The sequence below is a fragment of the Ruegeria sp. BHSC223 genome, assembly GCF_059613025.1.
Window position 1 is genome coordinate 113,248 of sequence record NZ_JBXWRR010000004.1, and the last position, 112,859, is coordinate 226,106.

The 112,859-nt window shown below is 62.3% G+C and carries 114 protein-coding genes and 1 riboswitch (2 of these 115 only partly in view); of the genes, 50 read left to right on the forward strand and 64 right to left on the reverse strand.

All coding sequences use genetic code 11. The features are described 5' to 3' along the window. From AC2FNY_RS09590 to AC2FNY_RS09605, 4 genes are all read right to left on the reverse strand, one after another. A protein-coding gene (locus AC2FNY_RS09590) for a di-heme oxidoreductase family protein (protein ID WP_496802307.1) crosses the window boundary here: on the reverse strand, positions 1-1,250 show its 5' portion. 163 nt of this gene lie to the left of the window's left edge; 1,250 of the gene's 1,413 nt are visible here — the first part of the coding sequence; the start codon lies at positions 1,248-1,250; its stop codon lies off the left edge, out of view. An 80-nt stretch (positions 1,251-1,330) separates the two neighbouring features. Beyond that, positions 1,331-2,350, reverse strand: a complete 1,020-nt coding sequence (locus tag AC2FNY_RS09595; RefSeq protein ID WP_496802308.1) for a hypothetical protein — start codon at positions 2,348-2,350, stop codon at positions 1,331-1,333. Between the two features lie 63 nt (positions 2,351-2,413). After that, complete coding sequence (locus AC2FNY_RS09600; RefSeq protein WP_496802309.1) at positions 2,414-3,676, reverse strand: imelysin family protein; 1,263 nt, start codon at positions 3,674-3,676, stop codon at positions 2,414-2,416. Between the two features lie 113 nt (positions 3,677-3,789). Further along, complete coding sequence (locus AC2FNY_RS09605) at positions 3,790-4,119, reverse strand: hypothetical protein (protein ID WP_496802310.1); 330 nt, start codon at positions 4,117-4,119, stop codon at positions 3,790-3,792. A gap of 183 nt (positions 4,120-4,302) precedes the next feature. Between AC2FNY_RS09605 and betB the strand changes: the two genes are divergently transcribed. The 8 genes from betB (at position 4,303) to AC2FNY_RS09645 (ending at position 10,806) form a co-directional block, all read left to right on the forward strand. Continuing rightward, positions 4,303-5,757 carry a betaine-aldehyde dehydrogenase gene (gene betB / locus AC2FNY_RS09610; RefSeq protein WP_234139232.1) on the forward strand — a complete coding sequence of 485 codons (1,455 nt, stop codon included), beginning with the start codon at positions 4,303-4,305 and terminating at the stop codon, positions 5,755-5,757. Positions 5,758-6,022: 265 nt separating this feature from the next. Beyond that, the gene (locus AC2FNY_RS09615; RefSeq protein ID WP_234165017.1) at positions 6,023-6,637 is read left to right on the forward strand and encodes a ribonuclease D; all 615 of its coding nucleotides are present in this window, start codon (positions 6,023-6,025) and stop codon (positions 6,635-6,637) included. Continuing rightward, the gene (locus AC2FNY_RS09620; RefSeq protein ID WP_496802311.1) at positions 6,634-7,602 is read left to right on the forward strand and encodes a KpsF/GutQ family sugar-phosphate isomerase; all 969 of its coding nucleotides are present in this window, start codon (positions 6,634-6,636) and stop codon (positions 7,600-7,602) included. The genes AC2FNY_RS09615 and AC2FNY_RS09620 overlap by 4 nt, the downstream gene beginning before the upstream one ends. A 3-nt stretch (positions 7,603-7,605) precedes the next feature. Then, a complete protein-coding gene (locus AC2FNY_RS09625; RefSeq protein ID WP_496802312.1) occupies positions 7,606-8,214 on the forward strand; it encodes a hypothetical protein in 609 nt (202 codons plus the stop codon). Positions 8,215-8,217: 3 nt separating this feature from the next. After that, entirely contained in the window at positions 8,218-8,709 is a 492-nt protein-coding gene (locus tag AC2FNY_RS09630; protein WP_496802313.1) for an LptA/OstA family protein, read from the forward strand. Next, the gene (gene lptB, locus AC2FNY_RS09635; protein ID WP_234216708.1) at positions 8,709-9,467 is read left to right on the forward strand and encodes an LPS export ABC transporter ATP-binding protein; all 759 of its coding nucleotides are present in this window, start codon (positions 8,709-8,711) and stop codon (positions 9,465-9,467) included. Before AC2FNY_RS09630 ends, lptB begins: the two co-directional genes overlap by 1 nt. 248 nt (positions 9,468-9,715) lie before the next feature. Further along, positions 9,716-10,279 carry a ribosome hibernation-promoting factor, HPF/YfiA family gene (gene hpf / locus AC2FNY_RS09640; protein ID WP_496802314.1) on the forward strand — a complete coding sequence of 188 codons (564 nt, stop codon included), beginning with the start codon at positions 9,716-9,718 and terminating at the stop codon, positions 10,277-10,279. A gap of 62 nt (positions 10,280-10,341) precedes the next feature. Next, positions 10,342-10,806 carry a PTS sugar transporter subunit IIA gene (locus AC2FNY_RS09645; RefSeq protein WP_011045850.1) on the forward strand — a complete coding sequence of 155 codons (465 nt, stop codon included), beginning with the start codon at positions 10,342-10,344 and terminating at the stop codon, positions 10,804-10,806. A 68-nt stretch (positions 10,807-10,874) separates the two neighbouring features. Here AC2FNY_RS09645 and dalA read toward each other — a convergent pair whose 3' ends face one another. Beyond that, positions 10,875-11,387 (reverse strand): divisome-associated lipoprotein DalA, encoded by a 513-nt coding sequence (gene dalA, locus AC2FNY_RS09650; protein WP_234139225.1) that lies wholly within the window; start codon positions 11,385-11,387, stop codon positions 10,875-10,877. A gap of 167 nt (positions 11,388-11,554) precedes the next feature. Between dalA and AC2FNY_RS09655 the strand changes: the two genes are divergently transcribed. Together AC2FNY_RS09655 and AC2FNY_RS09660 are read left to right on the forward strand one after the other, a co-directional pair. Continuing rightward, positions 11,555-12,154 (forward strand): L,D-transpeptidase, encoded by a 600-nt coding sequence (locus AC2FNY_RS09655; protein WP_496802315.1) that lies wholly within the window; start codon positions 11,555-11,557, stop codon positions 12,152-12,154. Between the two features lie 141 nt (positions 12,155-12,295). Continuing rightward, the gene (locus AC2FNY_RS09660) at positions 12,296-12,481 is read left to right on the forward strand and encodes a hypothetical protein (RefSeq protein ID WP_234139223.1); all 186 of its coding nucleotides are present in this window, start codon (positions 12,296-12,298) and stop codon (positions 12,479-12,481) included. Positions 12,482-12,578: 97 nt separating this feature from the next. Here AC2FNY_RS09660 and hemH read toward each other — a convergent pair whose 3' ends face one another. Together hemH and AC2FNY_RS09670 are read right to left on the reverse strand one after the other, a co-directional pair. Further along, the gene (gene hemH, locus AC2FNY_RS09665; protein ID WP_496802316.1) at positions 12,579-13,628 is read right to left on the reverse strand and encodes a ferrochelatase; all 1,050 of its coding nucleotides are present in this window, start codon (positions 13,626-13,628) and stop codon (positions 12,579-12,581) included. Between the two features lie 57 nt (positions 13,629-13,685). Further along, positions 13,686-14,519 (reverse strand): class I SAM-dependent methyltransferase, encoded by an 834-nt coding sequence (locus AC2FNY_RS09670; RefSeq protein WP_496802317.1) that lies wholly within the window; start codon positions 14,517-14,519, stop codon positions 13,686-13,688. Positions 14,520-14,535: 16 nt separating this feature from the next. Between AC2FNY_RS09670 and AC2FNY_RS09675 the strand changes: the two genes are divergently transcribed. The 4 genes from AC2FNY_RS09675 to AC2FNY_RS09690 all read left to right on the forward strand — a co-directional run bounded on the left by AC2FNY_RS09675 (position 14,536) and on the right by AC2FNY_RS09690 (position 16,895). Next, positions 14,536-15,264 (forward strand): ComF family protein, encoded by a 729-nt coding sequence (locus tag AC2FNY_RS09675; protein ID WP_234177599.1) that lies wholly within the window; start codon positions 14,536-14,538, stop codon positions 15,262-15,264. A 90-nt stretch (positions 15,265-15,354) separates the two neighbouring features. Then, entirely contained in the window at positions 15,355-15,615 is a 261-nt protein-coding gene (gene grxC, locus AC2FNY_RS09680; protein ID WP_234139219.1) for a glutaredoxin 3, read from the forward strand. Continuing rightward, the gene (locus AC2FNY_RS09685; RefSeq protein ID WP_234216702.1) at positions 15,612-16,442 is read left to right on the forward strand and encodes a carbon-nitrogen hydrolase family protein; all 831 of its coding nucleotides are present in this window, start codon (positions 15,612-15,614) and stop codon (positions 16,440-16,442) included. Before grxC ends, AC2FNY_RS09685 begins: the two co-directional genes overlap by 4 nt. 12 nt (positions 16,443-16,454) lie before the next feature. Beyond that, positions 16,455-16,895 carry a MarR family transcriptional regulator gene (locus tag AC2FNY_RS09690; protein ID WP_234139217.1) on the forward strand — a complete coding sequence of 147 codons (441 nt, stop codon included), beginning with the start codon at positions 16,455-16,457 and terminating at the stop codon, positions 16,893-16,895. 86 nt (positions 16,896-16,981) lie between these two features. Here the strand turns inward: AC2FNY_RS09690 and ubiG are convergent, their stop codons facing one another. Beyond that, positions 16,982-17,728, reverse strand: coding sequence for a bifunctional 2-polyprenyl-6-hydroxyphenol methylase/3-demethylubiquinol 3-O-methyltransferase UbiG (gene ubiG, locus AC2FNY_RS09695; protein WP_234139216.1), 747 nt, complete (start codon positions 17,726-17,728; stop codon positions 16,982-16,984). Between the two features lie 49 nt (positions 17,729-17,777). Here ubiG and pip point away from each other — a divergent pair, with 49 nt between their 5' ends. Continuing rightward, entirely contained in the window at positions 17,778-18,758 is a 981-nt protein-coding gene (gene pip, locus AC2FNY_RS09700; RefSeq protein WP_234216700.1) for a prolyl aminopeptidase, read from the forward strand. Further along, positions 18,755-19,576: an ABC transporter substrate-binding protein gene (locus AC2FNY_RS09705; RefSeq protein ID WP_496802318.1), complete on the forward strand. Its 822-nt coding sequence runs from the start codon at positions 18,755-18,757 to the stop codon at positions 19,574-19,576. The genes pip and AC2FNY_RS09705 overlap by 4 nt, the downstream gene beginning before the upstream one ends. A 9-nt stretch (positions 19,577-19,585) precedes the next feature. Here AC2FNY_RS09705 and AC2FNY_RS09710 read toward each other — a convergent pair whose 3' ends face one another. Beyond that, on the reverse strand, positions 19,586-20,362 hold the full coding sequence (locus AC2FNY_RS09710; RefSeq protein WP_496802319.1) for an SDH family Clp fold serine proteinase: 777 nt from the start codon (positions 20,360-20,362) through the stop codon (positions 19,586-19,588). A gap of 581 nt (positions 20,363-20,943) precedes the next feature. On the opposite strand from AC2FNY_RS09710, the gene rimP reads away from it, so the two are divergent. From rimP to infB, 4 genes are read left to right on the forward strand one after another with little or no spacing between them, the layout of a single operon-like run. Then, positions 20,944-21,570: a ribosome maturation factor RimP gene (gene rimP / locus AC2FNY_RS09715; RefSeq protein ID WP_234165033.1), complete on the forward strand. Its 627-nt coding sequence runs from the start codon at positions 20,944-20,946 to the stop codon at positions 21,568-21,570. Beyond that, positions 21,570-23,195 carry a transcription termination factor NusA gene (gene nusA / locus AC2FNY_RS09720; RefSeq protein WP_496802320.1) on the forward strand — a complete coding sequence of 542 codons (1,626 nt, stop codon included), beginning with the start codon at positions 21,570-21,572 and terminating at the stop codon, positions 23,193-23,195. Before rimP ends, nusA begins: the two co-directional genes overlap by 1 nt. A 23-nt stretch (positions 23,196-23,218) precedes the next feature. After that, a complete protein-coding gene (locus tag AC2FNY_RS09725) occupies positions 23,219-23,842 on the forward strand; it encodes an RNA-binding protein (RefSeq protein WP_234139211.1) in 624 nt (207 codons plus the stop codon). 8 nt (positions 23,843-23,850) lie between these two features. Beyond that, positions 23,851-26,355, forward strand: a complete 2,505-nt coding sequence (gene infB, locus AC2FNY_RS09730; protein ID WP_496802321.1) for a translation initiation factor IF-2 — start codon at positions 23,851-23,853, stop codon at positions 26,353-26,355. Positions 26,356-26,833: 478 nt separating this feature from the next. Here the strand turns inward: infB and AC2FNY_RS09735 are convergent, their stop codons facing one another. From AC2FNY_RS09735 to AC2FNY_RS09745, 3 genes are read right to left on the reverse strand one after another with little or no spacing between them, the layout of a single operon-like run. Beyond that, complete coding sequence (locus tag AC2FNY_RS09735) at positions 26,834-27,232, reverse strand: (deoxy)nucleoside triphosphate pyrophosphohydrolase (RefSeq protein WP_234139209.1); 399 nt, start codon at positions 27,230-27,232, stop codon at positions 26,834-26,836. Continuing rightward, positions 27,229-28,455, reverse strand: a complete 1,227-nt coding sequence (argJ, locus tag AC2FNY_RS09740; RefSeq protein WP_496802322.1) for a bifunctional glutamate N-acetyltransferase/amino-acid acetyltransferase ArgJ — start codon at positions 28,453-28,455, stop codon at positions 27,229-27,231. The genes AC2FNY_RS09735 and argJ overlap by 4 nt, the downstream gene beginning before the upstream one ends. 7 nt (positions 28,456-28,462) lie before the next feature. Further along, complete coding sequence (locus tag AC2FNY_RS09745) at positions 28,463-29,314, reverse strand: peptidylprolyl isomerase (RefSeq protein WP_234165036.1); 852 nt, start codon at positions 29,312-29,314, stop codon at positions 28,463-28,465. A gap of 173 nt (positions 29,315-29,487) precedes the next feature. On the opposite strand from AC2FNY_RS09745, the gene secA reads away from it, so the two are divergent. The 3 genes from secA (at position 29,488) to AC2FNY_RS09760 (ending at position 34,861) form a co-directional block, all read left to right on the forward strand. After that, complete coding sequence (secA, locus tag AC2FNY_RS09750) at positions 29,488-32,193, forward strand: preprotein translocase subunit SecA (RefSeq protein WP_496802323.1); 2,706 nt, start codon at positions 29,488-29,490, stop codon at positions 32,191-32,193. 93 nt (positions 32,194-32,286) lie between these two features. Beyond that, a complete protein-coding gene (locus AC2FNY_RS09755; protein WP_234165038.1) occupies positions 32,287-33,279 on the forward strand; it encodes a hypothetical protein in 993 nt (330 codons plus the stop codon). A gap of 25 nt (positions 33,280-33,304) precedes the next feature. Further along, positions 33,305-34,861, forward strand: coding sequence for a substrate-binding domain-containing protein (locus tag AC2FNY_RS09760; protein WP_496802324.1), 1,557 nt, complete (start codon positions 33,305-33,307; stop codon positions 34,859-34,861). 65 nt (positions 34,862-34,926) lie between these two features. Here the strand turns inward: AC2FNY_RS09760 and radC are convergent, their stop codons facing one another. The 13 genes from radC to dnaK form a co-directional block, all read right to left on the reverse strand. Next, entirely contained in the window at positions 34,927-35,682 is a 756-nt protein-coding gene (radC, locus tag AC2FNY_RS09765) for a RadC family protein (RefSeq protein ID WP_430538952.1), read from the reverse strand. Between the two features lie 36 nt (positions 35,683-35,718). Next, a complete protein-coding gene (locus tag AC2FNY_RS09770; RefSeq protein ID WP_496802325.1) occupies positions 35,719-36,453 on the reverse strand; it encodes an ABC transporter permease in 735 nt (244 codons plus the stop codon). Then, positions 36,450-37,178, reverse strand: a complete 729-nt coding sequence (locus AC2FNY_RS09775) for an ATP-binding cassette domain-containing protein (protein ID WP_234163328.1) — start codon at positions 37,176-37,178, stop codon at positions 36,450-36,452. Before AC2FNY_RS09775 ends, AC2FNY_RS09770 begins: the two co-directional genes overlap by 4 nt. Then, positions 37,175-37,855, reverse strand: a complete 681-nt coding sequence (gene tenA, locus AC2FNY_RS09780) for a thiaminase II (protein ID WP_234163329.1) — start codon at positions 37,853-37,855, stop codon at positions 37,175-37,177. Before tenA ends, AC2FNY_RS09775 begins: the two co-directional genes overlap by 4 nt. Next, positions 37,852-38,787, reverse strand: coding sequence for an ABC transporter substrate-binding protein (locus AC2FNY_RS09785; RefSeq protein ID WP_496802326.1), 936 nt, complete (start codon positions 38,785-38,787; stop codon positions 37,852-37,854). The genes tenA and AC2FNY_RS09785 overlap by 4 nt, the downstream gene beginning before the upstream one ends. Before the next feature lie 13 nt (positions 38,788-38,800). Continuing rightward, the gene (locus tag AC2FNY_RS09790; protein WP_496802327.1) at positions 38,801-39,766 is read right to left on the reverse strand and encodes a ThiF family adenylyltransferase; all 966 of its coding nucleotides are present in this window, start codon (positions 39,764-39,766) and stop codon (positions 38,801-38,803) included. After that, positions 39,763-40,359, reverse strand: a complete 597-nt coding sequence (locus tag AC2FNY_RS09795) for a thiamine phosphate synthase (protein ID WP_496802328.1) — start codon at positions 40,357-40,359, stop codon at positions 39,763-39,765. The genes AC2FNY_RS09790 and AC2FNY_RS09795 overlap by 4 nt, the downstream gene beginning before the upstream one ends. Then, entirely contained in the window at positions 40,356-41,120 is a 765-nt protein-coding gene (locus AC2FNY_RS09800) for a thiazole synthase (protein WP_496802329.1), read from the reverse strand. Before AC2FNY_RS09800 ends, AC2FNY_RS09795 begins: the two co-directional genes overlap by 4 nt. A gap of 3 nt (positions 41,121-41,123) precedes the next feature. Beyond that, on the reverse strand, positions 41,124-41,318 hold the full coding sequence (gene thiS / locus AC2FNY_RS09805; protein ID WP_496802330.1) for a sulfur carrier protein ThiS: 195 nt from the start codon (positions 41,316-41,318) through the stop codon (positions 41,124-41,126). Further along, positions 41,302-42,279: an FAD-dependent oxidoreductase gene (locus tag AC2FNY_RS09810; RefSeq protein WP_496802331.1), complete on the reverse strand. Its 978-nt coding sequence runs from the start codon at positions 42,277-42,279 to the stop codon at positions 41,302-41,304. The genes thiS and AC2FNY_RS09810 overlap by 17 nt, the downstream gene beginning before the upstream one ends. Next, positions 42,276-43,079: a bifunctional hydroxymethylpyrimidine kinase/phosphomethylpyrimidine kinase gene (thiD, locus tag AC2FNY_RS09815; protein ID WP_496802332.1), complete on the reverse strand. Its 804-nt coding sequence runs from the start codon at positions 43,077-43,079 to the stop codon at positions 42,276-42,278. Before thiD ends, AC2FNY_RS09810 begins: the two co-directional genes overlap by 4 nt. 44 nt (positions 43,080-43,123) lie before the next feature. Then, a riboswitch (TPP riboswitch) is annotated at positions 43,124-43,228 on the reverse strand. A gap of 142 nt (positions 43,229-43,370) precedes the next feature. After that, positions 43,371-44,516: a molecular chaperone DnaJ gene (gene dnaJ / locus AC2FNY_RS09820; RefSeq protein WP_234165063.1), complete on the reverse strand. Its 1,146-nt coding sequence runs from the start codon at positions 44,514-44,516 to the stop codon at positions 43,371-43,373. Positions 44,517-44,591: 75 nt separating this feature from the next. Next, positions 44,592-46,505: a molecular chaperone DnaK gene (gene dnaK, locus AC2FNY_RS09825; RefSeq protein WP_234139192.1), complete on the reverse strand. Its 1,914-nt coding sequence runs from the start codon at positions 46,503-46,505 to the stop codon at positions 44,592-44,594. Between the two features lie 213 nt (positions 46,506-46,718). Here dnaK and AC2FNY_RS09830 point away from each other — a divergent pair, with 213 nt between their 5' ends. Continuing rightward, complete coding sequence (locus AC2FNY_RS09830) at positions 46,719-47,321, forward strand: alpha-ketoglutarate-dependent dioxygenase AlkB (RefSeq protein WP_234165064.1); 603 nt, start codon at positions 46,719-46,721, stop codon at positions 47,319-47,321. On the opposite strand, the gene AC2FNY_RS09835 is transcribed toward AC2FNY_RS09830, so the two are convergent. Both AC2FNY_RS09835 and AC2FNY_RS09840 read right to left on the reverse strand, forming a co-directional pair. Beyond that, positions 47,318-47,902, reverse strand: a complete 585-nt coding sequence (locus tag AC2FNY_RS09835) for a COG3650 family protein (RefSeq protein WP_234165066.1) — start codon at positions 47,900-47,902, stop codon at positions 47,318-47,320. The genes AC2FNY_RS09830 and AC2FNY_RS09835 overlap by 4 nt on opposite strands. Beyond that, the gene (locus tag AC2FNY_RS09840) at positions 47,899-48,672 is read right to left on the reverse strand and encodes an ABC transporter permease (protein WP_235775994.1); all 774 of its coding nucleotides are present in this window, start codon (positions 48,670-48,672) and stop codon (positions 47,899-47,901) included. The genes AC2FNY_RS09835 and AC2FNY_RS09840 overlap by 4 nt, the downstream gene beginning before the upstream one ends. 166 nt (positions 48,673-48,838) lie before the next feature. On the opposite strand from AC2FNY_RS09840, the gene cysQ reads away from it, so the two are divergent. The 6 genes from cysQ to AC2FNY_RS09870 all read left to right on the forward strand — a co-directional run bounded on the left by cysQ (position 48,839) and on the right by AC2FNY_RS09870 (position 55,825). After that, on the forward strand, positions 48,839-49,636 hold the full coding sequence (gene cysQ, locus AC2FNY_RS09845; protein ID WP_496802333.1) for a 3'(2'),5'-bisphosphate nucleotidase CysQ: 798 nt from the start codon (positions 48,839-48,841) through the stop codon (positions 49,634-49,636). Continuing rightward, on the forward strand, positions 49,637-50,437 hold the full coding sequence (locus tag AC2FNY_RS09850) for a 3-deoxy-manno-octulosonate cytidylyltransferase family protein (RefSeq protein WP_496802334.1): 801 nt from the start codon (positions 49,637-49,639) through the stop codon (positions 50,435-50,437). It abuts the gene before it with no gap. Between the two features lie 13 nt (positions 50,438-50,450). Continuing rightward, entirely contained in the window at positions 50,451-51,494 is a 1,044-nt protein-coding gene (locus AC2FNY_RS09855; protein ID WP_234139186.1) for a glycosyltransferase family 2 protein, read from the forward strand. 201 nt (positions 51,495-51,695) lie between these two features. Beyond that, positions 51,696-52,682, forward strand: a complete 987-nt coding sequence (locus AC2FNY_RS09860; RefSeq protein ID WP_496802380.1) for a glycosyltransferase family 2 protein — start codon at positions 51,696-51,698, stop codon at positions 52,680-52,682. Further along, positions 52,679-54,379: a DUF5927 domain-containing protein gene (locus tag AC2FNY_RS09865; protein WP_234165073.1), complete on the forward strand. Its 1,701-nt coding sequence runs from the start codon at positions 52,679-52,681 to the stop codon at positions 54,377-54,379. Before AC2FNY_RS09860 ends, AC2FNY_RS09865 begins: the two co-directional genes overlap by 4 nt. Positions 54,380-54,385: 6 nt before the next feature. Beyond that, the gene (locus AC2FNY_RS09870) at positions 54,386-55,825 is read left to right on the forward strand and encodes a sulfotransferase family 2 domain-containing protein (protein ID WP_496802335.1); all 1,440 of its coding nucleotides are present in this window, start codon (positions 54,386-54,388) and stop codon (positions 55,823-55,825) included. Between the two features lie 10 nt (positions 55,826-55,835). Here the strand turns inward: AC2FNY_RS09870 and AC2FNY_RS09875 are convergent, their stop codons facing one another. After that, positions 55,836-56,744, reverse strand: coding sequence for a LysR substrate-binding domain-containing protein (locus tag AC2FNY_RS09875; RefSeq protein ID WP_234163334.1), 909 nt, complete (start codon positions 56,742-56,744; stop codon positions 55,836-55,838). Positions 56,745-56,888: 144 nt separating this feature from the next. Here AC2FNY_RS09875 and AC2FNY_RS09880 point away from each other — a divergent pair, with 144 nt between their 5' ends. Further along, a complete protein-coding gene (locus AC2FNY_RS09880) occupies positions 56,889-57,146 on the forward strand; it encodes a hypothetical protein (RefSeq protein WP_496802336.1) in 258 nt (85 codons plus the stop codon). Here the strand turns inward: AC2FNY_RS09880 and AC2FNY_RS09885 are convergent. The 8 genes from AC2FNY_RS09885 to hslO form a co-directional block, all read right to left on the reverse strand. Continuing rightward, positions 57,130-57,648, reverse strand: coding sequence for a L,D-transpeptidase family protein (locus AC2FNY_RS09885; RefSeq protein ID WP_234145323.1), 519 nt, complete (start codon positions 57,646-57,648; stop codon positions 57,130-57,132). The two genes, AC2FNY_RS09880 and AC2FNY_RS09885, sit on opposite strands and share 17 nt — an antisense overlap. Positions 57,649-57,712: 64 nt before the next feature. Continuing rightward, a complete protein-coding gene (locus AC2FNY_RS09890) occupies positions 57,713-58,489 on the reverse strand; it encodes an ion transporter (RefSeq protein WP_234139178.1) in 777 nt (258 codons plus the stop codon). A 17-nt stretch (positions 58,490-58,506) separates the two neighbouring features. Further along, entirely contained in the window at positions 58,507-59,739 is a 1,233-nt protein-coding gene (locus AC2FNY_RS09895; protein WP_496802337.1) for a class I SAM-dependent RNA methyltransferase, read from the reverse strand. Between the two features lie 39 nt (positions 59,740-59,778). Further along, complete coding sequence (locus tag AC2FNY_RS09900) at positions 59,779-61,611, reverse strand: ABC transporter ATP-binding protein (RefSeq protein ID WP_496802338.1); 1,833 nt, start codon at positions 61,609-61,611, stop codon at positions 59,779-59,781. Continuing rightward, positions 61,608-63,446, reverse strand: a complete 1,839-nt coding sequence (locus AC2FNY_RS09905; RefSeq protein ID WP_496802339.1) for an ABC transporter ATP-binding protein — start codon at positions 63,444-63,446, stop codon at positions 61,608-61,610. The genes AC2FNY_RS09900 and AC2FNY_RS09905 overlap by 4 nt, the downstream gene beginning before the upstream one ends. Before the next feature lie 191 nt (positions 63,447-63,637). Further along, on the reverse strand, positions 63,638-64,792 hold the full coding sequence (locus AC2FNY_RS09910) for a CCA tRNA nucleotidyltransferase (protein ID WP_496802340.1): 1,155 nt from the start codon (positions 64,790-64,792) through the stop codon (positions 63,638-63,640). Then, positions 64,789-65,385: a CoA pyrophosphatase gene (locus AC2FNY_RS09915; protein ID WP_496802341.1), complete on the reverse strand. Its 597-nt coding sequence runs from the start codon at positions 65,383-65,385 to the stop codon at positions 64,789-64,791. The genes AC2FNY_RS09910 and AC2FNY_RS09915 overlap by 4 nt, the downstream gene beginning before the upstream one ends. Further along, entirely contained in the window at positions 65,378-66,358 is a 981-nt protein-coding gene (gene hslO / locus AC2FNY_RS09920; RefSeq protein WP_234165090.1) for an Hsp33 family molecular chaperone HslO, read from the reverse strand. Before hslO ends, AC2FNY_RS09915 begins: the two co-directional genes overlap by 8 nt. A 76-nt stretch (positions 66,359-66,434) precedes the next feature. On the opposite strand from hslO, the gene AC2FNY_RS09925 reads away from it, so the two are divergent. Next, positions 66,435-66,887: an NUDIX hydrolase gene (locus AC2FNY_RS09925; protein WP_496802342.1), complete on the forward strand. Its 453-nt coding sequence runs from the start codon at positions 66,435-66,437 to the stop codon at positions 66,885-66,887. Here the strand turns inward: AC2FNY_RS09925 and AC2FNY_RS09930 are convergent. Continuing rightward, positions 66,874-68,127: a fused response regulator/phosphatase gene (locus AC2FNY_RS09930; protein ID WP_234165091.1), complete on the reverse strand. Its 1,254-nt coding sequence runs from the start codon at positions 68,125-68,127 to the stop codon at positions 66,874-66,876. The two genes, AC2FNY_RS09925 and AC2FNY_RS09930, sit on opposite strands and share 14 nt — an antisense overlap. A gap of 190 nt (positions 68,128-68,317) precedes the next feature. On the opposite strand from AC2FNY_RS09930, the gene AC2FNY_RS09935 reads away from it, so the two are divergent. Then, positions 68,318-68,644, forward strand: coding sequence for an Hpt domain-containing protein (locus AC2FNY_RS09935; protein ID WP_496802343.1), 327 nt, complete (start codon positions 68,318-68,320; stop codon positions 68,642-68,644). A 6-nt stretch (positions 68,645-68,650) separates the two neighbouring features. Here AC2FNY_RS09935 and ilvA read toward each other — a convergent pair whose 3' ends face one another. Both ilvA and AC2FNY_RS09945 read right to left on the reverse strand, forming a co-directional pair. Then, positions 68,651-69,877: a threonine ammonia-lyase IlvA gene (gene ilvA, locus AC2FNY_RS09940; RefSeq protein WP_496802344.1), complete on the reverse strand. Its 1,227-nt coding sequence runs from the start codon at positions 69,875-69,877 to the stop codon at positions 68,651-68,653. A gap of 57 nt (positions 69,878-69,934) precedes the next feature. Continuing rightward, a complete protein-coding gene (locus tag AC2FNY_RS09945) occupies positions 69,935-70,717 on the reverse strand; it encodes a hypothetical protein (RefSeq protein WP_496802345.1) in 783 nt (260 codons plus the stop codon). 138 nt (positions 70,718-70,855) lie between these two features. Between AC2FNY_RS09945 and AC2FNY_RS09950 the strand changes: the two genes are divergently transcribed. From AC2FNY_RS09950 to AC2FNY_RS09960, 3 genes are read left to right on the forward strand one after another with little or no spacing between them, the layout of a single operon-like run. Continuing rightward, the gene (locus AC2FNY_RS09950) at positions 70,856-72,085 is read left to right on the forward strand and encodes an argininosuccinate synthase (protein WP_234145334.1); all 1,230 of its coding nucleotides are present in this window, start codon (positions 70,856-70,858) and stop codon (positions 72,083-72,085) included. Then, complete coding sequence (locus AC2FNY_RS09955) at positions 72,082-72,525, forward strand: DUF1810 domain-containing protein (RefSeq protein WP_496802346.1); 444 nt, start codon at positions 72,082-72,084, stop codon at positions 72,523-72,525. Before AC2FNY_RS09950 ends, AC2FNY_RS09955 begins: the two co-directional genes overlap by 4 nt. A 2-nt stretch (positions 72,526-72,527) precedes the next feature. Continuing rightward, positions 72,528-72,881 carry an SCP2 sterol-binding domain-containing protein gene (locus AC2FNY_RS09960; RefSeq protein WP_496802381.1) on the forward strand — a complete coding sequence of 118 codons (354 nt, stop codon included), beginning with the start codon at positions 72,528-72,530 and terminating at the stop codon, positions 72,879-72,881. A 7-nt stretch (positions 72,882-72,888) separates the two neighbouring features. Here AC2FNY_RS09960 and AC2FNY_RS09965 read toward each other — a convergent pair whose 3' ends face one another. Beyond that, the gene (locus tag AC2FNY_RS09965) at positions 72,889-73,602 is read right to left on the reverse strand and encodes a sulfotransferase-like domain-containing protein (protein WP_496802347.1); all 714 of its coding nucleotides are present in this window, start codon (positions 73,600-73,602) and stop codon (positions 72,889-72,891) included. 162 nt (positions 73,603-73,764) lie between these two features. On the opposite strand from AC2FNY_RS09965, the gene msrA reads away from it, so the two are divergent. Continuing rightward, positions 73,765-74,427 (forward strand): peptide-methionine (S)-S-oxide reductase MsrA, encoded by a 663-nt coding sequence (msrA, locus tag AC2FNY_RS09970; protein WP_234177631.1) that lies wholly within the window; start codon positions 73,765-73,767, stop codon positions 74,425-74,427. Here the strand turns inward: msrA and AC2FNY_RS09975 are convergent. Further along, positions 74,424-75,296, reverse strand: a complete 873-nt coding sequence (locus AC2FNY_RS09975; protein ID WP_496802348.1) for a ribokinase — start codon at positions 75,294-75,296, stop codon at positions 74,424-74,426. The genes msrA and AC2FNY_RS09975 overlap by 4 nt on opposite strands. A 3-nt stretch (positions 75,297-75,299) precedes the next feature. Next, positions 75,300-77,555: an NADP-dependent malic enzyme gene (locus AC2FNY_RS09980; protein WP_496802349.1), complete on the reverse strand. Its 2,256-nt coding sequence runs from the start codon at positions 77,553-77,555 to the stop codon at positions 75,300-75,302. Positions 77,556-77,715: 160 nt separating this feature from the next. Between AC2FNY_RS09980 and mutS the strand changes: the two genes are divergently transcribed. After that, positions 77,716-80,334, forward strand: coding sequence for a DNA mismatch repair protein MutS (gene mutS, locus AC2FNY_RS09985; protein ID WP_496802382.1), 2,619 nt, complete (start codon positions 77,716-77,718; stop codon positions 80,332-80,334). Positions 80,335-80,397: 63 nt separating this feature from the next. On the opposite strand, the gene AC2FNY_RS09990 is transcribed toward mutS, so the two are convergent. Continuing rightward, entirely contained in the window at positions 80,398-80,961 is a 564-nt protein-coding gene (locus AC2FNY_RS09990) for a nucleotide exchange factor GrpE (protein ID WP_234139160.1), read from the reverse strand. A gap of 10 nt (positions 80,962-80,971) precedes the next feature. Then, entirely contained in the window at positions 80,972-82,036 is a 1,065-nt protein-coding gene (hrcA, locus tag AC2FNY_RS09995; RefSeq protein ID WP_234139159.1) for a heat-inducible transcriptional repressor HrcA, read from the reverse strand. 122 nt (positions 82,037-82,158) lie between these two features. Here hrcA and rph point away from each other — a divergent pair, with 122 nt between their 5' ends. Genes rph through AC2FNY_RS10015 form a run of 4 tightly spaced genes read left to right on the forward strand, consistent with a single transcriptional unit; the run spans position 82,159 to position 84,987 of the window. Beyond that, on the forward strand, positions 82,159-82,872 hold the full coding sequence (gene rph, locus AC2FNY_RS10000; protein ID WP_234139158.1) for a ribonuclease PH: 714 nt from the start codon (positions 82,159-82,161) through the stop codon (positions 82,870-82,872). Beyond that, positions 82,869-83,483, forward strand: coding sequence for an RdgB/HAM1 family non-canonical purine NTP pyrophosphatase (rdgB, locus tag AC2FNY_RS10005; protein WP_496802350.1), 615 nt, complete (start codon positions 82,869-82,871; stop codon positions 83,481-83,483). The genes rph and rdgB overlap by 4 nt, the downstream gene beginning before the upstream one ends. Further along, positions 83,473-84,630: a radical SAM family heme chaperone HemW gene (gene hemW, locus AC2FNY_RS10010; protein WP_496802351.1), complete on the forward strand. Its 1,158-nt coding sequence runs from the start codon at positions 83,473-83,475 to the stop codon at positions 84,628-84,630. Before rdgB ends, hemW begins: the two co-directional genes overlap by 11 nt. Positions 84,631-84,633: 3 nt before the next feature. After that, entirely contained in the window at positions 84,634-84,987 is a 354-nt protein-coding gene (locus tag AC2FNY_RS10015; RefSeq protein WP_496802352.1) for a YbaN family protein, read from the forward strand. Here the strand turns inward: AC2FNY_RS10015 and AC2FNY_RS10020 are convergent. The 7 genes from AC2FNY_RS10020 to AC2FNY_RS10050 all read right to left on the reverse strand — a co-directional run bounded on the left by AC2FNY_RS10020 (position 84,977) and on the right by AC2FNY_RS10050 (position 92,342). After that, entirely contained in the window at positions 84,977-85,867 is an 891-nt protein-coding gene (locus tag AC2FNY_RS10020) for a ParB/RepB/Spo0J family partition protein (protein WP_234177635.1), read from the reverse strand. The genes AC2FNY_RS10015 and AC2FNY_RS10020 overlap by 11 nt on opposite strands. 22 nt (positions 85,868-85,889) lie before the next feature. Next, positions 85,890-86,693 (reverse strand): AAA family ATPase, encoded by an 804-nt coding sequence (locus AC2FNY_RS10025; protein ID WP_234145348.1) that lies wholly within the window; start codon positions 86,691-86,693, stop codon positions 85,890-85,892. Then, positions 86,686-87,300, reverse strand: coding sequence for a 16S rRNA (guanine(527)-N(7))-methyltransferase RsmG (gene rsmG, locus AC2FNY_RS10030; protein WP_234163341.1), 615 nt, complete (start codon positions 87,298-87,300; stop codon positions 86,686-86,688). Before rsmG ends, AC2FNY_RS10025 begins: the two co-directional genes overlap by 8 nt. After that, a complete protein-coding gene (mnmG, locus tag AC2FNY_RS10035) occupies positions 87,297-89,165 on the reverse strand; it encodes a tRNA uridine-5-carboxymethylaminomethyl(34) synthesis enzyme MnmG (RefSeq protein WP_496802353.1) in 1,869 nt (622 codons plus the stop codon). The genes rsmG and mnmG overlap by 4 nt, the downstream gene beginning before the upstream one ends. Before the next feature lie 12 nt (positions 89,166-89,177). Continuing rightward, positions 89,178-90,464 (reverse strand): tRNA uridine-5-carboxymethylaminomethyl(34) synthesis GTPase MnmE, encoded by a 1,287-nt coding sequence (mnmE, locus tag AC2FNY_RS10040; protein ID WP_496802354.1) that lies wholly within the window; start codon positions 90,462-90,464, stop codon positions 89,178-89,180. 31 nt (positions 90,465-90,495) lie between these two features. After that, on the reverse strand, positions 90,496-91,767 hold the full coding sequence (gene rho, locus AC2FNY_RS10045; RefSeq protein WP_234165121.1) for a transcription termination factor Rho: 1,272 nt from the start codon (positions 91,765-91,767) through the stop codon (positions 90,496-90,498). A gap of 125 nt (positions 91,768-91,892) precedes the next feature. Further along, positions 91,893-92,342, reverse strand: a complete 450-nt coding sequence (locus AC2FNY_RS10050; RefSeq protein WP_234139148.1) for a CopD family protein — start codon at positions 92,340-92,342, stop codon at positions 91,893-91,895. A gap of 412 nt (positions 92,343-92,754) precedes the next feature. Here AC2FNY_RS10050 and AC2FNY_RS10055 point away from each other — a divergent pair, with 412 nt between their 5' ends. Genes AC2FNY_RS10055 through dnaQ form a run of 4 tightly spaced genes read left to right on the forward strand, consistent with a single transcriptional unit; the run spans position 92,755 to position 95,492 of the window. Next, entirely contained in the window at positions 92,755-93,354 is a 600-nt protein-coding gene (locus AC2FNY_RS10055) for a Maf family protein (RefSeq protein ID WP_234220893.1), read from the forward strand. Beyond that, positions 93,351-94,184: a shikimate dehydrogenase gene (locus AC2FNY_RS10060; protein WP_234139146.1), complete on the forward strand. Its 834-nt coding sequence runs from the start codon at positions 93,351-93,353 to the stop codon at positions 94,182-94,184. Before AC2FNY_RS10055 ends, AC2FNY_RS10060 begins: the two co-directional genes overlap by 4 nt. Next, entirely contained in the window at positions 94,181-94,774 is a 594-nt protein-coding gene (coaE, locus tag AC2FNY_RS10065) for a dephospho-CoA kinase (protein WP_496802355.1), read from the forward strand. Before AC2FNY_RS10060 ends, coaE begins: the two co-directional genes overlap by 4 nt. Next, the gene (dnaQ, locus tag AC2FNY_RS10070; protein ID WP_234145355.1) at positions 94,767-95,492 is read left to right on the forward strand and encodes a DNA polymerase III subunit epsilon; all 726 of its coding nucleotides are present in this window, start codon (positions 94,767-94,769) and stop codon (positions 95,490-95,492) included. Before coaE ends, dnaQ begins: the two co-directional genes overlap by 8 nt. A 24-nt stretch (positions 95,493-95,516) precedes the next feature. Here dnaQ and secB read toward each other — a convergent pair whose 3' ends face one another. Both secB and AC2FNY_RS10080 read right to left on the reverse strand, forming a co-directional pair. After that, the gene (gene secB / locus AC2FNY_RS10075) at positions 95,517-96,014 is read right to left on the reverse strand and encodes a protein-export chaperone SecB (protein WP_234139143.1); all 498 of its coding nucleotides are present in this window, start codon (positions 96,012-96,014) and stop codon (positions 95,517-95,519) included. Between the two features lie 54 nt (positions 96,015-96,068). Continuing rightward, positions 96,069-96,566: an FxsA family protein gene (locus AC2FNY_RS10080; protein ID WP_496802356.1), complete on the reverse strand. Its 498-nt coding sequence runs from the start codon at positions 96,564-96,566 to the stop codon at positions 96,069-96,071. A gap of 109 nt (positions 96,567-96,675) precedes the next feature. Between AC2FNY_RS10080 and AC2FNY_RS10085 the strand changes: the two genes are divergently transcribed. Genes AC2FNY_RS10085 through AC2FNY_RS10095 form a run of 3 tightly spaced genes read left to right on the forward strand, consistent with a single transcriptional unit; the run spans position 96,676 to position 98,959 of the window. Further along, positions 96,676-97,332 carry a Tim44/TimA family putative adaptor protein gene (locus AC2FNY_RS10085; protein WP_234139141.1) on the forward strand — a complete coding sequence of 219 codons (657 nt, stop codon included), beginning with the start codon at positions 96,676-96,678 and terminating at the stop codon, positions 97,330-97,332. After that, a complete protein-coding gene (gene mltA, locus AC2FNY_RS10090) occupies positions 97,329-98,369 on the forward strand; it encodes a murein transglycosylase A (RefSeq protein ID WP_234182143.1) in 1,041 nt (346 codons plus the stop codon). The genes AC2FNY_RS10085 and mltA overlap by 4 nt, the downstream gene beginning before the upstream one ends. Continuing rightward, positions 98,369-98,959 (forward strand): Smr/MutS family protein, encoded by a 591-nt coding sequence (locus AC2FNY_RS10095; protein ID WP_496802357.1) that lies wholly within the window; start codon positions 98,369-98,371, stop codon positions 98,957-98,959. The genes mltA and AC2FNY_RS10095 overlap by 1 nt, the downstream gene beginning before the upstream one ends. Here the strand turns inward: AC2FNY_RS10095 and AC2FNY_RS10100 are convergent. The 3 genes from AC2FNY_RS10100 to hslV all read right to left on the reverse strand — a co-directional run bounded on the left by AC2FNY_RS10100 (position 98,956) and on the right by hslV (position 102,180). Next, a complete protein-coding gene (locus tag AC2FNY_RS10100; protein ID WP_234139138.1) occupies positions 98,956-100,059 on the reverse strand; it encodes an alpha/beta hydrolase in 1,104 nt (367 codons plus the stop codon). The genes AC2FNY_RS10095 and AC2FNY_RS10100 overlap by 4 nt on opposite strands. Before the next feature lie 32 nt (positions 100,060-100,091). Continuing rightward, positions 100,092-101,399, reverse strand: a complete 1,308-nt coding sequence (hslU, locus tag AC2FNY_RS10105; RefSeq protein ID WP_496802358.1) for an ATP-dependent protease ATPase subunit HslU — start codon at positions 101,397-101,399, stop codon at positions 100,092-100,094. Between the two features lie 223 nt (positions 101,400-101,622). Continuing rightward, positions 101,623-102,180 carry an ATP-dependent protease subunit HslV gene (gene hslV / locus AC2FNY_RS10110; RefSeq protein WP_234163344.1) on the reverse strand — a complete coding sequence of 186 codons (558 nt, stop codon included), beginning with the start codon at positions 102,178-102,180 and terminating at the stop codon, positions 101,623-101,625. A 195-nt stretch (positions 102,181-102,375) separates the two neighbouring features. Between hslV and AC2FNY_RS10115 the strand changes: the two genes are divergently transcribed. Next, a complete protein-coding gene (locus AC2FNY_RS10115) occupies positions 102,376-102,570 on the forward strand; it encodes a DUF1127 domain-containing protein (protein WP_496802359.1) in 195 nt (64 codons plus the stop codon). A 60-nt stretch (positions 102,571-102,630) separates the two neighbouring features. On the opposite strand, the gene arsJ is transcribed toward AC2FNY_RS10115, so the two are convergent. The 8 genes from arsJ to addB all read right to left on the reverse strand — a co-directional run. Beyond that, complete coding sequence (gene arsJ, locus AC2FNY_RS10120; protein ID WP_496802360.1) at positions 102,631-103,908, reverse strand: organoarsenical effux MFS transporter ArsJ; 1,278 nt, start codon at positions 103,906-103,908, stop codon at positions 102,631-102,633. Continuing rightward, positions 103,905-104,903 (reverse strand): ArsJ-associated glyceraldehyde-3-phosphate dehydrogenase, encoded by a 999-nt coding sequence (locus tag AC2FNY_RS10125; protein ID WP_496802361.1) that lies wholly within the window; start codon positions 104,901-104,903, stop codon positions 103,905-103,907. Before AC2FNY_RS10125 ends, arsJ begins: the two co-directional genes overlap by 4 nt. A 32-nt stretch (positions 104,904-104,935) precedes the next feature. Further along, on the reverse strand, positions 104,936-105,766 hold the full coding sequence (locus tag AC2FNY_RS10130) for an arsenate reductase/protein-tyrosine-phosphatase family protein (RefSeq protein ID WP_234165150.1): 831 nt from the start codon (positions 105,764-105,766) through the stop codon (positions 104,936-104,938). Positions 105,767-105,845: 79 nt separating this feature from the next. Continuing rightward, a complete protein-coding gene (locus tag AC2FNY_RS10135) occupies positions 105,846-106,223 on the reverse strand; it encodes a Lin0512 family protein (RefSeq protein WP_496802362.1) in 378 nt (125 codons plus the stop codon). Next, positions 106,220-106,570, reverse strand: coding sequence for a Lin0512 family protein (locus tag AC2FNY_RS10140; RefSeq protein WP_496802363.1), 351 nt, complete (start codon positions 106,568-106,570; stop codon positions 106,220-106,222). The genes AC2FNY_RS10135 and AC2FNY_RS10140 overlap by 4 nt, the downstream gene beginning before the upstream one ends. Positions 106,571-106,657: 87 nt before the next feature. Further along, positions 106,658-106,978, reverse strand: a complete 321-nt coding sequence (gene trxA, locus AC2FNY_RS10145) for a thioredoxin (RefSeq protein ID WP_011049545.1) — start codon at positions 106,976-106,978, stop codon at positions 106,658-106,660. A gap of 60 nt (positions 106,979-107,038) precedes the next feature. Next, positions 107,039-110,395, reverse strand: a complete 3,357-nt coding sequence (gene addA, locus AC2FNY_RS10150; protein ID WP_496802364.1) for a double-strand break repair helicase AddA — start codon at positions 110,393-110,395, stop codon at positions 107,039-107,041. Continuing rightward, positions 110,392-112,859 carry the 3' portion of a double-strand break repair protein AddB gene (gene addB, locus AC2FNY_RS10155; protein ID WP_496802365.1) on the reverse strand. Its footprint extends 460 nt past the window's final position, so 2,468 of the gene's 2,928 nt are visible here — the last part of the coding sequence; the start codon falls outside the window, past its right edge — the gene reads right to left on this strand; the stop codon is at positions 110,392-110,394. The genes addA and addB overlap by 4 nt, the downstream gene beginning before the upstream one ends.

Below are 112,859 nucleotides of genomic sequence, written 5' to 3' on the forward strand. Positions count from 1 at the left end.
TCGGTCAGGCCGATCCCCCAGAGCGGTGCCGTGCGCCATTCGCGCCCGGTGGCCACCCCGTGCGGCAACCCGTCAGCCAGCCCGTCGCCCATGTCATGCAGCAACAGATCGGTATAGGGCCAGATCAGCTGAAAGCTTTGCTCGGGCCGATCGCTCAGCCGGGCAGTCACATGTTTGGGCACATGGCAGGCCGGGCAGCCGATGCTGTAGAACACCCGCTTGCCCCGCAACACGTCGGGGTCATCCACATCCCGCCGCGCCGGAACCGCAAGGTTGCGGCTGTAAAACGCGGTCAGCGCCAGCGCCGGGCCGTCGATCTCGGACCCGCGCGGATCGCCATTGCCATGAGGAGCATTCCGGCATTCCACCTGCAACGCGGTGCAGTCGCCCCACGGCGCGGGCAGCAGTGGCGAGGAGATGCCGATATCCGAGGCAAAAGCCGCTGCCGTCTGGTCAAGGACCGTGGCCGCGCCCGCCTTCCACCCGAACCGGCCCAGCGCCTCCTGCCCGGTCTCCAGATCAGCTACCCGGTTGGGTCGCCCCGATATACCGTCGCCATCCCGGTCGTCCGCATCGGCATATGCCAATATCTCCGCCTCGGGGATCGCCTCGAGCAGGCCCAGCCCGATCATCTGCGGCGCCAACCGGGGGCTGAGCGCGCTTTGGCTGTGCAGCTCGCCCTGCGCCGCGTCCAGCCGGTATCGGGGCTTGCGCAGAACCGCCACCTCACCCCCGATCAGAGCCACCTCTGTCTCGGTATATGTCATCCTGACGCTTGCCTCGGGCCGCAAGCCGGGAACGGCACTGTCCTGTATCTGAAGACCGAACAGCGGATCGGGCAACACCCCGTCGTCCCGGACCCTGCCCACCCGCAATACCAGCCCCGGTCCGCCCGAAACCTGACCGCGCCCGTCGCGGATATGGCAGGCCTGACAGCTGCGCGCGTTGTAAAGCGGCCCCAGCCCGTCGGACGCTTTGGTCGAGGCGGGAGAGGCCACCCAGAGCTTTTCGAACAGGGCCTGACCCAGGTGAAAATCAAGCTCTCGCTCGAAACTCATATTGGCCGAAGGGCGCGAGAACGCCTCGCGCCCGAGATCCCCAGAGACGGTAGCCGCCCCACCGGGCAACTGCTCGAATGCTTCCGCCGCTGTAAACCCGGTTGTCGGGGCGGTGACCGCCTCGATCCGCCTGCGTTCGGATTCTGAACGGGTCTGGCCCTCGGCCACCGGAGCGAGCAAGGCAAACGCCATCGTGAGCGGCAAGACAAGAGGACCCCGGCATCGGGAGGGGATCACCCGGCACATCTTGACGATATGAGGTCCTCTTCCGCTCATACACCCAACGCGATCTCGAAGTTCACACCAAAGACATGATCCACTGCTCCTGCCTCTTCGATCCGCGCCAATGCAGCACCGACAAGGTAGCGTTCACCAAACTCGTATTCGGCGCCGACCGAGAAAAGTTCGGTCAGGCCGGTGCTGTCGATATCACGCCGGGCATAGGTGCCCGACAGGGTGACGTCGCCCAGCGTATAGGCAGCGTTGAGCGTGGCATAGGTGGCATCGTCGGCGGTGCCGCCATAGCCGCTGAAACTGGCCACTTCGGCAAACAGGTCGAGCGGCATGTTATGAAACGAATGAAATACACTGGCCACCACGCCGTTTTCGGATTTCACGTCACCAGCGCCCCGGCTGAGATGGCGCACACCCAGTCGCAGCTCGGTCTCGCCAAAGGATTTGATCCAGGTGAGCGCACCGTTATCGAGCCGCCCGGTATTGCCCGCGCCACCCGCTGCACTGGTGTTGCGACCCCGGCGGAACCCGGCAGACCGGCTGAGCGCGGTGTCATCGGCATAGAACAGACCCGCATGCAGCATTCCCGCGGATCCAAGATCAACGGCGACCAGAGCACCCAGCTGCTCGGTCAACTCATAGTCCTCGGCCAGATCGGCGGCAAAGAACCCCGCCGTCTGATCCCAGCCGATGCCGAAAACAGGCGAGACCTTGCCCAGTTGGAAGCTGGCCGCGCCGGTGTCAAACTGCACGCCCAGTTCTTTGATATAGAGACCCCAGTCGGTGAAATACCGGTCACCCGGAACCGGGTCATTCACGCTCTCCCCCGTCAGCGCGGCAAAGACGCTGATGGTGTCGTTGAACCGATAGGCGCCCGACAGGTCAAGCGTGCCGGTGGCGGCACCGAATTCATTGCCCGGCGTGTCCGATTTGAAGGTGCGGGAGTATTCCAGTTCCAGTGAGCCTTCCCAGGTGAAGCCAGGCGCCTCTTGCGCCTGCGTTGCTCCCGCAAAAAGCACGGCGACGCCGATCAGCGCCGCAAGATGTTTGTAAGTCATGATGCTACTTTCTTGGATGAGCAGCTTGGCGGGCATGTGTCGCTTGCTGTGCTGAGGATGGGGTTAGTGAAACACAGCGCCGGGGTTGTCGAGTGACTCCGAGCCTTCGAAGGCGATATCGTCGAGGCCCAGCACCGGGAACAGGCGCTGGAACGAACGGGCCTGTTCGATCAGCCCGTCAACGCCCGCCATGATCAGCGCCTCGCCCTCGGCATTGCCGCGCGCCAGCATCTGGTCATAGGCGAACCCGCCCTCGGCGGCGTTGCGGATGGCGCCCAGCGCCTCCATCGTGATGTCGAGCCTGTCCTTGACCTCGGCATCCAGCGCCGGGTCGGCATCGGCAACCAGATCGGACAGCGAGGCGCCCGAGATCACCGTGCCGTCAACACGGGTATAGCTGCCGAGATAGACGTTCCGGATACCCAACCCATCGAAATAGTGGCTGTTATGCGTGTTGTCCGAGAAACAGTCATGCTCTTCTTCGGGATCGTTCAGCAACAGGCCCAGCCGCATGCGTTCACCCGCTTGCTCGCCATAGCTGAGACTGCCCATGCCGGTCAGCATTGCCACCAGCCCGGCGCTCTCGTCCGCCAGGACGGACGCACGTGCATCGCCGCCTTGGGCCCATTGCGCGGCCATCCATTCCAGATCCGAGACCAGCAGGTCGGTGGCCGCCTGCAAATAGGCGCCACGCCGCTCACAATTGCCACCGGTGCAATCGGTGCCGGCCGCGTAGTCTGTCCAGGGCCGGTTGCCCGCGCCCGGGCCGGTGCCATTCAGGTCCTGACCCCAGAGCAAAAACTCGATAGCGTGATAACCGGTGGCTACATTGGCCTCGACACCGTCCGCCTCGTGCAGGGTGCCCGAGAGAAGCTCGGGCGTGATCTGGTGGGCGTCGATGGGTGTGCCGGACAGATGGAACACGGGCGTAGCGATCACGTTCAGCGCAGCATAGCCGTTTTCATCGGTCGCGCCGGGGTAAGAGGCGTCGACATAGTCGATCAGACCCTCGTCCAGAGGCCAGGCATTCACCTTGCCCTCCCAATCGTCGACGATGGCATTTCCGAATCGATAGACCTCGGTCTGCTGATAGGGGTCGCGGGCAGCAAGCCAGGCCTGTTTGGCCGCCGCAAGAGTCCGGGCCGACGGATCGGCGATCAACGCATCGACAGCGGCCTGCAGCGCGCGGGCGGTGGTCAGGCTGTCTTGATACTTTGCCTCGGCGATATCGGCATAAGTGGTCAGAACGGCGGAGCGGTCGGCCGCCCAAACAGGCGCGGAACACGAGAGAGCCAGCGCCGTAGCGGCGAGCACGCGGGTTTTCATGGCGAATATCCTTGGGAAGTTGTCAGGCGCGGCTGGATCCGGCCATACGGCCAATCTGGCTTCGCTATTATCTGACTAAATCTGTCAGATAAGTCAACACCCCTGTCCGCCGGTCACTTGTTGCGGTCGATCCAGGCCGACATTGCCGCCTTGTCATGAAAGCATTCCGGCGGCACCGAACGGCGTTTGGCCCGCGCGATCCGCTCGGCATAGGCGACCTGCTTGCCCGACGGGTACCTGTCAAACCGAGAGGTCTCGGGCGCGCGATGGGCCGAGATCCAGGCCGACAACATGCGCCGGTCGCGCTGCGCCTCAACCGGGATGTCGAGCGAGGTGCGAGCAGCGATTGAGCGCGCAAAGCGCAACTGCTTCTCGGTCACCGGCAGCAGGTGATAATCGTTGCTGGGCCCCATCTGGGGCATGGCGTCGTAATGCTGAGTCATGGCATCCACCCTCCACGTTCCATGGAACCAATATAGAACATTTAGAGAACATTTTCAACTCTACCCATCTTTTTCACAGCTCCGTTCGTCTGAATCTTTTTTTATTGACTGGCCAATCAAACAACTCGTAGAAGATCCGCGACGACTCCCCAACATCTCCGGCACCGCATCAAAGGACGCATCATGAAGTTCCAGCCTCAAGCGAGCCATTTCATCAATGGCGCCTATGTCGAGGACACGGCGGGCGCCGTGATCGACGTGATCTATCCGGCCACCGGCGAAGTGATTGCCCGGCTGCATTCGGCCACGCCCGCGATCATCGATCAGGCGCTTGAGGCCGCGCGACAGGCGCAGGCGCAATGGGCTGCAATGACCGGAACCGAGCGTGGGCGCATCCTGCGCCGTGCCGCCGATATCATGCGGGACCGCAACCATGATCTGTCGGTAATCGAGACCCATGACACCGGCAAACCCATTCAGGAAACCACCGTGGCCGATGCCACCTCGGGCGCCGATGCACTGGAGTATTTCGGTGGGCTGGCCGGCTCGCTGACCGGCGAGCATATCCCGCTGGGTGGCGGTGATTTCGCCTATACCATCCGCGAGCCGCTGGGCGTCTGCGTCGGTATCGGAGCCTGGAACTATCCCACCCAGATCGCCTGCTGGAAGGGTGCGCCCGCGCTGGCCTGCGGCAATACGATGGTTTTCAAGCCATCGGAAACCACCCCTCTTTCTGCCCTGAAGGTCGCCGAAATCCTGGTCGAAGCCGGGGCCCCCAAGGGTATTTATAACGTCGTTCAGGGCTATGGTGATGTCGGCGCGTCCCTGGTCACCGATCCGCGCGTGGCCAAGGTGTCGCTGACCGGTTCGGTCCCGACCGGGCGCCGGGTCTATGCCGCCGCCGCCGAAAGCATCAAACACGTGACGATGGAGCTGGGCGGCAAGTCGCCGCTGGTCGTGTTCGATGACGCCGATCTTGAAAACGCGGTCTCGGGCGCGATTCTGGGCAACTTCTATTCCTCTGGCCAGGTCTGCTCGAACGGGACCCGCGTCTTTGTGCAGAAAGGCATCAAGGAGGCGTTCCTGTCCCGCCTGTCCGAGCGTCTGGCAACCGCGGTGATCGGCGACCCGATGGACCCGGCCACCAATTTCGGCCCCATGGTCAGCGAGGCCCAGATGAACATCGTCCTGGGATATGTCGAAAAGGGCAAAGCCGAGGGCGCGCGACTGGTTCATGGCGGCACCCGGCTGGCGCGCGATGGGTTCTACATTGAGCCTGCGGTGTTTGCGGATGTGACCGATGACATGACCATCGCCCGCGAAGAAATCTTTGGCCCGGTCATGTCGGTGCTCGACTTCGACACCGAAGAAGAGGTGCTGGCGCGCGCCAATGCGACCGAGTTTGGCCTCGCCGCCGGTGTCTTTACCCGTGACATCACCCGTGCGCACCGGATGGTGGCCGGGTTCGAGGCCGGCACCTGCTATATCAACACCTATAATCTGGCCCCGGTCGAGGCGCCCTTTGGCGGTTCGAAACAGTCGGGCGTGGGGCGCGAAAACTCGAAACTGGCGATCAACCACTTCTCGGAAATGAAGACGGTGTTTGTCTCGATGAACGATCTCCAGGCGCCATATTGAACGCGGCGAGCACACAAATCCCTCTTTGCCCCAGCGCCAACCGCAAGGGCAGGAGCCTCCGGCGGGAGTATTTTGAACCAGAAAGAAGCCCAAGCGCTGGTGCTTCTTTCTGGTCATAAATACTCATTCCCAACGCGCGGCATGTGGTCCGCCGCAAGAAATGTCCGACCAACAAGACCTTGGAAGCGACCTGACCCGCACCCACAGTTGAGTTCGGCGCCCAAAGCGCCTATTTCGGGGCCGGTACGGCGCAAAGGACTTTTCCGTGGTAAATCACCTCTACAAGAACGACCTGCCCGACGGGCTGGATCTGGGCCCCGTGGTGGCCATCGACTGCGAGACCATGGGGCTGAACCCCCATCGCGACCGTCTTTGTGTGATCCAGATGTCGGGCGGCGACGGAAATGCCCATATCGTACAGGTGGAAAAGGGCCAGACCGCCGCGCCCAACCTGTGCGCGATGCTGGAAAACCCCGATGTGCTGAAGCTCTTTCATTTCGGCCGTTTCGACATTGCCGCGCTCTATCACGCGTTTGGTGCCCTGACCGCGCCTGTCTATTGCACCAAGATCGCCAGCCGCCTGGTGCGTACCTATACCGACCGGCATGGCCTCAAGAACCTGTGCCAGGAACTGCTCGGGGTCGATATCTCGAAACAGCAGCAGATGAGCGACTGGGGCGCCGAGACGCTGACCGAGGCGCAGCTGGACTATGCCGCCTCCGATGTGCTCTATCTGCACCGCCTGCGCGAGGCGCTGGATGGTCGGCTGGCGCGCGAAGGCCGCGCCGATCTGGCACAATCCTGCTTCGATTTCCTGCCCACACGGGCCCGGCTCGACCTTGTGGGCTGGCCCGAAACCGATATCTTTGCCCACTCATGACCGATCGCAGTTCTTTCATCGATACCGCGCGCCAGGTCGTGCTGGACGAGGCCCGGGCGCTTGATGCGCTATCCGAGAGCCTGGGCGACGGTTTCGCCGAGGCGGTGGAGCTGATCCTGCGCACCAAGGGGCGCGTGATCGTTTCGGGCATCGGCAAATCGGGCCATATCGGCCACAAGATCGCCGCGACGTTGGCCAGCACCGGCACGCCCGCCTATTTCGTGCACCCGGCCGAGGCCAGCCATGGCGATCTGGGAATGCTCTCCGGGGATGACGTGGTGCTGGCCATCTCGAACTCGGGCGAAGCGCCTGAACTGGCCAATCTGCTGGCCTTTACCCGCCGCTTCGGCATCCCGCTGATCGGCTTGTCGAGCAAACCCGAGAGCTCGCTGATGCAGCAGGCGGATGTGCACCTGCTGATCCCGGCGCTGGGTGAGGCCTGCGGGTTCGGCATGGTGCCGTCGATCTCGACCACGTTGACGCTGGCGATGGGCGACGCGCTGGCCATCGCGCTGATGAAATATCGCGATTTCCGGCCCGAGAATTTCCGTGTTTTCCACCCCGGTGGCAAGCTGGGCGCGCGGTTGAGTCGGGTCTCGGACCTGATGCACGGCGGCGAGGCGGTGCCGCTGATCGCCGCTGACACCCCGATGAGCGAGGCGCTGCTGGAGATCAGCCGCAAGGGATTTGGCGTGGTCGGAGTCACCGATGATGCCGGTCATCTGACCGGTATCGTCACCGATGGCGACCTGCGCCGCCACATGTCCGGCCTGCTGGACAAGACCGCCGCCCAGGTGATGACCGCCAACCCGACCACGATTGCCCCCGACTCGCTGGCCGAGGAAGCGGTGGCCATCATGAACGCGCGCAAGATCACCTCGCTTTTCGTGGTCGACCCGGCCGAGCCGGGCGTGGCACGCGGGCTGCTGCATATCCACGACTGCCTGCGCGTCGGACTGGGCTAGGCGATGGCGGTCGACGGCTATTCCCGGGTTGTCCAATACCTCAAGGTGCTGTTGCCGCTTACGGCACTGGGCCTGCTGTCGGCCGTGTTCCTGCTGTCGTCGCGTGGGACGGATACCATTAGCCCGATCCCCTTTGCCGAAGACGAGATCGCCGACCGCACCCGCGGCCAGCAGATCACCGGCCCGTTTTTCTCGGCTGTCACCCCCAAGGGCGAACAGATTCAGGTGCAGGCAACGCTGGCCCGCCCGGGTGGCGAGAACGCGCCCGCCGAGGCCACCGACCTTGTCGCTGAACTGCTCTTGCTGGGGGGAAGGCGGATCCGGCTGACCTCTGATCTGGGCACCGTGCAAATGGACAAGGATCTGGCGATCTTTACCGGAAACGTGGTGATCACCACCTCGGATGGGCTGACATTGACCACCGATCAGCTCAATGCAGGGTTGAGCGGAATATCCGGTGAAACCCCCGGCAGCGTGCGCGGAACGGGACCTATCGGAGAGTTTACAGCAGGTTCTATGCAAATGGGGGCTGAAAACGAGGGGGGCCCTGTCCATATTCGTTTCAAGAATGGCGTGAAGCTGTTATATGACCCCAAAGCTGCGGAAAGATAACGTGTGATCGAAATTCGTGCATTGATCCTGGGCCTCGTCCTTGCCCTTGGTGCCGTTGCGGTGCAGGCCGAGGGCACCAAGGTTGCTTTTGGCACGGTCAAGGCCGACCCGACGCTGCCGGTCGAGGTGACCGCCGACAGTCTGGATGTGAGCCAGGAAGACGGCTCGGCCGAGTTCCAGGGCAATGTGCTGGTCTCGCAGGGCGAGATGCGACTATCGGCCAAACGCGTTCTTGTCATCTACAATCAACAGGCCTCGGGGATCGAGCGGCTGGAGGCAACCGGCGACGTTGTGCTGGTCAGCGGACCAGACGCCGCTCAGGCCCAGCGCGCCGATTACACCATCGGTACCGGTGTCATCGTGATGACGGGTGATGTCCTGCTGACCCAGGGCAAGAATGCGCTGAGTTCAGGAAAGATGACGGTCAACCTCATCTCGGGAACCGCCCAGATGGTCGGCCGCGTGAAAACCATCCTCAACTCGGACGGCGACTGATGAACAAACCCCAGTTGACCGTGACAGAGGGTTCCTCGGGTCTCAGAATCGAGAAGCTGCGCAAATCCTATCGCAAGAAGACGGTGATCCGCGACGTCACGATGACCCTTGGCCGATCCGAGGTGGTGGCGCTGCTTGGACCGAACGGGTCGGGCAAGACGACCACGTTCTATTCTGTCGCCGGGCTGGTATTTCCCGAGGCCGGAAAAGTCATCATTGATGGCCAGAATGTCACCACCCTGCCGATGTATCGCCGCGCGCGGATGGGGATCGGCTATCTGCCGCAGGAAATGTCGATCTTTCGCGGACTCAGCGTCGAGGACAACATCCTGTCGGTGCTCGATATCACCCAGAAACACGCCCACAAGCGGCGCGAGCGGCTCGAAGAGTTGCTCTCGGATTTCTCGATCGAACACCTGCGCCGCGCCCCGGCGCTAGCGCTCTCGGGCGGTGAACGCCGCCGGGTTGAGATTGCACGCTGCCTGGCCGCCGATCCGAAATACCTGCTGCTTGATGAACCCTTTGCCGGGGTCGACCCGATCAGTGTCGGCGACATCCGGCACCTGGTCTCGGACCTCAAGACTCGGGGCATCGGCGTGCTGATCACCGACCACAATGTGCGCGAAACGCTTGAGATCGTCGACCGTGCCTATATCCTGCATGACGGGCAGGTTCTGATGTCGGGCAGCCCCGAGGAAGTGGTGGAAAACGAGAATGTCCGCCGCGTCTATCTGGGCGAGAACTTCCGCATCTCCTGAACCTTCGCAAAGACCCGCCGACTTGTGGAAATCATGTCGCGCCCGCGCGGTTGCCATTGACAGCGGGCGCGTCTCTTGCCTCAATTGGGCTATGGCAAAGTGCTGGATCGAAGCTGTTTCTGGTCACCCCTTCGGAGAAGGGAACAAACGGCCACAACCCGGCGCCTCGTCAAATCCCGTCACCCTAAAATAACAGGCAAGCCGTATTTCGCGGCGTCAATAGGGGTGAATTTTGTGAAGGAGATCACATGCGTTATCAAATCAGCGGAAAACAGATCGACATCGGTGCGGCCTTGCAAAGCCATGTTCAGACCGAACTGAGCGAAGTGGTGTCGAAATATGCGCAGCGTCCGACCGACGCTCATGTCGTGTTTTCCCGTTCGGCGCATGAATATGTATGCGAAGCCACCGTGCATCTGTCGACCGGTCTGACCGCCCAGGCCAAGGCGCATGCGACCGAGATCTATGCCGCCTTCGATGGCTGCTGCGAGAAGATGGACAAGCAGCTGCGGCGCTACAAGCGGCGGCTGAAGGACCACCACAAGGACCGGGCGGAGCCAGTTGAACTCTTCGGAGCCTCGTCTTATATCCTCGCCTCGGAAGAACCGGACGCGCAAAGCGAGCCCGACTCGCTGCAGCCGATGATCGTCGCCGAAATGGAGACCAAGATTCCATCGCTGTCAGTTGGCGAGGCCGTGATGCAGATGGAGCTGGCTGGTGCCCCGGTGCTGGTGTTTCGGAATGAAAGCAAGGACGGGTTGAACGTCGTGTACCGCCGCGAAGACGGCAACATCGGCTGGATCGATCCGTAATAGGCAAGACACGAACTGCGCGCGCCCGGCCACCTCGCGGCGCGCGCGAGGAGCAAGACTTTATGGAGCTTTCGAGCATCCTCAAACCAAACGCGGTCCGCGTTATCGGTGCCGCGTCGAGTAAGAAGAGATTATTTCAGGAAATCACGGACTTGGCCGAGGCGACCCTGAAACTGGACGCCCAAGAAACCCTTGAGGCCCTGCTCGAGCGTGAAAGTCTGGGACCGACCGGCGTCGGCCATGGCGTGGCGCTGCCGCATGCACGCGTTGCGGGCCTGGATCAGGTGGCGGGCGTGTTTGTCCTGCTGGAAAAGCCGCTGGATTTCGGCGCTGTCGACCGCCAGCCGGTCGACCTGGCCTTTGCGCTGTTTGCTCCTGAGGACGCCGGTGTCGAGCATCTCAAGGCGCTGGCGCTGGTCTCGCGCACCCTGCGCGAGCAGGCGGTCTGCACCAAGCTGCGGGCCAACCCGGATCCGACCAAGCTCTATGCCATCCTGACCGAATCACACCCGCTTCAAGCGGCGTGACAGGCGAGCGCAGAAACGACAAAGGGCCCCGACGGGGCCCTTTTCGGTTGGTGACGTTGCGTCGGGGGTCAGGACCCCATTTCCAGCGCCCACCAGATCTTGCCGTTGTTCTCCTGGAACCAGGCAAAACCCATCATGATCGCCTTGGGGTCCAGGATGACCGACCGCGAACCCGGCTCCTCCATCCATGCGGCCAGGGTCTCGACCTCGGTCTCGTAAGTCTCCGAGATCGCCTCGCCGAGGAAGATGCCGGTGTATCCAGCCCGGCGGGCACGGTCGATCGGCGATGACCCGTCCGAGCCGAAGTGCCAAGGCCGGTTCTGCACCGACATATCGCGGGCATGGGTGGCTGCGGCGGCGTTCAGCTCGGGGCTGAGCTGCACGACGCCCAGACCCGAAGCCTGGCGCAGCGCGTTGACCGAATCGAGCATTCTGAACTGCAGTTTCGAGGCGTCACCTCGAATCCGGTAGACCTTGGGCAAAGGTTTGCCGTCCGAGCCAAGCTGCGTCGGCCCGCCGGTATCTGTACAGGCGGCCAGTGCCAGCAAACCGGCAAGGAGAAGGGAAATCAGTCGTGTCATGGTCGCACCGCATCCTATTGTCGGCCACTCAGATAGCCTTTGACCGGTTCCGATGCAAACCCTGCCTCCAATGCGGTGCCAATATCGGCGCAGATTGATTTGCGACTGCGTCCCTTAGGCCATATTATGTAGCTCGTCCTGTGAATTTCTGCGTAAAGGTCCTTTTGATGGTCAAGAAACCCACCTCACTTTCGACCCGGCGTAGCTTTCTTGTCGGTGCCGCCACTGCGCTCGGCACACCTGCGCTGGCACAGTTCACTACCGAAGACCCGCTGCGCCCCGCGCCCGAGCCCGAGCCACCGGTCCGCCGGAATATCTCCAGCTTTCGTGCGCTTGACTGGCAGCCCTATTTCTCGAACACCCGTAACGGTGCCATTCTGGTCGATACCGTATCGCGGGCGCTGCATTACTGGTCCGAGGATCAAAGCATCTATCGGCTGTTCCCCTCGTCGGTGCCGCTGACCGATGAACTGACCCGCCGGGGCCGCACCAGCGTGATTCGCAAGGTCGTCGGTCCAAGCTGGGCCCCAACCCCGTCGATGAAGAAGCGGAACCCGGAATGGCCGGACTACATTCCGCCAGGGCCAGACAATCCGTTGGGCACCCATGCGCTCTATCTCAGCTGGAAGTATTACCGCATCCACGGCACCCATGATACGCGCAAGATCGGCCGCAGATCATCCAACGGCTGCATCGGGCTTTACAACGAGCATATCGCCCAGCTGTACGATCTGGCCAAAGTTGGCACTCAGGTGTTGCTAATTTGACGACATTTCGGCGGGCAAAGCAGCTTGTCGCGCAACAACCGTTTGCATTCCAACCGCATAGCTGATTAGAAAAAGCTCACGAGGTAAGTCTTGGGTGCGCGGTTCAAAAATTGATGAATCGCGCAAATTCTGGAGGTTAACATGAAGAAACTCGTTCTCGCCGCTGCTCTGTCCGCTGCCGCATCGACCGCTTTTGCCGGCAACCTGGCCGAGCCGGTTGTCGAAGCACCGGTCATCGTCGAAGAGACCCAGAGCTCGTCGAGCGGCATCCTGCTGCCCCTGATCCTGCTGGTTCTGGTCGGCGCCGCTGTTGCAGCCAACAACTAATAGATTGGCCTAGCGCCAGTTGTAAGAAAGGCGGTGGTCTCCACCGCCTTTTTTATTGCCTGCCCAACATGTTGCCCCGCAGGGCAAAGCTTGGCTGTCAGTCCAACCACCCGCCCAGATTGCTTTCCACCACCTTGGCCAGCGCCGCGATATGGGCATCCTCGTCGTTGAGACAAGGGATATAGGTAAAGCTCTTGCCGCCCGCGTGCTCAAAGCTCTCGCGAATCTCCTCGTTGATCTCTTCCAGTGTCTCGATGCAATCGGAAGAAAAGGCCGGCGCGACCACGGCGATGTTGCGCTTACCCTGCCGCGCCAGTTCTGCCACGTGGTCGACCGTATAGGGTTTCAGCCATTCCTCGGGGCCGAATCGCGACTGAAAGGTCGAGATAACCTCGCTCTTGTCCCAGCCCAGGCGCTCGCGCAGCAGCCGCGTGGTTTTTACACACTGGCAATGATACGGGTCGCCCTGCATCAGATAGCGCTCGGGCATGCCGTGATACGAGCAGACCAGAACGTCGGGCCGACTGTCCATCGCCGCATAGGCGCGCTCGATCGATTGTGCCAGCGCGTCGATATAGATCGGTTCGTCGAAATAGGCCGGCACGGTGCGCGCGGCGGGTTGCCAGGCCTCGTCCATCAGCGCGCGAAAGAACTGGTCGTTGGCCGTCGCGGTCGTGGCCCCGGCATATTGCGGATAGAGCGGAAAGAACAGGATACGGTCGCAGCCCTCGGCCACCATCTGGCGCACCTTGGACTTGGTCGAGGGATTGCCGTAGCGCATGCAGAAATCCACCAGAACCCGGTCGCCATAGCGCTCGGCCAGTGCCGCGCGCAGCTTGGCGGTCTGGTCCTTGGTGATCGTCATCAGCGGGCTTTCGCCCTTGTCGTGATTCCAGATGGATTTATAGGCCGCGCCCGAACTGAACGGCCGCTTGGTCAGGATGATCCCCTGCAGGATCGGCTGCCATTTCCAGGCCGGATAATCGATCACCCGCTTGTCCGACAGAAACTCGTTCAGATAGCGGCGCATCGGCCAATAGGAATAGTCGTCGGGCGTGCCGAGATTGGCCAGCAACACGCCAACGCGGCCCATTTTCACCTTGGGGTGGTCAGCGGGCGCATGGGCGGGGCGGGTGGCGTCGAACATATCTGGCTTCCTGAATTTCTACGGGTTTGCACTGAGATAACGGGAAATCCCCTGCCGTCAATCGGGCAAGGTCGTTTCCGATGTACCCAAAGCAGCCGCCAGCCGGGCGCTGGCCGATCCCGGACGCAGCGGTTTGGGCTGGCTTTCATCCGGCGCCCAACCTGTCAGACAGATCAGCTCGAACGTGGCGGGCAGGCGGTTTTCGGACGTGGCGAAATGGGCAGCATATATGTCCTCTGCCCGTGTGAACACCGCACGCCGGGTCGGGTGACGCAGACGCGCGGACAGGGCATTGGCCTCTCCCATCTCGCGCAGATCGCGCATCAGATGGGGCAGGTCGCGGTATTCGGCAGTGAGCGTCAAGCTATCCGCAACCGGCAGCGCCAGCCCAGCCCGCTGGAGCAGCGCGCCCAGATCGCGAATCTCGGCCATCGGCGCCACCCGCGGACTGATACCACCGGTGACCAGGGATTCAGCCTCGGCAAGCGATGCGCGCAGTTGATGCAGGGTCTGGCCGCCAAAGCAGACCGCCAGCAACAGCCCGTCGGGGCGCAACGCGCGGCGGCACTGAATCAGTTGCCCAACCGGGTCATTGGCCCAGTGCAGTGCCATCGCATGTACCACCAGATCGCAGCTTTGCGGGGCCAGGTCGAGTATCTCGCCCTCTGCCACGATCCGGGCCGTCAGAAAGTGCTCGGCCCAAAGCGCCGGCGCCGGGGTCACCACCGACATGTCCGTAAAGGTTCTGTTAACCAAAGACAGGCGATCCTGAACCTCGTCCAGCGCGGCGCGGTGCAGGAACAGCGCCGCGTCCCGCATGCGGGCACGGCGCGCGGCCAATGCGACGCGATCGACCAGCGCGGGGGGCAGTGAGGAACCGGGTGTCGTCATGAGGCGCAGTTAACCCATGTGGCAACAGATTCAAACCGCGATCGAAACGGTCTATCCGCCGCGCTGCCTGGGTTGCGGCGATCTGGTAACATCCGATTTCGGCCTGTGTGGCAAATGCTGGCGCGACACGCCCTTTATCGACGGCACCGTCTGCGACAGTTGCGGCGTCCCCCTGCCCGGCGCCCGTGATGGGCACCGGATCGAATGTGACGACTGCATGACCCATCCCCGCCCCTGGTCGGATGGGCGCGCGGCGCTTCTCTATACAGGGCGGGCCCGGCGTATGGTGCTGGCATTGAAACATGGCGACCGGCCCGAACTGGCCCGACCCGGCGGCCTGTGGATGGCCCGCTCGGCAGCGCCCCTGCTACACGCCAACATGCTGATCGCGCCGGTCCCACTGCACTGGTCGCGCTTGCTGCGCCGCCGCTATAACCAGTCCGCCCTGCTGGCGCAGAGCGTCGGGCGCCAGACCGGCCTGCCGGTCTGTCCCGACCTGCTGGTTCGCGAGCGCGCCACACCGATGCTTGAAGGGATGAGCACCACCCAGAGGGCCGAAACTCTTGCAAACGCTATCTCGGTCCATCCGCGACGGCGCCAAGGGCTGACGGCGCGCAAGCTGTTGTTGATCGACGATGTGATGACCTCGGGAGCCACTTTGTCGGCAGCGACACGGGCCTGCCTCGATGCGGGCGCCGATCAAGTTTTTGTTTTGGTACTGGCGCGGGTCACCCGCGAGGCATAGCTGCGCAATCACCAGACCCGCGCCTGTCAAAAACCGGTCTCCACTTTCGCCGGAAATGATCTAGATTGGCGCGAAACGAAGGATACCCGGATGAAACCCGTCGAAATCTATACCTCGCCGCTTTGCGGTTACTGCCACGCGGCCAAAAGGCTGCTGGATCAGAAAGGCATTGCCTTTACCGAGATCAACGTGCTGACCAACCCCAAGCGCAAACCCGAGATGATCCAGCGCGCGGGCGGGCGCCGTACGGTGCCGCAAATCTTTATCGGCGGTCAGCACGTGGGTGGCTGCGACGATCTCTATGCGCTGGAACAGGACGGCAAGCTCGATCCGCTGCTGGCCTCCGGATGAAAACCGCGCTGCTGCAACTCTCCTCGTCGGACGACCCGGCGGCCAATCTGGACATGGTTCGGGGCATGGTCGCCGAGGCCGCCGCGCGGGGCGCCCGCTGGGTGCTGACACCAGAGGTGACCAATTGCGTCTCGAACAGCACCACACGCCAGCGCGAGGTGTTGCAGCACGAAGAGGACGACATCACCCTGGCCGGGCTCAGGGAACAGGCGGCCGAGCTGGGAATCTGGCTGCTGATCGGCTCGCTCGGGCTCAAGACACACGATGCCGACGGGCGGTTTGCCAACCGGTCATTCATGATCGGGCCGGATGGTGGGATCGTGGCCCGCTATGACAAGATCCACATGTTCGACGTGCAGGTGACCGAGACCGAGACCTTTCGCGAATCGGCCAATTACCGACCCGGTGATCGGGCCGTGCTGGCCCCGACCGAATTCGGCACCGTGGGGATGACGATCTGTTATGATCTGCGGTTTCCGCATCTGCACGCGGCGCTGGCACAAGCGGGGGCGACCGTCCTGACCGTTCCGGCAGCCTTTTCGCCGGTGACCGGTGCCGCGCATTGGGAATCGCTCCTCAGGGCGCGCGCGATCGAGACGGGCTGCTGGGTATTGGCCCCGGCACAGACCGGCACCCACCCAAACAGCCGCGGCAAACCGCGCCGCACTCACGGTCACAGCCTGGTCGTTGCGCCCTGGGGAGAGGTGCGGATCGACGCAGGCAGCGAACCGGGGATTCACATCTTCGATCTGGATGATACATCTGTTACAGAGGCGCGACGCAGAGTCCCAAGTTTGACTCACAAACGCGCCTTCGATGGACCCTGACCCTGTGGCGAGATGGCTGACGAAATCCACACCCTGGCGGTATCGCTGTTCAGCGAAATCCTGACAGCAGATCAGCTGTTGCGCAACCGGCTCAGCCGGGTGCTTCCCAAAGGTATGGAAATCTCGCATTTTTCGGTCCTGAACCATCTGGTCTTTGTCGGAGATGAGCGCACCCCGGCACAGCTGGCCAGCACGTTTCACGTGACCAGGGGGGCGATGACCAATACGCTCGCCAAGCTGGAATGGGCCGGGTATATCCATATCCGCCCGGACTGGGACGATGCCCGGCGCAAGATGGTGGCGATCAGCCCGGCGGGACGGCAGGCGCGCGATCAGGCAATCTCGATGATTGCGCCATTGATCGACCAAGTGGTGGGCGAACTGGGTACCGAGCGCGTTCGGCTGGCCCTGCCGGTGCTGCGGGATCTGCGGATCAAACTGGAAAACAACTGAACCGGAACCAAACCGGAAATCAAAGATTTCCGGCCAGGAAAATTCTCAATTTTCCTGGCCGTTTTCCGTATCGGAAAACGGCGCGCCTAGCGCGGCCGCAGGCTGGCGGTCACGTAGTTGACGCTCAGATCGCGATCCGAGATAGACCACTGCCACGAGATCGGATTGAACACGAATCCCTTGCGATCCACCGGATCCAGCCCCGCCTGCCGCAGCAGGTCGAACAATTCATCCGGGGTGATGAATTTGGACCACTCATGCGTTCCCCGCGGCAACCAACGCATCACCACCTCGGCCCCCAGGATCGCCATCGCATAGGATTTGGGATTGCGGTTGATTGTCGAGCAGATCTGCAGGCCGCCCGGTTTCAACAGATCATGGGTCGCCCGTAAATAGGAGAGCGGATCGGCCACATGCTCGACCACCTCCATGTTCAGCACCACGTCGAACAGCTCGCCCGCCTCGGCCAACGCCTCGGCTGTGGTGTGGCGATAGTCAACCTCCAGGCCCGACTGTTCCGCATGGATGCGCGCTACCGGCAGATTGCCTTCGGCGGCATCTGCTCCAACCACCTCGGCCCCCAGCCTTGCCATCGGTTCGCTCAGTAGCCCGCCGCCACAACCGATATCGAGCAGCCGCAATCCGGCAAAGGGTTGGTGCCCGGTCAGGTCCCGGTCGAATTCGCCGGCAATCTGCCGGGTGATATAGTCCAGGCGGCAGGGGTTGAGCATATGCAGCGGTTTGAACTTGCCATGCGGATCCCACCATTCGGCGGCCATCGCCTCGAATTTCGCGATCTCTGACGGGTCGACCGTGTTCGGATGCGCTTGCATTCCTGTCTCCGTGTGCTCTTTTACCCATTGCGGACTATATAGGCCTGTAATGGACAAATACCCGGACCAAAAGCGCGCAATGCAATATCTCTATCCGCCGATCGACCCGTTCGACCAGCGGATGCTGGATGTTGGTCAGGGTCACCGCATCTATGTCGAGCAAAGTGGCAATCCCCGCGGGATCCCTGTCGTGGTTCTGCATGGCGGACCGGGCGGTGGATGCAGCCCGGCGATGCGGCGCTATTTCGATCCTGCGGTCTACCGGGTGATTCTTTTCGACCAGCGCGGTTGTGGCCGGTCGCGACCGCATGCCTCGGTCACCGACAACACCACCTGGCATCTGGTTGCCGATATCGAACGCATCCGAAAGGCGCTGGAGATCGACAGCTGGATCGCCTTTGGAGGCAGCTGGGGCGCGACCCTGGCACTGGTCTATGCCCAGACTCATCCCGATCGCGTTACCCGGCTGGTGCTGCGCGGCGTGTTCCTGATGACCCGGGCCGAGCTTGACTGGTTCTATGGCGGCGGCGCCGGGCGGTTCTGGCCGGAACCCTGGTCGCGCTTTGCCGCGCTGATCCCGGAAAATGAACGCGGCGACATGATTTCCGCCTATCACAAGCGCCTGTTCTCGGGGGATATGGCGCAAGAGATCCGCTATGCCCGCGCGTGGTCGGCTTGGGAGAATGCGCTTGCCTCGATCCACTCCAACGGCACCACGGGCGAAAGTCCCGGCGATTATGCCCGTGCCTTTGCCCGGCTCGAGAATCACTATTTCATCAATGACGGCTTTCTGGAATTCGACGGCCAGATCCTCGCCAATATGGGGCGCATCTCGCATATCCCCGGCCATATCGTGCAGGGGCGCTATGACATGATCTGCCCACCCAGTTCGGCCTGGAAGCTCAGCGAGCTGTGGCCCAGTTGCGAACTTCGGATGATCCGCAATGCCGGCCACGCCCTGTCCGAACCGGGCATCAGCGCCGAGCTGGTGCGGATCATGGACGGCATCGCCGAGGAGGTCGCGACATGACTCGGATCGACCGCCGCGCGCTGTTCGCCTCGGGTGCTGCCGCAGCCCTTTTGGCCTCGACGGGCATGTCGCTGGCCGACCGGCCCCGGGAGGGGGGCACCCTGCGTCTGGCGGTACCGCGAGACGACAGCCTGGAACGGATCGCGCGCGGTGCCGTGTTCGACACCCTGACCGAGATCGCGCCCGACGGCACCCTCAGGGGAGAGCTGGCGACCGGCTGGCAACCCGACGACAGCGCCCGGGTCTGGAGCTTTGATCTGCGCGACGACGTCACCTTTCACGATGGCACGCGGTTCTCTGCCAGCGATGCCGCCGCGTCGCTCGCCGAAATCGGCCTGACCGAGGCGCTTGGCCCCACGCGGCTGCGGCTGGAACTGGCCGAGGCCGATCCCGGCCTGCCCTTTCGGCTGGCCGATATTCGCTTTGCCATCACCCGCGCGGGCGGAGCGGTCACGCCGCTGGAACAGGCCAACGGCACCGGTTGTTACCGGGTCGAACGGGCCCAGGACGGGCGGCATTTCCTGGGCCGCAAGGTTGCCGATCACTACAAGCAGGGTCAGGCCGGTTGGGCCGACATGGTCGAGGTGATCGTGATCCCCGACCCCGCCGTCCGGGCCGAGGCACTGCGCGACGGCTATGTCGATGTCGCCGCCCTGCCCCTGCCCGACGGGCTGCGCGACCGTACCCGGTTCCGCTATCACCCCTCCGAGGACGACATGGCGCTCGCCGCCGCCGTCTCGGTCGGCCTGCCGCGCCAGATCAGCAGCCGCAGTCCGCTGGACGATGGCCGCATCGCGGAACGCTGGTGGATAACTTAAGTAGCTTACCTAATCAGAAGCTACGTTCCAACTTGCGCCTATTGAGTTTTCAATGAACTTAAGCGTTCGAAGTCGAGCAAAGCTTGCGACATAAGCATGGTGTACGCTTAGTACCCTTTCCTGCAACGTTTGATCATCTTCCAGATTCACTATCTTCAACCCAAACTCTTTGCACTTCTCTTTCATGAAGTGATGGCCATGTTCAGATGTTTCTTGGTAGTTCATCAAACCTTCAACCGCCTTCTCAGCCGCAGAGTTTGGGTCCTCGCAATCAATGAACATATTTCCCGCCAACCACTCAGATACCATCTTTTTGGTTCCTAAGATTGATCTCTCGCAGTTGGCTATGAACGCAGGGGGGAACTTTCGAAAGACTTCTTGCCAAACCAGGGTTTTGGCAGGGTTTTTCTGTATTTCATCCAACGCGCTGTCAATTTCATGAATTACCCCAAGCGCTGGTGCACCCATGACTTGTGGATCAGTTGGACCTAGGCTCGAATGTTTCCCCATGACAATCTCACTTGCAGCACACGCTATCATCGTCCCACAAGACATAGCCAGCTGAGGTACAATCACACGAATGTTCTTACCAAACATCCCATACAGATACTCGACAAGAGCGCGCGTTGCTTCGATCGCTCCTCCCGGGGTGTGAAGGATTAAGTCAAGCCCTTTCCCCCGCTCAAGATTGTGAATAACCGCCATAAAGCCGTTTATGTCAAAATCATCAATAGAGGAGGCCGGGTGAGGCGGTTTTTGCAAAAATCCTGAATAGTAAGCAATCACCGGCCTCTCAACATGAGACGAAAGTTTCCCAAGGTAACAACTTCGGACGTCGTCACAAACAACTTCAACCCTCTCGCCACCTGAAACGCGCCTAGATATCTCGAGGTCTACTTCATTCCAAGTCGGCATTTTTGGGTAACGAGTATGATCTTACTGTGATAGGGGTAAACTCACCATACAACGAAAAGCTGAGTTGTGAATAAGAGTCTGCTATCAGGTTTTTCGATGTAGGGTTTTCTTGCTTAGACGGAGCAAGAAGCCCTAGCCTCTCCAACTCCAATATTCTGGCAGATCGCTCAGTCATCGAATCACCCTCTTGGCTTCCGATTCCAGATTCGCACTCATTTGTCAATATTTCAAGGATTATCGCTAGAGGGTGACCTAGAAGCCCAACTCAGACCGAGCGTTTTCCTCTCAACTCAGAAATAGAAGAGGTGGCTATTACGCTTGCAGACTCACCCCATCCCGCGTATATGCCTTGACAACAGCGGCGCGTCGGGCACTGGCCTGGGGTTCCACCGGAATAGATCGACGGGCCGCGCGCCCGTTTTTTTGTGCCCGGAGCTTGGGTAAGACACGAGATGACCAACAACCTGATAGCAAAGGCCGCCATCGACCGGCGCCTGGCCGAGATCGTCAGCCCCGTGATCGCGGATCTGGGATACGAGCTGGTGCGCATTCGCCTGATGAGCGGCAAGAGCACCACGCTCCAGATCATGGCCGACAAGCCCGATGGCGGTATCGAGGTGGACGATTGCGCCGCGATCTCGAACGCGGTCAGCGCCACGCTGGATGTCGAGGATCCGATTCTGGATGCCTATACGCTCGAAGTGTCGAGCCCGGGCATCGATCGGCCGCTGACCCGGCTCAAGGATTTCGAGATGTTCGAAGGCTACGAGGCCAAGATCGAAACGACCGAGTTGATCGACGGCCGCCGCCGGTTCAAAGGTGAACTGGCCGGTGTCGAGGGCAACGAGGTGCTGATCAACATCGACCAAAATGGCGAAACGGTGACCATCGGCCTGGAATTCGACTGGCTGAGCGATGCCAAGCTGGTTCTGACCGACGACCTGATCAAGGAAATGCTGCGTCAGCGCAAGGCCGCCGGCGTTCTGAACGAAGACCAATTCGACGAAATCGTAGAGGAAGCGCCCGAAACGGGCGCCACGACCATGGCCCGCGACGGGTCCGAAGAGGAGACGAACTAATGGCAATCACCTCTGCAAACCAGCTGGAGCTGTTGCAAACCGCCGAGGCCGTGGCCCGTGAAAAGATGATCGACCCCGGTCTGGTGGTCGAGGCGATGGAAGAATCTCTCGCACGCGCCGCCAAGAGCCGCTATGGCGCCGAGATGGACATCCGCGTCCATATCGACCGCAAGACCGGCAAGGCGACCTTTACCCGTGTCCGCACCGTTGTCGCCGATGACGAGCTGGAAAACTACCAGGCCGAGTTCACCGTCGAACAGGCCAAGCAGTACATGGAAAATCCGCAGATCGGCGATACTTTCGTCGAAGAGGTGCCGCCGGTCGAGATGGGTCGTATCGCCGCGCAATCCGCCAAGCAGGTGATCCTGCAAAAGGTGCGCGAAGCCGAGCGGGATCGTCAGTACGAAGAGTTCAAGGATCGCGCCGGCACCATCATCAACGGCCTCGTCAAGCGCGAGGAATATGGCAACGTCATCGTCGATGTGGGCGCGGGCGAGGCGATCCTGCGCCGCAACGAGAAGATCGGCCGCGAAAGCTATCGCCCCAACGACCGTATCCGCTGCTACATCAAGGACGTACGCCGCGAGCCGCGCGGCCCGCAGATCTTCCTGTCACGCACCGCGCCCGAGTTCATGGCCGAGCTGTTCAAGATGGAAGTTCCGGAAATCTATGACGGCATCATCGAGATCAAGGCCGTGGCCCGCGACCCCGGTTCGCGCGCCAAGATCGCCGTGATCTCTTACGACGGCTCGATCGACCCGGTCGGCGCCTGCGTCGGTATGCGCGGCAGCCGCGTACAGGCGGTGGTCAATGAATTGCAGGGCGAAAAGATCGACATCATTCCGTGGAACGAGGATCAGCCGACTTTCCTGGTGAACGCGCTGCAACCGGCCGAGGTGTCGAAGGTGGTGCTGGACGAAGAAGCCGGCAAGATCGAGGTCGTGGTCCCCGAGGAGCAGCTGAGCCTGGCCATCGGTCGTCGGGGCCAGAACGTGCGCCTTGCATCGCAGCTGACCGGTCTGGACATCGACATCATGACCGAGGCCGAGGAATCGGCGCGCCGTCAGAAGGAATTCGAGAGCCGCACCGCGCTGTTCATGGAAACCCTCGATCTGGACGAGTTCTTTGCCCAGCTGCTGGTCTCCGAAGGCTTCACCAATCTCGAAGAGGTCGCCTATGTCGAGCTTGACGAGCTTCTGGTGATCGACGGGGTCGACGAAGGCACCGCCGAAGAGCTTCAGGCCCGTGCCCGCGACTATCTCGAGGCACAGGCCAAGGCGGCGCTGGACAATGCCCGCGCCCTGGGAGCCGAGGACAGCCTTATTGAATTCGAGGGCCTGACACCCCAAATGGTCGAGGCATTGGCCAAGGACGACGTCAAGACGCTGGAAGATTTCGCGACCTGCGCCGACTGGGAACTGGCCGGAGGCTGGACCACGGTCGACGGTCAGCGCGTCAAGGATGACGGCATTCTGGAGCTCTTCGGCGTTTCGCTGGAAGATGCGCAGGACATGGTGATGACCGCCCGCGTCATGTTGGGCTGGGTCGATCCAACAGAACTCCTCGAAGAGGCGGAAGAGACCGACGAGGGCGAAACCGCAACCGACGAGGAGGCCGAGGCCTGATTCCGGGTCGACGGAGATAAAACATGACACGTGGCGGTGCACATAAAGACCGGACCGAGGGTCCCGAACGCAAGTGCATTGCCACAGGCGAGGCACGGCCTAGATACGGGCTTATCCGTTTCGTGGCCGGTCCCGACGGGCAACTGGTGCCCGATATCGCGGGCAAACTGCCCGGACGCGGCACTTATGTGGCCGCAGACCGGGACGTGCTGCAAAAGGCCGTGGACAAGAAACTCTTTGCCCGCGGCCTGAAACAGCAGGTGCAGGTGCCCGACGGGCTGGTGGACGAGGTTGAGCGACAACTGGTCCGCCGCGTTGTCGACCTGCTCAGCCTGGCACGCAAATCCGGCGACGCGGTCGCGGGATACGAAAAGGTCAAGACCTGGCTCGACAAGGAAGAGGCGCAGGTCCTGATCCAGGCCTCGGACGGATCGGGCCGAGGCAAGACCAAACTGAGCACGCCACATTTCGGCAAATACATCGGTTGGCTCACGGCGGATGAATTGGGCATGGCTTTTGGCCGCCAAACAGTGATACATGCGGCGCTGGCCTCTGGTGGACTCGCCAAACGTGTTGTAGAGGAAGCGCAACGCCTTCGTGGAATGCGCAAAACGGATGACGGCGGCAAGGGCCGCGCGGAAGGGTAAGAAGCTTTATGAGCGATACTGACGGCAAAAAGACATTGGGTCTGCGTGGTTCCCGCCCCGGGAACGTGAAACAGAGTTTCAGCCACGGACGGACCAAGAATGTCGTGGTGGAAACCAAGCGCAAGCGCGTGGTGGTCCCCAAGCCAGGTGCCGGAAAGCCCAGCGCCGGCAGCTCCTCGCCGGCCGGTGACCCTTCGCGCCGCCCTGCTGGGATCTCTGACACCGAGATGGAGCGTCGGCTTAACGCGCTGAAAGCCGCCAAGGCCCGCGAATCCGAAGAAGCGGCGCAGCGAGAGGCCGAAGAAAAGGCGCGCGCCGAAGAGCGCGAACGTCGCCGGGCCGAACAAGAGGCCAAAGAGCGTGAACAGCGCGAGGCCGAACAGCGTGCCCGTGAAAAGGCCGAGGAAGAAGAACGCCAGCGCCTCGAGGCCGAGGAAGAGGCCAAGCGTGCCGCAGTGCGCGCTGCCGCCGAGCAGGACGCTCCAAAGGCCGAACGCAGCGCCGAGCGTGTGCCGGCCTCTGCCCGCCCCGACAGCGGCGACAATGCCCGCCGGGTCGACCGCGACCGCGAACGCGAGCAACGCCAGACCCGCGGCAAGGGCCGTCAGGATGGTCGCCGCTCGGGTAAATTGACGCTCAGCCAGGTCACCGACGGCGAAGGCGGACGCCAGAAATCGCTGGCCGCGATGAAGCGCAAGCAGGAACGCGCCCGCCAAAAAGCAATGGGTGGCGGCGCTGAGCGTGAAAAGGTGATCCGCGAGGTTCAGCTGCCCGAGGCTATCGTGGTTTCGGAGCTTGCCAACCGCATGGCCGAACGCGTGGCCGATGTGGTCAAGGAACTGATGAAGATGGGCATGATGGTCACCCAGAACCAGACCATCGACGCCGACACCGCCGAACTGATCATCCAGGAATTTGGCCACAAGGTCGTCCGGGTTTCGGATTCCGACGTCGAAGACGTCATCTCCGATATCGAGGACGCCGAAGAAGACCTCAAGCCTCGTCCTCCGGTCATCACCATCATGGGCCACGTGGACCACGGCAAAACCTCGCTTCTGGATGCCATCCGCGACGCCAAGGTTGTTGCAGGCGAGGCCGGTGGCATCACCCAGCATATCGGTGCCTATCAGGTCAAAACCGATGGCGGCACAACGCTCACCTTCCTCGACACGCCGGGCCACGCCGCCTTTACCTCGATGCGCTCGCGCGGTGCTCAGGTGACCGATATCGTGGTTCTGGTTGTTGCCGCTGATGACGCGGTGATGCCGCAGACCGTCGAGGCGATCAACCACGCCAAGGCCGCCGGTGTGCCGATGATCGTGGCGATCAACAAGATCGACAAACCCGAGGCGAACCCGACCAAGGTGCGCACCGACCTGCTGCAACACGAAGTGGTGGTTGAGGCGATGTCGGGCGAAGTGCAGGATGTCGAGGTTTCGGCCAAGACTGGCGAAGGTCTGGACGAGCTGCTCGAAGCGATCGCACTGCAGGCCGAGATCCTGGAGCTGAAGGCCAATCCCGACCGCCCGGCACAGGGTGCGGTGATCGAGGCGCAGCTGGATGTGGGCCGTGGCCCGGTCGCCACCGTTCTGATCCAGAAGGGAACGCTGCGCCAGGGCGACATCTTTGTTGTGGGCGAGCAATACGGCAAGGTCCGCGCCCTGATCAACGACAAGGGCGAGCGCGTGACCGAAGCCGGACCTTCGGTTCCGGTCGAAGTTCTGGGCCTCAACGGCACGCCCGAAGCGGGTGACGTTCTGAACGTGACCTCGACCGAGGCGCAGGCCCGCGAGATCGCGGAATACCGCGCTCAGGTCGCCAAGGACAAGCGCGCCGCTGCCGGTGCCGCCACCACGCTGGAGCAGCTGATGGCCAAGGCCAAGGCGGACGAGAATGTCGCCGAACTGCCGATCCTGGTGAAGGCCGACGTGCAGGGCTCTGCCGAGGCCATCGTTCAGGCGATGGAAAAGATCGGCAACGACGAGGTGCGCGTGCGCGTGCTGCATTCGGGCGTCGGTGCCATCACCGAAACCGATGTGGGCCTCGCCGAGGCCTCGGGCGCGCCGATCATGGGCTTCAACGTCCGGGCGAACGCAAGCGCGCGTAACACCGCCAACCAGAAGGGCGTCGAGATCCGGTATTATTCGGTGATCTATGACCTGGTCGACGACGTCAAAGCGGCCGCGAGCGGCCTGCTGAGCGCGGAAATTCGCGAGAACTTCATCGGCTACGCGAATATCAAAGAGGTGTTCAAGGTCTCCAACGTCGGCAAGGTCGCCGGTTGTCTGGTCACCGAAGGTGTCGCCCGCCGCTCTGCCGGTGTGCGTCTGCTCCGCGACAACGTGGTGATCCACGAAGGCACGCTGAAAACCCTCAAACGCTTCAAGGACGAAGTGGCCGAGGTTCAGTCGGGCCAGGAATGCGGTATGGCCTTTGAAAACTACGACGATATCCGCCCCGGCGACGTGATCGAGATCTTCGAGCGCGAGGAAGTCACCCGGTCGCTGACCTGATCGGAGACGGAAATCAGACTGATGGGGCGGCTCGCGAGAGCCGCCCTTTTTCATTTCGAGATCAGGGAGTTACCCAAAAAAGAGGCAAGAAAAGGCCCCATGCCTCTTCTTGCCCTCAAGACCCATGTGAGTGGTGGTCTTTAAACTCTCGAACTTTCCACGTTACGCCTTGGGCTGCGAGCCTTGCGACATATCCGCTTCGGATTTCTTGCTGCGAACCATGGCTTCTCCGTACAGAAGCGCGCCGCATCAAACATCCATATCCTCCGGCAAGGAAGGGATCGACACAACGTTCTGACCCGATACTTCCGGCATGCCACATATACACCATCGCGCACGAGGAATCACATGAGAATTCGCCCGAAAACAGTGTTCAAAGCGCCGCAAGAAAACAGTATCTAGCTTAAATGTTTGCTTGGAATGCCAAATTTGCACAGATTACCAAGCGTCAAGATATGATGAATGTGACAAGAACCCGTTACAACCAGTCGCGCAGGATCGGGATCAGGGGGATATCCGCTGCTGGCATCGGGTAGTTGCGCAGTTCGTTTGCCCGTACCCATGTCAGCGCCTGCCCTTCGCGAGATTGCGGAATCCCCTCCCACTTGCGGCAGGCAAACAGCGGCATCAGCAGATGAAAATCATCATAGCTGTGGCTGGCAAAGGTCAGTGGCGCCAGGCATGAGGCCCAGGTATTGATCCCCAGTTCCTCGTGCAGCTCGCGGATCAGCGCCAGTTCGGGCGTCTCGCCGGGTTCGACCTTGCCGCCGGGAAACTCCCACAAACCGGCCATCGACTTGCCTTCCGGGCGCTGCGCCAGCAGCACCCGGCCATCCACGTCGATCAGCGCGACGGCGGAAACAAGGACGGTTTTCACGAGCGGTAATCCGCGTTGATCTCGATATATCCGTGGGTCAGATCGCAGGTCCAGACGGTTGACTTGCCTTCGCCAAGGCCCAGATCGACACCAATGACCAGCTCCTGCCCCTTCATATAGGCGGCGGCATCCTCTTCGCGGTAGGTGGGGCTCACCCAACCTTTCTCCGCCACCAGTATATCGCCAAACGAGATGCTCAACAGGTCACGGTCAGCAGCAGCGCCGGATTTGCCGATCGCCATCACCACCCTGCCCCAGTTCGGATCCTCACCTGCGATCGCGGTCTTGACCAGCGGCGAGTTGGCAATCGCCAGACCGTGCACCCTAGCATCGGTATCGCTGGCCGCGCCGGTCACCCGGATCTCGACGAACTTGGTGGCACCTTCTCCGTCGCGCACGACCTGCTGGGCCAGGTCCAGCATCACCTCTTCCAGCGCGGCGGCGAACTCTGCATTGCCCGTCGCATCCACCCCCGAGGCACCGGTCGCACACAACAGCAGCGTGTCCGAGGTCGAGGTGTCGCTGTCCACGGTGATGCAGTTGAAGGTGCGGTCGGTCATTGCCGACAGCATCGCCTGCAACGCACCCTGTTCGACGCGGGCATCGGTAAAGATATAGACCAGCATCGTCGCCATGTCGGGGGCGATCATGCCCGAACCCTTGGCGATCCCGGCGATCTTGACCATCTTGCCGTCGATCCCGACGGTCCGGCTGGCGCCCTTGGCAAAGGTGTCGGTGGTCATGATGGCGCGGGCGGCATCCTCCAGCGCGTCGGGGCTGAGCGCCGCATTCAGATCGCCCAGCTTGGCCACGATACGCTCGTGCTTCATCGGCTCGCCGATCACCCCGGTGGACGAGGTAAAGACCCGCCCGACCGGCACACCTGTCGCATCTGCCACCGCCTGCGTCACCTCGGCCACCGAGGTCTGGCCGTAATGGCCTGTAAAGGCGTTGGAGTTGCCTGAATTGACCAGAATCGCGGCCGGTCCGTCGCTGGCGCCGCCGATCTTGGCCTGACAGTCCAGCACCGGTGCCGAGCGGGTGGCCGACCGGGTGAACACCCCCGCAACCGAGGTACCCGGAGCCAACACCGCCAGCATCACATCGGTGCGACCCTGATAGCGCACCCCCGCCGCGATACTGGCCAGCTGCACACCGTCGATGACGGGCAGCGTCGGAAACGCGGCCGGGGCCAGAGGGGAAACCTTGGTGATCTTCGCCATTTCGGCCTTACTCCTGCACCAGTTCCAGCTGCCGCAGCACGCCGGGTTCGATCCCGTTCAGATCGGGCTTTTCAATCTCGCTGTCCTTGGTCAGCTCGGCCAGTCGCGCGTCGATGGCATCCTGCTGGATGCGGCCTGCCAGTTCGTCGCGCACCTCGTCCAGCGCCGGGGCCTCGGACTTGCGCTTGTCATTCAGGATGATCACATGCCAGCCGAACTGAGTCTGCACCGGGTCCGAGATCTGGCCCGCGGTCAGCGCCACGACCGCCTGTTCGAATTCCGGCACCATCGCGCCCGCTCCGAACCAGCCCAGCGCGCCGCCATTCGGCCCGGACGGACCGGTGGATTTCTCCTTGGCGGTGGCTGCGAAATCAGCGCCGTTGTCGAGCAGCTCCTTGACGGCCTTGGCCTCGTCCTCGGACGGGACCAGGATATGCGAGGCATTGTATTCCTCGCCACCGAACCCGTCGGCATATTGCGCGTCATAGGCCGACTGGATCGCCTCGTCGGTGGTGGCGGCGGCCATGATCTCTTCGATGGTCTCACCCGCCAGCAACGAGCGCTCCTCGTTCTCCAGCGACAACACGACCTGTTTCGGGGTCTCACCCGTCTGTTGCTGTTTCAACAGGGTCTGCTGCACCAGCTGGTCCAAGATGCCGTCGAACAACACATTGTCGGGCAGTTGCTGATACTGCTGCGGCAGCGAGGCACGCGCGATGATCATGTGACCCAACGTGATCTCTTCGCCATTGACGCGGGCCACAACCGTGTCCGCCTCGGCCTTTGTCTCGGCCGCGACCGGCAGGGCCAGCACCAGCGCAAGCGCCAGCGATGGCAAGATTGTGAGACCTTTGGGCATTGATTCATCCTATTTCCAGGCCGCAACGGGGCGCGGCGTTGACACTCTGGACCCTGCCGCTTACATCGCTTGAAGCCTTTGACAGGACCGCCTTCACCCCCCGTATCTATGGGTTGTGCGCAAGGCGGACAAGCCTGTCGTAACCATGACAGAACAAATCCGCTGGAGTGCACATGCTGGGACTTGGAACGCTTGCCAAAAAGGTGTTCGGAACGCCGAATGACCGCAAGATCAAGGCAACCCGCCCGGTGGTCGCCCAGATCAACGCGCTGGAAGAAGAGTTTGCCAAGCTTACCGACGAGGGGCTTAAGCAAAAGACCGACGAACTGCGCAAACGCGCGCTGGACGGCGAAAGCCTGGATGCGCTGCTGCCCGAGGCATTTGCAAACTGCCGCGAAGCCGCCAAGCGGGCGCTTGGCCTGCGCGCCTTCGACACCCAGCTGATGGGCGGCATGTTCCTGCATCAGGGCAATATCAGCGAGATGAAGACGGGCGAGGGCAAGACTCTGGTCGCCACCTTTCCCGCCTATCTTAACGCGCTGACCGGCAAGGGCGTGCATGTGGTCACGGTGAACGAATACCTGGCCAAACGCGACTCGGAATGGATGGGCAAGGTGTTCGCCGCGCTGGGCATGACCACCGGCGTGATCTGGTCGGGCCAGCCCGATGCCGAGAAGATGGCCGCCTATCAAAGCGACATCACCTATGCCACCAACAACGAGCTTGGCTTTGACTATCTGCGCGACAACATGAAGGGCGAGTTGAGCGAAGTCTATCAGAAGCAGCACAATTTCGCCATCGTGGACGAGGTCGACTCGATCCTGATCGACGAGGCGCGCACGCCGCTGATCATCTCGGGCCCCGCGCAGGACCGCTCGGACCTCTACGTCGCCATCGACGCGCTGCTGCCCGCGCTGTCGGACGATCATTTCGAACTGGACGAAAAGACCCGCAACGTCACCTTTACCGACGAGGGCAACGAGTTCCTCGAGGCGCAGCTGGTCGCGCGTGGCCTGCTGCCCGAGGGTCAGTCGCTCTATGATCCCGAAAGCACGACCATCGTGCATCACGTCAACCAGGGCCTGCGCGCGCACAAGCTGTTCCAGCGCGACAAGGACTACATCGTGCGCGATGGCGAAGTTGTGCTGATCGACGAATTCACCGGCCGCATGATGCCGGGCCGCCGCCTGTCCGATGGCCTCCACCAGGCCATCGAGGCCAAGGAAAACGTGCAGATCCAGCCCGAAAACGTGACGCTGGCCAGTGTGACCTTCCAGAACTACTTCCGGCTTTACGACAAGCTTTCGGGCATGACCGGCACCGCGCTGACCGAAGCCGAGGAATTTGCCGAGATCTATGGGCTGGGCGTGGTCGAGGTTCCGACCAACAAACCGATCGCACGCAAGGACGAGGACGACCAGGTCTATCGTACCGCGGCCGAGAAATACGCCGCCATGATCGCCGAGACCAAGAAGGCCCATGGGAAGGGCCAGCCTGTTCTGCTCGGCACCACCTCGATCGAAAAATCCGAGATGCTGAGCCAGATGCTGACCAAGGAAGGCATCGAACACAACGTCCTGAACGCCCGCCAGCACGAACGCGAGGCGCAGATCGTGGCCGAGGCCGGCCGCTATGGCGCGGTGACCATTGCCACCAACATGGCCGGTCGCGGTACCGACATCCAGTTGGGCGGCAATGTCGAGATGAAGGTTCTGGCCGCCTTGGCCGAAAACCCAGATGCCGACCCGGCAGAGCTTCGCGCCGCCGAGGAAGCCCGCCACGCCGAGGAAAAGCAAAAGGTGCTGGATGCCGGTGGTCTTTATGTGATGGCATCCGAACGGCATGAAAGCCGTCGCATCGACAACCAGCTGCGCGGTCGCTCGGGCCGCCAGGGCGACCCGGGCCGCACCGTGTTCTACCTCAGCCTCGAAGACGATCTGATGCGCATCTTTGGCAGCGAACGGCTGGACAAGGTGCTGACCACGCTGGGCATGAAGGAAGGCGAGGCGATCATTCACCCCTGGGTGAACAAGTCGCTGGAGCGCGCCCAGGCCAAGGTCGAGGGCCGCAACTTCGACATGCGGAAAAACGTGCTGAAATTCGACGACGTGATGAACGACCAGCGCAAGGTGATCTTTAACCAACGGCGCGAAATCATGGCGACCGAGGATCTGTCCGAAGTGGTCGCAGACATGCGCGAACAGGTGATCGACGACCTGATCGACCAATACATGCCACCCAAGACCTATGCCGACCAGTGGGATACCCAGGGCCTCTATGCCGCGGTAATCGAAAAGCTGGGCATCGACGTACCGGTGATCGAATGGGCCGCCGAAGAGGGCGTGGACGATGACGAGATCCGCGAACGCCTGATCAAGGCCTCGGGCGAATACATGGAAAGCAAGGCCGCCGACTTCGGTGCCGAGAACATGCGCAACATCGAAAAACAGGTGTTGTTGCAGACCATCGACAGCAAATGGCGCGAACACCTGCTCAAGCTGGAGCACCTGCGCTCGGTCGTCGGTTTCCGCGGCTATGCTCAGCGCGATCCGCTGAACGAATACAAGACCGAGAGCTTTCAGCTGTTCGAGGGGCTGCTGGATAGCCTTCGCGAGACCGTCACACAGCAATTGTCCCGCATTCGCATGCTGAGCGAAGAGGAACAACGCCAGATGATGGCGCAGATGATGGCCCAGCAAAACCAGGCGGAACATGCAGCGCAGCAAGCCGAAGCAGTGGCCGAGGCCAAGGCCTCGGGCGATGCACGCCCCGGCTTTGTCGAGGACGACCCCAGCACATGGGGCAACCCCTCGCGCAACGACCTGTGCCCCTGCGGGTCTGGCAAGAAATTCAAGCATTGCCACGGGCGGCTGGCCTGAGGCCCCCGCCACAATGACTCCCCCCGGCGGCCATAAACTGGCCGCCTTCTTTAACGACACTTCTCGCGGACCAAAGGGCGATGGAGTGTGGTTATGGCACAACGACGCAAGATTCTGACAGCTGGCGGAACCGTTCTCTGCGCGGCGCTGATCGGATTCCTGATGCAGCAGAACGCCGCGCGCGAGACGCAGCAGATTGCGGCACGCAAATCGCTTATCCAGCAATCGGTTCTGAAACCGTCGGGCGCGTCAGATGTGGATGACTTTGCCCAGTTCGAACTGCACGCGATCAAGCTGACCTCGGCCCAGCCCACCCTGGAACAGCCCCGCCGCCTGCCCGAACCGGCGCTCGAAGGCGCCCTGCCCCTGCCCGCGCGGGACATCCTGCTGCCCGACGCGCCCAGCGACCCCGAAGAGCCGCAGCTGGGCTGCGCGATTACCGCAAACGCCGCGCCTGCCCCTATGGCCAGCATCGCCCTTGACGTCAGCGCGCCCTGCTATGGCAACCAGCGCGTCACCGTGCATCACAGCGGGTTGATCTTTACCGATACCACCGATGACGCGGGCAACCTGTCGGTTACCGTCCCGGCCCTGTCCGAAACCGCCGTTTTTGTCGTGGCATTCCAGAATGGCCGTGGCACCGTCGCCATGAGCCCTGTCGAGGGGCTCGACCGGATCGACCGGGTCGTGGTGCAATGGTCTGGCGCTGCGGGCTTTCAGCTGCATGCCCGCGAGTTTGGCGCCGGTTATGGCGAGACCGGCCATGTCTGGTCCGAAGCATCAGCCGGCGGGGTCGGCCAGGTGATCCGGCTGGGTGAACCCGACACGCTGGAGCCGCAACTGGCCGAAATCTACAGCTATCCCTCCGGCGAAAGCGACACCGCAGGCACCATCGCCCTATCGATCGAGGCCGAGGTGACAGCCAGCAATTGCGGGCGCGACATCTCGGCCCAGTCGCTGGAACTGCGCGGCGCCGGATCGCTCACAACCCATGATCTGGACATGTCCATGCCCGATTGTTCTGCGGCCGGTGACTTTCTGGTGTTGAATAATCTGGTCGAAGACCTGAAGATCGCCGCCAGGTAATCCGCAGGCAATTTTCAGGTATCACATGAATTGGCTTCGTGCGGCGGCTTTCGCCGCACTTTCCGTTTTCCCGGCCCTCCCGGCCACCGCTCAGGACATCACCCTCACCTCGCATGACGGCAAGGTCGAGATCAGCGGAAACTTGCTTGGCTTCGACGGTGAATTCTATCGTGTCGAAACCCGGTTCGGCGAACTGACGGTGGACGGTTCGGGCGTCACCTGCGACGGTCCGGCCTGCCCGAACCTGACCGACTTTGTCGCCGAACTGGCGCTCAGCGGTTCCTCGACCATGGCCGAGGTGCTGCTGCCCGCGTTGATCGAAGGCTTTGCCCTGCGCAACCGCATGCAGACCCGGCGCGAAACCGAAAGCGAGGCCCGGTTCAGCTATCTTCTGTTCCAGGCCGGCAGTGACAGACCTCAGGCCAGATTCACCTTTCGCGTCAGCACCACCGACGAAGGCTTTGCCGACCTGCTGGCGGACGAGGCCGATCTGGTGATGGCCCTGCGCGAAATCCGCCCCGATGAACGCAGGCGGGCGCTCGAACTGGGCCTGGGCGACATGACCGACAGCAACCGCTCGCGCGTGCTGTCACTGGATGCGATGGTGCCGGTGGTGGCGCCCCTCAATCCGGTGCGCCAGATCTCGGTCCCGCAGCTGGCACAGGTCTTTGCCGGTGAGATCGACAACTGGGCGCAGCTTGGCGGGCCAGAGGCCCCCATCACGCTGCATCTGCCGGCGGCGGGTTCCGGGCTGGCGCAGGCGGTCGAGGACCGTCTGCTGCTGCCCACCGGTAAATCCCTGCCCGAAGCGGTCGCCCGCCATGACCGGTCCAGCCAGCTGGCCCGCGCGGTTGCTATCGACCCGTTTGCCATCGGCATCGCCAGCTATTCCGAGACCGGCACCGCGCGGGCACTGACCCTGACCGGAGATTGCGGCTTTTCCCTTGCTGCCACGCGCCGCAACATCAAGACCGAGGATTATCCGCTCAATTCGCCCATGTTCCTCTACATGCCCGCGCGTCGCCTGCCCAAACTGGCACGGGAGTTCATGGCCTACATGCGCAGCCCGGCTGCCCAGATCGTGATTCGCCGTGCCGGTTTCGTCGATCAGGCGCCAGAGTTGATCCCGGTCGCGGTCCAGGGAAACCGGCTTGCCAATGCCATCGCAGCCGCTGGTGCCGAGGTCCCTCTCACCGAGTTGCAACGACTCGTATCCACGCTGTCTGGGATGCAACGGCTCAGCCTCTCTTTCCGATTCGAGACCGGATCCTCGCGCCCTGATGCGCAGTCGCGGACCAATATCTCGCAACTGGCTCAGGAACTTGAAAGCGGTGCCTATGACGCACGCCAAATGCTCTTTGTCGGGTTCAGCGACGGTGATGGCGCCGCCGAGGGCAACGCCCGTATTGCCCTGAAACGGGCCGAGGCGGTGCGTGACGCGGTGTTGCAGGCGGCCGAAACGCTTGACCCGGCGCGGGTCGAGATCTCGGTCGATGCCTTTGGCGAGGCGCTGCCGATGGCCTGCGATGACAGCGCCTGGGGCCGTCAGGTCAATCGCCGGGTCGAGGTCTGGGTCAAGTAACCCCTTCATTTCGCCTGAAATACTCCGGGGGAGTCGCGGCCCTGCCGCGACGGGGGCAGCGCCCCCTATAGAAACCCTTCGGAGCGGAAGCTCAACTCGACCGATTTTCCGATGATCAGGTGATCGTGCAGCGTTATCCCCAGCGCCTCACACGCAGCCCGGATCCTCGCCGTCATGTCGATATCCGATTGCGACGGTGTCGGGTCTCCTGATGGGTGGTTGTGCACCAGGATCAGCGCCGAGGCGTTTAACTCCAGCGCCCGCTTGGCAACCTCCCGCGGATAGACCGGCACGTGATCGACCGTCCCGCGCGCCTGTTCCTCGTCCGCAATCAGCACGTTCTTGCGGTCGAGGTAGAAGACCCGGAACTGCTCGGTCTCGCGATGCGCCATGGTGGTGTGGCAGTAATCCAGCAGCGCATCCCAACTGGAAATCACCTGCCGCTGCATCACCCGTGCGCGGGCCATCCGGTGGGCACTGGCTTCCAGTATCTTGAGATCCGTGATCACCGCCTCGCCCACGCCTTTGACCTCGGCCAGCCGTTCAACTGATGCGGTCAGCACCCGGTTGAAATCGCCAAACGTATCAAGCAGCAGCCGCGCCAGCGGCTTGACGTCCTGCCTGGGGATCGATCGGAACAGCACCAGCTCCAGCAACTCGTAATCCGGCAGCGCCGCCGCACCACCGGCCATGAACCGTTCCCGCAAACGCTTGCGATGATCCCGGATATAGGACGGCAACCGCCCCGAGGGCAGCGGCATCTCCGGCGCTTCGTCCATGTCGAACAGCATCGGGGCCTCGGAAAGACCTGTCTGGCGCATGGCAATCAACCTCGCCCCGAATCGGTTTCCGAGAGGTTAACGCTCGCCCGCCATTTGCCGTGTCGCCCGTCGCATCGCCAGATGCAGCAGCACCGACAGCACGCCCAGCGTCAGCATGGCGGCAAACATCAGGTCGGTCTTGGCGCGGCCATTGGCCAGGAGCATCAGGTACCCCAGCCCTTTTGACGCACCCACCCATTCCCCGATCACCGCGCCGATCGGCGCATAGACCGCCGCCAGCCGCAGGCCCGAGGCCAGCTGCGGCAGCGCCGCCGGCACCCGGATATGCCAAAGCACCGCACGCGGGCTGGCCTGCATGGTGCGGGCAAGGTCAAGGTATCCCACAGGCGTCCGCATCAGCCCGTCGAAAAACGCCGCCGTGATCGGGAAATAGATGATCAGCACCGCCATCGCCACCTTGGACCACAGCCCGTAGCCCAGCCACAGCGTCAGGATCGGCGCCAGCGCAAAGACCGGCAGCGCCTGGGTAAAGACCAGCATCGGCTGCACCAGTACCCGTGCAATCCGCGAACTGGCGAGTTGCAGCGCCGTCGCCACGCCCAGCACTGCACCGCAGGCAAGGCCGATCAGAACCTCAAGCGCGGTCACCGCCGTATGCTTGGCGATCAGCCAGCGGCTCTGCCACCAGGTTTCGGCCACCAGAGCAGGGCCGGGCAGGATGAATCGCGGCAGGTCGGTCAGGCTGACCACCGCCTGCCAGATCGCCAGCGCAAAAAGGGTCGCGGCCAGAGCAGGGAGCCAGCGTGTCATTCCCCTCCCTCCCGCAGCATCCTGAGCAGCGCGCCCTGGCACAGCAGCGTTTCGGCATCGTCCACCGCGCGGGGCATCGGCGCGGTCGGCGGTGTGACCGGTGTCAGCCCATCGGCGGTCATCACCTGGATCGAATGCCCCAGCCGCGCTGCCTCGGCCGGGTCGTGAGTCACCAGCAGCACGGTCCGCCCCGCCAGCAACTCTGCGGCAAGCTCCTGCATGTCGGCGCGGGTACGAGCGTCGAGCGCCGAGAAGGGCTCGTCCAGCAGCACCACCGGCTTGTCCTCCATCAGCGTCCGCGCCAGCGCCACCCGCTGGCGCTGCCCACCGGATAGTTCCGCCGGGCGCTTCGCTGCATGGTCACCCAGCCGCACCCGGCGCAACAGGTCGTCCAACCGTGCGCGGTCCACCTGCTCGCCCCGCAGCCGTGCCCCCAAGCCCACATTCTGCGCCACCGTCGCCCAGGGCAGCAGCAGGTCGTCCTGCGCCATATAGGCCACCCGTTCCACCACCGGTTCAGCGTCCGAGGCCGCAATTCGGCCGTCGAACGCCGCTCCTGTTTCCAGCCCCGCGATCAGCCGCAATACCGTCGACTTGCCGACGCCGGACCCGCCCAAAAGGCAGGTCCATTGCGCCGCTTCCAATGTCAGGGCCAACGGCGCGAACAAAGACACGCCGTCGATGCTGGCGCTGCCGGCAACAGTTATCGCGGGAGCCGGGGTCACGGGGTAAGCCCCATCTGCCAGAAACCGACCTCGAGTTCCGTTGCGGTGCAGAAGGTTCGGCACAGACGTTCCCATCGCGGCGAGGCCTCGAAATCTGCGCCAATACGCCTTGTTAGAGCCTGATCCATCAACTCACCCGCAGCCTTGCAAGCCGCTTGATACTCGGCCCCGGCATAGGTGTCGATCCAATCCCTGTAACGATCACTCGTCGCCTCTGCCGCCAGCCGTGTGCCAATCTCGCCATAGCCCATGACACAGGGCGCCAGCGCAGCCAGCAGATCGGCCAGATCACCGCTATACCCGGCCTCGAGCACAAAGCGGGTATAGGCGAGGTTTTCGGGCCGTTCCGAGGTAGCAAACAGCGCATCCTTCGAGATTCCCGCCGCCTCGCACACCCCGATATGGAGCTGCATCTCCTCGGCCACCAGCGCGTTGACGGTACCAACGGCGGCCAGCATCTCGGCATGGGTCTGGCCCTTGACCACCGCCAGCGCCCAGGCCCGCGCGAAATGGATCAGGAACACGTAATCCTGCCGCAGGTAATGCAGGAAAGCATCGTGCGGCAGGCTGCCGTCCTTGATCCCTTCGACAAAGGCGTGGCGGGTATAATCCCGCCACGGCTGCCCTGCCGCCGCACGCATCAGGCCAAAGGCGTGGCCATAATCCGGCGCGCTCATTCAGCGGTCACGTCGATGGTGATGGCCGAGACCGGATTGACGCTGTCGATCAGGCCGGTGTCCTTCAGAAACGCCTCGAACCGGGCATAGCGGCCCGCGTCGAACCCGGCGGGACGCAAGGCAAAGCGCGGCAGCGTATCGACCCAGGCGCGCTTGTTCAGTTCGTCCTGCAATTCGGGCGAGGTGGCGGCGAAGATCTCCCAGCTGGCCTGCGGGTTGTTTACGATGAATTGCGTCGCCTTCTCGGTCGCCTCAAGGAAGCGGGCGATCTTGTCGGCATCCATCCGCTCGGGGTTGGCGACATAGATCAGCTCGTCATAAGACGGCACACCCTCTTCCTCGATATAGAAGCAGCGGCCCGGTTGACCTTCGATATCCATCTGATTCAGCTCGAAATTTCGATATGCACCGATCACCGCATCGACCTGACCGCTCATCAATGCGGGCGAGAGCGAAAAGTTCACGTTGATCATCTCGACATCGCTGAGCGCGACGCCATACTTGCCCAGAACCGTGGTCAGGATCGCCTCTTCGACGCCCGCGACAGAGAAGCCGATTTTCTTGCCCTTGAGGTCGGCAGGCGATTTGATCGGGCCGTTTTCCAGCACCAAAAGGCAGTTGAGCGGCGTGGCGACCAGCGTGCCCACGCGCTTGAGCGGCAGGCCTTCGTGGATTTGCAGGTGCAGCTGCGGCTGATAGCTGACCGCCAGATCGGCCTGACCTGCGGCCACCAGACGCGGCGGGGCAGAGGGGTCGGCAGGGGCCACGATTTCCACAGTTAGACCCTGTTCCGCGAAATATCCCTTTTCCTGTGCCACGATGATCGGGCCGTGATCGGGGTTGATGAACCAATCGAGCAGCAGGGTCATCTTGTCCTGCGCCAGGGCTGGCGTGGCAGCCAGCAGCGCCAATGCGGTTACCAGGTGTTTCATGTCGCGTTTCCTTTCATGATGTGGCAGCCGCGACGAGGACGATCTCGCCGGGCCAATCCAGTTGCAACTGTTCCGCAGCGCGCCAGGCCCGGAGGCCGGTGGCGCAGCACAGAACCAGTCGTTTTCCTTGGTTAGTGTCTGCTATTTCTATCTCGGATGTTGTCATGCGGCGGGCTGACGGGTGTGCTGGATGGGGCGCTTCGGACTCGCTGCGCAACTCGATGACGAGGTCATCGGCGGTCAGGTCCGAGGGCGCCACAAAACGGAAGGCGGTCTCTGGTTCCGGTGCGTGATCAAATCGGAACGCGATATTGCGCCAGGTTTGCGCGTCGATCTGCACCATCTGGCCAAGCGGCGAAGGCTCCAGCCCGAGAAGCGCAGAAAGCGTCATTTGCGCCTGTATAGAGCCTAGTATTGAGACAACCGGCCCCAATACACCAGCGGTCGCGCAGCTTGCTGCGCTGTCCGGTGCCTCGGGGAAGACCGCGCGCAAGCTGGGTGCGCCGCCGCAGAAACCGCCGGCATAGCCGCCCAACCCCAGGACCGAGGCGCCGATCAATGGCTTGCCAAGCGCCATACATGTATCGCTGAGAAGATAGCTGGCAGCGTAGCTGTCGGCGCAATCCAGCACCAGATCGGCGTTTTGACTGTTTTGTACGACGTTTTCCGGGGTGATTGACCGTTTTGTACCGGTCACGACAATCCCGGAATTGAGCGCGCGGCAGCCTTCGGCGGCGACCTCGGCCTTGGCCCGGCCGACATCAGCCTCGGTGAACAGCGTCTGCCGGTGCAGGTTCGACAGCTCGATCACGTCGCCGTCGAAGATGTCGATCTGCCCGACCCCTGCCCCGGCAAGTAGGGGCAGCGCCGAGGCCGCGAGGCCCCCGGCCCCGACCACCAGCACGCGGGCGGCGGCGAGCCGGGCCTGCCCCTCACCCCCGACCTGCGGCAGCATCATCTGGCGGGCATAACGGCTCATCTGGTGGCCTCGATCCACTGGCGCAGGCGTGCCTCGGGGTCGGCATTCAAGGTAATGTCGGTGACGACCGAGACGATATCGGCCCCGGCGGCAAGCACACCCGGCGCGCGCTCGACGCTCATGCCGCCGATACCGACCAGCGGGATGGCACCGACACGCGCCTTCCACTCGGTAACGCGCGGCAGGCCCTGTTGATGCCATTTCATCTGTTTCAGGATGGTCGGATAGACCGGGCCGAGGGCCACATAGTCGGGATCCATGCCCAGCACCCGCTCCAACTCGTCATCGTCATGTGTAGAGACGCCCAGCCGCAGACCCGCCTTGCGGATCGCGTGTAGATCGGCCTGATCCAGATCCTCTTGCCCCAAGTGCAGCCATTCGCAGCCCGCGTCGATCGCGATCTGCCAATAGTCGTTGATGACCAGCACCGCGCCATGCGCGCGGCAGAGGTCGCGCGCGATGGCGATCTCGGCGCGGATCATTGCGTCGGGCTGGTCCTTGATCCTCAGTTGCACCAGCTTGACCCCCAGCGGCAGCATCCGGCGCAGCCAGTCGGTATGGTCGAAGATCGGATAGAACCGGTCGAGCGTCATGACAGGAATGCCTTTCCTATGACAGGGGTCGAGGCACTGGCCATATCGCGCGCTTCGATCGGATCGGCGCGATGCGCCAGTTGCCCGGCCTGAGTGGCCAGCGCCATGGCGCGCGCCATATCCGCCGGATCGCCCGCCCGCGCCACGGCGGTGTTGAGCAGGACGGCGTCATAGCCAAGCTCCATCGCGCGGGCGGCATGGCTGGGCAGGCCGATGCCCGCATCGACCACCAGCGGCGTGTCGGGAAACTCGGCCCGCATGGCGCGCAGCGCGTATTCGTTGTTCAGCCCCCGGCCCGAACCGATAGGCGCGCCCCAGGGCATCAGCACTTCACAGCCTGCCGCCAGCAGGCGCTCGCCGACGATCAGGTCGTCGGTGGTGTACGGGAACACCTGAAACCCATCCTCGGTCAGGATGCGCGCGGCCTCGACCAGGCCGAAAACGTCAGGTTGCAGACTGTCGGTATGGCCGATCAATTCCAGCTTGATCCAGGGTGTTCCGAACACCTCGCGCGCCATATGGGCGGTGGTCACCGCCTCTTTCACCGTGTGGCAGCCGGCGGTGTTGGGCAGGATCAGCACGCCCAGATCGCGGATCATCGACCAGAAGGTCTGTCCCGCCCCGGATTCGCGCCGCAGCGACACGGTGGCCACCCCCGCTCCGCTGGCGCGGAACGCCTGTTCCAGGATCGCGGGGCTGGGATATTGCGCGGTGCCCAGCATCAGCGGGTTCGGCAATTCGGTTCCGTAAAAGGCGCGCATGTTTCAACCCCCTTGCATGGGCGCGAGCACCTCGACCCGGTCGCCATCGTTCAGCCGGTGCCCGCCGCGCAGGGACGCGGGCACAAAGCTTTCATTCACCGCCGTGGCAACGCGACCCGACAGGCCACATTCCACCAGCAGTGCGGCGAGGGTTTCGGCCTCGACCTCGCGCGGTTCGCCGTTAAGCACGATCTTCATCGACCAACTCCGTATGTGTGTTGTTGAGCGCCAGATCGGCAACCCCCTGCGCCAGCGCGGGCGCCAGAAGATAACCGTGGCGATAGAGGCCATTGGCATAGATCACCCGCCCCAGCCGCCGGATGCGCGGCAGGTTGTCGGGAAAGGCGGGGCGCAGATCGACGCCGATTTCCAACACCTCGGCCTCGCCAAAGGCGGGGTTCAGGGCATAGGCGGCGCTAAGGAGTTCCAGCATCGAGCGCACGGTGATGCGACCGCTGTCCTCACTCTCGATCATCGTGGCACCCAGCATATAGACATGGTCGCTGCGCGGAACGACATAGAGCGGCATGCGCGGGTGCAACAGGCGAATGGGCCGTGTTAAAGCCACATCTGGTGCACGGATTACCAGCATCTCGCCCTTGACGCCACGCAGGTCATGCAGGACCTCGCGCGCGTGCAGGCCACGACAGTCGATGGCATTCTTCAGCCCGGCGGGGGCGGGTTTGCGGTGAAAAATCACACCCTTGTCGAGCAAACCGCGATAGAGGTCCACGAGCGCGCGGCGGGGGTCCAGATGCGCCTCGTTCGGGAAGTGCAAGCCGTTGGAGAAGGCGGTCAGATCAGGCTCTAATTGGGTGATTTCTTCTTGGATGACTTCGGTAAACCCCTCGGTCCGGCGGGCAAAGCGGCGCAGATCAGGGATATCGCGTGGATTGGCGACCACCAACGTGCCGCGCCGGGTGACGTTAGTATGCTCCTCCCACCAAGCGATAGCCTGCTGGCCCAACCGCAAGACCGGTTCCTCGGCGTTCTCATACTCACACCAGGGCGCCAGCATGCCACCGGCCCACCAACTGCATCCATGCGGGCCGGGAGGGCCGGAGGGGTCGAACACCTGAACCGCCGCGCCGCGGTTAACCAGTTCGGTCGCCACCGCCAAGCCGGCAACGCCCGCGCCTATGACCGACCAGAGCCTCATGCGGGCCAGACCCGATGGAAATGATGCACCGGGCCGTGACCCTGCCCCACTTGCAGATCATCGGCGGCAATAATCGCGCCTTGCAGATAGGTATGCGCCTCTTGCACCGCGCTTTTCAGGGTCAGCCCCTTGGCAAGACCGGCGGCAATCGCCGAACTCAGCGTACAGCCTGTGCCATGGGTGTTCTTCGTTGCCAGGCGCGGCGCGGTAAACTCGGCCAACACGCCTTCAGGGCCCACCAGTAGATCATGACAGATCGCTCCGCTGGCATGCCCACCCTTCATCAGAACCGCATCCGCGCCCAGCGCAACCAGGGCACGACCTTGAGCGGTTACCTCGTTCAAGGATCTGGCGTCATTGGTCTCCAGCAAGCGCGCTGCTTCGGGCAGATTTGGGGTCAGCACCGATGCGCGCGGCACAAGCAGACGCCGGAGCGCCCCGATTGCCTCTGCCGCCAGCAACGCGTCACCCGATTTCGCAACCATGACCGGATCCAGCACGATTGGCCCGTCAAACCCGGCAATGGCATCGGCCACGACCCCGATGATCTCGGGCGTCGCCAGCATGCCGATCTTGATCGCCTTCACGTCAAGATCGCCCAGAACCGCGTCGATCTGCGCCCGGATCACTTGCGTTGGGATACCATGCACCGCCGTCACCGCGCAGGTGTTCTGCGCCGTCACCGCCGTGATCACCGAGGCGCCATAGACGCCCAGCGCCGACATCGCCTTCAGATCGGCCTGGATCCCCGCGCCGCCGCCGCTATCGGATCCCGCTATTGTCAGGGCAATCGCTGCCATGTCCGCTACTCCGGTTCAGGGGCAACGGGGGCATGGAAAACGTCCGATAGCGATAGACCGTTCCCTACGCCGGTATTGCCCGGATCAGGTTCGATGGGTTGACGCAGCCGCGCCTCTCAGCCCCAAACGGGGCACCCCAACGGTTATGCGCACCTTCTCAGGTGACGTCGCGGTAATCAAGAGGAAATCGACCAACGGAAAAGGGCGGGCACCACATGGCACCCGCCCCTGTCTTCATTCCGCCCAAAATACTCCGGGGGAGTCGCCGTCAGGCGGCGGGGGCAGCGCCCCCTAGCCTTTCATCCCGTCCCAGAACGACTTGACCGAGGAAAAGAAGCTCTTGGTCTCGGGATTGTTGTCCTCGCTCAGTTCCTCGAACTCGCGCAGCAGGTCTTTCTGCTTGCTGGTCAGGTTGACCGGCGTTTCCACCGCCAATTCGATGAACATGTCACCGATACCGCCGCCACGCAGGGCGGGCATGCCCTTGCTGCGCAGGCGCATCTGCCGGCCTGACTGGCTGCCGGCGGGCACCTGCACCCGGCCACGACCGCCGTCTATGGTCGGCACCTCGATGGCACCGCCCAGCGCCGCTTTGGCCATGCTGACCGGCACCCGGCAATAGAGGTTCACACCGTCGCGTTCGAACAGATCATGCTTGGCCACCTCGACAAAGATATAGAGATCGCCCGGCGGACCACCGCGCATCCCGGCCTCGCCTTCGCCGGCCAGGCGAATGCGGGTGCCGGTTTCGACCCCGGCGGGGATATTGACGCTCAGCGCGCGGTCCTTTTCGACCCGGCCCTGCCCCCGGCAGGATTTGCACGGGTTCTTGATGATCTGACCCAGACCCGAACAGGTCGGACAGGTCCGCTCGACGGTAAAGAAGCCCTGTTGCGCGCGCACCTTGCCCATGCCCGAACAGGTCGGGCAGGTGGTGGGTTCAACCCCACCTTCGGCGCCGGTTCCCTCGCAGGCCGAACAGGCAACCGCGGTGGGCACGTTGATGGTCTTTTGCAGACCCGAGAAAGCCTCTTCCAGCGTGACCCGCAGGTTATAGCGCAGGTCCGAACCACGCGCCGCGCGACGACCGCCGCCACCCCGCTGACCGCCCATGAAATCGCCGAACAGGTCCTCGAACACATCCGAGAATGCGCTGGAGAAATCGCCCGATCCAAAACCGCCGCCGGGACGCTGGCCGCCGCCCATCCCACCTTCGAACGCGGCATGACCGAACCGGTCATAGGCCGCCTTCTTCTCGGCGTCTTTCAGGACCTCATAGGCCTCGTTCACGTCCTTGAACAGCGCCTCGGCATCCGGGTTGTCCTTGTTGCGGTCGGGGTGCAGTTCCTTGGCCTTGCCGCGATAGGCCTTCTTGATCTCGTCAGCCGAAGCGCCCTTGGACACGCCGAGCACATCATAATAGTCGCGTTTTGACATCCGAATTCCCTTCTGCCTCAACGAATGCGGGCCGGCCCGGTTACCGGACCGGCCCGTTCTGGCCCGGATGACCCGTTACTTGCGCTTGTCTTCGCCGAGATCTTCGAACTCGGCGTCGACGATGTCGTCGTCCGAAGGACCGGCATCCGCCCCTGCGGGCTCGCCATCGCCGCCTTCGCTCTGCGCCTTATAGATCGCCTCGCCCAGCTTCATGGCCGCTTCGGTCACGTTTTGCAGGCCCGACTTGATCTTCTCGGCGCTCACGCCGTCCTTGTCCAGATCGTCCTTCAGCGCGGCAATGGCCAGTTCGATCGCCTCGACAGTGGTCGGGTCGACCTTGTCGCCATGCTCTTCGATCGACTTCTCGGTCGAATGGATCAGGCTTTCGGCCTGGTTGCGCGCCTCGACCAGCTCTTTGCGGGCCTTGTCGGCTTCGGCGTTCTCTTCGGCATCCTTGACCATCTTTTCGATGTCCTCGTCCGAAAGACCGCCCGAGGCCTGGATGGTGATCTTGTGCTCTTTGCCGGTACCCTTGTCTTTGGCCGAAACCGACACGATGCCGTTGGCGTCGATGTCGAATGTCACCTCGATCTGGGGCATGCCGCGCGGTGCCGGCGGGATGTCCTCGAGATTGAACTGGCCGAGGATCTTGTTGTCAGCAGCCATTTCACGCTCGCCCTGGAACACGCGGATGGTCACCGCGTTCTGATTGTCCTCGGCGGTCGAGAAAACCTGAGACTTCTTGGTCGGGATCGTGGTGTTGCGGTCGATCAGACGGGTAAACACGCCGCCCAGGGTCTCGATACCCAGCGACAGCGGGGTCACGTCGAGCAGGACCACATCCTTGACGTCGCCTTGCAGAACACCGGCCTGAATGGCGGCACCCATGGCGACAACCTCGTCGGGGTTCACACCCTTGTGGGGTTCCTTGCCGAAGAACTTGGTCACTTCCTCGATGACCTTGGGCATGCGGGTCATACCGCCGACCAGAACCACCTCGTCAACGTCAGAGGCCGAAATGCCGGCATCCTTGAGCGCGGCCTTGCAGGGGTCCATCGACTTCTTGATCAGGTCGCCCACCAGGCTTTCCAGCTTGGCGCGGGTCAGTTTCATCACCAGGTGCAGAGGCTGACCATTGGCGCCCATCGAGATGAACGGCTGGTTGATCTCGGTCTGGGTGGTCGAGCTCAGCTCGATCTTGGCCTTTTCCGCAGCTTCTTTCAGACGCTGAAGCGCCATCTTGTCGCCGGACAGGTCGACACCGTGCTCTTTCTTGAACTCGTCCGCCAGATAGTTGACGATCCGCATGTCGAAATCTTCGCCACCCAGGAAGGTGTCGCCATTGGTCGACTTGACCTCGAACAGGCCGTCGTCGATCTCCAGGATGGTCACGTCGAAGGTACCGCCGCCAAGGTCATAGACGGCGATGGTCTGGCTGTTCTTCTTGTCCAGGCCATAGGCCAACGCGGCCGCGGTCGGCTCGTTGATGATGCGCAGCACTTCCAGACCGGCGATCTTGCCGGCATCCTTGGTGGCCTGGCGCTGGGCGTCGTTGAAATAGGCGGGCACCGTGATCACTGCCTGGGTCACATCCTCGCCCAGATAGGATTCTGCGGTTTCCTTCATCTTGCCGAGGATGAAGGCCGAAATCTGCGACGGCGAATACTTCTCGCCCTTGGCTTCGACCCATGCGTCGCCATTGCCACCGTTGACGATGGAAAACGGCACCATCTTTTTGTCCTTGGTGACCTCGGCATCATCGACCCGGCGGCCGATCAGGCGCTTGACGCCAAAAATGGTGTTCGAGGGGTTGGTGACCGCCTGGCGTTTCGCCGGCTGACCGACCAGTCGCTCATCATCGGTGAAGGCGACGATCGAGGGCGTGGTCCGCGCCCCTTCAGAGTTTTCGATGACTTTCGGCTGGGCGCCGTCCATGATGGCAACACACGAGTTGGTGGTGCCCAGGTCGATACCGATAACTTTACCCATTTGTTCGATCCCTTTCTCTTCAAGGCGATGGCTCGAGACCTGAACCCGTTTTGGCATTCCGGCCCCGATCTGTTTGCGCAATGGCCTACACCACGGCGCGTCCCGGCGTATATAGGGGGCGAAAACAGGTGCTGCAAGCATGCAGAATTGCAGGTTTTCGCGAATCTGCATGCTTTTTGACAAGGCTTCGTCAAGGAAAGGGTCTGGCAGGGAATGACCATGTTGAACCTGCGCGGTGTCGAAATTCGCAAGGGCGCGCTCGACGGACCGGCCCAGGCACGGCTGATCGAGGCGCTGCGCCCGGTTCTGAAGGCCGCGCCGCTGTTTACGCCCACCATGCCGAACGGCAAACCGCTCTCGGTACGCATGACCTCGGCCGGGCCGTTGGGCTGGGTGACGGACAAGGGTGGCTATCGCTATCAACCGACCCATCCCAAGGGCATGGCCTGGCCCGCGATCCCACCCGAAGTGCTGGATCTGTGGCATGGGGTCACCGGGCAGGACCGCGCGCCCGATTGCTGTCTGATCAACTATTATGGCGAGGGCGCCCGGATGGGCCTGCACCAGGATCGCGACGAGGCCGATCTGAACTGGCCAGTAGTTTCTCTGTCACTGGGCGATGACGCGCTGTTTCGCATCGGCAATACCAGCCGCGGCGGCAAGACGGAATCGGTCTGGCTCAACTCGGGCGATGTGGTGGTGATGGGCGGACCTGCGCGGTTGATCTATCACGGGATCGACCGTATCCGCTTCGGCTCGTCCCGGTTGCTGCCCAAGGGCGGGCGGCTGAACCTGACGCTGCGGGTGGCGGCCTAGTCCGCCAACAGCGTGCAGCAGCCAGCATAAAGCGATCCATTCAGCATCAGGCCCACATCCAACCCATAGGCCCGGTCGGACATGCCGTCATGGCACTGCATTTGCCGCAGGATGGCAACGTTCTGACCCAATGTCAGGGCGTAGCGATCGTTCACGCCGGCGCCGGGCTTGAGCAGACCGGCCGGCAGAGCCTGCTCTGCCTCACCCAAGATCTGGAACTGCGCCCCGACTCCCTGCTCGACGGTCAGCGACCAGAACGGCTCGTTCCCGGAACAGATGAAACGCTGGGTCATCCAGACCCCGTCGGCCTCGGACTGCTGCTGCATGTAACGCATCGAGACCCAACCGCTCATCTCGTTCACGTTCACCCGGCCCCAACCGCCGCCAAAGGTCAGGTCGACAACTTCGACCCCAACCGCATCGGGCGCCAGCGTGCCGATCACCTCGGACCCGGCCGAAGGTTCTTCGCGCACGTTCAGCACATCGTCCGCCGCAACCCCGATCACATCGAACAGTGCCGGTACCGGATCGGCGGCAAGCGGTGCGGCAAACACCAGCAGCAGGGCGAAAAGCCACCTCATCGCCGCGCGTACCAGCTAGCCGAGACATGGCGACGGGTATAGAATTCGCCCATCAGCCCGATCATGATCAGGATAATTCCCAGCCACAGCGAATAGTGCCAATTGCTGTTATGCGGGAAATAGTTGCGGAATACGAAGCCGCGACATTGGTCGATTGCGTGAAACAACGGGTTCCAATCGAACATGGCCAGCATGTAACCTGGTAACGTGTTTGCCACGAACATCTTACCCGAGGCGATCATGTTGGCGCGCTGGTAAAGCGTGGTCATAACCCCCACCAGCATCGGTGCCCAGGGCTTGATCGACAGAAATACCAGCCCGACCGCACAGCCGGTGAACCAGGCCAGCATCAGCATTCCAAACGCGCCCGCAGGATCCTCCACCTCGATCGGCTTAAAGGCAACATGATAGCCAAAGAGAATCAGGAACAGCGTCAGCAATTGGGTATAGAGCGACCCCAAGGCCGCAGATAGGATAGCAATGATCGTATTCATGGGTGCATGCTTCATCATTGCGCTGTTGGGCCCCTCGGCCCCGGCAACCGCACCCACCGTCTTGATGTGCACCATGAACAGGAAAATGCCCGACATGATGTAAAGCAGGAAATCGCCCCGGATCGCCGAACCGCGAAGCCCCAGCATCGAAAACATCATGTAGAACACCAGCACAAAGACCAGGATCTGCATCATGTTCTTGCCCAACGCCGCGTAGGCATTGGAATGGCCCTGACGGACACCCCGCACCACGTTGTGAAAGATGAGCTCTGCCATGGTGATGGCGCCGCTCAATAGGGATTTGTGTTGCCGGTATCGAAACACGGTGCTGCTTTCCGTTGAATTGCCCAAGCCTTGCACGGAATTCTTGCCGTTCCGTTGCCATCACAGCATAAGGGCTCCTGCATCTTGGATCAACAAATCCCACGATCGGAGCATTTTTGTGACCTACGAGGAACTAATTCCTGTCATCCGCCGCCTGGCGCTCGAGGCGGGCGACCAGATCATGGCGATCTACAACGCCGACGATTTCGCGGTGAAGGTGAAATCTGATTCCAGCCCGGTGACCGAGGCGGACGAGGCCGCCGACGCGCTGATCTCGGCCGGGCTGCGCGCGGCATTCCCTGATATCCTGCTGGTGACCGAGGAACAGGCGGCCTCGCACAGCCAGACGGGCGATACCTTCCTGATCGTCGATCCGCTGGACGGGACCAAAGAATTCATCAACCGGCGCGGCGATTTTACGGTGAATATCGCGCTGGTGGAAAGTGGCACGCCAACGCGCGGGGTGGTCTATGCCCCGGCCAAGGGGCGGATGTTCTATACTCTGGCCGACGGTTCGTCGGTCGAGGAGACCGGCGCACTGGACAAAGAGACCCCCGGTGAACTCTCTCCGATCCGGGTGGCGCAAGCGGATAATGCCGCGTTGATGGTGGTGGCGTCGAAATCGCACCGCGACCAGGCGACCGAGGATTACATCGGCAAATACGCCGTCAAGGACAGCAAGAGCGCCGGTTCCTCGCTGAAATTCTGTCTGGTGGCCACGGGCGAGGCCGATCTTTACCCGCGTGTTGGCCGCACCATGGAATGGGACACCGCCGCCGGTCACGCCGTTCTGGCCGGAGCCGGGGGCAAGGTGGTACGTTTCGACAATCACCAGCCGCTGACCTATGGCAAGGAAGGCTATGCCAACCCGTTCTTTATCGCCTACGCGCCCAGCGTCACCCTCAAGGAAGCCTGAATGTCCGTCCTCATCGCCATTCCCGCCCGCTATGCCTCGACCCGCTATCCCGGCAAGCCGCTGGTCAGCCTGACCGGCGCCAGTGGCAAGGAAATGACGCTGATCGAACGCTCGTGGCGGGCGGCGATGGCGGTACGTGGCGCCGACCGGGTGGTGGTCGCCACCGATGACGACCGCATCCGCGAGGTGGCCCAAGGCTTCGGGGCCGAGGTTGTCATGACCTCGTCCAACTGCGTCAACGGCACCGAGCGCTGCGCCGAGGCGCATGCTGCGCTGGGCGGTGGGCACGACATCGTGGTCAACCTGCAAGGCGATGCGCCGCTGACGCCGCACTGGTTTGTCGAGGACCTGGTTTCAGGCCTGCGCGCCGCGCCCGGGGCCGACATCGCCACGCCGGTGCTGCGCTGCGACGGGATGGCGCTGAACAGTTTTCTGAACGACCGCAAACATGGCCGCGTCGGCGGAACCACGGCGGTGTTCGCCGCCGACCGCAGCGCGCTTTACTTCTCCAAAGAGGTGATCCCCTTCACCTCGCAGATCTATGCCGACGACGCGCCGACCCCGGTGTTCCACCATGTCGGCGTCTATGCCTATCGACCCGGCGCGCTGGCGGATTATCCGACCTGGCCGATGGGGCCGCTGGAAACCCTCGAGGGGCTGGAACAGCTGCGTTTCATGGAAAACGGGCGCAAGGTTCTGTGTGTCGAGGTCGAGGCGCGCGGGCGCCAGTTCTGGGAGCTGAACAACCCCGAAGACGTGGCCCGGATCGAAGAGATGATGGCCGCGATGGGGCTGGACTGACACGAGGGACCGGATGACCAGCAGCCCCGCACCGCCGCTCTCGCCGATCGGATGGGCCGATGCCTATCGGTTGCGATGGAAACGGCGGCGGTTGCTCTGGCGTGCTTTCCGCAGCCGCCACGCGCTGACCGCGTTATCCGACCGCACCGCGGCGATCCGACCGGGTCAGGTGCTGGCCGTTACCACGCTCAGGAACGAAGCGCTGCGCCTGCCCTGGTTCCTGGACTATTACCGAAACCTCGGTGTCGATCACTTTCTGATGGTCGACAACGGCAGCGACGATGGCAGCGACGAGCTGCTGATGGCGCGGCCCGATGTTTCGCTCTGGCGGACCGGGGCCAGTTACCGCGACTCCCGCTTCGGGCTCGACTGGATGACATGGCTTCAGATGCGCCACGCGCACGGGCATTGGTGCCTGATGGTCGATGTTGACGAGCTGCTGGTCTATGCACATCACGACCGCCGCGACCTGCATGCATTGACTGGCTGGCTGAATGGGCAAGGGCGGGACAGCTTTGGCGCCCATATGCTGGACCTTTACCCCAAGGGGCCGGTCGCGGCGCAGATCCATGCGCCGGGCGACGATCCGCTGGATATCCTGCACTGGTTCGATGCCGGCCCCTATCGCGCCCAGCGCCAACAGCCTCTGGGGAACCTGTGGGTTCAGGGCGGCGCGCGCGAGCGGATGTTCTTTGCCGATGAGCCGCGCCGATCACCGACATTGAACAAGATACCGCTGATCCGCTGGGACCGACGTTATGCCTATGTGAACTCGTGTCATTCCGCCCTGCCCCGCCGACTGAACGCGGCCTATGGCGGGCCGGGGGACAGCGCGCCCTCGGGCGTGCTGCTTCACACCAAATTTCTGCCCGACATTGTTTCCAGATCGGCCGAAGAAAAGACCCGACAGCAGCATTTTCACACGCCTGCCGATTTCGACCATTACTATGACGAGCTGACCGCCTCACCCGATTTCTGGACATCATCCTCGACCCGGTTCGCGGGCTGGACGCAATTGAGCGCGCTCGGGCTTCTTTCGCCCGGAGGTTGGGATTAGAGCCAGAATACAACCGAGACCCGGGGAAAGTCACGGTTACGGCATCAGGATTGACGTAACGCTTTCTAAACCCGTTGCTTCCATAGATGTTTCAGTGACATAAACGGTCAATACCAATAGGGTTTGTTGGTTATAAGTACCGGGCATGCTCGCGTCATAAGAAGAGTGGATAGCAGCGTGAGCCTTTGGGACTCCTATCGGATGAGAGTGCGGCGCAAGCGCCGTCTTTTGCGTTGCATCCGCAAATCTCGGGAATTGCGCGCCATTCAGAACAATACCGCTGCAATTCGACCAGGCGATGTTCTCTTGGTCTCGACTGTCCGGAACGAAAAGATCCGCTTGCCCTACTTTTTGCGTTACTACCGCGAGCTGGGTATCGACCATTTCCTGATCGTCGACAATGACAGCACCGATGGCACGCTCGATTACCTTGCTGGGCAGTCCGATGTTTCAGTCTGGCACACCACGCACAGCTATAAATCCGCCACCTTCGGCGTCGACTGGATGAACTGGCTGAAGCGGAACTATGCACATAACCATTGGGTCCTAGTCGTCGATCCCGACGAATTCTTCATTTACCCTTTCTGCGACACGCGCCCTATCCAGGCGCTGACCGACTGGCTGGACAATTCCTCGATCCGGTCCTTCAGCGCGATGCTGATCGACGTTTATCCAAAGGGCCGGATTGACGACGTTCCCTATGTCGAAGGGCAGAACCCGCTAGAGATTGCGAATTGGTTCGACAGTGGTAACTATTCGATCAAGAAGAACCCCGAATACGGCAATCTCTGGATCCAGGGCGGTCCGCGCAGCCGGGTGTTCTTTCCCGACAACCCCAAAAAGGCACCCGCACTGAACAAGACTCCGCTGGTTAAATGGAACCGGCGGTATGCCTATGTAAGCTCGACCCACGCCTTGCTGCCGCGCGGCCTTAATCAGGTTTATGACGAGTGGGGCGGTGAAAAGGCCAGCGGCGCGCTGCTGCATACCAAGTTTCTGAACACGTTCACTGCCAAGGCAGCCGAGGAGCTGACACGCCGCCAGCACTACTCCAACTCGGTTGAATACAAGGCCTATGCGGACCGGGTGCAGGACCAGCCCGACCTGTGGTGCAAATGGTCCGAGAAATACATCAACTGGCGCCAACTCGAGATCCTCGGCCTCATGTCCAAGGGGAACTGGGCATGAGCACGGTCGGTATCGTCATGCTGGTTCATACTGCGCTCGATCGTGCACAGCAGGTGGCACACCACTGGACCGCCTCTGGCTGTCCCGTAGTGATCCATGTCGACCGCAAGGTGCCCCGGAAGGCGTTCAAGGCGTTTCACGATGCCTGCATCAAGGACCCGCTGATCCGGTTCAGCACCCGACACCGCTGCGATTGGGGGACCTGGGGGATCGTCGCGGCATCTCAATCGGCGTCCGAGCAACTGCTCGAGGAATTCACCGATATCCGGCATGTTTATCTGGCTTCCGGTTCGTGCCTGCCGCTAAGACCTGTGCAAGAGCTGATCGACTATCTGGCCGCCCGGCCACGCACCGATTTCATCGAAAGCGCCACCACCGCCGATGTACCCTGGACCGTCGGCGGCCTCGATCACGAACGCTTCACCCTGCGCTTTCCCTTTTCTTGGAAAAAGCATCGCTATCTATTCGACAGATACGTCAGCTTTCAGCGGCGCTTGGGATTCAAGCGCAAGATACCCGCTGGGCTGGTGCCACATATGGGCAGCCAGTGGTGGTGCCTGACGCGGCATACCTTGTCTGCGATCCTTCAGGACCCCGAGCGCGACACTTATGACCGCTATTTCCGCAAGGTCTGGATCCCCGACGAGAGTTACTTCCAGACGCTGGCCCGACAGTTCTCGGCCAATATCGAAAGCCGCTCTCTGACGCTGAGCAAGTTCGATTTTCAAGGCAAACCGCATATTTTCTACGACGATCACCTGCAATTGCTGCGCCGGTCCGACTGTTTCGTCGCACGCAAGATTTGGCCACGGGCCGAACGCCTGTATCAGGCCTTTCTGACCGACCAGGCCGGTGCCATGAAACGAACCGAACCGAACCCGGGCAAGATCGACCGGATTTTTGCCAAGGCGGTCGAGCGTCGAACGCGTGGACGCGACGGGCTGTATATGCAAAGCCGCTATCCCCGCCATGGCAACGAAAACGGCCTTACCTCGAACCCCTATTCGATGTTCCAGGGCTTTACCGAACTGTTCGAGGATTTCGAGCCCTGGTTGTCCAGGGCCACCGGAACCCGGGTACATGGGCATCTCTTTGGCCCCGACCGCGCCGAATTCTCCGGTGGTGAGCGGCTGATCAACGGCGCGCTTAGCGATTGCGCCCAGCTACGAGACTATAACCCTACCAGCTTCCTGACCTCACTGATCTGGAACACAAGGGGTGAGCGACAGTGTTTCCAGTTCGGCCCCGCCGACAATCAGGAAATCAACTGGCTGCTGGCACGCGACCCCAACGCTCAGATCTCGGTCATTACCGGCGCCTGGGCGGTGCCGCTGTTCAAGTCGAACCGCAACTTTGCCGACCTGCGCAAGGAGGCCGCGCGCCTGCAAAGGATCGAAAGCAAGCATCTGGAGATCCTGCGCTCGGTCTGGACAAAGGCGCGGGTGCGGATCTGGACCATGGCCGAGTTTGTCGAGGCCCCGATGGAACCCATCCAGACCATCGTCGATGAAATCGGGCAATCCAGCCCGCGCCGCCTGACCGAAGCGCCGACAATGGTCGATCTGACCGGCTTTGGACAGTTCCTGCAGAACCTCAAGAATCAGGGCATGCACCCCTATCTGATGGGCGATTTTCCGGTCGAGCCGGCCCCGGTCAACAACCCCAAACCCAACCGCAAACCCTATCTGGTGCGATAAGGACGTATGAGCAGCCCTTTCGATTACTTTGTCGTCTTCGCCGAAATGCGGACCGGCTCCAACTTTCTCGAGGCGAACCTGAACGCGCTGGACGGGGTTGCCTGTGTCGGCGAAGCGTTCAACCCGCATTTCATCGGCTATCCCAACAAGACCGAGATACTGGAAATCAGCCAGCAGATGCGCGACGCAGACCCGCAATGCCTCATTGATGCGGTGCGCGGCGCGCGCGGTGTGCTGGCCGGATTCCGGTTCTTTCACGATCACGATCCGCGGATCCTGGACCTGATGCTGAACGATCCGCGCTGCGCCAAGATCATCCTGACCCGAAATCCGCTCGACAGCTATGTCTCGTGGAAGATCGCCAAGGAAACCGGACAGTGGAAACTGACCAACATCAAGCGTCGGAAAGAGGCACAGGCCCACTTCAATGCCGAGGAATTCGCACGCCACGTCGAGGCGTTACAGGATTTCCAGGTCTTTCTGCTCAACAGCCTTCAGCGCAGTGGCCAGACCCCGTTCTATGTCGCCTATGAGGATCTTCAGGACCTGGCGGTGATGAACGGGCTGGCGCAATGGCTGGGCGTGCCCGCGCGGCTGGACCAACTGGATGACAACCTGAAGCGCCAGAACCCCAGCCCGGTCACGTCCAAGGTGGTGAATGCGGGTGAGATGGTCGAGGCCCTGAGTGGGCTGGACCGTTTCAACCTGACACGGACTCCCAATTTCGAACCGCGCCGTGGCCCCGCGGTACCGACCTATGTTACCGGCGCGGTGACACCTTTGATCTATCTGCCAGTGCGTGGCGGCCCCGAGGACGAGGTTCGCCGCTGGATGGCAGAACTGGACGGTGTTGTCGATGCGGCGCTGGGCACCGGCCTGAACCAGAAACAGGTACGCGGCTGGCTCAAGGGTAACGAGGGGCACCGCTCGTTCACGGTGCTGCGTCACCCTTTGGCACGTGCGCATTCGGCCTTTTGCCATCGCATCCTGAACAAGGGGCCGGGCTGTTTCACCAAAATCCGCAACACCCTGCGCCGACAGTTCAACCTGCCGATACCCGAGGACAGCCCCGGCCCGGATTACGGACGCGCCGATCACCGCGCCGCGTTCGAGGCGTTTCTGGAATTTGTCCGCATGAACCTCGCCGGACAGACAGCGATCCGCATTGACGGATCCTGGTGCAGTCAGGCTCAGGCGCTAAACAGCTTTTCCGACTTCGTCAGTCCAGACCTGATCCTGCGCGAAGACGAAATCGCGAGCGATTTGCCTGCGCTGGCCCGCCGCTTCGGCCATGCCGAACCACCCGAACCGCCTCGTGCCGCCCCCGATACGCCGATCCCGCTGGGCGATATCTATGATGACGCGCTCGAGGCACTGGCCGCCGACATCTATCAGCGCGACTATATCCTGTTCGGGTTCGGGAAATGGGCCGGCAGCCAGGCGTGACGCAGATTGGCTAGGCCCCGAGATCTGGCATGAGATCAGCGCAGTCTTGCGCCACCCATTCCCGAAACGCCCGCAGATGGGGTTCGTCCCAACGGTCACGCATACCGATCAGGACATATCCCCCTTGTGGTGTGACACAGGTCATCTCGGGAAAGGGAAGCACAAGCGCTCCATTCCGCAGTTCTTCGTGACACAGAGCCAGGTCCGCCATCACAACGCCTGACCCCATCGCCGCCGCCCTTGCGGCCATATCCAGATTCGGAAATGTCGGTCCGCTTGCCGCATCAATCCCGCGTATCCCAAAGCTGGCCAGCCAATGCGCCCAGTCCCGGCGCTGCGGAGATTCATGCAACAAGACCATCCGCGCAAGATCTGAAGGTGTCCTGAGGGACTGTTGACGTAGCAAAGCCGGGGAACAGGCCGGGGACAGCACCATTGGGAACAGCGGCATGCTGGTGATACCCGCTGGCCGTCCGTGGACATGTTCGACCGACACACCGAGATCATATTCGGTACCGTCAAATCCCTTGGCGCCGTAAAACTCTGTGGTCATCCGGACACGGATGCCGGGATGCGCTGCCTGGAAGTTCTCCAGTCGTGGAAACAGCCAGCGAATTGACAACGCCGGCGGACAGATGATCCGGATGTCCTGAGTCACGGAAGAGATCTGTTCGGCTTCTCGTCCGATCCGGGCAAACGCCTCGGTCAACACAGGCAGCAACTGCCGCCCCGCCGCGGTCAGATCGACCCCGCGGTGGTTTCGGTGGAACAGGGCAACGCCCAGATGCTCCTCCAACAACTTGATGTGACGGCTCACAGCACCTCGGGTCACGCAAAGCTCCTCGGCGGCCGCAATGTACCCATTGTGACGCGCGGCAGCTTCAAATGCGCGCAGAGCATTCAACGGCGGCAATCGCATATGCAAACCCTTTGGATTAGATTTCCTAAGCCAAGTTACGAGAAAGCTTGCGTTGAAGGCAAGAGATCGAGGGTCCAGCTTTGGTTATGACCAGACAACCAAGGGGAAAATATCATGAATTCTTGCAGCGTTTACGAAAGCCCTGTGAATGCCGCCAAGCCGGGATTGCGCGCCTGGTTCTTTCGTTGGATCAGCATTATTGATCGAAAGAGAGAGCGGGAGCGTGCGGTGCTCGAAGCGGATCTGATCCGCCTCGCGGAAACCGCGCCGCATCTGCTGGCGGATATCGGATTTGCGGTGGATCCGCTGCGCAGCAACACAGCAACAACAGTGTGGGTCTCGCCCGACAATGATCTGGCCTTTGAACAACCGGGGCCAGCTGCGATCACGCGCGCAGGGTGATCACCGTTCCGTCGCGCACCATGGCATAAATCTCTTCAATCTCTTCATTCCTGACGGCGATGCAGCCTGCGGTCCAATCCGGTTGTTTCTTCGCCTTCTTGCGGTCGCGCAACAGGTTGGGCTGCCCATGAATGAAGATCTCGCCGCCCGGCTTCTTGCCCATCGCCTGGGCATAGGCCACGTCGCGGGCATTAGGATAGGATATGCCCAGCGACAGGTGGAACGCACTGTTGGGATTGCGGCGGTCGATCAGATAGGTGCCTTCGGGCGTCTTGCCATCGCCTTCGAACTGTTTGTGCCCGGCCGGGGCAAAGCCCAGATCGACCTTGTATTCCTTCAGCACCTTTTCGTTGTTCAACAGGTACATCTTGCGTGCACCCTTGTTGATCACGACCGAGGTGACCGCAGGTCCGTAATAGCGGCGGAACTTGCTGTCCTGACTGCCGCAGGCCGACAGGCCAAGCGCGGCAACCGCACCAAGACCGAAATGCCGACGATCCATATTCACTGCCTCGTTCTTTTTCTCAATGGTTCTCGGAATACCCCGGAATCGGGGGCGGGCAAAATCACTTTTTGGTTTCACCCAACGCGCCAAGACGCTGTTCGATCTGCTCCAGACGGGCCAGAACCTCGTCCCGATAGGCATCGGTGCGGACACCGTCCTCGGCATGATGGGCGTCCTGCATCGAGTTCACGATCAGACCGACCAGCAGGTTCACCACCGCAAATGTGGTGATCATGATGAAGGGGACAAAGAACAACCAGGCATAGGGATAGACCTGCATCACCGGTCGAACGATGCCCATCGACCAGCTTTCCAGCGTCATGATCTGGAACAGCGTATAGGCAGACAAGCCCAGGTCGCCGAACCAGTCGGGGAAAGAGGCGGCAAAGAGCTTGGTCGCGATCACCGAACCGATGTAAAAGATGATGGTCATCAGCAGGAAAACGCTGGCCATGCCGGGCAGCGCGGTGATGAAGCCCTCGACCACGCGACGCAGGCGCGGTGCAACCGAGATCACCCGAAGAACCCGCAGGATACGTAGGGCCCGCAGCACCGACAGGCCGCCGGCAGCGGGGATCAGGGCGATACCCACGATCACGAAATCGAAGATGTTCCAGCCGTTCAAAAAGAAACGCTGCCGCTGCGCCACCAGTTTCAGAACGATCTCGACGATAAAGATGCCCAGACAGATGCGGTCGGCGGTCAGGATCAGACCACCCCACCGCTCCATCAGATAGGGCGAGGTCTCCATCCCCAGAACAACGGCGTTCAGCATGATCACGGCGGTGATGAACCGGCCAAATCCGGGCCGGTCGATGAATGCCTGCAATCTCTGCATCGCGCGCTCCTTGTTGCTCAGCCGCCGATATGGACCCGCGAGAAGGACGCCGCAAGCTCCACATGCGCCGACCAGCGGAACTGATCGACCACCTGCACCCAATTCAGGCGATAGCCGGCCTGAACCAGCGTTTTCGCGTCACGGGCAAAGGTCACCGGATTGCAGCTGACATAGGCGATGACGGGTGGCTTGGCACGGGCCAGTTCCGCCACCTGCGCCTCAGCCCCGGCTCGGGGCGGGTCCAGCACCACCGCGTCGAATGCGGCAAGCTCGTCGGGCAGCAGCGGGCGGCGAAACAGGTCGCGCGCCTCAGTGATCACACGCTTCAAGCCCGCCGCCCGGCGCCAGCCCTGATCCAGCGCCGTAGTCATCGCGGCCTCGCCCTCGACCGCATGTACCTCGGCGGTCTCGGCCAGCGGCAGTGCAAAGGTGCCGCAACCGGCAAACAGATCGGCGACCCGTCTGGCACCCGCAACCGTTTCCTGCACCGCCGCCAACAACGCCTGTTCACCGTCGCGGGTGGCTTGCAGAAAGGCGCCTGGCGGCGGCGCAACCGCCGCCTTGCCAAAACGTTGCGTGGGCGGGTGTCGCATCGCGATCACCTCACCCTCCCAGGCCAGCCGGGCCAGCCCCTGCGCCTCGGCCAATTGTCCCAGCGCCACCTCAAGAGGGCCATCCAATGGTTTGCCACCGCGCACCGCCACATCCAGCCCGGCGTCTGAAAGGGTCAGCGTCACCGCCATGACACCCTTGCGACTGCCACCCAGCATGGCCAGCGCCTCGGCGACCGGAATGGCGGCAAGCAGCGCAGGGTCCAGCAACTGGCATTCGGATATTTCGGTGATCACGTCCGAGGCGCGGCCATGAAACCCGGCAAGCGCGCCCTTCTTGGTGCGTCGCACCGCAATGGTGGCACGACGGCGCGAGCGGGGCGGCGAGGTATGAACGGGGCGCATCTCGGCCTCGACACCCTGAGCCGTGAGCGCGGAATGAACCACTTCCTGCTTCCACTGGGCAACAAATCCGTCCGAGGCATGCTGCAACTGGCAACCGCCGCAGGCGCGATAATGGCGGCAGGGCGGCGTCACCCGGTGCGGCGACGGGGTCACAACCCGCATATCGGCCAGCCTGTCGCCCTCGGGCGTTCCGCTGACCACTTCGCCCGGCAGGGTACGTGGCACATAGATCGGGCCCGGGGCGATCCCGTCACCCTGATGGCCCAGCCGCGTGATGGTTATCTCTTGTGTCATGGCCGCCTGATACAGGGGCGCGCGCAAGGCGAAAAGCCCCTACTCGGCCGCTTGCGTGCAGATAAACCCGCCGGATTGCCTATGCCAGAACCGCGCATAGAGACCATTGCGGGCCAACAGCGCCTCATGCGTGCCGCTTTCGACGATCCGCCCGCGATCCAGCACCACGATCCTGTCCATTTCCGACAGGGTGGACAGGCGGTGCGCGATGGCCAGCACGGTCTTGCCCTCCATCACGCGATGCAGCGCGCTCTGGATCGACGCCTCGACCTCGCTGTCAAGCGCACTGGTCGCTTCGTCCAGCACTAGGATCGGGGCGTCCTTGAGGATGGCGCGGGCCAGCGCGATACGCTGCCGCTGACCACCGCTCAGCTTGACCCCGCGCTCGCCCAGATATGCATCGTAACCCTTGCGCCCCTTGGCGTCGGCCAAATCCTGAATGAACTCATGCGCCTCGGCTTTTTGGGCGGCGGCTATCAATTCGGCCTCGGTCGCGTCGGGGCGGCCATAGAGGATGTTGTCGCGGGCAGACCGGTTGAACATTGCGGTTTCCTGCGTGACCAGCCCGATCCGTCGTCGCAGGCTGTCTTGCGTCACGGTTGCAATGTCCTGTTCGTCAATGCAGATTTGACCGGTTTCCACCTCGTAGAGCCTTAGGAGAAGCGAAACCAACGTCGATTTTCCCGCCCCCGACGCGCCGACGATCCCCAGTTTCTCGCCCGGCTCGACAGTCAGCGTCAACGCATCCACCCCACCGGTTTCGCGCCCATAGGCAAAGCCGACATTGACGAATTCGATCTTTCCACTGCCTGCAACCAGCGGTTGGGCATCGTGCATATCCTCGATCCGCTCGGCCCGCGCGAGGCTGTTCATGCCGTTCTGAACCTCGCCCAGGTTGGCATAAAGGCTCATCAGCGTGAAACTGACCCAGCCGGACATCTGCGCGATACGGATCGAAACCGAGCCCGCAACCACCACATCGCCGGCACTGGCGCCCCCTGCTCGCCATAGAAGCAGCGCCGATCCAAGCAGGATTACCGGCAAGACGCCTGCCAGAAGCATCAGTAAGAACCGGAAACTGGCAGAAAGCCATCCGAAATCCAGCGACCGCTCGCGCAGGTCGGCCATGGCGTTGCGCGCCGCCACATCCTCGACCTTTGCATGGGCGAAGAGCTTGACCGTCTTGATATTGGTGATCGTGTCGACGACCTGGCCCGACACCATCGCCCGCGCCCCCGCTCGTGCCGCCGACCGTCTGCGGACCCGTGGCAGATACCAGCGGATAAGCAGGAAGTAGGCGCCGAGCCACAGGGCAAAGGGCAGCATCACCAATGGATGAATAGACCCTAACAAGGCCAGACTACCGACCAGAGAGGCCAAGGCGAACACAATCGCGCTGATCGTCTCGGACACAACCGAAGTGAGCGCACTTGCGGTTTGCATCTGTTTTTGCGCGATCCGTCCGGCAAAATCGTCGTCAAAGAACCCGACCGACTGACCCAATGTCCAGCGGTTCAGCCGGGCCAGCACCAACGGCGGAATATTGGGCATGACGACATAGTTGTTCGACAGCGCCGACAGGCCGAATGCAACCGGTCGGATCAGCACAAAGAACGCCACCGCCGCCAGAATTGCCCCCAGATTGGTCCCGTCAAAAAACCCTTCGGGACCCAGTTCGACCGCCCGGTCGACCACCTGCCCCAGGATCCAGGCGGTGACCGCCTCGAACATGCCCGCCATTGCCGAAAACAGCGCGGCGGCAAACAAGACCGGCCAGGCACCATTCAGCGCCCAGCGGATGAACGCCCCCAGCCGCTGGGGCGGGGGCGTATCCGTGTCACGAAACGGGTCGATGAGGTCGGCAAGCCTCATCCATCGGCCTCGACATTCAGGAATCCGCCCGATTGCCGCGCCCAGAACTGGGCATAAAGCCCACCCTGCGCCAACAGATCGGCGTGACCGCCTTCCTCGACGATCCGGCCCTGATCCAGCACCAGGATACGGTCCATCTGCGCGATAGTGCTCAGCCGGTGAGCGATGGCGATCACGGTCTTTCCTTCCATCATGCCGTAGAGCGTGTCCTGTATGGCAGCCTCGACTTCGGAATCTAGGGCGCTGGTCGCTTCGTCCAACAGCAAAATCGGCGCATCCTTGAGAATGACACGCGCTAGCGTCACCCGTTGACGTTGCCCGCCGCTCAGCTTGACCCCGCGCTCGCCCACATGAGCGTCATAGCCACGCCTGCCCTGCGGATCTTCGAGATCGAGGATGAAGTCATGCGCCTCGGCCTGTTTGGCGGCGGCGATCATTTCTTCCTCTGTTGCGTCGGGACGACCGTACAGCAGGTTGTCGCGGACCGAACGGTGCAACAGTGCGCTGTCCTGCTGCACCATGCCGATATGGCTGCGCAGGCTGTTCTGGGTCACTCGGGCGATATCCTGCCCGTCGATCAGGATACGACCGCTATCCGGGTCGTAGAACCGGAGCAGCAGTTTGACCAGTGTCGACTTGCCCGCGCCCGAACGCCCGATCAGCCCGATCTTTTCGCCCGGCGCAATGGTCAGGTCCAACCGATCCAAGCCACCGGCGCCGCGCCCGTAATGATGCGATAGCTGTTGCAGCTCGATCCGGCCCTCGCTCAGCGCGAGCGGCCGGGCATCCGGCGCATCCACCAGGTCGATGGGCTGGGCGATGGTCTCCATCCCTTCGGCCACCACACCCAGCTGGCGGAAAAAGCTGGTCAACGCCCACATGATCCAGCCGGTCATCGCGTTGAGCCGCAGGGTCAGGGCCGAGGCGGCGGCCACCAGGCCAACGCTGGCCTGCCCCTGCATCCAAAGCGCGATGGCCCAGCCAACCACACCGACGATCAACAGCCCGTTCAGGGTAACCAGCACCACATCCATGATGGTAAAGATCCGCATTTCCACCTGAAAGGTGCGGCGCGTTTCCTCGATCGCCTCTCGTGCATAAGCCAGCTCGCGGTCGTCATGGGCGAACATCTTGACCGAATGGATGTTGGTATAGCTGTCCACCACCCGGCCGGTCACGGTCGACCGCGCATCCGAGGCCGCCTGCGACGCCGGCCCCACCCGCTGGATCGTCCAGCGCACCAGCAACGCGTAAAGCGCGAACCAGATCAGCAGCGGCAACAACAACCGGGCATCCGCCGCCATGAGCAAAACTGCTGCTCCAACCAGATAGGCCAGCGAAAACGAAATGGCGTCGAATACCTGGAACACCACCTCGCCCGCCGCCGGAGGGGTCTGCATGATCCTGTTGGCGATACGCCCGGCAAAGTCGTTCTCGAACCAGCCCACCGACTGACGCAGCACATGTTTATGCGCGCGCCAGCGGATAAGGGTGCCAAAGTTTGGCAAAATCGCGTTGTTCAGGACCAATACATCCAGCACATGCAGCGCCGGACGGATCAGCAGAACAAACAGGGCCAGCGCGATCATCTCGGTACCGTAGCGCTCCCACACTTCGGCGGGTGAGCCGTTCAGCACATCGACCACGCGGCCCATGTAATAGATCAGCCAGACCTCGACCCCGGCGACAACGATCGACAACAGGCCAGCCCAGATGAAGACACGCAGAAATGGCTGTGAATAGTCCAGCATGAAGGGCCACAGCCGTGTGGGCGGCGTGTCCGTCTCGTCATAGGCGACAAAGGGATCGACAAGATTTTCGAAAAAGCGAAACATGAAGGATGCTCCGTTGAGCAATTAGGGAATATGCGAAAGAGGCGGCGTGCAGGACACCACCCGAACGGGTCGGTTATCCCAGCCTCAGCTGAACCAGAGCCCGTAATACATTCGCATCCCTCCTATTGGTTTCGCGGCAAACCTAACCTCGCAAGGTTCAGCATGTCACGCAGGATTTGATTGACCTTACGTCAATCATCTCGAGCCAGCAAAGCTGTCCGGCTCAGCGTGAAATCGGATGCGATCCAGTGCGCTTTCAGCGTGGCAAGCCGCGCGCCCAGCGCGGGGCCCGAAAACGCTGGCATCAGGTCGCGAGCGGTGACCGGAAACACGGCCGCAGCACCGCGCGCAATTGCGGCGGGCGCATGCGGGTCAAGCGGTTGTTCCAGCAAGGCGGCCCGCAAGAGAAGCGCATCGCGCGCTGCTTCGACGCCCAGATCATGCCCCAACTCTCCGGCCCCGGCGGTGCCCAAAGCAGCGTGGCGCAGAGTGTCCAGCGCCGCCATCTGCGCCTTGCTCAACCGGAGCGAGGCCAGTGTTTCGCCGTCGCCCAGCGCAGCCAGCCGCCGGATCGGGTCGGCGCTCAGCCCGTCTTCCAGATGCACCAGAGGCGCCAGCGCTCGATCGTCAGCGCCGGGCAAGAGCTGCGCCAGAACCCCAGCGGCGCGCATAGCGGCGACCGAGGGCGCCGGATCGGGCGCAGCGAGCAACTTCAGCATCTCGGCCCCCACCCTCTCGCGCGAGAGGCGGGTCAGCCCGTCGAGATTGCCGGCAATCGCAGCTAGCGCTTCGGCATCAAAACCGGCATCGGCATCGCCATACCAGGCGTGAAAGCGGAAATAGCGTAGTGAACGCAGGTAATCCTCGCGGATGCGGTCGGTCGCATCGCCGATGAACCTTACGCGCCGCGCCTGCAGATCGGGCAGGCCATCTAGCGGGTCCAGTACCGTGCCGTCCGGCCGGGCATAAAGCGCGTTCATCGTGAAATCGCGTCGCGCCGCGTCCTCGTGGATCGAGTCGGAAAAGGCGACCACCGCACGGCGGCCATCGGTTTCCACATCCCGGCGAAAGGTGGTCACCTCATGCGGAATACCGCCCGCGACCAGCGTCACGGTACCATGGGCGATGCCGGTGGGCACCGCCTTGATCCCGGCCGCCGCAGCCAGCTCCATCACCCGCTCGGGACGGGCATCGGTGGTGATGTCGATATCGCTGACTGGTGCCCCCAGCAGCGCATTTCGGACACAGCCACCGACGAACAGCGCCTGCGCACCGCCATCTGTCAGGGTCCGGCAGACCTTTTGCGTTGCCGGGTGGGTCAACCAGGCCTCGTTGATGCGGGTCACGGCTGCATCCTTTCGGCCAGCCCCCTCAAAATCCGAGCGGTGGCGCCCCAGATATAGTAGGGCCCGAAGGGTACGGTGAAATAATGCCGCCGCTGCCCACGCCAGCGGCGTGATTGCACCGAGTAATTTTCGGGCCGCATCAGATGCGCAAGCGGCACGCTGAACACCTCTTCGACCTCACCCGGCTCTGGCCGGATGTCGAACGCGCGTTCGATCACTGCCACCACCGGTGTCACGGTAAAGGCGGTCACTGTCTCGTGTGACGGCAGGGTCCCCAGCACGCGCGGCAGGTCTCGTGGCAAACCGATCTCTTCCTGTGCCTCGCGCAGCGCGGCAGCGATCACATCGGCGTCGCCTTCATCCTGCTTGCCGCCGGGAAAGGCGATCTGGCCGGGATGATGCTTCAGCGCCGAGGAGCGTTTGGTCAGGATCACCCGGGGTGCGCCGTGGGCCAAGGTCACCGGCACCAAGACCCCAGCGGGGCGCAGTTTGCGCCCCTCGGGCAGGACCGTACCGGGGTTGAGGTCAAAATCGCTCGACCCCGGCCCGGTCCGAGCCAGCGCCGCAAGCAGAGGGCTAACCGGGTCAGTCACCCTGATCCGCCTCGAACCCGACCGAGGCCGGGTCCAGCACGTAATGTGCGCCGCAGAACTGGCAATCAGCGGTCACCGTTCCCTCATCCGTGGTCATGTGCCCGATATCCTTGGCGGAATAGATCGACAGGCTCTGGCGCACCCGCTCCTCGGAACAGGTACAGCCAAACCGCACCGACTGCGCATCGTAGACACGCGGCTGTTCCTCGTGAAACAGCCGTACCAGCAGGTCGGTCGGCGGCAGCGCCGGGCCGATCAGCTCCAGATCCTCGACCGTGTCGAGCAGGATATTGACCCGGTTCCAGTTCTCGCCCTCGGCGCCGTCCACCAGATCGGCGGCGGTCAGAATATCGCCAGAACCCGGACCGCCGGCGGCAAAGGGCGAGGCCTTGGGCATGTGCTGCAACATCACGCCACCTGCGCGCCAATGCTCTGGCACACCCGGTTCGATGGACTTGCCAAAGCGCAGCTGAAACCGTGTCGGCAGCTGTTCGGATTGCGCGAAATAGGCCTCGGCACAGGCGCTCAGCGACCCGCCCGCCAGCGGGGTGATGCCTTGATAGGGCTGGGTCCCCTTGCCCTGATCGATCAGGATCGCGAAATAGCCCTCTCCCACCTGGTCGAAGGGGGCGCCATCGGTCAGCCGGTCGCGGTCGAAACTGGCATAGGCACGGATGCGCGCCGGCTCGCCCTCGATCTGCGGGGCATAGTAATCGGTGGCGATCATCCGCACCGCGCCCTTGGACTGGACCTGCAACGAGAGTTTCCAGCGCAGGCCGATGGTCTGGCCGATCAGCGCGGTCAGCAATGCCATCTCGGCCACCAGGGCCTCGACCACGGTGGGATAATCATGCTGTTTCAGAATGCCGTCCAGCACACCGTCCAGCCGCGCCACGCGGCCACGCATGTCGGGCAAATCGAGCTGAAAGGGCAGGACCGTGTCGTCCCACGCGATTTTGGTTCCGAGTGTCATGGGTTTCCTTGCACGCCAAGTCTTGGCATATCGCGACCATATAGGGTCGGACAAGCCGCGTTGAAAGGGCCTCTACATGATCAGACGTTTTGGGGAAAGCCCCGAGCCGGGGCGCCGCTATATCCGCCGGGTGGGGGCCTATGCCCTGCTGCCGCGCGGATCGGACCTGCTGCTGACCAGCCAGTATGACCCCGATCCCGATCTGCAACTGCCCGGCGGCGGCATCGATCCGGGCGAATCGCCGGTCGCGGCGCTGCATCGCGAGGTTTACGAGGAAACTGGCTGGCTGATTGCCGTACCGCGTCGGGTGGGGGCATTCCGGCGCTTTGCCTATATGCCGGAATACGATCTCTGGGCCGAGAAGATATGTCTTATATACCGCGCCCGGCCCGTGCGTCGTATCGGCCCGCCGACGGAACCCGACCACGCTGCTCTGTGGATGCCGACGCTGGACGCTGCGGGCTTGCTGGGGAATGCCGGTGATCGCCATTTCGCCGCGTGGCACCTGGCGCAGATCAGGGCCCGTTGAACTCGAAGAACGTGGCCGAGACATCGTCCTCAAGCCCGTGTTCGGGCGACATCACCTGCGTCAAGCGCCAGAAAAGGTCATCCAGAAACTCCTGCCCGCCCTGTTCCGGATTACACTCGTTGACCAGTGCAAGCAGCCCCTCGGGCTCCAACATCTCGCCATTGGCGAGACGGCATTCGGTAAACCCGTCGGAATATAACAACAGCCGGTCGCCAACCTCCATCTGCGCCTCGACCTGCGTATAGGGAATGCCCGGCAACAGGCCGATGGGTACGCCGCCCTCGCCGATGAATTCCGCCGTGCCGTTCCGGCGCAACAGCAGAGGATGCGGGTGCCCGGCCTGCACCATCCGCAACATGCCGCTGCGCAGGTCCATGATCGCATAGACCATGGTAAAATACTCTTCGATCCCGGTATCGGCGATCAGGCGCGAGTTCAGGGTTTCGGCCACATCCTGCGGCTGGCGCAGCGCATAGAACTTGTTGAACCGTTTCTCCATCGCGACGTTCTGATCGAAGTACCGGCTGGACAGATAGCCGCCCAGCCGCGCGGTCATCATCGCCGAGGTGATACCGTGGCCCGAGACGTCGATGCTGTAGAATCCGACGCGATTCGGTCCGGGCGAGAACATGCCGACGAGATCACCACCGATATGACCGCACGGTTTCAGCAACAGGCTGATGCGTGACGAACCAAAACCCTGGCTGAAATCGGGCACCAGCGATTCCTGGATCTTGCGCGCCTGAATCAGATCCTTGTCGATGGCGTCATGAGCGCGTTTCAGGTCGTCCAGAGCCTGTTCGATAACCTCGTTCTTGGCCGAAAGCTCTCGCTGCATGCCGATCACGCGGTCCCCGGCCGAAATCCGTGCGCGCAGCTCGTCCGAACTGACCGGCTTGATCAGGAAATCGTCGGCACCGGCGTCAAGCCCTTGCGCTACCTCGTTCTTTTCGCTCTTCGATGTCAGCAGGATGAAATAGCAGTATCGGTCAGAGTTCAGCTGCCGGAACGCCTCGCAGAATTCTACACCGCTCATCCCCGGCATGACCCAATCACTCAGCACCAGATCGGGCATGGCGCTGGCGCAAATCTCCATCGCCTCCTCGCCGCTATCGGCCTCGATTACCTCGAACCCCCATTTTTTCAGAGAGCTCGACAGGATGCGACGCTGTAACCGGCTGTCATCGACAACCAGCACCCGGCGGATTGCGCCCAGTTCCATTTCGGTCTGGGCCTCCATTTCCCTACCATGCAACACTGTCGTCTGTCCCGAATTCACCAAGGCCAAGGATACTGACACGCTAGACAGGCCCCCGTTAACATCTCATGAAAGTGCAAATTGCCGCTTATGCACCTGCCTCTCTTTACCGGCTGTTTACCCTCGATCTCCTAATGATGGGTGAATGGGGCAGACAGAACGGAGGTGCGCCATGATTCACTGGCCCCGCGTGACCCAATTGCGGGAAGAGGTCGGTGCAGAGGATTTTGACGAGGTTGTAGACCTGTTCCTGGAAGAGGTCGAAGAGGTGATCACGCGTCTTCGCCAGACACCGGATCGCCGCCTGCTCGAAAAGGATCTGCATTTCCTCAAGGGCAGCGCGCTCAGCCTTGGGTTCGAATCCTTTTCCGCCCTGTGTCAGGATGGCGAGCGGCAATCCGCCGCCGGTCATGCAGACGCGGTCGATCTGGACGCGATCATCAACAGTTTCGAGGCCTCGAAATCGGCCTTCCAGTCGGAGCTGTCCGACCATATCTGAGCGCGCTCAGATCACGAATTGCGCCAGCGTCTCGTTGCGGGTGATGTCGGTATAGGTGAACCCGGCCTCGTCCAGACGGGCATAAAGGCGCTCGAAATTCTCAGGCTTGGCGGTCTCGATACCGATCAGGACAGACCCGAAATTGCGTGCCGATTTCTTCATGTATTCAAACCGGGCGATATCGTCATCCGGTCCGAGGATGTTCAGAAACTCCTTCAGCGCGCCGGGCCGCTGCGGCAGTCGCAGCAGGAAGTATTTCTTGACCCCCGAATAGCGCTGCGCCCGCTCCTTCACTTCGGGCAGACGCTCGAAATCGAAATTGCCGCCCGAGGTGACACAGACCACGGTCTTGCCCCTGATGAAGCTTTGCACATCCGCCACCGCCTCGACCGACAGCGCGCCCGCGGGTTCCAGCACGATACCCTCGACATTCAGCATTTCGATGATGGTGGTACAGATCCGGTCCTCGGGCATCACCAGCACATCCGACATGTGCCGCGATTTCAGCAGTTCGAATGTCTTTTCGCCGATCCGGCCCACCGCCGCGCCATCAACGAAATTGTCCACATGATCGAGCGTCACCGGATGCCCCGCCGCCAGCGCCGCGCGCAGACAGGCGCCGCCCTCGGGCTCGACAAAGATGCAGTGGCTGCGATCCCCGAACCATGTGGCCACCCCCGCCGACATGCCGCCGCCGCCGACCGGCAGCACCACATGATCGGGCACGCCGCCCAGTTGTTCTTCGATCTCGACAGCCAGCGAGGCCTGCCCCTCGATCACGTCGGCATCGTCGAAGGGCGACAGGAAATGCCCGCCCTCTTGCGCGCACCAGGTCTGTGCGGCAGCCAGCGTCTGGTCGAAATAGTCGCCGGTCAGGTGAATTTCGACCTGATCGCCGCCGAACATCCGGGTTTTCTGGATCTTCTGCTGTGGAGTGGTCACCGGCATGAAGATCACACCCCGCACCCCCATGTGCCGGCACATATAGGCCACGCCCTGGGCATGGTTACCCGCACTGGCACAGACGAACAGCGCCTGCCCCTGCTGCTTGCGCATCGCGTTGAATGCACCGCGGATCTTGTAGGATCGGACCGGACTCAGATCCTCGCGCTTGAGCCAGATATCGGCACCATAACGCGCCGACAGATGGTCGTTGCGCTGCAACGGCGTGGCGGGAAAGACATCGCGCATCGCCTGTTCGGCGGCGCGGGCACGGGACATGAAATCGCTCATTCCGCCTGACTGCCGCAACCCCGCGCCCGAGGCAAGGAATACATTGGTGTACGCGCTTCAGCCAAGCGGGCGCTTTTCCACAAAGACCCCGTAGAGAGTGGTCAGAACACTCGCCCCGAACAGCGATTGCAACAACAACGTCAGAAAAAGCGCGGCAACTGGCCCAACCGTAGGGATGCCGCCCACAAAAGACAGCGCGGTCGAAAGCCCATATTGCATGGCAAACCCCAATGCCGCGACACCCAGCATAGTCCAGTATTGACCGCGCGTCAGCCTCAGCGCGTCGCCGAAACTCAGCGGTTGACCGATGGCAGAGGCAGGCAGGACAAGCAGTACCCTTTGCAACCAGGGCGACAAAAGCAGCAGAAGCGCGAACGCGAGCGCAACCCCCATGCCCCGCGACCCCAACGCTACAGCAAGAGCGGCCATCGCAAAAACGACGGGAAGCGCCACCGCCGCGCAGATCAACCCGATCCCTATAGACAGGGCGAGATAGGCGAGGATTCGCCCCGGACGCAAAGGTGGCACCCAGCCGTCCTGCGCTTCTTCCAACAGAATGAACCGGTGCCAGGTTATCACGATCCAAAGGCTGGCTACTGCTTGAGGCACGAGGACCAACAACGAGAAAAGCAGATGCTGGCGGGTCATCTCGGTGTTATCGAAATCCTTGAGCCCAGCCCCGAAAAACTGTTCAAACGCGGGGCCACTTTGCGTGACCAAGGCCAGCGCCAGTATCGCAAGGCTTCCAAGGATCGCAGGCACCAGGCCTAGTCGTAGGGCTTGCCGCCAATTGCGCAACACCATCTGCACCGCGTGCAGGAAAATCCGCCAACCCAGCATTTTGAAAACCCCTCAACCATAACTTGTTTTGCGCCATGTTGTTTCACCTCGCTTTCCAGCTTCTGTCAACCGCCACAACTTGCCCCCAACCGCAAAAACCGCTACGGCCCTTGCGTCATACGTAAATGGGGAAGTCCTATGTCCGCGCCCAAGAAAGTTGTCCTGGCCTATTCCGGTGGCCTCGATACCTCGATCATCCTGAAATGGCTGCAAACCGAATATGGCTGCGAGGTTGTCACCTTTACCGCCGATCTCGGTCAGGGAGAGGAGCTGGAACCCGCCCGCAAAAAGGCCGAGCTGCTGGGTATCAAGCCCGAGAACATCCATATCGAGGATGTGCGTGAAGAGTTCGTGCGCGACTTTGTCTTCCCGATGTTCCGCGCCAATGCGGTGTACGAGGGACTGTATCTGCTGGGCACCTCGATCGCGCGGCCGCTGATCTCGAAACGTCTGGTCGAGATCGCCGCCGAGCATGGCGCAGACGCGGTGGCCCATGGCGCCACCGGCAAGGGCAACGACCAGGTGCGGTTCGAACTTTCCGCCTATGCGCTGAACCCCGAAATCAAGGTGATCGCCCCCTGGCGCCTGTGGGACCTGACCAGCCGCACCCGTCTGCTGGAATTCGCCGAAGCACATCAGATTCCGATTTCCAAGGACAAGCGCGGCGAGGCGCCGTTCTCGGTCGACGCGAACCTGCTGCACACCTCGTCCGAGGGCAAGGTGCTGGAGGATCCGGGCGTCGAGGCGCCCGATTACGTCGCCCAGCGCATCGTCGCGGTCGAAGACGCCCCCGACACGCCCGAGTTCATCGAGATCACCTTTGAAAAGGGCGATGCGGTGGCGATCAACGGCGAGGCGATGTCGCCCGCGACCATCCTGACCCGCCTGAACGAGTTGGGTGGCAAGCACGGTATCGGCCTCTTGGATTTCGTCGAGAACCGCTTTGTCGGGATGAAATCGCGCGGCGTCTACGAGACCCCCGGCGGCACCATCCTGCTCGAGGCACATCGCGGCATCGAACAGATCACGCTGGATAGCGGCGCGGGCCACCTGAAGGATTCGATCATGCCGCGTTATGCCGAGCTGATCTATAACGGCTTCTGGTTCAGCCCCGAGCGCGAGATGCTGCAAGCCCTGATCGACAAGAGCCAGGAGCATGTGTCGGGCACCGTCCGGCTGAAACTCTACAAGGGCTCGGCACGCACCGTCGCCCGCTGGTCCGATCACTCGCTCTACTCCGAGGCCCACGTGACCTTCGAAGAAGACGCGGGCGCCTATGACCAGCAGGATGCCAAGGGCTTCATCCAGCTGAACGCGCTGCGGCTGAAACTGATCGCCACCCGCAACCGTCGCGTCGCGGACAAGTGAGCGGCGAAGACGACTTTGACGAAGACGACGAACTGGAGATGTTCGTCGAGGCGCAGGACACCGTTTGGCCGGATGTCCTGCGCGAATTGACTGCGGGACAGAAGACGAGCCACTGGATGTGGTTCGTCTTTCCGCAACTGGCCGAACTGGGCCGGTCGCATATGGCGCAGCTTTACGGGATCGGGGATCTGGACGAGGCCACCGCCTATCTGGCCCACCCCGAATTGCGTGCCCGCCTGATCGAGGTCAGTCGGCTTATGCTCGGCCACACCGGCAAACGGCCCGAGGATATCCTGGGCGGTATCGACGCCAAGAAATTGCGCTCCTCCATGACCCTGTTTGCCGCAGTGCCGGACGCGCCCGGTGAATTTCGCGCGGTTCTGGAGGCGTTCTATGGCGGGTCGCCCTGCCCCCTGACCCAACGCGCGCTGGGCGCCTGACCCTGCCGCTTGGTCAGGCTTGCCAAGCACGGGCCGGTTTCTTACCGCTTTTCCAGCAACATGAGGGGCGCGACATGCTTCAGGATATCGCCGACAAGATGCAGGCCGAACTGGCCGGCAAAAGCTTTGACGGGTCGCTGAAATTCGACTGCGGCGAGGATGGCGTGATCGTTCTGGCCGACAACACCGCCAGCACCCAGGACCGAGATACAGATTGCACCATCCGCCTGAGCCAGGACAACCTGGTCAAACTGCTGACCGGCAAGCTGAACCCGATGACCGGTGTGATGATGGGCAAGCTCAAGGTCAGCGGCAACATGGGCGTGGCGATGAAACTGGGACAGTTGCTGGGCTGATCGCGCCTCAGATCTTCTTGGCCCGCATGCGCTCGTAAAACGGCATTGCGGCCTGCAAGACCGGCTGAAGCGCCTCCGGCACCTCGGGTAAATCGCCCTCGGGTCCGGCAAAGCCGGTCGAATTCCAGACCGCTCCGTACCAATGCCGCGCCCAGACACCGTCGTCCTTGTGGCCACCCCTGGGCCAGCTCAGCATATGCGGTGACCACGGCACACCGATCCGGTCGCAGAGTTGTTCCAGCATCCGGGCCGGGTTTTCGCGAATGTCATGACTGTCGATCACGACCGGATCGCCACCCCAACCCGACACCTCGTCAAACAACTCTGCCTGAAGCTGGAAGCCGATATCCTCCAGAGTCGGGTTTTCGCGCTTTTCGGCATAACTCGCGATCACCCGCGCCGGATGGCGGATCAGGAACACGTTGCGCACCGCCCGCATCCAGTCGCGCGGGATGCCGGGGATCATGTGCTGGGTCATGTGTTTCTGATACCAGAACGGCCGCGCACCGGGATTGGGCCCACTCAGCGCCGCCGCCACTACCTTTGGGTCCTGTGGCTGTGCGGCCAGAACCTCTTCTCGCATCGGGTGGTTCAGCCCGGTCATCGCCAGATAAGCAGCATAGAACGGCTCGTCGATGACCGCGCAATCGGTCCGGGCGCCGAAGGCATACATCATCGCCGTCGACAGGTTGCGCGGTCCCGACCACATGGCGATTTTCATCTACTGCCCTCCGTTTACGGGTATTCGCCGCACGCTATCGCCCCGCCCGCCGCGTTCCAAGGGGTAAACACCGCATCAACAGCGCGTGATATTCGATGACGGAACCTTGCCGCAAATCCGGTTGCAAGGCAGCCTGATCGAGACCGGAAATGGAAGATCATCATGTTCCCGATCCAGACACTCAAACCCGTCGCATTGGTGGTTGCCATGGTGCTGGCAACGATCCTGCAAGGGGGCAAGGCCGAGGCCGCAGAGACCGAAACCCTGACCGTTGCGGGCGGTTGTTTCTGGTGCGTCGAGGCCGATTTCGAGAAAGTGCCCGGCGTGCTGGGTGCGGTGTCCGGCTATACCGGCGGGACGCTCGATAATCCGACCTACAAGCAGGTCTCGCGCGGGGGAACCGGGCATTACGAGGCCGTGCAGATACTGTTTGACCCCGACAAGGTTTCGCGCGAACGCCTGCTGCATCTCTTTTTCCGCTCGGTCGACCCAACCGATGCAGGCGGTCAGTTCTGTGATCGCGGTGAAAGCTATCGCACCGCGATATTCGTCTCTAACAAGGCAGAAGCCGCGCTTGCATCCCAGGCCAAAGCTGCCGCTGAGGCAGATCTGGCGCAGTCGGTCGTAACCCCCATCCTGGAGGCGGGCCGGTTTTATCCGGCCGAGGCCTATCATCAGGATTATGCCAAGGGAGAAAAGCTGGTGCTGACCCGGTTTGGCCCGAAACGGCAAAGCGAGGCTTACAAGCTCTATCGCAAATCCTGTGGTCGGGATGCGCGGGTGAAACAGCTTTGGGGTGATGCGGCGCCCTTTGCGGGCAGCTAGAACCGCGCCTCCAAAACCTCTTTCAGGTCGGGGATCACATCGGCCGTGCCGTGGCGCATCACCATCAAAGCGGCCGCGCGCGTCGCCTGGGTGATCGCCTGCGGCATCGGCAAGCCCCGGTCCAGACCGGACAGGACATAACCGGTAAAGGTATCACCTGCCCCGGTGGTATCGACCGCCTTGACCTTGTGCGCGGGGTATTCCGCCGTTTTTCCCTGATTAGTGTCGAAATAGCGTGCACCTTTCGACCCCAGGGTCACGATGACATGCTGCACCGGCAACTGATCTGGCGACAGACCGGTCGCCTGTTGCAACTGCTCGGCCTCGACCGCGTTCAGGATCAGGAAATCGAGCCAGGGCAGGACATCGCGCACCGCCTGAGCATCAAAGGGGGCTGCGGCGTAGCACACGGTCAGGCCGTGTTCGCGACCCAGCCGCGCCGCTTCGACTTGGGCACTGGTCTCGTTCTGCATCACCAACAGGTCGCCCGGCGCGGCATCGGCCAGCACGCTGGCGACCCGCTCGGGCGAAATGGACCGGTTGGCACCGGGCAACAGAACGATCAGGTTTTCGCCGCCCGGCTCAACCGCGATGATGGCATGGCCAGTGGGCGCGTCGAGCGTCGCGATATGGCGGGTATCGACGCCATATTCGGTCAGCCGATCAATGGCCCACCGCCCATCAGGCCCCACCGCGCCGATATGATGCACATGCGAACCCGCACGGGCGGCGGCCACCGACATGTTGGCGCCCTTGCCGCCGAGAAACCGCTCCATCCCCGAGGCGGCCAACGTCTCGCCCGGCCCGGGCAGATGCGGCACGGCATAGACCATGTCCGCATTGATCGAGCCGAGGTTCCAGATCGCCATGGCCTAGCCGATCTCGGCCGAGGCCAGCACCGCCATGTTCAGGATGTCATTGGCGGTGGAGACGGTCGAACAGATCTGGATCGGCTTGTCGACACCGGTCAGGATCGGGCCGATCACCGTGGCGCCCGCCATCTCCTGCATCAGCTTGGTCGAGATCGAGGCCGAGTGCCGCGCCGGCACGATCAGGATGTTCGCGGGTCCGGTCAGGCGCGAGAAGGGATAGGCCTCTTTCGAGCGCGGGTTCAGCGCCACATCGACGGTCATCTCGCCTTCGAACTCGAAATTCACGCCGCGCTCTTCCAGCACCTTGGGCGCCTTCGTCAGCTTCTCGGTCCGCTCCGAGATCGGATAGCCAAAGGTCGAGAAACTGACAAAGGCCACGCGCGGCTCCAGCCCCATATGACGGGCCACGTCAGCGGCGCGTTCGGCGATGGTGGCCAGGTCGTGTTCGTCGGGCCATTCATGCACCAGCGTGTCGCCAATCAGCACGATCTTGCCCTTGTGCAACAGCGCGGTGATCCCTGCCGCCCCATGCGCGGCGTCGGCGTCGAACACATGGCTGATCTGGTGCAGCACATGCGCCGATTTCCGGGTCGCGCCGGTTACCAACCCGTCGCCATGGCCATGTGCCAGCATCAGCGCCGAAAACACGTGCCTGTCGCGCGCCGTCAGCCGGTGCACGTCCTTGTGATCGAAGCCCTTGCGTTGCAGACGCGAGTACAACAACTCCTTGTAGGTCTCCAGATGCGTGGTGTTGGCGGCATTCACCACCTCAAGCTCGCGCACCGCATCGCCCAGACCGGCGGCTTCAAGTTTGGCCTTGACGTCGTCCTGGCGTCCAACAACCAGCGCCTTGCCATAGCCCGAACGCTGGTATGTCACTGCTGCACGCAGCACGCGGGGGTCGTCGCCCTCGGCAAAGATCATCCGGCTTTGCGCCTTGCGCGCGCGGGCGTTGATGCCACGCAGGATGCTGGCGGTCGGATCCATCCGCGATTTCAGGCCGAGCTCATAGGCATCCATGTCGATGATCGGCCGCCGTGCCGCGCCGGTGTCCATACCCGCGCGCGCCACGGCGGGCGGAATGCGGTGAATCAGGCGCGGATCGAACGGGGTCGGGATGATGTAATCGCGGCCAAAGGTCAGGCTTTTGCCATAGGCCATGGCGACCTCGTCCGGCACATCCTCGCGCGCCAGCGCCGCCAGCGCATGGGCGCAGGCAATCTTCATCTCGTCATTGATGGCGCGCGCATGAATATCCAGCGCGCCGCGGAACAGATAGGGAAAGCCCAACACGTTGTTGACCTGATTGGGATAGTCGCTGCGCCCGGTGGCGACGATGGCGTCGGGGCGCACCTCATGCGCCTCTTCGGGCGTGATTTCCGGGTCGGGGTTGGCCATGGCAAAGATGACCGGGTTGTCGGCCATGCTCTGCACCATTTCCTGCGTCACCGCGCCCTTGACGCTGACACCCAGGAACACGTCGGCCCCTTTCATCGCCTCTTCGAGGCTGCGCAGCTCGGTCTTGATCGCATGGGCCGATTTCCACTGGTTCATGCCCTCGGTACGACCCTGATAGATCACGCCCTTGGTATCGCAAACGATACAGTTTTCGTGCCGCGCGCCCATGGTTTTCAGCAGTTCGATACAGGCGATGCCCGCCGCCCCGGCCCCGTTCAGGACGATCTTCACATCTTCGATCTTCTTGCCCGAAATGTGCAGCGCGTTGATCAGCCCCGCCGCGCAGATCACCGCCGTACCATGCTGGTCGTCGTGAAAGACGGGGATGTCCATCTCTTCCTTGAGCCGCTGCTCGATGATGAAACACTCTGGCGCCTTGATGTCTTCGAGGTTGATGCCACCGAATGTCGGCCCCATCAGCTTGACCGCGCGGCAGAACTCATCCGGATCCTCGGTGTCCAGTTCGATGTCGATCGAGTTCACGTCGGCAAAGCGCTTGAACAGCACCGCCTTGCCCTCCATCACCGGCTTGCCGCCCAGCGCGCCCAGGTTACCCAGGCCCAGAACCGCCGTCCCGTTCGAGATCACCGCAACCAGATTGCCCTTGTTGGTATAGTCATAGGCCAGCCCGGGATCGGCCGCGATCGCCTCGCAGGGAACCGCCACGCCCGGGGAATAAGCCAGCGACAGATCGCGCTGGGTGGTCATCGGAACGGTGGCCTGCACCTCCCACTTGCCGGGGGTCGGTTCCAGGTGAAAGGCCAGCGCCTCTTCGTTTGTGATTTTCGCTTTGGGCATGGGATGGGTCGTTTCTCTGCTATGCGGGCTTTCAGCCTCATAGCGCAGGCAATCGCGCGCCTCAACGACAATGCGTTTTCGCCTTTCGCCGCAGGGGCCGGATTTGTAAGGTCGCGCGCACCAGCCGCCGGAGAACAAAGCCTTGACCACCGTCACGCCCATGATGGCCCAATACCTCGAAATCAAAGAGGGCCATACCGATGCCCTGCTGTTCTACCGGATGGGCGATTTCTACGAGATGTTCTTTGACGACGCGGTGGCCGCGGCCGAGGCGCTGGATATCGCGCTGACCAAGCGCGGCAAGCACGAGGGCGAGGATATCCCGATGTGCGGCGTCCCGGTTCACGCCGCCGAGGGCTATCTGTTGACCCTGATCCGCAAGGGGTTCCGGGTTGCCGTCTGTGAACAGATGGAAAGCCCCGCCGAGGCCAAGAAACGCGGATCAAAATCCGTGGTGAGGCGCGATGTGGTGCGGCTCGTCACCCCCGGCACCCTGACCGAAGATGCGCTGCTCGAGGCGCGCCGCCACAACTTCCTTGTCGCCTATGCCGAGGTCCGCAGCGGCGCCGCGCTGGCCTGGGCCGATATCTCGACCGGTGATTTCCATGTGATGCCTGTGACCCGCCCTCGCCTCAGCCCGGAACTGGCGCGGCTGGCCCCCTCTGAGCTGCTGGTGGTCGATGAGCCGGTGTTTCAGCAGCTGCGCCCGCTGGCCGACGATCACCGCATCCCGCTGACCCCCCTGGGCAAGGCCAGTTTCGACAGCATGGCGGCTGAAAAGCGGCTATGCGAACTTTACAAGGTCGGCTCGCTGGAGGGGTTCGGCTCCTTCGCCCGCGCCGAGCTGTCGGCCATGGGTGCGCTGATCGACTATCTGGAAATCACCCAGAAAGGCAAACTGCCACTGCTGCAACCCCCGGTGCAAGAGGCCGAAGACCGGGTAATGCAGATCGACGCCGCCACCCGGCGCAATCTGGAACTGACCCGCTCGCTCTCGGGCGAACGCGGCGGCTCGCTCCTTTCGGTGATCGACCGCACCGTCACTCCCGGTGGCGCCCGTCTGCTGGAACAGCGCATTGCCAGCCCGTCGCGCAATCTGGACGTCATCCACGCGCGGCTCTCGGCGCTCGACTTCTGTATCGACCACACCACGCTGGCCGCCGACCTGCGTGGGGCCCTGCGCAAGACGCCCGACCTGGACCGTGCCCTGTCGCGGCTGGCGCTGGACCGGGGCGGCCCGCGCGACCTTGCCGCAATCCGCAACGGGCTGGGTCAGGCCGAGGCGATTGCCGCCCGCTGCGATGGGTTGGAACTGCCCGACCTGATCGCAAGCGCCTGTGCCGACCTGAACGGTTTCGACGACCTGCTTGGCCTGCTCGATACCGCGCTGGTGGCCGAGCCGCCGCTGCTGGCCCGCGATGGCGGCTTCATCGCGCCGGGTTACGACAGCGAGTTGGACGAGGCGCGCGAGTTGCGCGACAAGGGTCGCGGTGTCATCGCCGGGATGCAGCAGAAATATGCCGAACATACCGGCATCGCCTCGCTGAAGATCAAGCACAACAACGTGCTGGGCTATTTCATCGAAACCACCGCCACCCACGCGGCCAGAATGCTGAACCCGCCGCTGAGCGAGACCTATATCCACCGCCAGACCACCGCCAATCAGGTGCGGTTTACCACGGTCGAGTTGAGCGAGCTGGAAACCCGCATCCTAAACGCGGGGAACCACGCGCTCGAGATCGAAAAACGGCTCTATTCCAGCCTTTCTGGCGCAATTCTAGAGGCCGCCGCCCGCCTCAACCTCGCCGCGCGCGGGCTGGCTGAACTTGATCTGGCGACCGCGCTGGCCGATCTGGCACGGGCCGAGAACTGGTGCAGACCCAGCGTCGACACCTCACGCATCTTTGCCATCGAGGGAGGCCGCCACCCGGTGGTCGAACACGCCCTGCGCCGGCAGGGCGGAGAGCCGTTCGTGGCCAATGACTGCGATCTCACCGCGGACAAGGGTGCCGCGATCCGCCTGCTGACCGGCCCCAACATGGCCGGTAAATCAACCTATCTGCGCCAGAACGCGCTGATTACCCTGCTCGCCCAAATAGGCAGCTACGTACCCGCCGACAGAGCCCATATCGGGGTGGTCAGCCAGCTTTTCAGCCGCGTCGGCGCCTCGGACGATCTGGCACGGGGCCGCTCGACCTTCATGGTTGAGATGGTGGAAACCGCCGCCATCCTGAACCAGGCGGACGACCGAGCGCTGGTGATCCTGGACGAAATCGGCCGTGGCACTGCCACCTATGATGGTCTTTCCATCGCCTGGGCCACGCTGGAACACCTGCATGCGGCCAATCGCTGCCGCGCTCTGTTCGCCACCCACTACCACGAACTCACCGCCCTTGCCGGAACGTTGGATGGTGTCGAGAACCTGACCGTTGCCGTCAAGGAATGGGAGGGAGAGGTCATTTTTCTGCACGAAGTGAGGAAGGGCGCCGCCGACCGGTCCTATGGTGTGCAAGTGGCGCAACTCGCCGGCCTACCCCCGTCCGTTGTGGCGCGCGCCCGCGTGGTTTTGGACCAGCTGGAGAAGTCCGAACGCGAAGGCGGCAAGCAAAAGGCGCTGATCGATGATCTGCCGCTGTTCTCAGTCGCGCCGCCACCGCCGCCGCCCGCACCAAAAAGCTCACCTGCCGTTGCGATGCTGAAGGACATCCACCCTGACGAGCTGACCCCCCGCCAGGCGCTTGAGATGCTGTATAAACTGAAAGAGGCGGCCAGATCCTGACCGCCCCTTCATTCCGCTTAAAGTACTCCCGCCGGAGGCTTGGCTTCGCCGGGCGAAGCCAAATCAGCCCGCAGGCATCGACGACACGCCAACCTGCGCCGGGCGCAGCAGACGGTCGTGCAGCATGAAGCCTTCGGCCGAAACCTGGATGATATCGCCCGCCTTGGTGCCGGGTACCGGCGCCTCGAACATCGCTTCGTGCATCTGCGGGTCGAACCTGTCGCCCACCTGCGGCGACAGCACCTGAATGCCATGCTTGCCGAACACATCCAGCAGCGCACGCATCGTCAATTCGATTCCCTCGATCAAAGCACCCGAAACTTGGCGCTGTTCGTCGGTCATGGAGTCCAGCGCACGCTTCATATTGTCATAGACCGGTAGCATATCGCGGGCCAGTTTCGAGCCGCCATACTGCTCGGCCTCGCGCCGGGCGCGCTCGCCCCGCTTGCGCACATTCTCGGCGTCGGCCAACGCGCGCATGAACTTGTCCTTGAACGCATCCCGCTCGGCCCGCAGCGTATCCAGCTCTGCCGCCTCTTCGCTGATCTCGGCCATTTCCTCGGCCAGTTCTTCGGCCTCGGCGGTTGCGATATCGTCCAGAAACTCTTCGTTGTTCGGCTTTGCCATCTTTCTACCTCTAACTCCGGTCGGAAATCAGACGCCCGACCAGCTGTGCCGTGTAATCCACGATCGGAACGATGCGACCATAGTTCAGGCGCGTCGGGCCGATCACCCCCACCGCACCGATAACCTTTCGATCCGCGTTCATATATGGAGACACCACCAAAGAGGAACCCGAAAGTGAGAAAAGTTTGTTCTCAGAGCCGATAAAAATTCGCACACCATCGCCATCTTCGGTCAGTTGCAGGAACTCGGCGATGTCGCGCTTACGCTCCAGATCGTCGAACAGCACCCGAATTCTCTCCAGCTCCTGTTCCTGGCCAGTGCCCTCTAACAGATTCGCGCGCCCGCGCACGATCAGGCGGTCTGCGCCTTCACCCTCGCGGTCCCAGACCGCCAGACCGCTTTCGACCATCTGGCGGGCCAGCTGGTCGATTTCCTGCTGGCGGGCGCCGATCTCGGTCTGCATCAGGCGACGCACCTCGCTCAGCGTCTTGCCCTCGATCAGCGCGTTCAGGAAATTGGCCGCCTCGCGCATCGAGCTGGGGGTCTGTCCCGGCGGCGGCGCGAACAGGCGGTTTTCCACATGACCGTCCGAAAACACCAACACCACCAGCGCCCGGTCCTGCGCCAGCGAGACAAACTCGATATGGCGGATCTCGGCCTCGTGCTTGGGCGTCAGTACCAGCGAGGCGCCTTGAGTCACCCGGCTGAGCGTGGCGCTGATCCGGTCCAGTGTTCCGCCCACATCGCTGGCATTTGCGCCCAACGTCGCGTCCAGCTTGGCCCGGTCATCCAGGCTCAGATCGGCCACCTCGAGCAACCCGTCGACAAACATTCTCAGCCCCATCTGGGTCGGGATCCGCCCCGCACTGACATGGGGACTGTCGAGCAGGCCCAGATATTCCAGATCCTGCATCACGTTGCGCACGGTTGCGGCGCTGACTTTTTCACTCAGAGTGCGGGTCAGGGTGCGGCTGCCGACCGGCTCGCCACTGTCCAGATAGGACTCGACGATCAGGCGAAACACCTCGCGCGAGCGGTCGTTCAGATCGTCCAGTATTTTGCGCGCATCGCTCATGGCATTCCTTGGGCAATCCCCGGCTGAGTGGCCATTAAATCCCCTGCCCCGAAAAGGTCAATCGGGCTTGCATCCACGCCCTTGCGGGCGGTATCCCCAGCGCAACAGACAAAGGATGACCCATGCGACCCTCTGGACGAGAACTAAGCGAAATGCGCCCGGTTTCAATCGAAACCGGTTTCACAAAACATGCCGAAGGCTCGTGCCTGATCAAGATGGGTGATACGCATGTGCTGTGCACCGCCACGATCGAAGATCGTGTGCCCCCCTTTATTAAGGGCTCGGGCCTCGGCTGGGTCACCGCCGAATACGGTATGCTGCCACGCGCCACCAACACCCGGATGCGGCGCGAGGCCGCCAGCGGCAAGCAAGGCGGCCGCACCGTTGAAATCCAGCGCCTGATCGGCCGCGCCCTGCGCGCAGGTGTTGACCGGGTGGCCCTGGGCGAACGCCAGATCACCGTCGACTGTGACGTGATTCAGGCCGATGGAGGCACCCGCTGCGCCTCGATCACCGGCGGTTGGGTCGCCTTGCGCCTGGCGGTGAACAAGCTGATGAAGGCGGGCGATGTCATTTCCGACCCACTGGTCGATCCGGTCGCCGCCGTGTCCTGCGGCATCTATGCCGGTCAGCCGGTGCTGGACCTCGATTACCCCGAGGACAGCGAGGCAGGCGTCGACGGCAATTTCATCATGACCGGGTCCGGCAAGTTGATCGAGGTACAGATGAGCGCCGAAGGCTCGGTCTTCAACCGCGCGCAACTGGATCAGCTGCTGGGTCTCGCCGAAAAGGGCGTGGGCGAACTGGTTGCCGCGCAAAAGGCCGCCACCGCATGACCCGCAGGTTCACAGGCGACACGCTGCTGGTCGCGACCCACAACAAGGGCAAGCTGGAAGAGATGGCGCATCTCCTCCAGCCCTTTGGGGTCAAGGTCGTTGGCGCCGCCGAAATGAACCTGCCCGAACCGGAAGAAACCGAAGACACCTTTGTCGGCAATGCCCGGATCAAGGCGCATGCCGCCGCCCGGGCCACCGGGCTGCCCGCCCTGTCCGATGACAGCGGCATTACCATCGACGCGCTGGATGGCGCGCCGGGGGTCTATACCGCCGACTGGGCCGAAACCGGCAATGGGCGCGATTTCATGATGGCAATGACCCGCGCCAATGACGAGTTGGAAGCCAAAAGCGCCCCGCATCCCCGGTTGGCACAATTTCGCTGCACGCTGGTTCTGGCCTGGCCCGATGGTCATGACGAGGTGTTCGAAGGCGTCGCCCCCGGTCATCTGGTCTGGCCCATTCGTGGCGCGGCCGGGTTCGGCTATGACCCGATGTTCGTACCCGAAGGTTATGACGTGACCTTTGCCGAGATGGATCGTTGGGAAAAGAACAAGATCAGCCACCGCGCACGGGCAGTGGAGAAATTCGTAAAGGGCTGTTTTGGGGGATGACTGGCAGCATGGAGGCTTTGGCCTCTACGTGCATTGGCCCTTTTGCCAGGCCAAGTGCCCCTATTGCGATTTCAACAGCCATGTTGCCCGTGAGATTGACCAAAAGGCCTGGGTTAGAGCCTATGTCGCAGAGCTTGAACGCTCTGCTGCCGAACTGCCGGGTCGGGTTCTGAACACCATGTTCTTTGGCGGCGGCACCCCATCGCTGATGATGCCGGAAACGGTCGCGGCGGTGATTGAAACCGCCCGCCGGCTCTGGCCCACCTCCAACGAAATGGAAATCACGCTGGAGGCCAATCCAGGTTCCGTCGAGGCGGGGCGCTTTGCCGCTTACCGTGATGGCGGGGTCAATCGCATCTCGATGGGGGTGCAGGCGCTCAACGACCAGGACTTGCACCGGCTGGGCCGCATTCACAGCGTCGCCGAAGCGCGCGCCGCCTTCGACATCGCGCGCCGCTGTTTTGACCGGGTCAGTTTCGATCTGATCTATGCCCGGCAGGATCAGACGCCCGAGGCCTGGCGCGCAGAGTTGAACGAAGCGCTGGCCATGGCCGTTGATCACCTGTCGCTCTATCAGCTGACGATCGAGGACGGCACCGCCTTTGGCGACCGTTACGCCCGTGGCAAGCTGCGCGGCCTGCCCGCCGATGACGATGCCGCCGACATGTACCTGATCACGCAAGAGGTCTGCGCTGCCCATGGCCTGCCCGCCTATGAGGTTTCGAACCACGCCCACCCCGGCGCCGAGTCCCGCCACAACCTGATCTATTGGCGCTATGGCGATTATGTCGGCATCGGTCCCGGCGCGCATGGCCGCATCACCATAGATGGTCAGCGGTTTGCCACCGAGAGCCCACTGAACCCCGGTGCCTGGCTGGGTGCAGCGGCAAAGGGAAACGGTGAGTTGAGCCGTGTTGCACTATCCCTACAAGATCAAGCCTATGAATACCTGATGATGGGGCTTCGCATTACCGAAGGACTAGATATTCGCCGATACGAGACACTTTCCCCACAGCCCCTGAACCGGAACCGCCTTGCCCATTTGGCCGAACTGGGCATGATCGACATCGACGGGGCGAGACTAAGGGCAACGGCCCAAGGGCGCGCGGTGCTGAACGCGGTCATTCTGGACCTGATGTCGGAGTAGAGAATGCAGTTTGTCTGGGCGGCTCTTGGACTGGTCTGCGTTGCCCTCGCCCTGATTGGCGTTGTCCTGCCGCTGCTTCCTACTGTGCCGTTCCTTCTGCTGGCCGCGTTCTTCTTTGCCCGCTCGTCCGAGCGCCTGCATACTTGGCTGCTGACACATCGCCTGTTTGGCCCGATGATCGTTGACTGGCAGCAATCTGGCGCCATCCGTCCAGGTGCAAAAAAGGCGGCAACCCTGTCGATTGCCGCCGTCTTTGGCCTGTCGCTTCTTCTCTCGGCCCCCTCCCATGTCCTGGCCATTCAAGCCGTGGTTCTGGGGGGGGTGCTGATCTTTATCTGGACCCGCCCTAACGGCTGAGCTTGGCGCAAAGATCGTCCAACTGATCCAGATTCTCATAGGTCAGGACCACTTGACCGGTTTCGGTTCCCGCCTTGTGGTTGATCGTCACCTTCATCGCCAGGATCGCCGACAGATCCTTTTCCAACGCGCGGGTATCGGCGTCCTTGTCGCCTCCGGCTGATTTCGGGCGCGCCGTCGTCGCGGGCTTCTCGCCTTCCACCTGCTTCTTGACCAAAGCCTCAGTCGCGCGTACCGACAGCCCGTCACGCACCACGATCCTGGCCAATTCCGACGGATTATCGCTGGTAATCAGGGCGCGGGCATGTCCGGCTGACAGTTTTCCTTCGACCACCATCTGTTGAACGTCATCCGGCAAGGACAGCAGGCGTAGAAGGTTCGCGATATGACTGCGGCTTTTGCCCAGCGCTTCGGCCAGCTTTTCCTGTGTATGGCCGAACTTGTCCATCAACTGCCGATAGCCTGCGGCCTCTTCTACCGCGTTCAGGTCGGCGCGCTGGATATTCTCGATGATCGCGATTTCCAGGACTTCGGTATCGTCCAGCTCGCGTACAAGAACCGGAACCTGATGCAGTTGTGCCAGCTGCGCCGCGCGCCAGCGGCGTTCACCGGCGACGATTTCGTACATGTCACCCTCAACGGGACGCACGATCAGCGGTTGCAAGATACCCTTCTCTTTGACCGAGGCTGCAAGCTCTTGCAGCGCCTCTTCGGTAAAGGTGCGGCGCGGCTGGTTCGGGTTTGCGCGCAGCTTTTCGATAGGCACAGTACGATCAGGGCGACGCGAGGACTCACCACTGGTCGCCTCTGGCGTCTGCGTCACATCGGCCATCAAAGCGGACAGTCCGCGTCCCAACCCCCGGGGCTTGTTCGAAACCATGTGTCGCTCCTCTCTACCGCGTTCAGGCGGCGATCTTTTTATGTTTCTTCATCAATTCAGCGGCCAGGTCACGATAAGCCATCGCGCCCAGAGAGTTTGGATCATAGCTGAGTACCGGCATTGCAAAAGACGGCGCCTCGCTGACCCTCACGTTACGCGGTATCTTGGTTTCGAAAACCAGATCACCCAGATTGTCGCGTGCATCCTTTTCGACCTGCTGCGACAGGTTGTTGCGGCGGTCATACATGGTCAGCACGATCCCCTCGATCCGCAGATTGGGGTTGGCCGCCTGACGCACCTCGCGGATGGTCAGCATCAGTTGCGACAACCCCTCCAGCGCAAAGAACTCGCTCTGCAACGGTACCAGTACGGAATGCGCGGCAACCATTGCGTTGACCGTCAACAGGTTCAGAGACGGTGGGCAATCGATCAGGATGTAATCCCACAAATAGGCGTCCATTGCTGTCTGACGCAGTGCATCATGAAGCAGAAAGCTTCGCTTCTCGTTCGAGATCAGTTCGATATCCGCCGAGCTGAGATCGACTGTCGCCGGAACGATCGAAAGCCCCTCAATGTTGGTTTTCTGGATCACGGAGTTCAGTGGCGCATCATCCACCAGCAACTCATAGGTCGTCAGGTCACGCTCATCCACGCCCAGCCCGGTCGAGGCGTTCCCTTGTGGATCGAGGTCCACCACAAGAACACGCTGGCCCGCTTCGACCAGCGCTGCCGCAAGGTTGATGGCTGTTGTGGTCTTTCCCACGCCGCCTTTCTGGTTGGCGACCGCTATGATCCGGGGTCCGACTGGACGGGAAAGATCAGACACGCGTGACTCCTGTTATCTTCAAAAGAACGGCCTGGGGCTCGGTTAAACTAGTAACCGCGTCATAGGAGAAATTCCATTGCTTCGCGGCCTCTTGCATCTCTTTTTTCCAGTTGGCGCCCTTGGGGAACAGCGCAGTTCCGCCGGGTTTCAGGTGTCTCTCGGCAAAACCCAGCAACCCTGTCAGATCGGTCAGAGCACGGGCAGAAAGGATATCTGCGTCCAACGAGTCAAGATGCTCGATACGCTCGGATATCACCTGACATTCGATGCCGCATTCGCGTGCAGCGCTACGCAGAAACGCTGATTTTCGCTGATCGCTCTCGACACAGATGAACTTGGTTTCGGGTTGCTCTTCGGCAGCCAGAATTGCACAGATCAAACCTGGAAAGCCGCCGCCACTGCCAAGATCGGCCCACAGATCGCCTGTATGGGCGTTGCGGAACACCTGAATGGAATCGACTATGTGACGAACCCACAGATCGTCCAAGCTACGCTTCGATACTAGGTTGATCCGAGGATTCCACTTGTGCACCAAATTGGCAAAGGTCCTCAGCCGCTCGGATGTTTCACGTGAAACATTCAGCGCGTTCGCATCGGGCACCGTCATGCGCTTCGCGCTCGGTCGCCACGGCGCAAGCGGGCCAGAATCAGTGCAAGCGCCGCCGGGGTCATCCCCTCTACCCGTCCTGCCTGCGCAATGTTCTCAGGTCGCGCGGATGTCAGCTTTTGTTTCAGCTCATTTGACAACCCATCGAGCGAGGAAAAGCTGAAATCGGCCGGGATGACCATAGCCTCATCCCGTTTCATAGCCTCGACATCCCGTTCTTGTCGCGCGATATAATTGGCATAAAGTGCATCACGTTCCACTTGGTCGCGGGTTTCAGCGTCAGTCTCTTCTAACCCTGGGATCAGCGGCACCAATTCGTCAAACCCGACATCGGGAAACGCGAGAATAGCAAAGCCATTTCTCCGACTGCCATCCTGACTGATCTTGATACCAGCCGCGGCAATCTCTTTTGGGGTAAAGCTACTCTGATCGAGTAGAGCTGAAGCTTTCGCCAGATTTTCGGCCTTACGTGTAAACGCATCACGCCTCTCATCACCAACGCAACCCAATTCCAGGCCCAGTGGTGTTAGCCGTTGATCTGCGTTGTCCGCACGCAAGGACAGACGGAATTCCGCCCGCGAGGTGAACATTCGATATGGTTCTGCTACACCGCGCGTGGTCAGATCGTCAATCATCACACCGATATAACTGTTTGACCGGCTGACAAGGACAGGGTCACGACCCAATATCATGTTGGCAGCGTTCAACCCAGCTACCATCCCTTGCGCCGCAGCCTCTTCATAGCCAGTCGTTCCATTGATCTGGCCGGCAAGGTACAAGCCCGGAACATTCGGTAGCGACAGTTGGGACGTCAGGGCACGTGGATCGACATAATCGTACTCGATCGCGTAACCAGGTTGCAGAATTGCGACTTTTTCCAGTCCCCGGATCGAGCGGACATAATCCTCCTGAACATCTACCGGCAGCGAGGTCGAAATACCGTTCGGATAGACAGTGTGATCTTCCAGACCTTCGGGTTCTAGGAAAATCTGATGCGACTCTTTGTCAGAAAAACGAACAATCTTATCTTCGATCGACGGGCAATAACGGGGGCCGACACCTTCGATGTGCCCGCCATACATCGCGGAACGAGTCAGGTTCTCGCGGATAATCTCGTGCGTCCGCGCGTTGGTATGCGTGATACCGCAAGCGATCTGACGCGCATAAACCCCTTTAGACAGGAACGAGAACAAGACAGGGTCCTCATCCCCTTCCTGTCGTTCTAAGATTGACCAGTCGATGGTGCGCCCATCCAGTCGGGGCGGCGTTCCCGTTTTCAGCCGTCCCATCGGCAACGCGAATCCGTCCAGCCTTTCGGCGAGCGGAACCGAGGGTCGGTCTCCTAACCGTCCACCAGAGCGCGAGACATCACCAATGTGAATGATTCCGCGCAGGAACGTACCCGAGGTCAGGATCACGGCTTGCGATGCAATCTCGGAGCCATCCGCCAAAACGACACCAGCAACGCGATACCCTTGCATGCGGAAATCGATGACTTCGCCCTCGACAATGGTCAACCCAGGGCGACTACGCATTTCTTCCTGCATCGCCAGTCGATAGAGCTTGCGATCGGCCTGAGCGCGCGGCCCCTGTACAGCAGGTCCTTTGCGCCGATTAAGCAGACGAAATTGAATCCCAGCCTTGTCGGCCACCCGTCCCATGACCCCGTCAAGCGCGTCGATCTCGCGAACAAGATGTCCCTTTCCCAGACCGCCAATGGCAGGGTTGCAGGACATCACGCCGATGTCGCGCTCGGACAGGGACACTAGGGCAGTCCTCATACCCATGCGTGCCGCAGCATGTGCCGCCTCAGCACCGGCATGCCCGGCCCCGATCACCACGATATCGAAATCCGAATGTTTCACGTGAAACACTCCTCACTTTCCCAAGCAAAAGGACGCAAAGATTTCGTCCAGCAACGTTTCCACACCGATCCGACCGACCAGCGATTCCAACGCACGGATCGCAGTGCGCAGTTCTTCGGCAGCGATATCATACAGGACCGGGCCCGATTCCAGAACAGTGCCGGTACGATCCAGGGCGTCCAATGCTGTTCTCATTGCCACACGATGACGTTCGCGGGTTGCGATACCGGCGCTGGCGGAACGGGTCGTCAACACACCCGAGATGCGCTGCACCAGCTGATCAACCCCCTGCCCTGTCACGCCCGAAATCGCGTTTGCCGTATCCGTGCGCTGATCAGCCTTTGGGAGGACATGCAGGTCGCCGGGCTGCAATACCACGCCCGTGGCGATGACATCCTCTGTCAGGAACACCCGAAGATCGGCCTGATCCGCACGACGCCGAGCCAGGGCAATACCCATCCCCTCGACCAGATCACCGGTTTCGCGCAGGCCAGCAGTGTCGAGCAGAGTGACCGGCAGCCCGCGAAGGTCCATACGTACCTCGATCACATCACGGGTGGTTCCTGCCACCTCGGATGTCAACGCTGCCTCACGGCCCGCCAACATGTTCAACAAGGTAGACTTGCCCGCATTTGGCGGCCCGATAATCGCCACTTCGAACCCGGTTCGAATGCGTTCCGCGATACGAACGCCGGCGATCTCACGTTCCAGATCCGCGCGCACGTCAGCCAACAGCGCCCGCACCTCGGGGCTGACATCGGTCGGAACCTCTTCATCGGCAAAGTCGATCACCGCTTCTAGCAGCGCGGCGGCGCGAATCAGTTTGGCACGCCATCCTTCGGCCAACCGGCCCAGTGCGCCATTCAGCACCGCCTGCGCCTGCTTGCGCTGCGCCTCGGTCTCGGCGTCGATCAGGTCGGCCAACCCCTCGACCTGGGGAAGCGACATCTTGCCGTTTTCCAGCGCCCTCCGGGTGAATTCCCCGGGCTCAGCTAGGCGCAATCCATCAAGATCGCCCAGGCAACGGAGCACCGCTTCGGTGGTAGCGAGACTGCCATGTATCTGGAATTCGGCAACGTCCTCGCCGGTGAAGCTGGCAGGTGCCGCAAAGGTCAGCACCACACCGTCATCCAGGCGGGCACCCTGCGCATCCCTCAGCTGCCGGACCGACAGGCCCCGCGACGGCAGGTCGGGCCCCGCCAGCAGGCAGGCGGTCTGATAGGCTCGCGGACCGGACAGGCGGATGACTGCAACACCCGCCTTGCCCTGCGCCGTGGCCAAGGCAAAAATCGTGTCCATATCCTTGCCCTCGCGCTGCCTGGATACCGGATCAGGTATTCATCGAATCGAAGAATTCGCCGTTTGTCTTGGTCTGTTTCAGCTTTGACAACAGGAACTCGATCGCGTCGGTCGTGCCCATCGGATTGAGGATCCGACGCAAGACAAAGGTTTTTTGCAGATCGCCCTTATCGACCAACAGATCCTCTTTCCGGGTACCGGATTTCAGGATGTCGATAGCCGGGAATACCCGCTTGTCGGCGATTTTCCGATCCAGCACGATTTCAGAGTTACCGGTGCCCTTGAACTCTTCAAAGATCACTTCGTCCATCCGGCTGCCGGTATCAATCAGCGCGGTTGCGATGATGGTCAGCGAACCGCCCTCTTCGATGTTCCGGGCCGCACCAAAGAACCGCTTGGGCCGCTGCAACGCATTGGCATCCACACCACCGGTCAGAACCTTACCCGAGGACGGGACAACTGTGTTGAATGCCCTACCAAGTCTTGTGATCGAGTCGAGCAAGATAACAACATCTCGTTTATGTTCGACCAGGCGCTTGGCCTTTTCGATAACCATTTCCGACACGGCCACGTGGCGGGTCGCTGGTTCATCAAAGGTCGAGGACACCACCTCGCCCTTGACCGAGCGCTGCATGTCGGTGACTTCCTCGGGGCGTTCGTCGATCAACAGAACGATCAGATAGCACTCGGGGTGGTTACGCTCGATCGAGTGGGCAATGTTCTGTAGGATCACCGTCTTACCGGTCCGCGGCGGCGCCACGATCAGCGAGCGCTGGCCCTTCCCGATAGGCGCGACCAGATCGATCACCCGGGCCGAACGGTCCTTGATGGTGGGATCCTCGATCTCCATCTTCAGCCGTTCATCCGGGTAGAGAGGTGTCAGGTTATCAAAGGCAATCTTATGACGCGCCCTTTCAGGGTCTTCAAAATTGATCTTGGTGACATTGGTCAGCGCAAAATAGCGCTCGTTGTCGTCGGGCGCCTTGATCGCACCCTCGATCGTATCGCCGGTGCGCAAGCTGTACTGGCGGATCATGTCCGGCGAGACATAGATGTCATCCGGACCTGGCAGATAGTTCGCTTCGGGCGAGCGGAGAAAGCCAAAGCCGTCCTGCAGCACCTCAAGCACGCCATCGCCGCCGATGGTCCATCCCTCATCCGCGCGCTCGCGCAGGATCTGGAACATCATCTCGCCCTTGCGCATGGTCGAGGCGTTTTCGATCTCCAGCTCCTCGGCCATGGACAACAGGTCCTTGGGACTCTTTGCCTTGAGATCGGCGAGATTCAGGGATTCGATCGTCATCGTATACGGACCCTCTGCCGCCCTGTGGCGGCACTAGAACGGAATATGTGAATAGGAGACGCGGATGCCCGGACGGGCGCGTTGGCCCATAGATAAGCGCGCTGGCAGGCAGAGTCAAAGGGGGATCAGAATTTCACGATCACCGACAGCACGATCACCACCATTAGCAGCGTCGGCACCTCGTTCATCATCCGGTACTGGCGCCCGGTCAATCGGTTTTGCCCTGACAGGAACGCGCGACGGCGGGCGTTGAGCCATTCATGGAACCAGGTCATCGCAATGACGGATACACCCTTGGTCCAGGGCCAGACCTCGCCCCAGTCGACGATACCCGGCGTCAGAACCATGATCAGACCACAGACCCAGGACACGATCATTGCCGGTCGCATGATCACGCGCATCAGCTTTTCTTCCATCTCGTGAAAGATCGCCGGTGCGTTCTGCACCTTCTCAGCCTTTTCGACGTGATAGACAAAAAGCCGGGGCAGATAGAACAGACCGGCCATCCAGCTGATCACCGCCATGATGTGCAGGGATTTGACCCATGGGTACAGGGTGAACAGAAGGTCGGTCATTATGTCTCTTTTCGGGCGATTGGTCTCGTATCTAATAATAAAAAAGAAAAGAAGAAAGATTGATGGTTTTGTAGGTAGCTCCGTTATCGTGGATAACTGTTCTCTCCCTGCGGTTTTCCCCAATGTGAGAAACTTTGCGCGGATGTTCCATGTTCTGTGGAAAATTCAAGCATTATTCTTTTTTAACAATGTCTTATGTCGCTATCATTTGCCGGATTAAATCGGGGAGCGCACGGGGAGGCCCATGAATAGGTCGGATTATCCCAACTGTCGCGGTTATCCTTGTCCAGATGGGACGGAACTCGGGCGACTCGGGTGAGATTTCTGCAATTTCACCGGACTTGCACGTCAAGGCGAAAAGCATGAAAACCCATACTTGAGCAATCACCAGATTTCCCACGGGGTTTTCCACATGACTGTCCCCCTCATCCTGGCATCCGGTTCCGCCATCCGGGCCCAGCTGCTGGAAAACGCGGCCGTCCCTTTTACCAAGGATGTACCGCGCGTCGATGAAGAAACGGTAAAGGCAGCCTTGCTGGCCGAGGGCGCTCCGCCGCGCGATATCGCTGATGCGCTGGCCGAGATGAAGGCACGCAAGATCAGCGACAAACATCCCGGCGCCATGGTGTTGGGATGCGATCAGGTGCTCGACTTTCAGGGCAGGCTGTTGTCCAAGCCTGACAGCCCCGAGACCGCACTGGCCGAGCTGAAACAGATGAGCGGTCAGCGGCACATGCTCTTGTCAGCAGCAGTGATCTATGAAAACGGGCAACCCGTCTGGCGCCATGTCGGGCAGGTCCGTCTGCGGATGCGGGCATTGTCCGACAGCTATCTGACAGGCTATGTCACCCGCAATTGGGACAGCATTCGCCACGCGGTCGGCGGTTACAAGCTCGAGGAAGAGGGCGTGCGTCTGTTCTCGGCCATTGACGGAGATCATTTTAACGTTTTGGGTATGCCCCTGTTGGAACTGCTCAATTTTCTGGCATTGCGCGGAGTGATTGACACATGACCGAGACCCGGATTCCGCTGGCTGGCGTGATCGGCCACCCGATTTCGCATTCGAAATCCCCCCGGTTACATGGCCACTGGCTTAAGACCTATGGCATCAACGGCCACTATATCCCGATGGATGTCGCGCCACAGGACCTGGCGCAGGTGGTGCGTACCCTGCCCAAGGCCGGGTTCGTGGGTGTCAACATCACCATTCCGCATAAAGAGGCGGTGATGGCGGTAGCCGATCAGATCACCGACCGCGCCACGCTGATCGGCGCGGTCAATACGCTGATCTTTCGCGAAGACGGGCGGATCCTTGCCGACAACACCGATGGCTATGGTTTCATGGAGAACCTGCGTGCCGGGGCGCCTGACTGGGACCCGAAATCGGGGCCGGCGGTGGTGTTCGGCGCAGGTGGCGCAGCACGGGCGGTGATCTCGGCCCTGGCCGAAGCAGGTGTGCCAGAGGTGATCGTCACCAACCGCACGCGGGTGCGGGCCGACAAGCTCAAGGATGATTTCGGCCAGCGGGTCACAGTGGCGGACTGGGTTCAGGCCGGCAACGTGGTCGAGGACGCACGCCTGGTGGTGAATACAACGTCTCTTGGAATGATCGGAAAGCCTGAGCTGCGGGTGCCGCTGGATGGGCTGCGCGCGGATGCGGTGGTGACCGATCTGGTCTATGCGCCGCTCAAGACCCGTCTTCTGGCCGAGGCTGAAGAGATGGGATGCACCACGGTCGATGGCTTGGGCATGCTGTTGCATCAGGCGGTGCCGGGATTCGAGCGCTGGTTCGGCGAACGACCGGTTGTCGATGCGGCCACGCGCGCGGCTGCGCTCAGATGACATTTCGACTTGGGTTGACCGGCTCCATCGGCATGGGCAAATCCACCACGGCGCAGATGTTCGTGGACGAAGGTTGTGCGCTGTGGGACGCGGATGCGGCGGTGCACAGGCTCTATTCAAGCGGCGGCGCGGCAGTTGCGCCAATGCGGGCGGCCTTTCCGGATGCGGTGGTTGACGATCAGGTCAGCCGCCCGGCGCTGAAACGCATCATTGCCGAGGATCCGCAGGCTCTGAAACGGATCGAGGCAATTGTGCATCCACTGGTGGCCGAGGACCGCGCCCGGTTTCGCGACAGCGCGACGGCGGATATCCTTGTTTTTGACATTCCGCTTCTGTTCGAAACCGGGGGTGAGGCTGCGATGGACGCGGTTGCCTGTGTCTCGATCCCGCCCGAGGAACAAAGGGCCCGTGTCATGGCGCGCGGCACCATGACCGAGGCGCAGTTCGAACAGATCCGGGCCAAGCAGATGCCGAACAAAGAAAAATGTGCGCGATCCGATTTCGTGATCGTGACCGACACACTGGACCATGCCCGCGCCCAGGTGCAGGATATCGTCAGGCAGATACGGGCGGGGATGAACCATGCGTGAGATCGTACTCGACACTGAAACCACCGGATTCGACCCTGAAACTGGTGATCGTATTGTCGAGATTGGTGCAGTCGAGCTGTGGAACCACATCGCCACCGGCAACACCTATCACCAGTATATCAACCCCGAACGCATGATGCCCGCCGAGGCCTTTGGCGTGCACGGGATCGGACCCGACATCCTGGAGCCGCCGCAACAGCCCGAACCGGGTCAGGTGACCCTGCGGGACAAGCCGGTCTTTGCCAAGGTTGGTCAGGCGTTTCGCGATTTCGTGGCGGATTCCCATCTGATCATCCACAACGCGTCCTTTGACATGAAGTTCCTGAATGCCGAACTGCGCTGGATGGGTCTGCCTGAAATTCCGTTTGACCGGGCCATCGACACGCTGGGCATGGCGCGGCGCAAATTTCCGGGGTCTCCCGCCACGCTGGACGCGCTGTGCCGCCGGTTCGGTATCGACAACTCGAACCGGGTGTTGCACGGCGCCTTGCTGGATGCCGAGATTCTGGCCGAGGTCTATCTGGAGCTGATTGGCGGCAAGCAGCCCGATTTCGGACTGTCGACTGTGGCAAGCAGCGGTGGCACCGGTGCAGAGACTGCCTGGCGCCCGATGCCAAGGCCAACCCCCCTGCCCGCCCGGATCACCGAGGCAGAGCGCGCGGCGCATGCCGAGTTTGTCGAGAAACTGGGGGAAAACGCTGTTTGGAAACGCGCCTGACCGGGGTCAGGCGCGCGTTCCGGATCAGGCGTCGGCCTTTTGTTCGGCCTGCGCGGCTGCCTGCTGGCGGGCCAGTTCGGAGCGGTACAGCGCCATGAAGTCAATATTGTCGAGGTTCAGCGGCGGATAGCCACCGTCGCGGGTGATGTCGCTGACGATACGGCGCAGGAACGGGAACAGCATCCGCGGGCACTCGATCAGCAGGAACGGGTGCAATTGCTCGTTCGGCACACCCTCGACATGGAAGATGCCACAATAGTCGATCTCGAACACGAACAGCACATCGTCCATGCCTTTGGCCTTGGACGTGATGTTCAGCTTGATCGCAACCTCGTACTGGTTTTCGGTGCTGCGCTTTTTCGCATCCAGATTGACCTGGACATTGACATCGGGCTGCACGTCGCCCGAAGCGCCGCGCTGTGCCATGACGTTTTCAAACGACATGTCACGAATGAACTGACCCAATACACGCATCTGGATCTGGGGCGGCTGCTGGGCAGCGGCGGCGTCGGTCTCGGCCATGAAATCCTCCGGATTAGCAAATTCGCCACTGCTTATCAGCTTGGCGCGGTCGGCTCAATGGCGGTCGGGCCCCTCGACCCAGCCAGACGGCCCGGCACCTCTTTCGCGATGCGGGCGCACCTCTTCCCATTCGCCGTCGATCACGTCGCCAGTGTCATGATGCGGTTGGCGCATGCCTGGCCCCGGACCCATCTGAAAGCTGGAAACCTGAACGCGGGCGCGAAGATAGCGATAGACGGCAACTCGCACGCCCGGCACCAGCAAGGCAAATCCAAGCGCATCGGTGAAAAAGCCCGGTGTCAGCAGCAAAGCACCGGAAAACAGGATCATCGCCCCATGGGCCAGCGGTTCTGTCGGGTCGTCCAACTGGTTGAAGGCACGGTTCAATTGACCCAGCGCCATGCGGCCTTGTGTCCGGACCAGCCATGTTCCCAGCACCGCGGTCAGCACCACGATGGCAAGGGTCGGCCACAGCCCGATGAACCCGCCAACCTGAATGAACAGGGCGATCTCGATGATCGGAACCAGCAGGAAGGCCAGAAACAGATACATGCAACGCGTCCTTTCGCCTATGGTCAATGGTGGACTTGCCCCCAGCCGTTGCCTACATAGTGGTTCTAAGACCAGGTTACAAAGTTTCTGGCCCGAGACCGAGGACATAATGAACTCTCCCCTGATCCAGCTTCTTGTGCTGGCCGGCATTGCCATTTTCCTGATTCTGCGCCTGAAAAGCGTGCTTGGAACCCGTGAAGGGTTCGAAAAGCCGCCGGTGCCGAAGCAGCCGGAAAACCGCGCGCGGCGCGATTTCGAAGTGATCGAAGGCGGCCCCGATCGCGACATCACCGACCATGTGCCCGAGGACAGCCCGCAAGCCCAGGCGTTGGCAGCGATGAAACGGATCGAACCGGCCTTTTCGGTCAGTGAATTCGTACAGGGAGCGCGCGGCGCCTACGAGATGATCGTAATGGGGTTCGAGCGCGGCAATCTGGACGAGATCGAGCCGTTTCTGGCCGAAGACGTCTTTGAAACCTTTGTCGGCGTCGTTGCAGCGCGCGAGGATCAGGGTCTTACGATCGAGGCGGAATTCGTCGGTGTGCGGGAAACCGCAATTCAGGACGTTCATTTCGACAAGGATGGCAACCGGGCCGAAATCACCATGCGTTTCGTGGGCGAACTGACCTCGGTTGTCCGCGATCGCGGCGGCGATGTGGTCGAAGGTAGCCCCACGACGGTCAAACGGCAAAAGGACGTCTGGACCTTTGCCCGCGTCATGGGCACCGATGATCCGAACTGGCTGCTTGTCGCCACGGACGCATGATTGGCGCGCTCCGGTCGGCTGTTCTGGCAGGTGCCATGATGACCGCCTCGGCCGGAGCGGCAGAGATAACGCATACCGTATTGTCCTTTGACCAACTGGACGGTTGGGTGGAAGACGACCACGCGGCCGCGCTGTCGACATTCTTGAACACCTGCGACCAGTTCAATGATCCGGATTGGCGCAGCCTGTGCGCCATGGCGCGCGAGGCAACGCCCGAGACCGCGCGTGGGTTTTTCGAGCTGCTGTTTCGCCCCGTCCTGATCGAGGATGGCGAGGATGCGTTGTTCACCGGGTATTTCGAACCTGAACTTGAGGGCGCCCGGTTCCCTTCGTCCCGCTATCGGTATCCGGTTTACAAGATGCCGCCCGAGGCGCGCGCCAGCAATCCATGGCTGGACCGGCGCCAGATCCTGACCAGCGGCGTGATGAACAATCGCGGACTCGAGATTGCCTGGGTCGATGATCCGGTCGAGCTGTTTTTTCTGCAAATCCAGGGGTCAGGCCGCATCCGCCTGCCGGATGGGCAAACCTTGCGGCTGGGATATGGTGGCGCCAACGGGCACCCCTATCGGTCGATCGGGGTCGAGCTGGTGCGGCGCGGCATCTATTCCGCCCATCAGGTCAGCGCCCAGGTGATCAAGAACTGGGTTCGGCGCAATCCCGAGGCTGGCGAAGAGTTGCTCTATCACAACCCGTCTTATGTTTTCTTTCGCGAGTTGAAGCACCTGCCCTCGGATCTGGGACCAGTCGGGGCGATGAACCGGTCGGTGACGCCGCTGCGCTCGATCGCGGTCGATCCAGCCTATACGCCGCTTGGTGCACCGGTCTGGGTCGAAAAGAACGGCGCCGGCCTGATGCGGCGACTGATGATCGCGCAGGATACCGGATCGGCCATCAAGGGGGCGCAGCGGGCCGATATCTTTTTTGGCACAGGCGATGCAGCGGGACAGGCGGCAGGTACGTTGCGTGATCCGGGCCGCATGGTGGTTCTGCTACCGATCCAGCGCGCCTATGCCCTGTTGCCGGACGGGTACTGATGACCCGGAGAAAGCTGACACGGGATGAAATCGACCTCTGGCGCAAGGTCGTCCGGCAGGCCGACCGGCTGCACCCGGAACGTGCCGACGGGGTTCACCCGCAGACGCTGCCCAAGCCGAAACCGACCAAACCGCTGCCGATGTCGCTGGAACCTTTCGAGCTAGGTCAAGCCGCGCGCGTCAAATCCGCACGACATGTGCTGACACCCTCGGTCACAGACCGGTTGTCGCGGGCGCCGGTGCAGATGGATCCCAAGGCTTATACCCGGATGCGCCGGGGCAAGCTGAAACCCGAGGGTAAGCTGGACCTGCATGGCATGCGCGTAGATACCGCTCACCCCGCCCTGACCCGCTTTATCCTGACTGCCCAGGCCCAGGGCAAGCGGCTGGTACTGGTGGTGACCGGAAAGGGCAAGTATCGCGACGAACCCGGACCCATCCCCACCCCGCGTGGGGTGTTGCGTCATCAGGTGCCTCAATGGCTGTCGCTACCTCCATTGGCGCAGGCGGTGCTTCAGGTGACGCCCGCCCATATCAGCCACGGCGGCGAAGGTGCCTATTACGTTTATCTCAGGCGCAACCGCGGCTAGCGGTCGTTGTTTTCCATTACGACGTCGAGGTTGTCACGCGCATAGGTGACGATACCGGGAAATGCGCGCTCCAGCGGCACATTTCCTGCCTCAAACAGATCTGTCATGTTCCGCGCCTCGGCGATCATTGCCAGCAGAGTAGGAGAGGTAGCGGCGACGAAATGGCCCGATTCAGCCTCGTCCGAAAACGTGCTGGTATCGATCACCGACACCGGCAAATCGGCGATCAACGCGGCCGAACTGATTTGACCCAGCCGCTCGCTGCTTTGCTTGCCGCGCAGCCGGCGCGAGAGGTTCAGCACATTGTCCTTTTCCGAGGCCATAACCACGAATGGTTGTGGCACGGTCTTGATCCGGCGCATCTGGCTGCGGAACACGTCGAGGTCCAGATCGGGCGAGATCAGAATAATTCCGTCCAGATGTTGCGCCGACCAGCCCGGGCTGGCGATCTCGATCTGGCGCAGCGCTTCCATCAACAGGAAAGACCCCATGGAATGCGCAACGACTGAGATCCGGTCGATCCGCTCATTTCCCAGACTGCGCAATAAGATTTCCAGACCATCGCGGGCAAACACCGTGCTGTCGGCATCATAGGCATAGCCCAGGGCATGGCCCTTGCTGGGCCAGGAATAGACCATCAGCGACCCGGACATGTCGATGTCATGCGCGAGTTGTGCCGCGCGATAGGCGGTTTCGGTCTGCGTGGAATTGAACCCGTGCACAAAAAGGGTCAACTCGCGATTGCCGACCGGTTGCTGGGACAGGTCTTGCCGTAGCCGGTCGTGAAACGCATCGGCACGGGCGAACAGGGTCTGGCCCGCAAGGATGAACTGCTTTTCCGGGTTGGCCTGCCCATAGCCGAAATCGAGCCGACCGGGACGACGGTCGGGCGGGATCGAGACAGTCAGCTCCAACAGGCTCAGGCTTTCGCTCCGGTCAGGACCAAAGGAGCCATCGACCTGCTGCACCCGGGTGGTTGCGGCAAACACGGTGGCGGGGCTGCCAACCTTCAACGCATCCGGCGTGATCGGCGTGTAACTGCGGTCGGCACAGCCAGTGAGCAGCGCGATACACAAGATGATCGCAACCCGAATCCGCATCTCAGTTCCTCTTGCTGGGTAAACCCCGGTCGTTACAGAACGTATCGACTCAGGTCGGTCGAGCGTGTCAGCTCACCAAGGTTGGTGTCGACAAACGCCGCATCCACTTTCACCGTCTCGCCCGAACGGTCGGGCGCGGTAAAGGAGAGTTCCTCGAACACCCGTTCCATCACCGTATAAAGGCGCCGCGCGCCGATATTCTCGACGCTTTGGTTCACCTCGGCGGCGATCCGGGCCAGCGCTTCGATGCCGTCCGGCGTAAAGGTGACCGTTACGCTTTCGGTGCCCATCAGCGCGGTATATTGCCGGGTCAGGGCATTGTCGGTCTCGGTCAGGATGCGCACGAAATCCTCTTCGGTCAGCGCGCGCAGCTCCACCCGGATCGGCAGCCGCCCCTGCAATTCGGGCAGCAGGTCGCTGGGTTTGGCAATGTGAAAGGCGCCGCTGGCGATGAACAGAATATGGTCGGTCTTGATCGGCCCGTATTTGGTGCTCACAGTGGTGCCTTCGATCAGCGGCAGCAGGTCGCGCTGCACGCCCTCGCGGCTGACATCGGCCCCGCGCGCGTCCGAGCGGGCGCAAACCTTGTCGATCTCGTCCAGGAACACGATGCCGTTCTGCTCGACCGCTTCCAGCGCGGTCTTGTTGACCAGCTCGTCATCCAGCAGCTTGTCGGCCTCTTCCCCGATCAGGATATCATAACTGTCGGCCACGCGCAGTTTCTTGCGGGTGGTGCGCCCGGCAAAGGCCTTGCCGAACAGGTCACCCAGATTCATCATGCCCATGTTGCCTCCGGGCTGGCCCGGGATCTCGAACATCGACATCGGGTTCGAACCGTCGGCGACATCCAGCTCGATCACGGTATCGTCCAACTCGCCCGCCTTCAGCTTCTTGCGGAACACCTCGCGCGTGCCCTCGCGCGCATCCTCGCCGGCGATGGCGGCGATCACCCGATCCTCGGCCGCCTTGTGGGCGCGGGCGCGCACTTCGTCCCGCATATACTCGCGGGTCTGCACGATGGCCGCATCGGCCAGATCGCGGATGATCTGTTCCACATCGCGCCCGACATAGCCAACCTCGGTGAACTTGGTCGCCTCGACCTTGATGAAGGGCGCACGCGCCAGTTTCGCTAGGCGTCGGCTGATCTCGGTCTTGCCCACGCCAGTGGGGCCGATCATCAGGATGTTCTTCGGGTACACCTCGTCGCGCAGATCGTCGGCCAATTGCTTGCGCCGCCAGCGGTTGCGCAGCGCCACGGCGACGGCGCGCTTGGCGTCCTTCTGGCCGATGATGAAACGGTCAAGCTCCGAGACGATCTCGCGCGGGGTCAGGTCTGTCATGTGCTCTCAATCTCGTTGTGTCAGGCGGGAACCTAAGCATGGGGACTGAAAACACAAGCGGGTCCCGTGTCGCGGCGTCAGCACACGGGCCGCGCACGGTGGATCAGAGATTTGTGAAAGCATCTTTCCGCGCAATTGGGCACACACCATTTCAACCCTGTAACAACGGGCGCCACCACTCACTCTCTCCGCCCGCGAGGCCGCGCCTAAGGCGCGGCCTCATCTATTTCGAAATTGTCTCAACCGTCAGGTTGCCATTGGTATAGACGCAGATATCGGCGGCAATCGCCATGGCGGCGCGGGCCACCTGTTCTGCGCTCTTGTCGCTGTCCATCATCGCCCGCGCGGCGGCCAGTGCGAAATTCCCGCCCGAGCCGATGGCGGCCACGTCGTGTTCAGGCTCCAGCACGTCCCCCGCGCCGGTGATCACGAACATGTCCTGCCCGTCACTGACGATCAGCATCGCTTCGAGCTTTTGCAGGTACTTGTCGGTGCGCCAGTCCTTGGCCAACTCGACCGAGGCGCGGGCCAGTTGCCCGGGGGTCGCCTCCAGCTTGGCCTCCAGCCGTTCGAGCAGGGTAAAGGCATCCGCCGTCGATCCGGCAAACCCCGCGACCACGTGATAGCCTCCGGGAGACAGGCGCCGCACCTTGCGAGCGGTGCCCTTGATCACGGTCTGGCCCAGACTGACCTGACCGTCGCCCGCGATCACCACTTCGCCGCCTTTCTTGACGCCGATGATCGTGGTGCCGTGCCAGCCCGGAAATTGATCGTCTGCCATGAATGCCTCCATCCTGTGTTGCGCCCGTATATGGGCCGTCGGGGGCGCAAGGGCAAGTTATGCATTCTGCCTAGAAGTTATGCACGGATTGCATTTCGGGGCTGTCGAGCGGGCATTTGTAAGACTCGGACCCATCCCCTAGATGAGCCTCACAACCGACGCAGGGTCGGCTGTTTCATTCAAAGGAACGCGCAAATGGCATATACCATCAGCACCACAGCGCCGCTCGGAGCAGTCACCGTTCTCCGCGTGGTGGATTTCTTCTACTCGGCGAAAGAGGCCGTGGCATCCTGGAACGACTCGCGCCGCACCCGCAAGGCGCTGTCGGTTCTGACCGACGCCCAGCTGGACGACATCGGCCTGAGCCGTGCCGACATCGCCAAGATCTGATCCACTCCCCACGGATCGACGTTAGAATGGCCGCTCGTGTTTCGGGCGGCTTTTTCTATTTCAGGGGGCCGCCCTGTTGGAAGTTGCAGCATGCAACTGTCCGGCGGCCAGCGCGCTGAGCGCGACCATCACCGCAGCAGTTCCCAAGCAAGCGGGTACTCCGCCCAATTGATAGGTCAGCCCCGACAGAAGCGTCCCCAATAGCCGCCCCGCCGCATTCGCCATGTAGTAGAACCCCACATCCATGGTGACCCGTTCGTCCTTGGAAAAGGCGAGGATCAGATAGGAATGCAGCGAGGAGTTGACGGCGAAAAGCGCACCAAACACCAGCAGGCCCGATACCAGAACCACCGTCAGCCAGGGTTCCGGCCCACTGGCCATCAGTGTCGCCCCCGTCAGAACAGCGGGAACAGTGGCCAGCCAGGCCGCCCAATGGCGGGCGGCGGCGATAAGATCATCCTCGCCCCGCGATGCGGCGCGCAATAGGCGCGGCGCCGAGGCTTGGATCGCGCCGTAGAACACGATCCACCCCGCCATGAACCCACCGATCATGAAAAACGCGGCGCGGTTGCCCGCTGCGCTGCCGTCGGAAAGGACCGCGTAGAAATAGACCGGGATGCCGACCACGAACCACACGTCGCGGGCGCCGAACAGGAACACCCGCGCCACCGAGAGCCAGTTGATATTGGTGGATTTCGAGAAGACCTCGGAGAATTTCGCACCCTTGCGGCCCTTGGGCAGGCCTGCGGGCATGGCGACCAGCACTGCCAGCAGGATTACGGCCAGGATGGCGGCCATACCCAGCGTCGCCGCTGAGAAGCCAGCCAGCGCCAGCAGGACAGCGCCGAGCAGAAAGCCGATCCCCTTGACCGCGTTCTTTGACCCGGTCAGCAGGGCGACCCAGCGAAACAGACCATCGCCTTCTTTCGGCGCCAGCAGCTTGACCGCCGATTTCGACGACATCTTGGCCAGGTCCTTTGCCACGCCGGACAGGCCTTGCACGATCATGACAAAGACCACCGATGTGGCGATCTGCCAGCCCGGATCCAGTTGCGACAAGGCGACCAGCGCGCCCACCTGAAGTGCCAGCCCGGCATAGAGCGTCGCCGCCAGCCCGAACCGGGCCGCGATCCAGCCCGCCGACAGGTTGGTGACCATGCCCGCGACCTCGTAGAGCACAAACAGATAGGCCAGTTGCACCGGGCTGAATCCCATCATGTGGAAATGGAGCAGCACCAGCATGCGCAGCGCGCCATCGGTCAGCATAAAGGCCCAATAGGCGGCGGTGACGGCGATATAGGCCGACAGCCCGCCGCGCTCGGACGGGGCCCGCGTCACAGGCTGTCACCCACCATGCAGGCCACATCCACCAACCGGTGGGCATAGCCCATCTCGTTATCATACCAGGCATAGATTTTGACCTGGGTGCCGTTCACCACCATGGTCGAGGGCGCATCCACGATCGAAGAGCGCGGATCGTTTGTATAATCGGCCGAGACCAGTGGCCGCTCTTCATATCCCAGGATACCGCTCAGCGGCCCTTCGGCCGCGGCCTTGAACAGCGCGTTGACCTCTTCGGCGCTGGTCTCACGAGCAACTTCGAAGACGCAATCGGTGATCGAGGCATTCAGCAGCGGCACCCGCACCGCATGGCCGTTCAGCTTGCCCTTGAGCTCGGGATAGATCAGCGTGATCGCGGTGGCGCTGCCGGTCGTGGTGGGGATCAGCGAATTCAGCGCCGAGCGCGCCCGGCGCAAGTCCTTGGCGGGGCGGTCGACGATGGTCTGGGTATTGGTGACATCGTGGATCGTGGTGATCGAGCCGTGCTTGATCCCGATCCCCTCGTGCAGGACCTTGACCACCGGCGCCAGGCAGTTGGTGGTACAGCTGGCGGCGGTAATGATCCGGTGGCGCGCGGGCTCGTAGATATCGTGGTTCACGCCATAGACGATGTTTGCCGCGTCACCATCCTTGACCGGGGCCGAGACCACCACCTTTTTGACGCCAGCGTCGAAATAGGGGGCCAGTTTCGCCTCGGTCTTGAAGACGCCGGTACAGTCGATCACCACATCCACCCCATCCAGCGGCAGATCCTCGATCCGGCGGCTGGTGTGGACCGGAATGCGGGTGCCGTCGATGGTGATCGACTGGTCATCCCAGCCGAATTCGGCCTGCCAGCGCCCATGCACCGTGTCGAATTCCAACAGATGCGCGAACATCTCGGGGCCGCCCACCGCATCGTTGATCCATACGATTTGCGCGCCGCGCTCCAGCAGCGGTTTCAGGGCCAGCTTGCCCATGCGGCCAAGTCCATTCAGGGCATAAACAGTCATGAGAATTCCTTTGTGAAAAAAATCTGGTGGGGTCAGGCCTCGCGGCCCAGATCATCGACCGCGCGTTGCAGGGAAATCCGGTCAAGCTGGTCGAAAGGCAGGTTGGCAAAGGCCTGAATGCGGTTCTTCAGCGTGCCATAGACCTGTTGAAAGGCGAGGTTTTTCTGTGCGTCGTTGCCTTCGGCGCGAACAGGGTCCGGCAGGCCCCAATGGGCCGAGATCGGTTGCCCCTGCCAGGCCGGGCACTCCTCGTTTGCGGCGCGGTCGCAGACGGTAAAGACAAAATCGAACTTTGGTGCCTCGGGGGTGGTGAACTCGGCAATGTTCTTGGCGCGCAATCCGGTCACGTCATGACCCTTGGCGCGCAGCACCTCGACCGCGTGCGGGTTCAGCTCGGAATAAGGCTTGGTCCCTGCAGAATAGACGTTGAACCGGTCACCGCCTTCGGTTCGCAACAGGGTCTCGGCAAAGATCGAGCGGGCGGAATTGCCGGTGCAGATGAACAGGACATTGTATTTCGGGTGGGTCATGGCTGAACTCGTCGCAACAGCAGAGAGAGCGTTGGGCAGGCACAATTCAGGGCGGCCCCGGCAGCAATCGAGGAACAGCGCATTCATCGTCTCGCGCATGCCGTCCATATCCACCTGGTAAAGCAGCGAGGTGCCCTCGCGGGTCTGGGTCACCAGCCCCACCTGCACCAAAGCAGAAAGATATGACGATAATGTGCTGGGTTTCACATCCAGCGCGGCGCCGATTTCACCGGCGGCGACGCTGCCCGGATAGCGGCGCATCAGCAGCCGGAACACGGCCAGCCGCTGCGGGTGCCCAAGGGTGGACAGGCGGAGGGGAATCGTTATTTCCATATTTCGCGTTTTATCGAAATAAAGGATTCGGTCAAGCCCCTTTGCGCCGTCCCTCCTGTTCGCGTCAGGCTGGAAGTGCTCAGGCCGGATCGTCCGTTGTCAGCTGATATTTGCCCGCAAGGGAAGGCAGGTAAGCTTCGATCGCCGCAGTCGCGACAACGTGGCGGGTTCCGGCATCCGGGTCCGCCACATCCAGCCCACCCAGCACAGTGCGCACCGTGGCAACCCCGCGCGGCAGCTCGGCGGCGACGGCCTCGCAATCGACCTCGTCGGGCTGCTGTACGCCGATGGTTACCTGCACCCGCATCTGTCCATGATCGATCCGCAGCTTCGAAAACAGCGTGATCGAGGAATGGTGCAGCGCGTCCTGCACCGCCCGCCGCGCCGCCTTGGTATAATCCTGACCATAGAGGTCATTGCCGGTGCCCATCTCAAGGATCATCCGATGATCGCTCATCCCGCCGCCTCCATGTCAAAGGAAACGACCACCGCCGCATTGGCGATGACCGTGCGCCCGCCGCCCTGCGGCTTGTCGATGTCCAACCCGCCTTGCCGGACCGTGATATTGGGCTGGCCATAGGGAAACACCGCAGCCAGCACGGCTGTATCCACCGCCTCGGGCCGCTGTACGCCAATCTCGGCATCGACGATCATCGCCTCTTTCGGAAAGCCGAACAACTCGGCCATGTTGACCGAGTTGTGCCACAGCGCGTCCTTTAGTGCGCGCAGCGCCGCCTCGGTATAGTCCTCGCGCCTGAGCGACGTGCCCATGCCGAATTCCACCAATACGCGCGTCTTAGCCATTCTGCCGCTCCTGCCATCGCCCGTAATCGGAACGAAAAAGAGGCGCCCGATGCGGGGCGCCTCTTGGTTCATAGCGTGAAACCGGCCTCAGATCGAGCTGTCGATCCAGTTTTGCAGGGCGGCCTTGGGGGCCGCGCCGGCGCGGTTCGACACGACCTGACCGTCCTTGAAGATGAACAGCGCCGGAATGCCGCGCACGCCCATGGCAGCGGCGGCGTTGGGGTTGCTGTCCACATCGACCTTGGCAATCTTCACCTTGCCGGCATATTCGGTTGCCAGTTCTTCCAGGGCGGGGCCGATCTGTTTGCACGGGCCGCACCATTCGGCCCAGAAATCGACCACTACGGGGATGTCCGAGTTCTTGACTTCGGCGTCGAAGGTTGCGTCGGTGACGGCTACGGTGGACATGGTCTGTCTCCAAAAAGGGATGCGCTTGGGCCGGAAAGGTAGGTTCCCGACGGGGGGAGGTCAAGATATCTGGATGCGACCCAGGGCAGCGGCCACAAGATCGTGAGGCAACCACATGATCTGTGCGGTGCGAGTCCAGAGGATGCCGGTGCGGATGGTGCGCCCGGGATAGACCTGTTCCAGCGCATGTGCATAGGCGCCCATCTGCCGCAACAGCCCCTCGGGGCAGGCTTCGGGCCGGTCTGGCACCACCGCGTTGCTCTTGAAATCGACGACGCCGATCTCGTTCTCACCGATCAGCAACCGGTCGATCCCTCCGTGCAAGCGCCTTGCCCCCAGCGGTGCCGAGATCGCCACCTCGGCCAGGGTGCCGGGGGCAAAGATGTCAGCCAGCGCCGTGGAGCTGAGCACGCCGCGTGCCTCGGCCAGCAGTTCGTCACGCAAGGGGGCATCAAGGTCTGGCAACAGGCGCAACGCGTGATCGGTCCAAGCCGCCGGTTCGGTTCCGGGCAGATGCTCCAGCAACAGGTGCAGCCAGCTGCCGCGCGCTTTGGCGGCTTCTTCGTCCAGACCGGCTTCTCCCGGCAGGGCTTTGGCGCCACCCAGATCCGAGGGCGCAATGGTTTTGACTGCGGATACGGGATCGGGCGCCGGGCGGGCCGCCCAATCGGGCAGAGCCACTGTCGTCTCGGGCGTGGTGCTTTCCTCGACCAGTGGTGGCCCGGTCCAGTCGCCATGTTCCAGCCTCAGGATATCGCCCGCGACTCCGGTCGCCCCGGCTTCGGCCATCGCATCCGAAACCGCCTGATACCAGCTGTTGCCATCGCTGCCCAGATCGCCCGCCGCCGCCACGATCAACCACTTTTCCGCACGCGTCAGCGCCACATACAAGAGCCGTAGCCGTTCGTTCATCTCGCGCGTCTGCGCTGCCTCGCGCGCGGTCGAGAGCAGCGCCGGAGAGCTGTCACGCGGCACCCGCCATAGTGGTGTGCCCTCGGCCAACATGATCTCGGCATCGCGTGGCGCGCGGCGTTGGGCAGTGTCGGGCAGGATCACGATGGGCGCCTCCAACCCCTTGGAGCCATGTACCGTCATCACCCGGATCATGTCGCCCACCCCGGTCATCTGGCGCTTGATCTCCAGATCGTCGGTCTGCATCCAGACAAGGAATCCGGTCAGGCTGGGAATGTCCGAGCGTTCATAGGCCAGTGCCTGGCTGAGCAGGGCGTTGATCCCGTCCTCTGCCTCGGCGCCCAATCGGCCCAACAGCTTGCGCCGCCCGTCATGCCGGGTCAGGATCCGCTCGATCAGGTCATAGGGGCGCAGGAAATCGGTCTGCCCGCGCAGGTCGTCGAGCACGGCCAGTGTTTCGGGAAACTCCGCGCGCCGGGCGCGCAGCGCCGCCCACAGGTAGCGGTCGCTCCGGCGATGCGCCAGGTCAAACAACTGCTGTTCGCTCCACCCGAACAGAGGCGATTTCAGCACCGTGGCCAGCGACAGATCATCCTCGGGCGTGGCCAGAAAGTTGAGCAGGGCGGCAAGATCCTTGACCGCCAGTTCGGCCCCGACCTTGAGCCGGTCGGCCCCCGCAATGGGCAGGCCCGCCGCCTTGCAGGCGCGGATGATCTCGGCAAACAGATCGGATCGGCGCTGAACCAGGATCAGGAAATCGCCGGGCCGCACCCGTCGCCGCGCGAATGTGCCAGGTGTTTCGCCATCAATCGGGATGGTTTCGCCCCGGTCGATCATATCGCGGATCTGCCCGGCCACCTGCTCGGCCAGGATCACCGTGTGATGGCGCGCGCCGGGCCGGTCCACCGGGTCGGTCCAGTCGCCGTCTTCCTCTTCCTCGACCTTGTCGATCAGCGGCCAAAGGTCGACCCGCCCCGGCAGGTCGGATTTGAAGGCCCGGTGCAAGGACTCTTTGTGAAACCCCGCCTGCGCTCGGTTCCGGAACACCAGATCGACCAGCCCAAGGATCGCGCTGGACGAGCGGAACGAGAATTCCAGCGTCAGATCTTCCAGGTTAGAGCCTGAATCGCGCAGCTTGCGCCCGAATTCGGCCTGCATCCGGTCAAACGCGTCCGGGTCGGCGCCCTGAAAGGAATAGATCGACTGTTTCTTGTCGCCGACGACAAAAATGGTGCGCTCGACACCCGAACGCGCGCCTTCGCCGCTGGTGAATTCCTGCGCCAGCTTCTCGATCACGTCCCATTGTTCGGGGCTGGTGTCCTGTGCTTCGTCCACCAGGATATGATCGATGCCACCGTCGAGCCGGTAAAGCACCCAGGCCGCGACGCCCGGATCGGTCAGCAATTGCCGCGCCTTCAGGATCAGGTCGTCAAAGTCGAGCCAGCCGCGCAACTGTTTGCGCCGGGAATATTCCGGCAGAAACGCGGCCGCGAACCGGTGCAGCGCCAGAGATTTCTCAGCGGCAGCCAGCGCAAGGCGCTGGTCGCGCGCAGCCTCGACCCGCAGCATCAGCGCTTCGAGCTGGGGCATCTGTCCAGCCAGCACGCCTTGGCGCAGACCCTTGGTGGGAAAGCCGTCGATCTTGGCCGAGAACGGCGATTTCGCGCTGGCACCGGTCAGCAGCACCTGTTCCAGCACGATCAGCCCGTCGAGCGTCGGCCGGGTAAAGGCGGCAAGCCGGGCGGCGGCTTTCTGGTCATTGGCACCGCTGCCCATCAGCGCAGGCAGGAGGGAGCGGATCAGCGCGACCTCGCCACCCAGAAAGACCGAGGTCAGCAGCCCCTGGGTATCGAACTCCTCGGGCAGGTCGAACAGGGTCAGCAGCCCGGCCCAGTCCAGCGGTTGCGCAAAGGCCGCGCGCCTTTGGCAGATGGCGGCGGTCAGGCTGGCGAAATCGGTATCGGTGATGTGGCGGGCCAAATTCGAGATCAGCGCAGCCTGCGGGCCAGCGGCCATGTCTTCGACGATCTCTTCGCGCAGCAGGGCGGCGGCGCGGTCCTCCATTTCCGAGAATTGCGGGCTGACCCCCGCTTCCAGCGGGAACCGGCGCAAGAGCGTGGCACAGAACGAGTGGATGGTCTGGATCTTGAGCCCGCCGGGTGTTTCGATGGCGCGGGCGAACAGGGTGCGGGCATGGGCCAGCCGTGCATTGTCGATCGCCCCCGGCACCCCAAGATCCGACAATTGCGCCCTGAGCGGCGCATCCGCCAGCATCGCCCATTCGCCCAAACGCTTGAACAGGCGGTTCTGCATCTCGCTGGCTGCCGCCTTGGTATAGGTCAGGCACAGGATGTGCTGAGGCTGCACATCGCTGAGCAACAGCCGCGCCACCCGGTCGGTCAGCACCTTGGTCTTGCCCGACCCGGCATTTGCCGCCAGCCAGGTCGAGGCGTCCGGCCGCGCGGCCTGTACCTGACGTTCGGTCGCTGCGTTGCGGGCGCTCATGTCAGATCCTCGGGTTCGGGCGTGGCGCTGCGATCCCATTCTCCGAACCGCGCCAGATGATCGTAATCGCCTGCATCGCTGTCCTTGTGCAGCATCCGGCGCGAGGTAAAACCTTGATCTGGCTCGAAATAGGCGCCGATCAGCTGGTGCAGCTCGGCCCAGACTTTGACCGGGGGCTCGGCGTCGAGCGGGGCCGGCACCTCTTTGTAGCTGCCACCCATGCCGATAAAGACCGCGCGCGCCACCGGGGCCGGGTCGATCCCCTCGAACCCGCCCTCTTCGGCCAGCGCAGCCTCGATCAACAGTTGCCGGTCGAATTTCGCCTGCTGCTTTTCGCTGGGCGGTGCCCCAGTCTTGTAGTCGTAAAGACAGAGCGAGCCGCGTTCGGTCCGGTCGATCCGGTCGGCCCGCCCGGTCAGGGTGAAATCCAGCCCGTCGAGCTGTTTGCGCATCTGCGCCTCGAAGGCGATCGGGCCTGCGTCGGCGCGCCGGGCCTCTTCGGACAGCAAAAAGGCATCGGCCACCCGGTCGAGCCGCGCCAGCCACAGCGCCCGCGCCGTGGGCCAGGCAACCAGTTCCTCCAGCATCGCGCCCGCGCGTTTCAGGAAGGTGTCGCGGTTGAGCAGGGCCATGTCCAGCACGCTGTCGCGCACGAAACTCTCCAGGACCTCGTGGATCACGATCCCCCTCAACAGCGCGTCGGGTGCCTGCACCAGCGGGTCCAGCGGTTTGAGTCGCAGCACATGCCGGGCGTAGATCGCGTAAGGATCGCGGATCAGCTTCTTGATCTCGGTCACCGACAATTGCCGGGGCCGCGCGGCCAGCGGCGGCCGGGGCGAGGGGCGCGGGGCCGGGGCACTGCGCGGCGCCTCCTCCAGCGCCTCGGCCATGGACAGCCAGCGACGGCCGCGCGCCCGCATCTCGGACAGCGCCACTGCACCGCCCTGATCGGGCAGGCCCTGCAACAGGTTGGTCAGCCGGTTCAGCCAGCGCGAGGGCACGGTTTCGGCATCGTCCGAGCGTTTGGCGCGGGTCAGCCAGACTTCGGGCGCGCCGATGGCCTGTTGGAAATCATGCGCCGACAGGCCGATGCGACGTTCCGGCAGCAACAGGCCCGCATCGTGGCGCATGCGCCGGTTCAGCCAGGGGTCGGGGGCAGGGGATTCGGGCCAGCTGCCTTCGTTCAGCCCGCCCAGGATCAGCAGGTCAGCCCCCATCACTCGCGCCTCGAGCGTGCCCCAGATCATGATGCCGGGATAGGGCGCGTCGCGGTCGCGCACCTCGCCCGTGGACAACAGCCCGCCCAGAAGGTCGGCGAAATCGCGGGCGTCCATCTCGCCGCCATGCGGGGCCTCGTCGGCCAGAGCGGTGACGATGGCCAACGCCTCTTGCCCGGCCTTCTGTTCCCAAAGGTTGCCGCTGCCGCCCTCGGCGCCCGCCGACAGCGCCTCGGCCAGCTGGCGCAGGCGGTCGACCCAATCGGACAGCGGCAGGGCGCCGGTGACATGCTGGTCGCAGAAACAGCGGGCGACCCAGTTGGTCCAGCCGTCGGACACCTCGCGGCGGGTGGCGAAACCCGTCAGGTCTTCGGCACCGGGAAAGGGCGGGCCGTTGCGGCGCAGATCCAGTTCCAGATCGCGGGTGTGGAGCAGGTGTTCGTTGCGGCCCTTTCCGGTGTGACACAACGGGTGTTTCAGCAGCGTCAGCAGCGCCTCGCCATCCAGCCGGGACGAGAACAGCCCCGCGACATGGCGCAGGAACCGGCCCGGTGGTGACAAGTGCAGTGGCAGGCCGGCGCTGTCATCGGGCAGGATGTTCCAGCGATCAAGCGCGGCGCTGACCTGCCGTGTCAGCATCCGGTCGGGGGTGATCAGCGCCGCGCTTTGCCCATCCTCTGCCGCTTGACGCAGGCGCAGGGCGATGGCCAGCGCCTCGTCCCGCGGACTGGCTGCCTCGATCAGGGTGATGTCGCGGGTGGCGGTATCGATACCTTTCAGCTGCGGCCCCTCGCTCATCCAGGCGTCGGTCACCGGTGCGGGGCGAAGTGCCAGCGACACCAGCCGGTTGCGGCTGGTGCAGGGGGCCACGTCATCCGACCAGGGTGAGATCTGATCCGGCGTCAGGCCCAGCCGCGCCATCAGCCGGGCAAAGCGGAACTGGGGATGGTCCTCGGCGGTCAGCGCGTCCTCGAGCCCGTCCCAGACCCGCCCCGGCTGGTCGAAGTCAAAGCCGGGCAGTACCACCGCGCCCTGCGGCAGGCGGGCAACCGCCTCCATCAAGAGCATTGTGGTCCCGCGCGACCCGGTGGAACCGGCCAGGATCACCGGATGTTCAGGAGGGTGCTGCGCCCATTCCGCGATCAGCGCCTCGACCACGCGGCGTTGCCGGGCCTGCACGTCCAGTTCGTCGTCACCGCTGCGCAAATAGCGCTCGGCTATGGCGATGAATTGCTGCGCACGCGCCC

Coding starts and splice junctions, on each gene's coding strand:
- AC2FNY_RS10080 (WP_496802356.1), bottom strand. CDS start 96,566: ATGTATCTGTTTCTGGCCTTCCTGCTGGTTCCGATCATCGAGATCGCC.
- ubiG (WP_234139216.1), bottom strand. CDS start 17,728: ATGCAAGCGCATCCGAACACGGTCGACCCGTCAGAGATCGCGAAATTC.
- AC2FNY_RS09895 (WP_496802337.1), bottom strand. CDS start 59,739: ATGACACAAGAGATAACCATCACGCGGCTGGGCCATCAGGGTGACGGG.
- AC2FNY_RS10115 (WP_496802359.1), top strand. CDS start 102,376: ATGGCATATACCATCAGCACCACAGCGCCGCTCGGAGCAGTCACCGTT.
- AC2FNY_RS09705 (WP_496802318.1), top strand. CDS start 18,755: ATGACTCGGATCGACCGCCGCGCGCTGTTCGCCTCGGGTGCTGCCGCA.
- addA (WP_496802364.1), bottom strand. CDS start 110,395: ATGAGCGCCCGCAACGCAGCGACCGAACGTCAGGTACAGGCCGCGCGG.
- AC2FNY_RS09980 (WP_496802349.1), bottom strand. CDS start 77,555: ATGCCCAAAGCGAAAATCACAAACGAAGAGGCGCTGGCCTTTCACCTG.
- betB (WP_234139232.1), top strand. CDS start 4,303: ATGAAGTTCCAGCCTCAAGCGAGCCATTTCATCAATGGCGCCTATGTC.
- AC2FNY_RS09685 (WP_234216702.1), top strand. CDS start 15,612: ATGAAAACCGCGCTGCTGCAACTCTCCTCGTCGGACGACCCGGCGGCC.
- AC2FNY_RS09795 (WP_496802328.1), bottom strand. CDS start 40,359: ATGACGCTCGACCGGTTCTATCCGATCTTCGACCATACCGACTGGCTG.
- dnaJ (WP_234165063.1), bottom strand. CDS start 44,516: ATGTCAAAACGCGACTATTATGATGTGCTCGGCGTGTCCAAGGGCGCT.
- AC2FNY_RS10135 (WP_496802362.1), bottom strand. CDS start 106,223: ATGAGCGATCATCGGATGATCCTTGAGATGGGCACCGGCAATGACCTC.
- AC2FNY_RS09865 (WP_234165073.1), top strand. CDS start 52,679: ATGAGCACGGTCGGTATCGTCATGCTGGTTCATACTGCGCTCGATCGT.
- rimP (WP_234165033.1), top strand. CDS start 20,944: ATGACCAACAACCTGATAGCAAAGGCCGCCATCGACCGGCGCCTGGCC.
- AC2FNY_RS09905 (WP_496802339.1), bottom strand. CDS start 63,446: ATGTTTCGCTTTTTCGAAAATCTTGTCGATCCCTTTGTCGCCTATGAC.
- hrcA (WP_234139159.1), bottom strand. CDS start 82,036: ATGAGCGATGCGCGCAAAATACTGGACGATCTGAACGACCGCTCGCGC.
- pip (WP_234216700.1), top strand. CDS start 17,778: ATGGACAAATACCCGGACCAAAAGCGCGCAATGCAATATCTCTATCCG.
- AC2FNY_RS10125 (WP_496802361.1), bottom strand. CDS start 104,903: ATGACTGTTTATGCCCTGAATGGACTTGGCCGCATGGGCAAGCTGGCC.
- hemH (WP_496802316.1), bottom strand. CDS start 13,628: ATGTTCGACGCCACCCGCCCCGCCCATGCGCCCGCTGACCACCCCAAG.
- AC2FNY_RS09900 (WP_496802338.1), bottom strand. CDS start 61,611: ATGAGGCTTGCCGACCTCATCGACCCGTTTCGTGACACGGATACGCCC.
- AC2FNY_RS09670 (WP_496802317.1), bottom strand. CDS start 14,519: ATGACGACACCCGGTTCCTCACTGCCCCCCGCGCTGGTCGATCGCGTC.
- AC2FNY_RS09830 (WP_234165064.1), top strand. CDS start 46,719: ATGACCATGTTGAACCTGCGCGGTGTCGAAATTCGCAAGGGCGCGCTC.
- AC2FNY_RS10055 (WP_234220893.1), top strand. CDS start 92,755: ATGACTGTCCCCCTCATCCTGGCATCCGGTTCCGCCATCCGGGCCCAG.
- AC2FNY_RS09660 (WP_234139223.1), top strand. CDS start 12,296: ATGAAGAAACTCGTTCTCGCCGCTGCTCTGTCCGCTGCCGCATCGACC.
- hpf (WP_496802314.1), top strand. CDS start 9,716: ATGCGTTATCAAATCAGCGGAAAACAGATCGACATCGGTGCGGCCTTG.
- dnaQ (WP_234145355.1), top strand. CDS start 94,767: ATGCGTGAGATCGTACTCGACACTGAAACCACCGGATTCGACCCTGAA.
- lptB (WP_234216708.1), top strand. CDS start 8,709: ATGAACAAACCCCAGTTGACCGTGACAGAGGGTTCCTCGGGTCTCAGA.
- rdgB (WP_496802350.1), top strand. CDS start 82,869: ATGACCCGCAGGTTCACAGGCGACACGCTGCTGGTCGCGACCCACAAC.
- hslO (WP_234165090.1), bottom strand. CDS start 66,358: ATGACACTCGGAACCAAAATCGCGTGGGACGACACGGTCCTGCCCTTT.
- AC2FNY_RS10050 (WP_234139148.1), bottom strand. CDS start 92,342: ATGACCGACCTTCTGTTCACCCTGTACCCATGGGTCAAATCCCTGCAC.
- AC2FNY_RS10130 (WP_234165150.1), bottom strand. CDS start 105,766: ATGGAAATAACGATTCCCCTCCGCCTGTCCACCCTTGGGCACCCGCAG.
- AC2FNY_RS09930 (WP_234165091.1), bottom strand. CDS start 68,127: ATGGAGGCCCAGACCGAAATGGAACTGGGCGCAATCCGCCGGGTGCTG.
- AC2FNY_RS09885 (WP_234145323.1), bottom strand. CDS start 57,648: ATGGATCGTCGGCATTTCGGTCTTGGTGCGGTTGCCGCGCTTGGCCTG.
- dalA (WP_234139225.1), bottom strand. CDS start 11,387: ATGACACGACTGATTTCCCTTCTCCTTGCCGGTTTGCTGGCACTGGCC.
- AC2FNY_RS09850 (WP_496802334.1), top strand. CDS start 49,637: ATGTCCGTCCTCATCGCCATTCCCGCCCGCTATGCCTCGACCCGCTAT.
- AC2FNY_RS09870 (WP_496802335.1), top strand. CDS start 54,386: ATGAGCAGCCCTTTCGATTACTTTGTCGTCTTCGCCGAAATGCGGACC.
- AC2FNY_RS09925 (WP_496802342.1), top strand. CDS start 66,435: ATGATCAGACGTTTTGGGGAAAGCCCCGAGCCGGGGCGCCGCTATATC.
- thiD (WP_496802332.1), bottom strand. CDS start 43,079: ATGGCAGCGATTGCCCTGACAATAGCGGGATCCGATAGCGGCGGCGGC.
- AC2FNY_RS10100 (WP_234139138.1), bottom strand. CDS start 100,059: ATGCGGATTCGGGTTGCGATCATCTTGTGTATCGCGCTGCTCACTGGC.
- AC2FNY_RS09625 (WP_496802312.1), top strand. CDS start 7,606: ATGGCGGTCGACGGCTATTCCCGGGTTGTCCAATACCTCAAGGTGCTG.
- AC2FNY_RS09655 (WP_496802315.1), top strand. CDS start 11,555: ATGGTCAAGAAACCCACCTCACTTTCGACCCGGCGTAGCTTTCTTGTC.
- AC2FNY_RS09890 (WP_234139178.1), bottom strand. CDS start 58,489: ATGCAGAGATTGCAGGCATTCATCGACCGGCCCGGATTTGGCCGGTTC.
- mnmE (WP_496802354.1), bottom strand. CDS start 90,464: ATGGACACGATTTTTGCCTTGGCCACGGCGCAGGGCAAGGCGGGTGTT.
- rph (WP_234139158.1), top strand. CDS start 82,159: ATGCGACCCTCTGGACGAGAACTAAGCGAAATGCGCCCGGTTTCAATC.
- AC2FNY_RS09675 (WP_234177599.1), top strand. CDS start 14,536: ATGTGGCAACAGATTCAAACCGCGATCGAAACGGTCTATCCGCCGCGC.
- AC2FNY_RS09770 (WP_496802325.1), bottom strand. CDS start 36,453: ATGACACGCTGGCTCCCTGCTCTGGCCGCGACCCTTTTTGCGCTGGCG.
- hslU (WP_496802358.1), bottom strand. CDS start 101,399: ATGACAGACCTGACCCCGCGCGAGATCGTCTCGGAGCTTGACCGTTTC.
- AC2FNY_RS09935 (WP_496802343.1), top strand. CDS start 68,318: ATGATTCACTGGCCCCGCGTGACCCAATTGCGGGAAGAGGTCGGTGCA.
- mltA (WP_234182143.1), top strand. CDS start 97,329: ATGATTGGCGCGCTCCGGTCGGCTGTTCTGGCAGGTGCCATGATGACC.
- AC2FNY_RS09965 (WP_496802347.1), bottom strand. CDS start 73,602: ATGAAAATCGCCATGTGGTCGGGACCGCGCAACCTGTCGACGGCGATG.
- AC2FNY_RS10015 (WP_496802352.1), top strand. CDS start 84,634: ATGCAGTTTGTCTGGGCGGCTCTTGGACTGGTCTGCGTTGCCCTCGCC.
- AC2FNY_RS09840 (WP_235775994.1), bottom strand. CDS start 48,672: ATGGCAGAGCTCATCTTTCACAACGTGGTGCGGGGTGTCCGTCAGGGC.
- AC2FNY_RS09810 (WP_496802331.1), bottom strand. CDS start 42,279: ATGAGGCTCTGGTCGGTCATAGGCGCGGGCGTTGCCGGCTTGGCGGTG.
- tenA (WP_234163329.1), bottom strand. CDS start 37,855: ATGAGCGCGCCGGATTATGGCCACGCCTTTGGCCTGATGCGTGCGGCG.
- infB (WP_496802321.1), top strand. CDS start 23,851: ATGAGCGATACTGACGGCAAAAAGACATTGGGTCTGCGTGGTTCCCGC.
- AC2FNY_RS09725 (WP_234139211.1), top strand. CDS start 23,219: ATGACACGTGGCGGTGCACATAAAGACCGGACCGAGGGTCCCGAACGC.
- dnaK (WP_234139192.1), bottom strand. CDS start 46,505: ATGGGTAAAGTTATCGGTATCGACCTGGGCACCACCAACTCGTGTGTT.
- mutS (WP_496802382.1), top strand. CDS start 77,716: ATGATGGCCCAATACCTCGAAATCAAAGAGGGCCATACCGATGCCCTG.
- AC2FNY_RS09745 (WP_234165036.1), bottom strand. CDS start 29,314: ATGCCCAAAGGTCTCACAATCTTGCCATCGCTGGCGCTTGCGCTGGTG.
- AC2FNY_RS09975 (WP_496802348.1), bottom strand. CDS start 75,296: ATGGCGATCTGGAACCTCGGCTCGATCAATGCGGACATGGTCTATGCC.
- hslV (WP_234163344.1), bottom strand. CDS start 102,180: ATGGCAGACGATCAATTTCCGGGCTGGCACGGCACCACGATCATCGGC.
- secB (WP_234139143.1), bottom strand. CDS start 96,014: ATGGCCGAGACCGACGCCGCCGCTGCCCAGCAGCCGCCCCAGATCCAG.
- rsmG (WP_234163341.1), bottom strand. CDS start 87,300: ATGACGGTGCCCGATGCGAACGCGCTGAATGTTTCACGTGAAACATCC.
- rho (WP_234165121.1), bottom strand. CDS start 91,767: ATGACGATCGAATCCCTGAATCTCGCCGATCTCAAGGCAAAGAGTCCC.
- radC (WP_430538952.1), bottom strand. CDS start 35,682: ATGCGCCAGACAGGTCTTTCCGAGGCCCCGATGCTGTTCGACATGGAC.
- AC2FNY_RS09595 (WP_496802308.1), bottom strand. CDS start 2,350: ATGACTTACAAACATCTTGCGGCGCTGATCGGCGTCGCCGTGCTTTTT.
- trxA (WP_011049545.1), bottom strand. CDS start 106,978: ATGTCCACCGTAGCCGTCACCGACGCAACCTTCGACGCCGAAGTCAAG.
- ilvA (WP_496802344.1), bottom strand. CDS start 69,877: ATGAGCGATTTCATGTCCCGTGCCCGCGCCGCCGAACAGGCGATGCGC.
- AC2FNY_RS09950 (WP_234145334.1), top strand. CDS start 70,856: ATGTCCGCGCCCAAGAAAGTTGTCCTGGCCTATTCCGGTGGCCTCGAT.
- AC2FNY_RS10020 (WP_234177635.1), bottom strand. CDS start 85,867: ATGGTTTCGAACAAGCCCCGGGGGTTGGGACGCGGACTGTCCGCTTTG.
- AC2FNY_RS10060 (WP_234139146.1), top strand. CDS start 93,351: ATGACCGAGACCCGGATTCCGCTGGCTGGCGTGATCGGCCACCCGATT.
- AC2FNY_RS09645 (WP_011045850.1), top strand. CDS start 10,342: ATGGAGCTTTCGAGCATCCTCAAACCAAACGCGGTCCGCGTTATCGGT.
- AC2FNY_RS09755 (WP_234165038.1), top strand. CDS start 32,287: ATGGCACAACGACGCAAGATTCTGACAGCTGGCGGAACCGTTCTCTGC.
- AC2FNY_RS09860 (WP_496802380.1), top strand. CDS start 51,696: ATGAGAGTGCGGCGCAAGCGCCGTCTTTTGCGTTGCATCCGCAAATCT.
- secA (WP_496802323.1), top strand. CDS start 29,488: ATGCTGGGACTTGGAACGCTTGCCAAAAAGGTGTTCGGAACGCCGAAT.
- AC2FNY_RS10140 (WP_496802363.1), bottom strand. CDS start 106,570: ATGGCTAAGACGCGCGTATTGGTGGAATTCGGCATGGGCACGTCGCTC.
- AC2FNY_RS09600 (WP_496802309.1), bottom strand. CDS start 3,676: ATGAAAACCCGCGTGCTCGCCGCTACGGCGCTGGCTCTCTCGTGTTCC.
- AC2FNY_RS09790 (WP_496802327.1), bottom strand. CDS start 39,766: ATGAGCCGTTATGCCCGCCAGATGATGCTGCCGCAGGTCGGGGGTGAG.
- AC2FNY_RS09760 (WP_496802324.1), top strand. CDS start 33,305: ATGAATTGGCTTCGTGCGGCGGCTTTCGCCGCACTTTCCGTTTTCCCG.
- argJ (WP_496802322.1), bottom strand. CDS start 28,455: ATGGCGAAGATCACCAAGGTTTCCCCTCTGGCCCCGGCCGCGTTTCCG.
- AC2FNY_RS10095 (WP_496802357.1), top strand. CDS start 98,369: ATGACCCGGAGAAAGCTGACACGGGATGAAATCGACCTCTGGCGCAAG.
- AC2FNY_RS09855 (WP_234139186.1), top strand. CDS start 50,451: ATGACCAGCAGCCCCGCACCGCCGCTCTCGCCGATCGGATGGGCCGAT.
- AC2FNY_RS09835 (WP_234165066.1), bottom strand. CDS start 47,902: ATGAGGTGGCTTTTCGCCCTGCTGCTGGTGTTTGCCGCACCGCTTGCC.
- coaE (WP_496802355.1), top strand. CDS start 94,181: ATGACATTTCGACTTGGGTTGACCGGCTCCATCGGCATGGGCAAATCC.
- msrA (WP_234177631.1), top strand. CDS start 73,765: ATGTTCCCGATCCAGACACTCAAACCCGTCGCATTGGTGGTTGCCATG.
- thiS (WP_496802330.1), bottom strand. CDS start 41,318: ATGAAGATCGTGCTTAACGGCGAACCGCGCGAGGTCGAGGCCGAAACC.
- AC2FNY_RS09785 (WP_496802326.1), bottom strand. CDS start 38,787: ATGAAACACCTGGTAACCGCATTGGCGCTGCTGGCTGCCACGCCAGCC.
- AC2FNY_RS09620 (WP_496802311.1), top strand. CDS start 6,634: ATGACCGATCGCAGTTCTTTCATCGATACCGCGCGCCAGGTCGTGCTG.
- AC2FNY_RS09945 (WP_496802345.1), bottom strand. CDS start 70,717: ATGCTGGGTTGGCGGATTTTCCTGCACGCGGTGCAGATGGTGTTGCGC.
- AC2FNY_RS09605 (WP_496802310.1), bottom strand. CDS start 4,119: ATGACTCAGCATTACGACGCCATGCCCCAGATGGGGCCCAGCAACGAT.
- AC2FNY_RS10085 (WP_234139141.1), top strand. CDS start 96,676: ATGAACTCTCCCCTGATCCAGCTTCTTGTGCTGGCCGGCATTGCCATT.
- AC2FNY_RS09875 (WP_234163334.1), bottom strand. CDS start 56,744: ATGCGATTGCCGCCGTTGAATGCTCTGCGCGCATTTGAAGCTGCCGCG.
- AC2FNY_RS09990 (WP_234139160.1), bottom strand. CDS start 80,961: ATGGCAAAGCCGAACAACGAAGAGTTTCTGGACGATATCGCAACCGCC.
- AC2FNY_RS09800 (WP_496802329.1), bottom strand. CDS start 41,120: ATGCGCGCCTTTTACGGAACCGAATTGCCGAACCCGCTGATGCTGGGC.
- AC2FNY_RS09690 (WP_234139217.1), top strand. CDS start 16,455: ATGGCTGACGAAATCCACACCCTGGCGGTATCGCTGTTCAGCGAAATC.
- grxC (WP_234139219.1), top strand. CDS start 15,355: ATGAAACCCGTCGAAATCTATACCTCGCCGCTTTGCGGTTACTGCCAC.
- nusA (WP_496802320.1), top strand. CDS start 21,570: ATGGCAATCACCTCTGCAAACCAGCTGGAGCTGTTGCAAACCGCCGAG.